General features: G+C 63.9%; 100 protein-coding genes (2 of these 100 running past the window's edge). 54 read left to right on the forward strand and 46 right to left on the reverse strand.

Annotated elements, in window-relative coordinates; genetic code table 11:
• Positions 1–172, forward strand: partial view of a TetR/AcrR family transcriptional regulator gene (locus tag BTN82_RS11310; RefSeq protein WP_075119205.1) — the end only. It extends 461 nt beyond the left edge of the window; the window shows 172 of its 633 coding nt (coding positions 462–633); its start codon lies off the left edge, out of view; it ends in the stop codon at positions 170–172.
• Positions 173–197: 25 nt separating this feature from the next.
• Here the strand turns inward: BTN82_RS11310 and BTN82_RS11315 are convergent, their stop codons facing one another.
• The 3 genes from BTN82_RS11315 to BTN82_RS11325 all read right to left on the reverse strand — a co-directional run bounded on the left by BTN82_RS11315 (position 198) and on the right by BTN82_RS11325 (position 5569).
• Positions 198–2078, reverse strand: coding sequence for a DUF3857 domain-containing transglutaminase family protein (locus BTN82_RS11315; protein WP_075119206.1), 1881 nt, complete (start codon positions 2076–2078; stop codon positions 198–200).
• 369 nt (positions 2079–2447) lie between these two features.
• Entirely contained in the window at positions 2448–3545 is a 1098-nt protein-coding gene (locus BTN82_RS11320; protein WP_075119207.1) for a DNA alkylation repair protein, read from the reverse strand.
• A gap of 200 nt (positions 3546–3745) precedes the next feature.
• The gene (locus BTN82_RS11325) at positions 3746–5569 is read right to left on the reverse strand and encodes a monovalent cation:proton antiporter-2 (CPA2) family protein (RefSeq protein ID WP_075119208.1); all 1824 of its coding nucleotides are present in this window, start codon (positions 5567–5569) and stop codon (positions 3746–3748) included.
• A 275-nt stretch (positions 5570–5844) separates the two neighbouring features.
• On the opposite strand from BTN82_RS11325, the gene BTN82_RS11330 reads away from it, so the two are divergent.
• Complete coding sequence (locus BTN82_RS11330; protein WP_075119209.1) at positions 5845–7488, forward strand: ABC1 kinase family protein; 1644 nt, start codon at positions 5845–5847, stop codon at positions 7486–7488.
• 27 nt (positions 7489–7515) lie between these two features.
• Here BTN82_RS11330 and BTN82_RS11335 read toward each other — a convergent pair whose 3' ends face one another.
• A complete protein-coding gene (locus BTN82_RS11335; protein WP_075119210.1) occupies positions 7516–7935 on the reverse strand; it encodes a hypothetical protein in 420 nt (139 codons plus the stop codon).
• The gene (locus BTN82_RS11340) at positions 7916–9052 is read right to left on the reverse strand and encodes a polymorphic toxin type 44 domain-containing protein (RefSeq protein ID WP_075119211.1); all 1137 of its coding nucleotides are present in this window, start codon (positions 9050–9052) and stop codon (positions 7916–7918) included. Before BTN82_RS11340 ends, BTN82_RS11335 begins: the two co-directional genes overlap by 20 nt.
• A gap of 180 nt (positions 9053–9232) precedes the next feature.
• Here BTN82_RS11340 and BTN82_RS11345 point away from each other — a divergent pair, with 180 nt between their 5' ends.
• A complete protein-coding gene (locus BTN82_RS11345; RefSeq protein WP_075119212.1) occupies positions 9233–9571 on the forward strand; it encodes an FKBP-type peptidyl-prolyl cis-trans isomerase in 339 nt (112 codons plus the stop codon).
• Positions 9572–9583: 12 nt separating this feature from the next.
• On the opposite strand, the gene BTN82_RS11350 is transcribed toward BTN82_RS11345, so the two are convergent.
• From BTN82_RS11350 to BTN82_RS11370, 4 genes are all read right to left on the reverse strand, one after another.
• A complete protein-coding gene (locus tag BTN82_RS11350) occupies positions 9584–10897 on the reverse strand; it encodes a diguanylate cyclase domain-containing protein (RefSeq protein WP_081375444.1) in 1314 nt (437 codons plus the stop codon).
• A 266-nt stretch (positions 10898–11163) separates the two neighbouring features.
• Positions 11164–12111 carry an alpha/beta fold hydrolase gene (locus BTN82_RS11360; RefSeq protein ID WP_075119213.1) on the reverse strand — a complete coding sequence of 316 codons (948 nt, stop codon included), beginning with the start codon at positions 12109–12111 and terminating at the stop codon, positions 11164–11166.
• Positions 12112–12205: 94 nt separating this feature from the next.
• The gene (locus tag BTN82_RS11365) at positions 12206–12553 is read right to left on the reverse strand and encodes an antibiotic biosynthesis monooxygenase family protein (protein WP_075119214.1); all 348 of its coding nucleotides are present in this window, start codon (positions 12551–12553) and stop codon (positions 12206–12208) included.
• Positions 12550–13698, reverse strand: coding sequence for a cytochrome P450 (locus tag BTN82_RS11370; protein WP_075119215.1), 1149 nt, complete (start codon positions 13696–13698; stop codon positions 12550–12552). Before BTN82_RS11370 ends, BTN82_RS11365 begins: the two co-directional genes overlap by 4 nt.
• 82 nt (positions 13699–13780) lie before the next feature.
• Here BTN82_RS11370 and BTN82_RS11375 point away from each other — a divergent pair, with 82 nt between their 5' ends.
• From BTN82_RS11375 to BTN82_RS11405, 7 genes are all read left to right on the forward strand, one after another.
• Positions 13781–14551: an ArsR/SmtB family transcription factor gene (locus BTN82_RS11375; RefSeq protein ID WP_075119216.1), complete on the forward strand. Its 771-nt coding sequence runs from the start codon at positions 13781–13783 to the stop codon at positions 14549–14551.
• Between the two features lie 42 nt (positions 14552–14593).
• On the forward strand, positions 14594–15091 hold the full coding sequence (locus BTN82_RS11380) for an AAA family ATPase (protein WP_075119217.1): 498 nt from the start codon (positions 14594–14596) through the stop codon (positions 15089–15091).
• An 850-nt stretch (positions 15092–15941) separates the two neighbouring features.
• The gene (locus tag BTN82_RS11385) at positions 15942–17351 is read left to right on the forward strand and encodes a circularly permuted type 2 ATP-grasp protein (protein ID WP_075119218.1); all 1410 of its coding nucleotides are present in this window, start codon (positions 15942–15944) and stop codon (positions 17349–17351) included.
• Positions 17352–17354: 3 nt separating this feature from the next.
• Positions 17355–18305, forward strand: coding sequence for an alpha-E domain-containing protein (locus tag BTN82_RS11390; RefSeq protein WP_075119219.1), 951 nt, complete (start codon positions 17355–17357; stop codon positions 18303–18305).
• Entirely contained in the window at positions 18302–19099 is a 798-nt protein-coding gene (locus BTN82_RS11395) for a transglutaminase domain-containing protein (RefSeq protein WP_075119220.1), read from the forward strand. The genes BTN82_RS11390 and BTN82_RS11395 overlap by 4 nt, the downstream gene beginning before the upstream one ends.
• A 143-nt stretch (positions 19100–19242) precedes the next feature.
• Positions 19243–19539, forward strand: coding sequence for a DUF6388 family protein (locus tag BTN82_RS11400; protein WP_075119221.1), 297 nt, complete (start codon positions 19243–19245; stop codon positions 19537–19539).
• Positions 19540–19722: 183 nt separating this feature from the next.
• The gene (locus BTN82_RS11405; RefSeq protein ID WP_075119222.1) at positions 19723–20604 is read left to right on the forward strand and encodes an N-acetylmuramoyl-L-alanine amidase; all 882 of its coding nucleotides are present in this window, start codon (positions 19723–19725) and stop codon (positions 20602–20604) included.
• A 93-nt stretch (positions 20605–20697) separates the two neighbouring features.
• Here the strand turns inward: BTN82_RS11405 and BTN82_RS11410 are convergent, their stop codons facing one another.
• From BTN82_RS11410 to BTN82_RS11430, 5 genes are all read right to left on the reverse strand, one after another.
• A complete protein-coding gene (locus BTN82_RS11410; protein ID WP_075119223.1) occupies positions 20698–21717 on the reverse strand; it encodes a branched-chain amino acid aminotransferase in 1020 nt (339 codons plus the stop codon).
• 301 nt (positions 21718–22018) lie between these two features.
• Positions 22019–23410, reverse strand: a complete 1392-nt coding sequence (gene lpdA / locus BTN82_RS11415; RefSeq protein ID WP_075119224.1) for a dihydrolipoyl dehydrogenase — start codon at positions 23408–23410, stop codon at positions 22019–22021.
• Positions 23411–23427: 17 nt separating this feature from the next.
• Entirely contained in the window at positions 23428–24717 is a 1290-nt protein-coding gene (locus BTN82_RS11420) for a dihydrolipoamide acetyltransferase family protein (RefSeq protein ID WP_075119225.1), read from the reverse strand.
• Positions 24718–25776: an alpha-ketoacid dehydrogenase subunit beta gene (locus tag BTN82_RS11425; RefSeq protein ID WP_075119226.1), complete on the reverse strand. Its 1059-nt coding sequence runs from the start codon at positions 25774–25776 to the stop codon at positions 24718–24720. It abuts the gene before it with no gap.
• A 1-nt stretch (position 25777) separates the two neighbouring features.
• Positions 25778–27013 (reverse strand): 3-methyl-2-oxobutanoate dehydrogenase (2-methylpropanoyl-transferring) subunit alpha, encoded by a 1236-nt coding sequence (locus BTN82_RS11430; protein WP_075119227.1) that lies wholly within the window; start codon positions 27011–27013, stop codon positions 25778–25780.
• Positions 27014–27210: 197 nt separating this feature from the next.
• Here BTN82_RS11430 and bkdR point away from each other — a divergent pair, with 197 nt between their 5' ends.
• On the forward strand, positions 27211–27699 hold the full coding sequence (bkdR, locus tag BTN82_RS11435; protein WP_075119228.1) for a Bkd operon transcriptional regulator BkdR: 489 nt from the start codon (positions 27211–27213) through the stop codon (positions 27697–27699).
• Between the two features lie 3 nt (positions 27700–27702).
• Here bkdR and BTN82_RS11440 read toward each other — a convergent pair whose 3' ends face one another.
• Together BTN82_RS11440 and BTN82_RS11445 are read right to left on the reverse strand one after the other, a co-directional pair.
• Positions 27703–28899 (reverse strand): HD-GYP domain-containing protein, encoded by a 1197-nt coding sequence (locus BTN82_RS11440; RefSeq protein WP_075119408.1) that lies wholly within the window; start codon positions 28897–28899, stop codon positions 27703–27705.
• Between the two features lie 123 nt (positions 28900–29022).
• On the reverse strand, positions 29023–30645 hold the full coding sequence (locus BTN82_RS11445) for a methyl-accepting chemotaxis protein (RefSeq protein ID WP_075119229.1): 1623 nt from the start codon (positions 30643–30645) through the stop codon (positions 29023–29025).
• A 272-nt stretch (positions 30646–30917) separates the two neighbouring features.
• Here BTN82_RS11445 and BTN82_RS11450 point away from each other — a divergent pair, with 272 nt between their 5' ends.
• Complete coding sequence (locus BTN82_RS11450; RefSeq protein ID WP_075119230.1) at positions 30918–32402, forward strand: DASS family sodium-coupled anion symporter; 1485 nt, start codon at positions 30918–30920, stop codon at positions 32400–32402.
• A 15-nt stretch (positions 32403–32417) separates the two neighbouring features.
• Here BTN82_RS11450 and dapF read toward each other — a convergent pair whose 3' ends face one another.
• Positions 32418–33212, reverse strand: a complete 795-nt coding sequence (gene dapF / locus BTN82_RS11455; RefSeq protein WP_075119231.1) for a diaminopimelate epimerase — start codon at positions 33210–33212, stop codon at positions 32418–32420.
• Between the two features lie 283 nt (positions 33213–33495).
• On the opposite strand from dapF, the gene BTN82_RS11460 reads away from it, so the two are divergent.
• The 5 genes from BTN82_RS11460 to BTN82_RS11480 all read left to right on the forward strand — a co-directional run bounded on the left by BTN82_RS11460 (position 33496) and on the right by BTN82_RS11480 (position 39777).
• Complete coding sequence (locus BTN82_RS11460) at positions 33496–34797, forward strand: MFS transporter (RefSeq protein ID WP_075119232.1); 1302 nt, start codon at positions 33496–33498, stop codon at positions 34795–34797.
• 10 nt (positions 34798–34807) lie between these two features.
• Positions 34808–35854 carry an NAD(P)-dependent alcohol dehydrogenase gene (locus BTN82_RS11465; protein ID WP_075119233.1) on the forward strand — a complete coding sequence of 349 codons (1047 nt, stop codon included), beginning with the start codon at positions 34808–34810 and terminating at the stop codon, positions 35852–35854.
• A 30-nt stretch (positions 35855–35884) separates the two neighbouring features.
• Positions 35885–36772 (forward strand): helix-turn-helix domain-containing protein, encoded by an 888-nt coding sequence (locus BTN82_RS11470; RefSeq protein ID WP_075119234.1) that lies wholly within the window; start codon positions 35885–35887, stop codon positions 36770–36772.
• Positions 36773–36952: 180 nt separating this feature from the next.
• Positions 36953–38632 (forward strand): MFS transporter, encoded by a 1680-nt coding sequence (locus BTN82_RS11475; RefSeq protein WP_075119235.1) that lies wholly within the window; start codon positions 36953–36955, stop codon positions 38630–38632.
• Positions 38629–39777, forward strand: a complete 1149-nt coding sequence (locus tag BTN82_RS11480; protein WP_075119236.1) for an HlyD family secretion protein — start codon at positions 38629–38631, stop codon at positions 39775–39777. Before BTN82_RS11475 ends, BTN82_RS11480 begins: the two co-directional genes overlap by 4 nt.
• A 132-nt stretch (positions 39778–39909) precedes the next feature.
• Here the strand turns inward: BTN82_RS11480 and copD are convergent, their stop codons facing one another.
• The 3 genes from copD to BTN82_RS11495 form a co-directional block, all read right to left on the reverse strand.
• Entirely contained in the window at positions 39910–40770 is an 861-nt protein-coding gene (copD, locus tag BTN82_RS11485; RefSeq protein WP_075119237.1) for a copper homeostasis membrane protein CopD, read from the reverse strand.
• Between the two features lie 3 nt (positions 40771–40773).
• Positions 40774–41139: a copper homeostasis periplasmic binding protein CopC gene (gene copC / locus BTN82_RS11490; protein ID WP_075119238.1), complete on the reverse strand. Its 366-nt coding sequence runs from the start codon at positions 41137–41139 to the stop codon at positions 40774–40776.
• A gap of 99 nt (positions 41140–41238) precedes the next feature.
• The gene (locus BTN82_RS11495) at positions 41239–41694 is read right to left on the reverse strand and encodes an acetyltransferase (RefSeq protein WP_075119239.1); all 456 of its coding nucleotides are present in this window, start codon (positions 41692–41694) and stop codon (positions 41239–41241) included.
• Between the two features lie 238 nt (positions 41695–41932).
• Here BTN82_RS11495 and BTN82_RS11500 point away from each other — a divergent pair, with 238 nt between their 5' ends.
• Entirely contained in the window at positions 41933–42553 is a 621-nt protein-coding gene (locus tag BTN82_RS11500; RefSeq protein ID WP_075119240.1) for a TetR/AcrR family transcriptional regulator, read from the forward strand.
• 680 nt (positions 42554–43233) lie between these two features.
• On the opposite strand, the gene preA is transcribed toward BTN82_RS11500, so the two are convergent.
• The 3 genes from preA to hydA form a co-directional block, all read right to left on the reverse strand.
• Positions 43234–44508 (reverse strand): NAD-dependent dihydropyrimidine dehydrogenase subunit PreA, encoded by a 1275-nt coding sequence (preA, locus tag BTN82_RS11510; protein WP_075119241.1) that lies wholly within the window; start codon positions 44506–44508, stop codon positions 43234–43236.
• Positions 44509–45876: an NAD(P)-dependent oxidoreductase gene (locus BTN82_RS11515; RefSeq protein ID WP_075119242.1), complete on the reverse strand. Its 1368-nt coding sequence runs from the start codon at positions 45874–45876 to the stop codon at positions 44509–44511.
• A 155-nt stretch (positions 45877–46031) separates the two neighbouring features.
• The gene (gene hydA, locus BTN82_RS11520; RefSeq protein WP_075119243.1) at positions 46032–47471 is read right to left on the reverse strand and encodes a dihydropyrimidinase; all 1440 of its coding nucleotides are present in this window, start codon (positions 47469–47471) and stop codon (positions 46032–46034) included.
• Positions 47472–48087: 616 nt separating this feature from the next.
• On the opposite strand from hydA, the gene BTN82_RS11525 reads away from it, so the two are divergent.
• From BTN82_RS11525 to msrA, 7 genes are all read left to right on the forward strand, one after another.
• Positions 48088–49575: an NCS1 family nucleobase:cation symporter-1 gene (locus BTN82_RS11525; RefSeq protein ID WP_075119244.1), complete on the forward strand. Its 1488-nt coding sequence runs from the start codon at positions 48088–48090 to the stop codon at positions 49573–49575.
• Between the two features lie 208 nt (positions 49576–49783).
• A complete protein-coding gene (locus BTN82_RS11530; protein ID WP_075119245.1) occupies positions 49784–51058 on the forward strand; it encodes a Zn-dependent hydrolase in 1275 nt (424 codons plus the stop codon).
• Positions 51059–51273: 215 nt separating this feature from the next.
• A complete protein-coding gene (locus BTN82_RS11535) occupies positions 51274–51825 on the forward strand; it encodes a hypothetical protein (RefSeq protein WP_075119246.1) in 552 nt (183 codons plus the stop codon).
• Positions 51826–52231: 406 nt separating this feature from the next.
• Positions 52232–53200, forward strand: a complete 969-nt coding sequence (locus tag BTN82_RS11540; RefSeq protein ID WP_075119247.1) for an aliphatic sulfonate ABC transporter substrate-binding protein — start codon at positions 52232–52234, stop codon at positions 53198–53200.
• 80 nt (positions 53201–53280) lie between these two features.
• On the forward strand, positions 53281–55353 hold the full coding sequence (locus BTN82_RS11545; RefSeq protein ID WP_075119248.1) for an ATP-binding cassette domain-containing protein: 2073 nt from the start codon (positions 53281–53283) through the stop codon (positions 55351–55353).
• Positions 55354–55361: 8 nt separating this feature from the next.
• On the forward strand, positions 55362–56405 hold the full coding sequence (locus BTN82_RS11550; RefSeq protein WP_410002800.1) for a glycine betaine ABC transporter substrate-binding protein: 1044 nt from the start codon (positions 55362–55364) through the stop codon (positions 56403–56405).
• Positions 56406–56416: 11 nt separating this feature from the next.
• Positions 56417–56866 carry a peptide-methionine (S)-S-oxide reductase MsrA gene (msrA, locus tag BTN82_RS11555; protein WP_148169503.1) on the forward strand — a complete coding sequence of 150 codons (450 nt, stop codon included), beginning with the start codon at positions 56417–56419 and terminating at the stop codon, positions 56864–56866.
• 910 nt (positions 56867–57776) lie between these two features.
• Here msrA and BTN82_RS11570 read toward each other — a convergent pair.
• The 3 genes from BTN82_RS11570 to BTN82_RS11580 are packed head-to-tail and all read right to left on the reverse strand — an operon-like array spanning position 57777 to position 63556.
• The gene (locus BTN82_RS11570; protein ID WP_075119251.1) at positions 57777–59195 is read right to left on the reverse strand and encodes an efflux transporter outer membrane subunit; all 1419 of its coding nucleotides are present in this window, start codon (positions 59193–59195) and stop codon (positions 57777–57779) included.
• Entirely contained in the window at positions 59179–60345 is a 1167-nt protein-coding gene (locus tag BTN82_RS11575) for an efflux RND transporter periplasmic adaptor subunit (protein WP_075119252.1), read from the reverse strand. The genes BTN82_RS11570 and BTN82_RS11575 overlap by 17 nt, the downstream gene beginning before the upstream one ends.
• Positions 60335–63556 carry an efflux RND transporter permease subunit gene (locus BTN82_RS11580; RefSeq protein WP_075119253.1) on the reverse strand — a complete coding sequence of 1074 codons (3222 nt, stop codon included), beginning with the start codon at positions 63554–63556 and terminating at the stop codon, positions 60335–60337. Before BTN82_RS11580 ends, BTN82_RS11575 begins: the two co-directional genes overlap by 11 nt.
• Positions 63557–63781: 225 nt before the next feature.
• Here BTN82_RS11580 and BTN82_RS11585 point away from each other — a divergent pair, with 225 nt between their 5' ends.
• The 4 genes from BTN82_RS11585 to BTN82_RS11600 all read left to right on the forward strand — a co-directional run bounded on the left by BTN82_RS11585 (position 63782) and on the right by BTN82_RS11600 (position 67154).
• Entirely contained in the window at positions 63782–64195 is a 414-nt protein-coding gene (locus tag BTN82_RS11585) for a hypothetical protein (RefSeq protein WP_075119254.1), read from the forward strand.
• Positions 64196–64644: 449 nt separating this feature from the next.
• Complete coding sequence (locus BTN82_RS11590) at positions 64645–65085, forward strand: carboxymuconolactone decarboxylase family protein (RefSeq protein WP_075119255.1); 441 nt, start codon at positions 64645–64647, stop codon at positions 65083–65085.
• A gap of 3 nt (positions 65086–65088) precedes the next feature.
• Positions 65089–65976, forward strand: a complete 888-nt coding sequence (gene sigJ, locus BTN82_RS11595; RefSeq protein ID WP_075119256.1) for an RNA polymerase sigma factor SigJ — start codon at positions 65089–65091, stop codon at positions 65974–65976.
• A 290-nt stretch (positions 65977–66266) separates the two neighbouring features.
• Positions 66267–67154: a helix-turn-helix transcriptional regulator gene (locus BTN82_RS11600; RefSeq protein ID WP_186828382.1), complete on the forward strand. Its 888-nt coding sequence runs from the start codon at positions 66267–66269 to the stop codon at positions 67152–67154.
• A gap of 83 nt (positions 67155–67237) precedes the next feature.
• On the opposite strand, the gene BTN82_RS11605 is transcribed toward BTN82_RS11600, so the two are convergent.
• Positions 67238–69112, reverse strand: a complete 1875-nt coding sequence (locus BTN82_RS11605) for a DUF2075 domain-containing protein (protein ID WP_075119258.1) — start codon at positions 69110–69112, stop codon at positions 67238–67240.
• 24 nt (positions 69113–69136) lie between these two features.
• On the reverse strand, positions 69137–69520 hold the full coding sequence (locus BTN82_RS11610) for a nucleotide pyrophosphohydrolase (protein WP_075119259.1): 384 nt from the start codon (positions 69518–69520) through the stop codon (positions 69137–69139).
• A 473-nt stretch (positions 69521–69993) separates the two neighbouring features.
• On the opposite strand from BTN82_RS11610, the gene BTN82_RS11615 reads away from it, so the two are divergent.
• Positions 69994–70836: a restriction endonuclease gene (locus BTN82_RS11615; protein WP_075119260.1), complete on the forward strand. Its 843-nt coding sequence runs from the start codon at positions 69994–69996 to the stop codon at positions 70834–70836.
• A 193-nt stretch (positions 70837–71029) separates the two neighbouring features.
• On the opposite strand, the gene BTN82_RS31015 is transcribed toward BTN82_RS11615, so the two are convergent.
• The 8 genes from BTN82_RS31015 to BTN82_RS11650 form a co-directional block, all read right to left on the reverse strand.
• Positions 71030–72634, reverse strand: coding sequence for a hypothetical protein (locus BTN82_RS31015; protein WP_148169507.1), 1605 nt, complete (start codon positions 72632–72634; stop codon positions 71030–71032).
• 165 nt (positions 72635–72799) lie between these two features.
• Positions 72800–73180: an ASCH domain-containing protein gene (locus BTN82_RS11620; RefSeq protein WP_075119261.1), complete on the reverse strand. Its 381-nt coding sequence runs from the start codon at positions 73178–73180 to the stop codon at positions 72800–72802.
• Entirely contained in the window at positions 73158–74207 is a 1050-nt protein-coding gene (locus BTN82_RS11625; RefSeq protein ID WP_075119262.1) for an N-acetyltransferase, read from the reverse strand. Before BTN82_RS11625 ends, BTN82_RS11620 begins: the two co-directional genes overlap by 23 nt.
• 16 nt (positions 74208–74223) lie before the next feature.
• Entirely contained in the window at positions 74224–74751 is a 528-nt protein-coding gene (locus BTN82_RS11630; protein WP_075119263.1) for an ATP-binding protein, read from the reverse strand.
• Between the two features lie 415 nt (positions 74752–75166).
• Positions 75167–75448 carry a fructose-bisphosphate aldolase gene (locus tag BTN82_RS11635; RefSeq protein ID WP_075119264.1) on the reverse strand — a complete coding sequence of 94 codons (282 nt, stop codon included), beginning with the start codon at positions 75446–75448 and terminating at the stop codon, positions 75167–75169.
• A 432-nt stretch (positions 75449–75880) separates the two neighbouring features.
• On the reverse strand, positions 75881–76342 hold the full coding sequence (locus BTN82_RS11640) for a GNAT family N-acetyltransferase (protein ID WP_075119265.1): 462 nt from the start codon (positions 76340–76342) through the stop codon (positions 75881–75883).
• A 17-nt stretch (positions 76343–76359) separates the two neighbouring features.
• A complete protein-coding gene (locus BTN82_RS11645) occupies positions 76360–76992 on the reverse strand; it encodes a response regulator (protein ID WP_075119266.1) in 633 nt (210 codons plus the stop codon).
• A gap of 29 nt (positions 76993–77021) precedes the next feature.
• Positions 77022–78389, reverse strand: a complete 1368-nt coding sequence (locus BTN82_RS11650) for a cache domain-containing protein (protein ID WP_075119267.1) — start codon at positions 78387–78389, stop codon at positions 77022–77024.
• 270 nt (positions 78390–78659) lie between these two features.
• Between BTN82_RS11650 and BTN82_RS11655 the strand changes: the two genes are divergently transcribed.
• Positions 78660–80717 carry a carbon starvation CstA family protein gene (locus BTN82_RS11655; RefSeq protein WP_075119268.1) on the forward strand — a complete coding sequence of 686 codons (2058 nt, stop codon included), beginning with the start codon at positions 78660–78662 and terminating at the stop codon, positions 80715–80717.
• 14 nt (positions 80718–80731) lie between these two features.
• Entirely contained in the window at positions 80732–80929 is a 198-nt protein-coding gene (locus tag BTN82_RS11660) for a YbdD/YjiX family protein (RefSeq protein ID WP_075119269.1), read from the forward strand.
• A gap of 62 nt (positions 80930–80991) precedes the next feature.
• On the opposite strand, the gene BTN82_RS11665 is transcribed toward BTN82_RS11660, so the two are convergent.
• The 5 genes from BTN82_RS11665 to BTN82_RS11685 all read right to left on the reverse strand — a co-directional run bounded on the left by BTN82_RS11665 (position 80992) and on the right by BTN82_RS11685 (position 86439).
• Complete coding sequence (locus BTN82_RS11665) at positions 80992–81648, reverse strand: DUF2931 family protein (RefSeq protein WP_075119270.1); 657 nt, start codon at positions 81646–81648, stop codon at positions 80992–80994.
• Entirely contained in the window at positions 81648–83222 is a 1575-nt protein-coding gene (locus tag BTN82_RS11670) for a T6SS phospholipase effector Tle1-like catalytic domain-containing protein (RefSeq protein WP_075119271.1), read from the reverse strand. Before BTN82_RS11670 ends, BTN82_RS11665 begins: the two co-directional genes overlap by 1 nt.
• Before the next feature lie 204 nt (positions 83223–83426).
• Positions 83427–84251: a sulfite exporter TauE/SafE family protein gene (locus BTN82_RS11675; protein WP_075119272.1), complete on the reverse strand. Its 825-nt coding sequence runs from the start codon at positions 84249–84251 to the stop codon at positions 83427–83429.
• Positions 84248–85525, reverse strand: a complete 1278-nt coding sequence (locus BTN82_RS11680; RefSeq protein ID WP_075119273.1) for an FAD/NAD(P)-binding oxidoreductase — start codon at positions 85523–85525, stop codon at positions 84248–84250. The genes BTN82_RS11675 and BTN82_RS11680 overlap by 4 nt, the downstream gene beginning before the upstream one ends.
• Before the next feature lie 29 nt (positions 85526–85554).
• Entirely contained in the window at positions 85555–86439 is an 885-nt protein-coding gene (locus BTN82_RS11685) for an MBL fold metallo-hydrolase (RefSeq protein WP_075119274.1), read from the reverse strand.
• Positions 86440–86679: 240 nt separating this feature from the next.
• On the opposite strand from BTN82_RS11685, the gene BTN82_RS11690 reads away from it, so the two are divergent.
• From BTN82_RS11690 to BTN82_RS11705, 4 genes are all read left to right on the forward strand, one after another.
• Positions 86680–87999, forward strand: coding sequence for a sigma-54 interaction domain-containing protein (locus BTN82_RS11690; RefSeq protein ID WP_075119275.1), 1320 nt, complete (start codon positions 86680–86682; stop codon positions 87997–87999).
• Between the two features lie 200 nt (positions 88000–88199).
• A complete protein-coding gene (locus BTN82_RS11695; protein WP_075119276.1) occupies positions 88200–89699 on the forward strand; it encodes a PAS domain S-box protein in 1500 nt (499 codons plus the stop codon).
• A gap of 134 nt (positions 89700–89833) precedes the next feature.
• Positions 89834–90085: a CsbD family protein gene (locus tag BTN82_RS11700; RefSeq protein WP_075119277.1), complete on the forward strand. Its 252-nt coding sequence runs from the start codon at positions 89834–89836 to the stop codon at positions 90083–90085.
• A 10-nt stretch (positions 90086–90095) separates the two neighbouring features.
• On the forward strand, positions 90096–90344 hold the full coding sequence (locus tag BTN82_RS11705; protein WP_075119278.1) for a DUF1652 domain-containing protein: 249 nt from the start codon (positions 90096–90098) through the stop codon (positions 90342–90344).
• Between the two features lie 296 nt (positions 90345–90640).
• Here the strand turns inward: BTN82_RS11705 and BTN82_RS11710 are convergent, their stop codons facing one another.
• Together BTN82_RS11710 and BTN82_RS11715 are read right to left on the reverse strand one after the other, a co-directional pair.
• A complete protein-coding gene (locus BTN82_RS11710) occupies positions 90641–92035 on the reverse strand; it encodes a sensor histidine kinase (protein WP_075119279.1) in 1395 nt (464 codons plus the stop codon).
• Positions 92013–92696 carry a response regulator transcription factor gene (locus BTN82_RS11715; RefSeq protein ID WP_075119280.1) on the reverse strand — a complete coding sequence of 228 codons (684 nt, stop codon included), beginning with the start codon at positions 92694–92696 and terminating at the stop codon, positions 92013–92015. Before BTN82_RS11715 ends, BTN82_RS11710 begins: the two co-directional genes overlap by 23 nt.
• A 182-nt stretch (positions 92697–92878) precedes the next feature.
• Between BTN82_RS11715 and BTN82_RS11720 the strand changes: the two genes are divergently transcribed.
• The 4 genes from BTN82_RS11720 (at position 92879) to hcnC (ending at position 96500) form a co-directional block, all read left to right on the forward strand.
• Positions 92879–93217 carry a hypothetical protein gene (locus BTN82_RS11720; RefSeq protein ID WP_075119281.1) on the forward strand — a complete coding sequence of 113 codons (339 nt, stop codon included), beginning with the start codon at positions 92879–92881 and terminating at the stop codon, positions 93215–93217.
• A 361-nt stretch (positions 93218–93578) separates the two neighbouring features.
• Complete coding sequence (locus tag BTN82_RS11725; protein WP_410002806.1) at positions 93579–93845, forward strand: (2Fe-2S)-binding protein; 267 nt, start codon at positions 93579–93581, stop codon at positions 93843–93845.
• Positions 93842–95251: a cyanide-forming glycine dehydrogenase subunit HcnB gene (gene hcnB, locus BTN82_RS11730; protein ID WP_075119282.1), complete on the forward strand. Its 1410-nt coding sequence runs from the start codon at positions 93842–93844 to the stop codon at positions 95249–95251. The genes BTN82_RS11725 and hcnB overlap by 4 nt, the downstream gene beginning before the upstream one ends.
• The gene (gene hcnC / locus BTN82_RS11735) at positions 95244–96500 is read left to right on the forward strand and encodes a cyanide-forming glycine dehydrogenase subunit HcnC (RefSeq protein ID WP_075119283.1); all 1257 of its coding nucleotides are present in this window, start codon (positions 95244–95246) and stop codon (positions 96498–96500) included. The genes hcnB and hcnC overlap by 8 nt, the downstream gene beginning before the upstream one ends.
• Before the next feature lie 253 nt (positions 96501–96753).
• Here hcnC and BTN82_RS11740 read toward each other — a convergent pair whose 3' ends face one another.
• From BTN82_RS11740 to BTN82_RS31020, 3 genes are all read right to left on the reverse strand, one after another.
• Positions 96754–97359, reverse strand: coding sequence for a glutathione S-transferase (locus BTN82_RS11740; RefSeq protein WP_075119284.1), 606 nt, complete (start codon positions 97357–97359; stop codon positions 96754–96756).
• A 42-nt stretch (positions 97360–97401) separates the two neighbouring features.
• The gene (locus BTN82_RS11745; RefSeq protein ID WP_075119285.1) at positions 97402–98322 is read right to left on the reverse strand and encodes a MurR/RpiR family transcriptional regulator; all 921 of its coding nucleotides are present in this window, start codon (positions 98320–98322) and stop codon (positions 97402–97404) included.
• Between the two features lie 92 nt (positions 98323–98414).
• A complete protein-coding gene (locus BTN82_RS31020) occupies positions 98415–98651 on the reverse strand; it encodes a hypothetical protein (RefSeq protein ID WP_148169509.1) in 237 nt (78 codons plus the stop codon).
• On the opposite strand from BTN82_RS31020, the gene iolC reads away from it, so the two are divergent.
• From iolC to BTN82_RS11810, 14 genes are all read left to right on the forward strand, one after another.
• On the forward strand, positions 98650–100587 hold the full coding sequence (gene iolC, locus BTN82_RS11750) for a bifunctional 5-dehydro-2-deoxygluconokinase/5-dehydro-2-deoxyphosphogluconate aldolase (RefSeq protein WP_075119286.1): 1938 nt from the start codon (positions 98650–98652) through the stop codon (positions 100585–100587). The two genes, BTN82_RS31020 and iolC, sit on opposite strands and share 2 nt — an antisense overlap.
• Positions 100588–100858: 271 nt before the next feature.
• Positions 100859–101752: a myo-inosose-2 dehydratase gene (gene iolE, locus BTN82_RS11755; RefSeq protein WP_075119287.1), complete on the forward strand. Its 894-nt coding sequence runs from the start codon at positions 100859–100861 to the stop codon at positions 101750–101752.
• Positions 101749–102573, forward strand: a complete 825-nt coding sequence (gene iolB, locus BTN82_RS11760) for a 5-deoxy-glucuronate isomerase (RefSeq protein WP_075119288.1) — start codon at positions 101749–101751, stop codon at positions 102571–102573. The genes iolE and iolB overlap by 4 nt, the downstream gene beginning before the upstream one ends.
• Positions 102574–102612: 39 nt before the next feature.
• Positions 102613–104112, forward strand: a complete 1500-nt coding sequence (locus tag BTN82_RS11765; RefSeq protein ID WP_075119289.1) for a CoA-acylating methylmalonate-semialdehyde dehydrogenase — start codon at positions 102613–102615, stop codon at positions 104110–104112.
• A 34-nt stretch (positions 104113–104146) separates the two neighbouring features.
• Positions 104147–104968 carry a TIM barrel protein gene (locus BTN82_RS11770; RefSeq protein ID WP_075119290.1) on the forward strand — a complete coding sequence of 274 codons (822 nt, stop codon included), beginning with the start codon at positions 104147–104149 and terminating at the stop codon, positions 104966–104968.
• 143 nt (positions 104969–105111) lie between these two features.
• Positions 105112–107046 (forward strand): 3D-(3,5/4)-trihydroxycyclohexane-1,2-dione acylhydrolase (decyclizing), encoded by a 1935-nt coding sequence (gene iolD, locus BTN82_RS11775; RefSeq protein ID WP_075119291.1) that lies wholly within the window; start codon positions 105112–105114, stop codon positions 107044–107046.
• A gap of 45 nt (positions 107047–107091) precedes the next feature.
• Complete coding sequence (locus tag BTN82_RS11780; protein ID WP_075119292.1) at positions 107092–108102, forward strand: Gfo/Idh/MocA family protein; 1011 nt, start codon at positions 107092–107094, stop codon at positions 108100–108102.
• A 301-nt stretch (positions 108103–108403) separates the two neighbouring features.
• The gene (locus tag BTN82_RS11785) at positions 108404–109450 is read left to right on the forward strand and encodes a Gfo/Idh/MocA family oxidoreductase (protein WP_075119293.1); all 1047 of its coding nucleotides are present in this window, start codon (positions 108404–108406) and stop codon (positions 109448–109450) included.
• A 155-nt stretch (positions 109451–109605) separates the two neighbouring features.
• On the forward strand, positions 109606–109770 hold the full coding sequence (locus BTN82_RS31325) for a hypothetical protein (protein WP_186828383.1): 165 nt from the start codon (positions 109606–109608) through the stop codon (positions 109768–109770).
• 54 nt (positions 109771–109824) lie between these two features.
• Entirely contained in the window at positions 109825–110751 is a 927-nt protein-coding gene (locus BTN82_RS11790) for a sugar ABC transporter substrate-binding protein (protein ID WP_075119294.1), read from the forward strand.
• 69 nt (positions 110752–110820) lie between these two features.
• On the forward strand, positions 110821–112401 hold the full coding sequence (locus BTN82_RS11795; protein WP_075119410.1) for a sugar ABC transporter ATP-binding protein: 1581 nt from the start codon (positions 110821–110823) through the stop codon (positions 112399–112401).
• 70 nt (positions 112402–112471) lie between these two features.
• Positions 112472–113494: an ABC transporter permease gene (locus BTN82_RS11800; RefSeq protein ID WP_075119295.1), complete on the forward strand. Its 1023-nt coding sequence runs from the start codon at positions 112472–112474 to the stop codon at positions 113492–113494.
• A 445-nt stretch (positions 113495–113939) separates the two neighbouring features.
• Positions 113940–114344: a TraR/DksA family transcriptional regulator gene (locus tag BTN82_RS11805; protein WP_075119296.1), complete on the forward strand. Its 405-nt coding sequence runs from the start codon at positions 113940–113942 to the stop codon at positions 114342–114344.
• Positions 114345–115061: 717 nt separating this feature from the next.
• Positions 115062–115343, forward strand: the 5' portion of a protein-coding gene (locus tag BTN82_RS11810; protein ID WP_410002807.1) for a methyl-accepting chemotaxis protein. It continues 825 nt past the right edge of the window; 282 of the gene's 1107 nt are visible here — the first part of the coding sequence; it begins with the start codon at positions 115062–115064; its stop codon lies off the right edge, out of view.

The raw sequence follows: 115343 nt of genomic DNA on the forward strand, positions 1-115343 counted from the left end.
CCAGGCCGGCTGCTGGACGCTGGAGTATCCGCAGGTGGCCGCGTCGCTGATCTATGCCGGCGTACACGGCGCCACCGACGATTTGATCGCCGCCCGCCCTAAGGACAGCCGCGAACAGGTGCGCGCCATCGTCGAGGCCTGCCTGCGCATGCTGGGTCGGCCAACGCCCTGAGGCCCTGGCCCGACCTTCGGGCGGATCAGGTGTTCTTCCCGGCTGCCTTGAGCTGGACCAACTGCCGCGTCTGTTCGGCGCATGCCTTGGCCTGGCCGACCATGGCGTCGAACGGCGCACTGATGATTTCGTCGTGGCTCAGCCAGCGTTTTTTCTGGCTCAGGCGGTAGTGGTAGCGGTACTCGCCCTTGACCCGTTCGCTGCGCAGGTCCATGTCGAACCAGGGCGAGCGCACGTTGCAGGCCTGGATGTCCTTGTCCAGCCGGGCGCCGGAGAGGGTGAAGCTGTAGCGCAGGGTGTAGGTGTCGCCGATGTACAGGTCCGCCAGTTGGCCGTTGCGGCGGTAGTTGACCAGGAAGTCCCAGTCGCCCTCCAGGGCCGGGGCCTTGTAGAAGTAGTTGCCGGAGATGTTTTCCAGTGGCTTGAGGTCGGTCAGGGAGGCCTTGACCTTATAGGTCTTGGGGGTGACGAAGGCGGTCGGTTCGCGCTGGATCTGGCAGTCGCGCAGTTCCCGGGTGAAGCGTTCGCACAGGCTCTGGTCGTTGCTGGCGATACCGTTCTGGCTGTCGGCGACCATCAGCTGCATCAATTCCATGTTGCTGAATTCGATACGTGCGTTGACCCGGGCCTGGCCGTTGCTGTCGAAATGCTCCTGCTTGTCCAGCACCAGGCTGGTGTCCGGCGCTTCCAGGGGGATGTAGTCCTCGCGCACCTGGCCGTTGGCGTCGCTGACAAAGGCCCAGCGCTCCTGGATATCGGGCATGCTGCGGCCCGGGTTGAACACCGGGTTGGTCGGGTCCAGCCACCACACCTTGCCGTCGACCTCGGCCCGCACGATGGCGTGGTTCGGCGCATGGGTGCCGGGGATCAGCATCGGCGCCGCGACATTCTCGCGGCTGACCCAGGCCGTCTCGGCCTTGATCCCGCTGGCCTTAAGCATCGCGGCCAGGAGTATCGCCAGGTCTTTGCAGTCGCCGTAGCCGCGCTGTTCGATCTGCGCCAGCTCGAAGGGCACGTAGCCGCGCTCGGTGGCGCGCCAGTCGCCCAGGTAGCGGTAGTTGTCGGCGATGTACTGCATCAGCCCGGCCACTCGTTCGGCCGGCGGCAGGTCGCGCAGGCCGGCGACCGCCTTGGCCCCGGCGGGCGGCAGGCTGGCGCCGAGGATCTGCTGGTAGCGCTGGGCCAGGGGGCCGAAATACTCCCGCACGTCGGTGCTGCTGCCCAGCTCGACCCGCGGCACGCGCTGGATGAAGCCGATCGAGGGTTCGTTGATGTAGTTGAGGTAGACCGGCGCCTTCTGCTCGATGGTGAGTTTTTTCCGGTCGGCGGAGGCGCTGAAGCGATAGTCGTCCATCTGCTCGCTGCGCCAGATGATCGGGCGCGTGGCGCGGTAGGTGATCTTGAAACTGTCCTGGCGCACGGGCTTGGGGCCGAATTGCAGGATCGCGTGGAACTCTCCCAGCAGCGGTTTGGCCGCGTAGTGTTGGCGCACGGTGTAGCTGATCCGGGTGCCGACGCGCAGGTTGGGGAAGGCCAGCGACGTCTGTTTCTCGCGCAGGAAACCCTGTTCCGGGTTGGGCGCGGTGCGGGTATCGATCTGCCCCGATGCCAGCGCGAGGGGCTTGCCGCCCGGCTGGGTGGACTCGGCCTTGAGCAGTTCGAAGCCATCGGTCTCGGCGGAGCTGAAGTCGATACGCGACAGCATCTCCCGGCCCGCCGACGTCAGGATGGTGTAGTGCTGGGTGGTGGTGCAGTCGCTGCTGTGGTCGGCATTGAACTGGCATTCCATCTCGGACGCGGCGGCCAGGGCGGCTTCCGATTGCGGTTGGTAGGCCGCGCAGGCCTGCCAGGAGAGCAGCCCCAGACCGGCGCAGATCAGGGGGCGGTAAAACACAGAACGGGACATGGGCGCCTCGGGTGAATCAGTGAAATCAGCCACGTCGCGTAGCGCGAATCGCGCGCCAGGGGCGGGTGGCAAACGGGGGAGGCGCCAAATGATAATTTATCGCAATACCGATTGACAGCATTGTCTGACAATGTGTCCCGCTGAAAGGCCCGGAATAGAGCGGTTCTGTTCGTTCGGTCGGAGCGTTTTCGCGCGAATCGAGACGCTGCGGTGGACGCCAGCGGTCCTGCCCGCGATCCGGCGCTAGCCCCCGGCGGATAAGGCACAAAGCCCTATCCGCGGGCGCCAGCGTGGCGGGCGGTTTGCGTTATTTTGTCGCGGGCGTTTTTTTAGCGGTTTTTGCGAAATATTTTGTTACGAAGTTCGGGTTCATGCCTGGATCTCGAACGCGGTGCTGCCCAGGCGTTCGCCGTTGACCAGGATGTGCAGCGCATGCCGGCCGGGATAGTGGCGGCGGGTGGTCAGCTCGCGGATGTGCTGGGCGCGGCCCAGTGGCTCCCGGGCCTTGGCGGGCAGGGTGAAGGTCTTGAGCTTGAAGACCTTGGCGCTGGTGCCGCCTGAAGCCTTGACGTAGTCGATGGCGTAATCGACCACCAGGCGCTGGCTGGCGTCGGCGGTGGACTCGAGGGCGAAGGACAGGTTGATCCGTTCCCCGAGGCGAATCGTCGCCGGCTCCACCCGCAGGCCGTGCAGCGTTACCTGCGGCGCTTGCCCGGCGCCGACGATGGCCAGCGCCCGGCGGTTGCCCTGCTTGATCAGGCTGCGCAGGGCGTGGCGGACGATCCAGGCGGTGTGCGGATGGTCCAGGGACCAGCCTTCGAGCCGCTCCAGCACCCAGTCGGGGTGGTCCTTGGTGATGTCGTTGAGGTGGTTGGCCACCGACTTGCGCACGTACAGGCTGGGGTCGGCCTTGAGGCATTCGAGGATCGGCGCGGCGAGTTCAGGGTCGGCCTGGATCGCCTCCAGGCGGAACGACCAGGGCAGGCGCGGGCGACAGCCTTCGCTGGCCAGGCGCCGCACATGTTCGTTGGCGTCCAGCGCCCACTCGCGCAGCACCGCCAGGGTGCGCGGCAGGTCGCTGGCGAGGAACGGGCGGATGGCGAATTCCGAGGAGCCGAAGGCGGTGAAGTATTTCAGCGCGGCCATCGAGCGCTCGAAATCATCGCCGCCGTGGCTGGCCACGTAGTGCGGCAGGAACATGCAGACGAAACGGCTGTTCAGGCGCGGGGCCAGGGCATGCAGCCGGGCGAGATTGGCCTTGTGGTCCGCCGGCAGCACGGCGTGCAGGCTGTCGCTGACCCGCGCCAGGCGTTGCATCACCGAGAGCTCGGCCAGGTCCTGTTGCGCGTGTTCGAGAAAGCCCGGGCGATCGAAGTCCGGGTACACCGCGAGCATCTGCTCGGCGATGTGTTCCAGGCGTTCGACGTTGAAGATTTCCTTGAGGGCGGGGTTGCTGGCGGCGGTCATCGGCGGGTCCATTGGCAGGCGGGGCGCCAGCACTGTAGCGCAGCGGGCTGACAGAGTGTGTCAGGAGCGCCGCGTGTCCTGTAGGAGCGAGGCTTGCCCGCGATGGCGTCGTATTTGACCCACCGCGGCGCCTGCATCGCCAGCAAGCTTGGCTCCTACAGGTTTGGCGCCAGGCACGGAAACAGGTCGCGGCCCGATGTTCAGCGCGGCGGCGGCAGCACCCCGTCGGCCTGTTCGTCCTCGGCGTCGGCCTCGAACAACCGCGCCAATTCGGCCCGGGCTTCCTGGGCCGATTGCAGGATTTTCGCGTGGTCGTCGTAGATCGCGTGCTGGGTTTCCAGCACCTGTTCGTCGTGGGCGGTGAAGCGCTTGATCCGCGAGTCCGCCTGGGCGTGGGTCAGGCCCAGGCCGATCAGCGCCTTGCGGCTCATTTCCAGGCTGGAGTAGTAGGTTTCCCGCACCGCCTCGGCGCCCAGGTCCACCAGTTTGTGCACGTGCTGGCGGTTGCGCGCGCGGGCGATGATCTTGATGTGCGGGTAGAGCTTGCGCACCACCGCGGCGGTGTTGATGTTGGTCTGTGGGTCGTCGGTGGCGATGACGAAGTATTCCGCTTCGCCGACCTTGGCCGCCTTGAGGATCTCCGCGCGCATCGGGTCGCCGTAGAACACCGGCATGCCGCCGAAGCTGCGGGTCAGCTCGATGGTGTCGACCGAGGTGTCGAGGGCGACGAAGGGGATTTTCTGCGCCCGCAGGATCCGCGCGACGATCTGCCCCATGCGGCCCATGCCGGCGATCACCACCCGCGGCGCATCGGTGGCGATCTCACGGTATTCGGCAGGCATCTCCACGGGCTTGGCCTTGGGTTGCAGGAAGCGCGCGCAACCCAGGAGCAGCAGCGGGGTCACGGCCATGGACAGGGTGATGGTCAACACCAGCAGGTCGTACAGGCGCGGCTCGAACAGACCTTGGTCGCGGCCGATCTTGAACACCACGAAGGCGAATTCGCCGCCGGCCGCTAGCACCACGCCCAGGCGCACCGCGCTCAAGCGCCCGAGGCCGCCGGCCAGGCGCCCGACCACGTACAGCAGCGGCAGCTTGAGGCCGATCAGCAGCAGGGTCAGGCCCAGCACCGCCAGCGGCGCGCTGAACAGCAGGCCGATATTGGCGCCCATGCCGACGCTGATGAAAAACAGCCCCAGCAGCAGGCCCTTGAAGGGTTCGATCTGCGCTTCCAGTTCGTGGCGGTACTCCGAGTCGGCCAGCAGCAGGCCGGCGAGGAAGGCGCCGAGGGCCATGGACACGCCGACCATGTCCATCAGCCACGCGGTGCCGATCACCACCAGCAGCGCGGTGGCGGTGGAGACTTCCGGCAGGCCGGTGCGCGCCACGATGCGGAACACCGGACGCAACAGGTAGCGCCCGCCGATCACCACCACGGCGATGCTGCCCAGGATTTGCAGGCCGTGGCGCAGGTCCTCGGCGCTGCTGGTGTTGTGGTCGACCCCGGCGAGCACCGGGACCATGGCGATCAGCGGGATCGCCGCGATGTCCTGGAACAGCAGGATGGCGAACGCCAGGCGGCCGTGGGGGCTGGTCAGTTCCTTGCGCTCGGCCAGGCTCTGCAGGCCGAAGGCGGTGGACGACAGGGCCAGGCCGAGGCCGAGCACGATCGCGCTGTTCAGCGGCTGGCCGAACAGGAACAGCGCCACGCAGCCGATCACCACCCCGGTCAGCAGCACCTGGGCCAGGCCGACGCCGAACACCGCTTTGCGCATCACCCACAGGCGGCGCGGCGACAGCTCCAGGCCGATGATGAACAGCAGCAACACCACCCCCAGCTCCGAGACATGGCTGATGCTCTGCGGATTGCCCACCAGCCCCAGCACCGCCGGGCCGATGATCACCCCAGCCAGCAGATAGCCGAGCACGGCGCCCAGTTGCAGGCGCTTGGCCAGGGGGACGGTCAGCACCGCCGCGAACAGAAACACGACAGCGGCTTGCAGCAGGTTGCCTTCATGGGGCATGGGCTTACTCCTGGAAAAACGGGTATTGGGTGGTGCGAAAAAACCGCGGCTGCGCCTCAGGCAACCGTTTGGCCCGCAGGTTCCGTTGGGGCCTGGCCGCGTAGCATAAAGTCTGCGTCGTGCCTTCGTCAGCTGTCTGCTGCCGGCGGCATGGGGTAGCGCGCTACAGAGTGACCGGAACTGAAGTCTTTCTGGTGAATGATTGGCCGGCGCCGCGGTCGGACTCTGGTAACCCGCCATTTCCCCGACCCACCCGTTGAAGGATCACCCCGGCCATGCTCGAACCCACCTGGACCGCCCTCAAGCACCATAAGCGGGTGCATCAGATTATCGCCGTGCTGGCGGCGTTCGGCGCCCAGGACGTGCTGCTGCGCCTGGGGCTGGGGCGTCTCTTGGGCGAGTCGCCGGCCGCCGGCGAGGCCCGGCCGCAGGATTCGACGCCGCAGCGGGTGCGCCTGGCCCTGGAAAAACTCGGGCCGACCTTTATCAAGCTCGGGCAGATCCTCGCCAGCCGCAGCGATATCCTGCCGCCGCACTGGATCAGCGAACTGGAGGCGTTGCACAGCAGCGCCGCGACCGTGCCCTGGAGCACATTGCAGGGCCAGGTGCGCGAGGACCTGGGCTGCGAGCTGGACCAGGTGTTCGCCGAGTTCGACACCGAGCCCCTGGCGGCGGCCTCCATCGCCCAGGTCTATCGCGGCCGTTTGCTTAGCGGCGAGGAGGTGGTGGTCAAGGTCCAGCGCCCGGGCCTGCGGCGCAAGATGAGCGCCGACCTGCAGCTGTTGGAAGGCATGGCCATGCTGGTGGAGGAGAGCGCCGCGCTGGCCCATTACCAGCCGCGGCAGCTGGTCCGGCAACTGGCCCGGGCCATGCTCGAAGAACTCGACTTCACCCAGGAAGGCCAGCACTGCGATACGGTGGCGGCGAATTTCGCCGACCAGCCGCAGATTGCCATCCCGCGTATCCACTGGCGCTACAGCAGCCAGCGCCTGCTGGTCCAGGAGTTTTTGCCCAGCCATACGCCGCTGGAGCGCCAGGCCCTGATCGAGCAAGGCCTGGACCCGAGCCTGCTGGCCCAGCGCGGGGCCCAGGCGTTTATCAAGATGCTGCTCGAAGACGGCCTATTCCATGGCGACCCGCACCCCGGCAACCTGCGGGCGATGGATGACAACCGCGTCGGTTTTATCGATTTCGGCATGGTCGGCCGCCTCGACGAGCGTCGCCGCCTGGAGGTCATGGGCTTTATGCGCGCCATGACCGAGGGCAGCACCGAAGCGCTGGTGGCGGTGCTGATCGACTGGAGCGGCGAGCAGGTGCACGAGCTGTCCGCCATCGAACAGGCGGCGCGCGAATTCATGGGCCGGCACGGCGGCAAGGCGCTGAAGATGAGCGCGATGATCGAAGACTTTCTTGGCCTGATGCGCGAATACCAACTGCTGTTGCCGGCCGACCTGCTGGTGCTGTTCAAGGCGCTGGTCACCGCCGACGGCGTGCTCACCCGGCTCGACCCGCAACTGGACCTGATCGCCGCCGCGCGCCCGGCGATCAGCAAGATGCTCAAGGATCAGTTCAGTTGGAAACTCGCCCGCCGCCTGGGTCTGGACGGCCTGGAACTGGGGCGTGGGGTCGCCGTCGAACTGCCGCAACTGACCCGCCTGCTGATCAACCGCCTGAAACACGGCGTGCTCGACCTGCGCCTCGACATGCCCGGCGTCGAACGCCTGGAAAAATCCCTGCGCCTGGCCTCGACCCGGCTGTCCCTGGCCCTGTTGACCAGCGCGTTATTGATCGCCTTCGGCCCGCAGATCGCCGCGGCCGCGCCGAGTTGGCAGGGGCTGTCGCTGGTGGGTTGGCTGGCGGGCGTGGCGACCGTGGGTGGGTTGTTGGCGTTTGTCTGGAGTTTGTTCAGGGGGAAGTGAGGGGAGGGGCGAGGAGAGGAAATGCCTTCAGGGTTTAAACGTTCCTCCCTGGCATGGCAGGATCCGGTCCTTGTCTGTACCGCTGTTTTCGCTGTAATCAATGTCGCCGTTCGCATCGAGGTAGATCTGGGTATTGGGCCACTTGGGCTCGATACTGACGCAGTGGTGGCGAGTGTTCTTGCCCCACCAATCGACCTCCATGAAAAACCCTTTGCCAGGGGCCAAATGACCGTAGTCCGTAATGGAACCGCCTGGCGGCAGAGCGCCTTTGTCTATCCGATGCTGCACATTCCAGATGTACCTGAGCACTTCTTTGCCGTCTTTGGGGTAATGCACGGTTGCGGAGGGTAAGACGGCGATCCGTCCGAGAAAGATTGCCAGGGGCACCAACGGAATCAGTAGCAGCCACAGACATCCCGAACGTGATTTAGCGGCACTTGTGGACATCGATTCCTTTCCCCCAATCCGTAGGTGGCACTGCCAGTACTTCGTCCATGATCATCTTTGCCGTGATGCCTCCGTGGGGGTGCCGCCTGTAGAGTTTTATACCGATACCGATCGCCACTCTATCAGCAACGTCGTCCCATGATCGCAGGGCTGTCCATGGGCTGGCTGTCGGATGGGGGCCCAGGTGTGTCCATTCGTCCTTGGGTTTTGTTACCCACTCGTCGGCCTTTCTCAGGGTATCCGAGGCGATTTGTTCGGCCCCTGCGCCATCCAGCAAGACGCTTTCGGAAAGCCCTCCCGCAGTGCCTACATAGCCATAGTGGATGTTCGACCAGATATCGTAAAAATAGATGTGCTCACCGTGCTTGTGCCACACCACGCCGTTGTACATCGCCCGCAGTTTTGGTTTGTGGTCCCAGGGGCGATTCTGTCCTACTCGTTCCGTCCAAATGGCGAGAGCCTTGGCTCTCTTGCCCAGCGCCAAACTATAGAAATCAGGTCTTTGACCGAGGCGGAGATAGAAAGGGAGTGCCCTGTATTTCCGTGTTTCCTCGGTCGGGCTAAAGCTATTCAGAGCCTTCATCTGTCGAACGGACGGACCATTGACGTGGACGTTCATTTCACCTGCGATATAGCTCGCCAGCGCTTCCAGCTGGTCCGGGTGATGACAAGGAAAAGGTTGCTTGGGGGCGCCCCTGGAATCTACGAGTGCATTCGCTGCCGCGGCCTTTTCCGTCAGTCGCGGATCGGCCAGCAGAGCCGTCATACGTTCATCATCCACCGATCCATCGGCACGGATGGCCCCGAGGAGGGCGAAATTGATGATGGTTGCTCCTGGCGGAGCGCCCATGACGAACCCACCGAACGTATCGCCCGACCCGCTGACAATCACGCCGCCATGGCTGGTCGGGCTGCCCAGGTGCGCCAGTGGCCGTCCGTTGATCAGGATCGAAGGAAAACCCGTGGTGATGACCGCGCCGCAACCGCACCTGTCGCCCACGCGAGCGGCGCCCATGGCGTTGATAATCACATCGGCGGCGGCGCTGGCAATCGGCGTTGTGCCGTGCCCCGGCAGCGGGCAGGCATGCTTGTCGCCCAGTCGAGCGGTGGCAATCATCGGGCGTCCTTGCGTGGCTTCTGGAGGAAGGCCGCAAGACTGGCTCGACGGATTGCATGGCGTCTGTGGGACGATTCTTAAAATGCCTCGGCCCGCCGCGGCAGCAAGGCCGGGTGAAATTTGCTATTTTGCGCACCCTCGGCGGCCATTGCCGGCCGCTATCAAGCAGAGAGTGAGTGGATGAGCGAGTCGTTGCAGGTCATCGATATTGAAGTGGGCGAGGGCAAGGCGGCGGTCAAGGGAGCCTTGATCACCACCCAGTACCGCGGTTTCCTCGAAGACGGCACGCCCTTCGACTCTTCCTGGGAGCGCGGCAAGCCGTTCCAGTGCGTGATCGGCACCGGGCGGGTGATCAAGGGCTGGGACCAGGGCCTGATGGGCATGAAGGTCGGCGGCAAGCGCAAGCTGCTGGTGCCGGCGCACCTGGGTTATGGCGAACGCGCCATGGGCAAGATCCCGGCCAATGCCAACCTGGTGTTCGAGATCGAGTTGCTGGAAGTCCTGACCCGCGACGACTGACGGCGCTGCTTGTCAGCGGCCCAGGCGATACTGGTTGTTGCCGCTGCGCTTGGCTTCGTACATGGCCAGGTCGGCGATGTGGATCAGCTTGTCCATGCTCGGCGCATGGTCGGGGAAGACCGCGACCCCCAGGCTGCTGCCGATGGAGTGCTGGTCGCCGCCGATGGTCACTGGCGGCGCCAGTTCGAGGAAAATCTTCTTGCAGATGGCATGGGCTTCGTCCTGCAGGCTCTTGCCGCCCGGCAAGCCTTCCAGGATCACCACGAACTCGTCGCCGCCGATCCGCGCCACGGTGTCCGACACCCGTAGCATGTTCTGCAAGCGCTTGGCCGTGGTGGCCAGCACCCGGTCCCCGGCGGCGTGGCCGTACCGATCGTTGATGGCCTTGAAACCGTTGAGATCGACGAAGACCAGCGCCACCCGGGTGTCGTTCAGCCGTGCCTGTTCCAGGGCCCGGGACAGCCGGTCTTCCAGGACCAGGCGATTGGGCAGGCCGGTCAGGGTGTCGAAGTGCGCCAGGTGGTGCAACTGGTGGACCGAGTTGCGTTCTTCGGTGATGTCGCGCACCACGCCCATCATCTTCACCGTCGTGTCGTGCACGTTCTTCACCACGTTGCCGGTCTCGCGCAGCCAGTGCACGCTGCCGTCGGGCCAGATCACGCGGTATTCCTCGTCATGGTTCTGCCCGGTTTCCAGGCAGCGGACCTCGCCGGCCCGTACCTTGGCCCGGTCATCCGGGTGCACGCAGGAGCAGAACAGCTCATAGGACGGGACCACCTCGCCGACCTTGAAGCCGAACATGCCGTAGATGGCCTCCGACCAGAACAGTTTTTCGGTGCCCACATCCCAGTCCCAGGTGCCGATGCGGGCGAAGTACTGGCTGCGTTTATAACGTTCGGCGTCGTCGAGCTGGCCTGTGGGGGCGGGGGCCGGGTGGATCAGCAGCAGCCGCTCGCCGCCCTGGGGGGCGGGCAGGCAGGTGAGGTCCAGCGAGAGGAGTTCGCCGCCGTTGCGCACGACCCGCACGCGCGGATGCCGGCCTGCGGCGCAGGCCGGGTCGAGGTCGGGCAGCCAGTGTGCCAGGGACGTGCCGGCGAGCAGGTTATCGGTCCTGGCCTGGCTGGCGGGGGCCAGGAGTTTGCGGGCGGCCGTGTTGTGCTGACGCACGGTGCCTGCCGCGTCGACGACCAGCACGCTGTCGGGCAAGCCCTCGAGCAATGTGCGATAACGCTTGAGTTGCCGGCGCGCGACATGCTCGCGGTGCAGCAGCGCCCCCACCAGCAACAGCGCCAGTGCCGCGCCGAGGCCAAGTTGATACGGAGTCATTGAGCAGGGTGCTGCATGTCAGGGGGTGTCCGGCGATTAAGTAGCACTTAGCAATCTTAATCCACATGGCGTTTTTCGCAGCAGCTTTTCCAGAGGTTGCCGGCACGCTCAAGGGGCACGGTTATGTAGCGAATGGGCAGGCAGTGATCGGCGGTTCAGCGTGCGCAGACTTCGGCAGATCGCGTGACGCAGGCCATCCAATGTCCGCTGTCCTTGCCCGGTTCCGAGTAGTCATCATCAGACTGCCTCGTACATTGAACAGGGCGTCAGGCATGGTTTCTCCCAAGAAACGCCAGCAACCGCCGATTGACCTCTTCGGCCCGTTCGCTCTGGATCCAGTGCCCGCAATCCTTCAGCCGATGCTGTTCCAGGTGCGGCACCTTGCCGGGCATACGCTCCAGGGTCCGGGCTTCCAGTTGGCCCACCGGGTCGCGGTCGCCGATCATGAACAGCGTGGGTTGGGTCACCTGGCATTCGCCCAGGTGCGCGGTGCGTTGCCAGTTGCGCTCGAAGTTGCGGTACCAGTTCAGGGCGCCGCGAAAGCCGCGCCCGGCAAAGGTGCGGCGGTACTCTGCGAAGTCCTCGGCGCTGCACCAGGCGGGCGGCGCCTGATGCGCCGGCATGCCGTCGAACAGCCGGGCCTGGGGGCTTTTGGCGTCCAGCAGGCGTTCGCAGTCGTGCATGAAGTGCAGCAGGGTTCGATCGATGTCGGCGTCCAGTTCCTGTTCGGCGACGCCGGGTTCCTGGAAGTACAGGATGTAGTTGAAACGCTCGGCGAACAGCTCGCGCATGGTCTCCACGGCCGGGCGTCTGGGGCGGCCGGCGAACGGCACCGAGAGGGTCGCCAGGGCCGTCACCCGCTGCGGTTCCAGCAGCGCCAGGTGCCAGGCCACCACGGCGCCCCAGTCGTGGCCGACGATGCAGGCCCGCTGCTGGCCCAGGGCATCCATCGCCTGTTGGATGTCCGCGCACAGCGTCAGCACGTCGTAGGCCGCCACGTCCTCGGGGGCGCTGCTGTCGCCGTAGCCGCGCATCTGCGGGATCAGCACCCGGTAGCCGGCGCCAGCCAGCGGCGCGATCTGTTTGCGCCACGAATACCAGCACTCGGGAAAACCGTGCAGCAGCCACACCGGCGGTCCGTCCAGCGGGCCGGCGGCGTGCACGTGCAGTTCGATGCCGTTGAGCGTCAGGGCGTGGCGGGTGGTCGGGTTCATGGTCGGGGTCCTTGTCTACGGGGCCGGATGACCCTAGCAGAAGCCCGGCGACCTTCTGAGCACCATTCATTGGCCGAATGAGCGTCCCGCCGTATTACCCGGCATGGGCCTGGCGGCTGTCCGCCGGCGCTTGCTGGCGTTGGTCCAACCCGTAGTCGCGGGCCACCGCGGCGACCCGCAGCCGGTAATCGGCGAACAGCTGCGTGCGCCCCAGGGCCTGGGCCCCGCGATGCCGTTCCAGGGCGCGCCAGGCGGCGACGGCCTGCTCGTCGCGCCAGAACGACAGGGACAGCAGCTTGTCCGGATCGGCGAGGCTCTGGAAGCGTTCGATGGCAATGAAGCCGTCGATCTCCAGCAGCAGCGGTTGCAGGGTGGCGGCAATGTCCAGGTAACGCTGGCGGTGGTGCGGGTGCGGCAGGACTTCGAAAATCACGGCGATCATCGGCGGGTCTCCGGCAGAGTGTGGAACAGGGGAATGCGCCCGTTGAGCGACGGTTTGTAGGTCCAGCCGACGTTGGGGCCGATCAGGTCCGTGTGTGGCAGCAGCGCGCCGACCACGGCACTGGCGATGCCCAGGGCCAGGGCCTGGCCGGGGCACTGGTGGCGGCCGCTGCCGAAGCTGAAACTGCGGCGTTCCGGGCGCTCCAGCAGCAGGCGGTCCGGCTGCGGGTTCAACTGTGGGTCGCGATTGGCCGAGGCCAGCAGCACCAGCACCACATCCCCGGGGGCGAGCGTCGCCCCGGCGAGGGTGCAGGGCGCGACGACGAAACGCCGGGTGTTCTGCACCGGCGGATCGATGCGCTGCACTTCGGCCAGCAGCAGGTCGACCCGCTCGGGCGCCGCGCGCAGTTGCGCACGTAACCGGCTATCGCCCAGCAGGGCGCAAAGGCTGTTGCCGATCAGCCCGGCGCTGGCCTCGAAGGCCTGGGACAACAGGCCGATCAGGTTGGCGATCAGACGGTCGCGCGGCTGGCCGGCAAAGCCGCTGACGATCCGCTGCAACAACGGGCTGACGGGCGCCTGATCGAGCAGGGCGGCGAACCGCACCGCCAGTTGCTCGGCCGCTCCGTGGGCGGCCGCGAGCTGCGCCGGACTGCTGGTGGGCGACAGGCAGGCGACGAAGTCCGCCGTAAGGCCGGCAAGCGCCGGCAGCGGCTGGTCGGGAAAACCCAGCAGCCCGGCGACCACCGCCACCGGCAACAGGAACTGGGCGTCGTGCAGCCTGGCGCTGGCAGCGCTCGGCAGGCCCGGCAGCAGGGCGCTTACCCGCTGGCGGAGGTCCTCGGCGTGCACCTGGCCCAGGGCCGGCTCGACGGCGGCCCGCGGGCAACGCTGGCGCTCGCCGTCGTTCATCCGCATCAGTCGGGCGAAGACCTGGCCGGCGGCGCCTTCGGCGATGGCCCGGGGCACCGGTTCATGAGCGGGGCGCACCCGGCATTGCGGGTGGGCCAGCACCGCGGCCACGGTTTCGGCGCTGCTGGCCAGCCACAGCCCCGATGCGGGGTCGAAAGCCAGTCCGGCCCGGGTCCGCAGGCTGGCGTAGTAAGGGTAGGGGTCGGCGTGGGTGACGGCGGTGAGCGGGTCCATGGCGTGCGGCCTTATTCGCGAGGGAGAAAGTGTTGCTACTATCGGCAACCTGCGAGGGGCACGATTCGTCCGGGAGCGAACTATGCATGCACAACAGCACGACAGCGCGGTATCCCAGGTCGCCGCGGCGATTGCCGAACCGGCGCGGACGAAAATGCTCTGCGCGTTGATGGATGGCCATGCGCGCACCAGCACCGAGCTGGCGGCGATCGCCGAGGTCAGCGCCTCCACGGCCAGCGCGCACCTGGGCAGGCTCAAGGAGCTGGCCCTGGTGCGCCTGCATATCCAGGGTCGCCACCGTTACTACAGCCTTGCCGACCCGCGCGTGGCCCAGGCCCTGGAGGCGCTGATGGTGATCGGCCACAACCTCGCGCCGGGCTTCAGCCCGCGTACCCCGGACCGCCTGCAGTTCGCCCGGACCTGCTACGACCATATGGCCGGCACCCTGGCGGTGCAGTTGCATGATCGCCTGCTGCAAGCCGGCTGGTTGCTGGAGCCGCAGGAGGACGCCGGGGAGTACCACGTGAGCGCGGCAGGCGTGGAGTTCTTTGCCGGGTTGGGGATCGATGCGCAGGCCCTGGCCGGCTTGCGTCGGCGCTTTGCCTGCCCGTGCCTGGACTGGAGCATGCGCCGTCCGCACCTGGGCGGTGCGCTGGGGGCCGCGTTGTTGCAGCAGGCCATCCGGCGCCAATGGCTGACCCAGGACCTGGACAGCCGGGCGCTGGGGTTGACCACGCTGGGGCGCAAGGAACTGGCCCGCCGGTTCGCCCTTCAGCTGGCCGAGCCGGCCAGCCCGGCCGCCCGCGCCGTCAGTGCTTCCAGACCGGCAAGCCCATCGGCGCGGACCTCCTGACATTCCTCTGACCTGCCTCTGCATCCGCCTGGAGCCTTCACCATGCTTATCGTCTTCAGTGGCCTGCCCGGCACCGGCAAGACCACCATCGCCCGGACCCTGGCCCGCCAGTTGGGGGCGACTTATGTGCGGGTCGACACGATCGAGCAAGCGCTGCGCAACGGCGGGTTGGCGGATGTCGGCAAGGCCGGGTACGAGGTCGCCAATGCCCTGGCCCGCAGCAACCTGGCCCTGGGGCACGCGGTGGTGGCCGACTGCGTCAATCCGGTCGACGAGAGCCGTGAGGCCTGGCGGAGCGTTGCCGAGGCCGGGCAGGTTCACCTGCTCGATGTCGAGGTGGTCTGCACGGATGCCGCCGAGCACCGACGCCGAGTGGAGAACCGCGAGCTGGACGTGCCCGGCCTGCGTCCGCCGAGCTGGCAGTCGGTGCTCGATCATGAGTACCAGCCCTGGAGCGGCGAGCGCTTGCAACTGGATACGGCGGTGCTGACGCCGGAAGATGCGGTGCGGATGATCGTTGGGCATCTGCACGTGCTTTAGCGCCAAATCGATAAACAACGCAATGTCCGCTTCAGCGGATAAATTCGGCGAACGTTAATCCTTCAGGCGCGAACCGGGCGCGGTCGAAAAGATTCGACTCGATTGTGTCCGACAGTTTTACAAACTAGCGCTGGCGCAAATCGAAAATTGCGCCAATAGTTGGCCCTGTTGGGTGTTTCGTTCATCGTTGGTGCGTTTTCCAGACCGCTAATGGTGCGCCGTTCTTTTTCTCGGCAGGCCGCATCAACTCTTGCTTTGCGCAAAGCGTTATCCGCTGCTTTGCGAAAAATCCCCTTGTCAGGGCAAAAAATCCTTCCTCGACAGTTTCTGCCCTCTTTTCGTTCGCGCCAGTGTTGTGCAACGCGGTTTTCGCGGCCCCAGGGATAAAACGTTTCAGCCTCAAGCTGGAAAGGCGTCCGTCATGGGCCGGGTCAATCTGTCGTCGCAGGGCCGTGGTTTTATCCGCGAGGATTTTATCGAGAGGGAACAGGGTTTGGGCACAGCGATTGCTAAAGCAGATAGACAGCCTTTGAATTCAAACGAAGTGTGCTGTTGAAGTTTCGGAAAACTTTCAGTTTGAAAGTTCATATTAAAACCAAAAAAGGAGGTGGCGAATTTCCATACCCAATGGACGTCAGCGCGGGCGATCCATTGCCAAAAATCCATGCGAGAAGTTTCGCCAAACGACTGGCGTCAATTAAGGGGGAGTCCCGACTGCATCGATCGGGATATTCAACACGCACAATGAGGTGCTTAACGGAACAGTATCTATCGCCCAGCGTAAGGCCCGATTTATTGAAGCAGAGCGTTTAAATAAAAAGCCGTTTAAACCACGGCGAGGAGTTGGGGTATGTCCCGTGCTTTTTTTAACGAAATGTATGATGCCAGTGGTGGCTGCCGCCCCCATTACCAGGAGTTCGCCCGGTGGCTGGCGGACACGCCCCTGGAGCTGCTGGACCAGCGTCGTCGCGAAGCCGACCTGCTGTTCCACCGCGCTGGCATCACCTTCACGTTGTACGGTGACGAGCAAGGCACTGAACGGCTGATTCCCTTCGATATCATTCCGCGCAGCATCAAGGCCAGCGAATGGCGCAACGTCGAGCGCGGCTGCATCCAGCGGGTCCAGGCCTTGAACCTGTTCTTGGCCGACATCTACCACGGGCAACGCATTCTCAAGGAAGGCATCATCCCGGCCGAACAGGTGCTGGCCAACGAGGGTTACCAGGTGGCGATGCAGGGCCTGGACCTGCACCGCAATATCTATTCGCATATCTCCGGCGTCGACCTGGTGCGCGACGGCGACGGCAGCTACTACGTGCTGGAAGACAACCTGCGTACCCCCAGCGGCGTGAGCTACATGCTCGAAGACCGCAAGATGATGATGCGCCTGTTCCCCGAGCTGTTCGCCGCGCAGCGCGTGGCGCCCATCGACCACTACCCGAACCTGTTGCTCGACACCCTGAAAAGCTCCAGCCCGCTGGACAACCCGACGGTGGTGGTGCTGACCCCCGGGCGTTTCAACAGCGCCTATTTCGAGCACGCCTTCCTTGCCCGCGAGATGGGCGTGGAGCTGGTGGAAGGCGCCGACCTGTTCGTGCGCGACGACCGGGTATTCATGCGCACCACTTCCGGCGCCCAGGCGGTGGACGTGATCTACCGCCGGCTCGACGACGCCTTCCTCGACCCCTTGTCGTTCAACCCCGACTCGATGCTCGGCGTGCCTGGGCTGATCGCCGCCTACCGTTGCGGCAACGTGGTGCTGGCCAACGCAGTGGGCACCGGGGTGGCGGACGACAAGTCGATCTACCCCTATGTCGACGACATGATCCGCTTCTACCTGAGCGAGGAACCGATCCTGAAGAACGTGCCGACCTGGCAATGCCGCAAGCCGGCGGAGCTGTCCCACGTGCTGGCCCACCTGCCGGAGCTGGTGGTCAAGGAAACCCAGGGCTCCGGCGGCTACGGCATGCTGGTGGGGCCGGCCTCCACGGCGGCGGAAATCGAAGACTTCCGCGCCCGGCTCAAGGCCCGCCCGGAGGCCTATATCGCCCAGCCGACGCTGTCGCTGTCGACGTGCCCGACCTTTGTCGAGAACGGCATCGCCCCACGACATATCGACCTGCGCCCGTTCGTCTTGTCGGGCAGCGAAACCCGCCTGGTGCCCGGCGGCCTGACGCGCGTGGCCTTGCGCGAAGGCTCGCTGGTGGTGAACTCGTCGCAGGGCGGCGGCACCAAGGACACCTGGGTAGTGGAGGATTAAGCCATGCTTTCAAGAACCGCTGCGGACCTCTACTGGATGTCCCGTTACCTGGAGCGTGCCGAGAACCTGGCGCGCATGCTCGAAGTCAGTTACTCGCTGTCGCTGATGCCCCAAGCGGGGCGCACCGACGGTCATGCCGAGCTGGCGATGTCGCTGCTGGCCGCCGGCACCCTGGACGATTACAACCAGCGCTACGGCGAGCTGAACACCGAGCGCATGCTGCATTTCTTCGCCCTCGACGAGACCAACCCCGGCAGCATCTATTGCTGCCTGCGGGCGGCGCGGACCAACGCCCACGCGGTGCGCGGGCGGATCACCGCGGACATGTGGGAAAACATCAACGCCACCTGGCTGGAAATGCGCAACATCGCCAAGAACGGCCTGGGGCGCTACGGCATCAGCCACTTCTGCGAGTGGGTCAAGGAGCGCTCGCACCTGTTCCGCGGCGCGACCTCGGGCACCATCATGCGCAACGACGCCTATTGCTTCATTCGCCTGGGCACCTTTATCGAGCGCGCCGACAACACCCTGCGCCTCTTGGACGTGCGCTTTGAGATGTTCGGCGAGGAGTCGGAGGAGGTCAGCGACAACTCGGCCCGCGGCTACTACCAGTGGAGCGCCTTGCTCCGCGCCTTGTCGTCGTTCGAGGCGTTCAACGAGATCTACCGCAACGCGCCGGGCGCCGAGCAGGTGTCCGAGATGCTGCTGTTGCGCGCCGACGTACCGCGTTCGCTGCATGCCTGCGTCGAGGAGCTGGACCAGATCCTCGCCAGCCTGCCGGGCAGCAACGGCCGCCCGGCCCAGCGCCTGGCCGCCGAGCTGAACGCGCGGCTGCGCTACACCGGGATCGACGAGATCCTCGGTTCGGGGCTGCACCTGTGGCTGACCGACTTCATTGCCCAGATCCGCCATCTGGGGCAGACCGTCCACGAATCCTACCTGGAGGTCGTATGAAACTTTCCATACGCCACGACACCACCTACAGCTACGCCGATGAAGTCTGCACCAGCATTCAGTTCCTGCGCCTGACCCCGCGGGACAGCGAGCGCCAGCGCATCCTCGAATGGCACCTGGAACTGCCGCGCCGGGTGCGCAGCCAGCTCGATCCCTACGGCAACATCCTGCATGTGCTGACCCTGGACGAGCCCCACGGCGCGATTGCCCTGACGGCCTATGGCCAGGTGGAAATCGACGAGACCCGGGAGATGGAGCACGACAGCCAGTCGCCGCTGCCATTCCTGCGCAGCAGCCCGCTGACTAAGGCCGACGCCGCCCTCGGCGCCTTTGCCGTGCAGCACTGCGGGGCGCGCCGCGACCGCGCGGCACTGATCGAGCTGATGCATGCCCTGGCCGGGCACATGGCCTACAGCCCGGGCGCGACCACGGTGGACACCACCGCGGCCGAGGCCTTCGCCGGGCGGGTCGGGGTCTGCCAGGACCACACCCATGCTTTCCTGGCCTGCGCCCGCAGCCTGGGGATCGCCGCGCGTTACGTCTCCGGCTACCTGTGCACCGAGGACGAAAGCCACCTGGCCAGCCACGCCTGGGCGGAGGCCTGGATCGACGACGGCTGGTACAGCTTCGACGTGACGAATCAACTGGCCCGGCCCGAGCGGCACCTGAAACTGGCGATCGGCCTCGATTACCTCGACGCCTGCCCGGTGCGCGGCATGCGCCGCGGCGGCGGGGCCGAGCGCATGCTGGCGCGGGTCCAGGTGAACTCGATGTTCCAGGTCCAGCACCAGTAAGCGCGACCCTTCACCCGCACCGGGCGTGCCGTAGCGCGGCATGCCCTCATCCCCGGATGCGCCGCCATGGCGCGGCCGTGCCCCGTTTCTGGCTGGGCGGCCGCGTGCGGCCCGTCCAGTGCTGACGATTGTCGATACGGCTTATGTCGCTCAACGAAGACCGCAATGCCTTGGCCCTGGAAATCTTCATCGACCAACGCTGCGACGTGCGCCGGTGGCTGGCAGGGCTGCCGGCCGCCCAACGCAGTGCCGCGGCCCAGCAGGCTTTCGACGAAGCGGCCGCGGCCCAGGGCCTGGCACCCTGGGAGTTGAGCCTGCAGCTGCTGGCCCGTTCGCCGGAGGAGCTTCGGGCCTGGCGCCTCGAGGCACACCGGGAAATCGCCGACTTCGCCACTATGGCCTGGAGCGAGTATTGCGCCCTGAACCGGCTCGACGAGTAGGCCGCCTGGCTGGCGGCCGATTCAAGGCTTTTAGGACTTATCTTAAAGACAGCGCTTTCTTCATGCCCCTAGCATTCAAGCCCCCCGCATAAAACCACAAGAACAATGACGGACCGTGGTTAATACATGTCGTCTTCCGAACAGGGGCGGGGGGAACAGGAAGGCAACGTTCAAGGGCGGGTTATGAAGAAGTACACGGTAGGCCTGGGCCTCTTATTGGCACTGGCCGGTTGTAGCAGCACCAAAGACACCCACAACGCGACACTGACGGAGAAAAACGGTTACGTCCTCTCGAAGGGCGAGAGGTCGGTCGCCAAGAACAACCGGATTCGTTTCCTGGTCCTGCACTACACGGCGCTCGATCAGCAGCAGTCCCTGGAAGTCCTCACGCAATCGGACCTGGTCAGCGCGAACTACCTGATCGCCGACCAGCCGCAGTCGCACAAGGGCCTGCCGATTGCCCTGCAACTGGTCGACGACCACGACCGCGCCTGGCACGCCGGCGTAAGCCAGTGGAAAAACCGCAGCAACCTGAACGACACCTCGCTCGGCATCGAGATCGTCAACGCCGGCTGGGACAAGGACACCGGGAAATTGCTGGGCGAACCCTACAACGAGCGCCAGATCGAGCTGCTGATCAGCCTGAGCCGCGACCTTATCGAGAAGTACGACATACAGCCGACCGACGTTGTCGGGCACTCGGACATCGCCCCCGGGCGCAAGATCGATCCGGGGCCGTTCTTCCCCTGGCAGCGCCTCGCCGAAGCGGGGATCGGCGCCTGGCCCGACGAGCAACTGACCAACGACTACCTGGCGCGCTTCGAGCTGGCGCCGCCGACCATGCTGCAAGTGGCCAAGGCCCTCGAGGTCTACGGCTATGGCTATCTGGACGAGCAGATGGACGACGTGGTCAGGGCCTTCCAGATGCGCTTCCACCCGCAAAGCGTGACCGGGGTGGTCGATATCAAGACCGCGGCGATCCTGTTTTCCCTGGTCGACAAGTACTACGGAAAGCAGAAGGCGGTCGATATTCTCCTGCCGCCGAACGTGGCCGCCGTCGGCTAGGGGCAGCGGTTGGCGCCCTGGGGCGCGCCCATGAAAAAGCCCACCCTTCGCAGCAGCGAAGGGCGGGCTTTTTGGTACGGGCAGGGTGTCAGGTCAGACCTTGACGATCCAGCCGGCTGGCGCTTCGACGTCGCCGGTCTGCACGCCGGTCAGCTCCTTGTAGAGCTTCTGGGTGATCGGGCCGACTTCTTTTTCGCTGTAGAACACGTGCAGCTTGTCCTGGTACTCGATGCCGCCGATCGGCGTGATCACCGCGGCGGTGCCACAGGCGCCGGCTTCCTTGAAGTCCGACAGCTTGTCGATCAGCACGTCGCCTTCGACCACTTCCAGGCCCAGGCGGGTCTGGGCCAGTTCGATCAGCGACAGGCGGGTGATGCCCGGCAGCACCGAAGGCGACTTCGGCGTGACGAATTTGTCGTCGTGGGTGATGCCGAAGAAGTTGGCCGAACCGACTTCCTCGATCTTCGAGTGGGTCAAAGGGTCGAGGTAGATGCAGTCGGCGAAGTGCTTCTTCTTGGCTTCCGAGCCCGGCATCAGGCTGGCGGCGTAGTTGCCGCCGACCTTGGCCGCGCCAGTGCCTTGTGGCGCCGCGCGGTCGAAGGTGGAGATCAGGAAGTTGTGCGGGGTCAGGCCGCCCTTGAAGTAGGCGCCGACCGGAATGGCGAAGATCGAGAAGATGAACTCGGGGGCGGTGCGCACGCCGATGTTGTCGCCCACGCCGATCACGAACGGGCGCAGGTACAGCGCGCCGCCGGTGCCGTAAGGCGGGATGAAGCGCTCGTTGGCCTTGACCACGGCTTTACAGGCTTCGACGAACTGCTCGGTGGAGACCTGCGGCATCAGCAGGCGGGCGCAGCTGCGCTGCATGCGGGCGGCGTTCTGGTCCGGGCGGAACAGGTTGATCGAGCCGTCCTTGCAGCGGTAGGCCTTGAGGCCCTCGAAGCACTGCTGGCCATAGTGCAGGGCGGTGGAGCCCTCGCTGATGTGCAGCACGTTATCGTCGGTCAGGGTGCCTGCGTCCCACTCGCCGTTACGCCAGTGCGACAGATAGCGCTTGTCTGTCTTGATGTAGTCAAAACCCAGCTTGTCCCAATTGATGCTTTCGTTACCCATGACACCCTCTATCGCTTAACAACCGTCGCAACGGCTCAAGGCTTCTGACGTTTTTTGGATGGGCACAACAATACTGCATTCCGGGGGGGCACCGCATCCCGGGCGATGGGAGGAGGAGCAAAAAAACGTAGCCTGCTCATGAATCCTCCCATCGACGCCTGACAATCTCCTGTAGCCGCTGCCGAAGGCTGCGTTCGACCGCAGAGCGGGCGCCGCTCTTGAGGCCCCAGGAAGGTCCTGCGGACCTTATCGCAGCCTGCGGCAGCGGCTACAGAGACGGGTTTTCCCTCCGGTGTTGCGCTTATAGATGCAACGCGTGTCCCAATGCGCGCAGCGCCGCTTCCTGCACCGCCTCGCCCAGGGTCGGGTGGGCGTGGATGGTGCCGGCGATGTCTTCCAGGCGCGCGCCCATTTCCAGGGACTGGCCGAAGGCCGTGGACAGCTCGGACACGCCGACGCCTACCGCCTGCCAGCCGACGATCAGGTGATTGTCGCGGCGCGCCACCACCCGCACGAACCCGCTTTTCGATTCCAGGGTCATGGCACGACCGTTGGCGGCGAACGGGAAGCTCGACACGATGCAGTCCAGGCCGGCAGCCTTGGCCTCGTCCGGGGTCTTGCCGACCACCACCAGTTCCGGGTCGGTGAAGCACACCGCGGCAATGGCCGTCGGGTTGAATTCCCGGTGCTGGCCGGCGATCAGTTCGGCGACCATCTCGCCCTGGGCCATGGCCCGGTGCGCGAGCATCGGTTCGCCGGCGACGTCGCCGATGGCCCAGACGTTGCGCATGCTGGTCTGGCAGCGCTTGTCGATACGGATGGCCGAACCGTTCATCTCCAGGTTCAGGGCCTCCAGGTTCCAGCCCTGGGTGTTCGGCTTGCGCCCGACCGCCACCAGTACCCGGTCGGTGTCCAGGTCCAGGCGTTCGCCGTTCGGGTCGCACACTTGCAGGGTGTTGCCGGCGGCATCGAAGCCTTCGACGCTGTGCTTGAGGTACAGCTTGATCCCCAGCTGCTTCACCGACTCCAGCACCGGTTGGGTCAGCTCGGCGTCATAGGCCGGCAGGATACGGTCCTGGGCTTCGACCACGCTGACCTCGGCGCCGAGCTTGCGGTAGGCGATGCCCAGTTCCAGGCCGATATAACCGCCGCCGACCACGATCAGGCGCTTGGGCAGGGTCTTGGGCGCCAGGGCTTCGGTGGACGAGACGATCGGCCCGCCCAGCGGCAGCATCGGCAGGTTGACGCTTTTCGAGCCGGTGGCCAGCAGCAGGTGCTCGCATTGGATGCGGGTGTCGGCGCCTTCGATGTCCACGGTCTTGCCGTCGACGACCTTGGCCCAGCCATGGATCACCTGGACCTTGTGCTTCTTCAGCAGCGCAGCGACGCCGGTGGTCAGGCGGTCGACGATGCCGTCTTTCCATTCCACGCTCTTGCCGATGTCCAGGGTCGGCGCCGAGACGTTGATGCCCAGGGCCGAGCCCTGGCTGTGATGGCGGGTCTGGTGGAACTGTTCGGCGACATGGATCAGCGCCTTGGACGGAATGCAGCCGATGTTCAGGCAGGTGCCGCCCAGGGCCGCGCCTTCCACCAGGATGGTCGAGATGCCCAGTTGGCCGGCGCGGATCGCCGCCACATAGCCGCCAGGGCCGCCGCCGATGATCAGCAATTGGGTATTGAGAGTCTGTTGCATGGATGCTCCAGTGATCATCAGTCCATAAACAGCATGGCGGGTTGTTCGAGCAGGCCGCGGATGGCCTGGATGAAGAGCGCCGCGTCCATGCCGTCGACCACCCGGTGATCGAAGGAACTGGAGAGGTTCATCATCTTGCGAATCACCACCTGGCCTTTGATCACCATCGGCCGTTCGACGATCTTGTTCACCCCGACGATCGCCACTTCCGGCAGGTTCAGCACCGGGGTGCTGACGATGCCGCCCAACGCGCCGAGGCTGGTCAGGGTGATGGTCGAGCCGGAGAGTTCGTCGCGAGAGGCCTTGCCGTTGCGCGCGGCGTTCGCCAGACGGGCGATTTCCGCGGCGCTGTCCCACAGGCTGCGGGCTTCGGCATGCTTGACCACCGGCACCATCAGGCCGACGTCGCTTTGCGTGGCCACGCCTACATGCACCGCGCCGTGGCGGGTGATGACCTGGCCTTCGTCGTCGTAGCGCGCATTGATTTGCGGGAACTCGCGCAACGCCACGACCATGGCCCGCACCAGGAACGGCAGCAGGGTCAGCTTGCCGCGGCTGGCGCCGTGTTTTTCATTGAGCTGCGCGCGCAGTTCTTCCACCGCGGTAACGTCGATTTCCTCGACATAACTGAAGTGCGCGGCGCGCTGGGTGGCTTCCTGCATGCGCTGGGCGATCTTGCGGCGCATGCCGATCACCGGGATCTGCTCCTCGTCGTGGCGCTCGGCGTAGCCGCTCGGCGCCGAACCGCCCTGGGCGCGCTGCGTGCCCTGGGCCAGGTAGGCGTCCAGGTCGTCGTGGAGAATGCGTCCGGCGGGGCCGCTGCCCTGCACCAGGCGCAGCTGGATGCCCAGGTCCAGCGCGTGCTTGCGCACGGCCGGGGAGGCCAGCGGGCGCTCGTCGGCGTCGCGGGCGACCGGCGCTTGTGGCGCGGGGCGGCACGCGGCGGCGGGTTGGCTTTGCACCGCTGGCGCGGCTTCGACCTTGGGCGCCGCGACCGCCGGTGCTGCTTCTTTAATAGCAGCAGGTTCCTTGAGCACCTGATCGGACGCCTTGAGGTTGCCGGCGCCTTCGACCTCGATGCTGATCAACACACTGCCCACCGCCATGACTTCGCCGGGCTGGCCGCCCAGGGCGATGACCTTGCCGTGCACCGGGGAGGGGATATCGACCATGGCCTTGTCGGTCATGACGTCGGCCAGCACCTGGTCCTCGACCACCAGGTCGCCGACCTTGACGTGCCACTGGGCCAGTTCAACTTCCGCGATGCCTTCGCCGATGTCCGGCATCTTGATAACGTGCGTGCCCATTCAGACCTCCATGACCCGTTGCAAAGCCGCGCCCACACGGGACGGGCCAGGGAAATACGCCCACTCTTGCGCGTGCGGGTAGGGGGTGTCCCAACCGGTCACACGTTCGATCGGCGCTTCCAGGTGATGGAAGCAATGCTCTTGCACCAGCGACACCAGCTCGGCGCCGAAACCGCAGGTGCGGGTGGCTTCGTGGACCACCACGCAACGGCCGGTCTTCTTCACCGACTTGACGATGGTCTCCAGGTCCAGCGGCCACAGGCTGCGCAGGTCGATGACCTCGGCGTCGATCCCGGTTTCCTCGGCGGCTACTTGCGAGACATACACCGTGGTGCCGTAGGTCAGCACGGTGACGTCCTTGCCCGGGCGGGCGATGGCGGCGACATCCAGCGGCACTTTGTAGTAGCCGTCCGGCACCTGGGCCGACGGGTGTTTCGACCAAGGGGTTACCGGGCGGTCGTGGTGGCCGTCGAACGGGCCGTTGTACAGGCGCTTGGGCTCGAGGAAAATCACCGGGTCGTCGTTTTCGATGGAGGCGATCAGCAGGCCCTTGGCGTCGTAGGGGTTGGACGGCATCACCGTGCGCAGGCCGCAGACCTGGGTGAACATCGCCTCGATGCTCTGGCTGTGGGTCTGGCCGCCGTAGATGCCGCCGCCGCAGGGCATGCGCAGGGTCATGGGCGCGGTGAACTGGCCGGCCGAGCGATAACGCAGGCGCGCGGCTTCGGAGATGATCTGGTCCGAGGCCGGGTAGACGTAGTCGGCGAACTGGATTTCCGCCACCGGGCGCAGGCCGTAGGCGCCCATGCCGACGGCGACGCCGACGATGCCGCTTTCGGAGATCGGTGCGTCGAACACCCGCGAGGTGCCGTACTTGTTCTGCAGGCCTTCGGTGCAGCGGAACACGCCGCCGAAATAACCGACGTCCTGGCCGAACACCACCACGTTGTCGTCACGTTCAAGCATCACATCCATGGCCGAGCGCAGGGCCTGGATCATGGTCATGGTGGTTGTGGTCATGGCGGTTTCCAACTGGATATTGTTGTTGTGATCGTTCATGTCAGATCCCCAGTTGCTGGCGTTGGCGCTTCAGGTGCTCGGGCATTTCCTTGTACACATCCTCGAACATGGTGGCGGCGCTGGGGATCTGCCCGCCGGCGAGGGTGCCGTACTGCTCGGCCTGTTTCTGTGCGGCGATGACCTCGGCTTCGAGCTCGGCGCTGACCGCGGCGTGTTCCTCTTCGGACCACTGGCCGCTCTTGATCAGGTGCTGCTTGAGGCGGGCGATCGGGTCGCCCAGGGGGAAGTGGCTCCAGTCGTCGGCCGGGCGGTACTTGGACGGGTCGTCCGAGGTCGAGTGCGGGCCGGCGCGGTAGGTGACCCACTCGATCAGGGTCGGGCCGAGGTTGCGCCGGGCGCGTTCGGCGGCCCAGCGCGAGGCGGCGTAGACCGCGATGAAGTCGTTGCCGTCGACCCGCAGGGAGGCGATGCCGCAGCCGACGCCGCGCCCGGCGAAGGTGGTGGCTTCACCGCCGGCGATGGCCTGGAAGGTGGAGATCGCCCACTGGTTGTTGACCACGTTGAGGATCACCGGCGCGCGGTACACGTGGGCGAAGGTCAGGGCGGTGTGGAAGTCCGACTCGGCGGTGGCGCCGTCGCCGATCCAGGCCGAGGCGATCTTGGTGTCGCCCTTGATCGCCGACGCCATGCCCCAGCCCACGCCTTGCACGAACTGGGTGGCCAGGTTGCCGGAGATGGTGAAGAAACCGGCTTCCTTGACCGAGTACATGATCGGCAGCTGGCGGCCTTTGAGCGGATCGCGCTCGTTGGACAACAGCTGGCAGATCATGTCCACCAGCGGCACGTCGCGGGCCATCAGGATGCTTTGCTGGCGGTAGGTGGGGAAACACATGTCGTCGATATTCAACGCCAGGGCCTGGGCGCTGCCGATGGCTTCCTCGCCGAGGCTCTGCATATAGAAGGACATCTTCTTCTGGCGCTGGGCGACCACCATGCGGTTGTCGAAGATGCGCGTCTTGAGCATGGCGCGCATGCCCTGGCGCAGGATCTCGGCGGGCACCTCGGCGGCCCATTCGCCCAGGGCGTTGCCCTGGTCGTCGAGCACGCGAATCAGGCCGCGGGCCAGGTCCGCGGTGTCGGCCGGTTCTACATCTATTGGGGGTTTACGCACCGTGCCGGCGTCGGTCAGACGCAGGTAGGAGAAGTCGGTCTTGCAACCGGGACGGCCTGAGGGTTCGGGCACGTGCAGGCGCAGCGGTTCGTACGCTTGGGTCATGGCTTGTCTACGCTCGATCTTGTGAATTTCTTGTAGTGGGCGCGCTGAGCTGACAGTCGTTCCCTGGGTAAGGGAAATCTTGTCCTACAAACATCATAGGCCGGGCCAAGGAGAATATTTATCTCTGTTTCGTTGCGCTTAAGACGATTTGCAGATAAAAAATCTGCATAAACATAAAAAACAGGTTGATTTGTCTTATGCGCAAACTGGACCGTACCGACATCGGCATTCTCAACAGCCTCCAGGAGAATGCCCGTATCACCAACGCCGACCTGGCGCGTTCGGTGAACCTTTCGCCCACCCCGTGCTTCAACCGCGTGCGGGCCATGGAGGAGCTGGGGCTGATCCGCGAGCAGGTGACCCTGCTGGATGCCGAGCTCTTGGGGCTACACGTCAATGTGTTCATCCACGTCAGCCTGGAGAAGCAGGTGGAAGAGGCGTTGCAGCACTTCGAGGAAGCGATCGCCGACCGCCCGGAAGTCATGGAGTGCTACCTGATGGCGGGCGATCCGGACTACCTGATCCGCGTGCTGGTGCCGACCATCCAGGCCCTGGAGCGCTTCATGATGGACTTTCTGACCAAGGTGCCGGGGGTGGCCAACATCCGTTCCAGCTTTGCCCTCAAGCAGGTGCGCTACAAGACCGCGCTGCCGCTGCCGGCCAATGGCTTGACCCTGGGCAGTTGAGGTTCAGGCGGACAGGTCGCTCCACAGTTGTTGGAGTTGTTTGAAGTCCCAGTCTTCCAGGGCTTCGCGGCCGACGATGCGTTCTTCGTCGCGGCCCCGGGAGAGGTCGAGGACCCGTTGCGGCAAGGGCATTTTCGAGCGGCTGGAGAAGAACACCTTGACCTTGGGCATCAACAGCGAGTCGGGGTTTTGCTCCAGCACCACCGCCAGCTGCCCGCTGTGCAGGCGCACCAGGGAACCCACCGGGTAGATGCCGACGCTTTTCACCAGGGCCTGGAGTACGCGCGGGGAGAAATGCCCGGTCCAGCCGGACATGCGCTGCAGCGTTTCGGCGGGGTCCCAGCCACGGTTGTAGGGGCGGGTCGAGGTCACGGCGTCGTACACATCGCAGACCGCGCCCATTTGCGCGAACAGGCTGATCTGCTCGCCCACCAGGTTGTGCGGATAGCCGCTGCCGTCGATCTTTTCGTGATGGTGCAGGCACACGTCCAGCACCTGCGCGTCCACCTGCGGGTTCTGCCGCAGGATCGCGCTGCCGGCGACCGGGTGCTGCTTGATCCGTTCGAACTCGGCGGCGGAGAGTTTTTCCGGTTTGTTGAGGATGCTGTCGGGGATGGTCAGTTTGCCGATGTCGTGCAGCAGCCCGGCGACCCCGGCTTGCTGCACCTGGGCTTCCGGCAGCTCCAACTGCCGGGCCACCGCCACCATCAGCGCGCACACCGCCACCGAGTGCATGTAGGTGTAGTCGTTGACAGTCTTCAGCCGGGCCAGGCTGATCAGCATGTCGGGGTGGCGCAGCAGCGAGTTGGAAAGCTCGTACACCAGATCGTCGACCTGGGCCAGCTCGATGGCCTTGCCCATGCGCACTTCCTGGAACATCGCCATGACCGCGTGTTTCGAGCGGGTGCAGAGCTTCATCGCGCGCTGGATTTCCTCGGCACGCGCCACCCGCGGCTGCGCCTCGCGGGCGCGCGGCGGCTCCTGGGCGGGGGCGGGGGCCTGGCTGTCTGGCGGCAGGTCCAGGCCTTTGGCCGAGTCGATCCACAGCTCGCTGACCCTGGACTGGCGCAGGCGCTGGTAATCGGCTTGGCTCTTGAGCACGAAACCGGCTTTCCAGAACGAGTGGTCAAGCCACGAGCCACAGAACTGGTGGATGTACATCCCGATGCGCAACTGATCGATGGAAATACGTTTGAGCACGCTGAAATCCTCCAGCCGATCCGCTGCCGGCGGGTCGAGGGACCCGCTGGCGCCGGACAATAAGGCTCCTTGCCGTGACTGTCCTGAACTGCACGACCGGGCGCGAGGCGGCCGCGCCGGCAGTCAAAGGGAGAAGCGTGCCACCAGTTTGTTCAGACTCACCGCCAGGGTCGACAGTTCACTGCTGGCGATAGACGTCTGGCTGGCGGCCGAAGAGCTTTGCAGCGACAGGTCGCGGATGCTCATCAGGTTCTGGTCCACCGAGCGCGCTACCTGGGCCTGTTCCTCCGAGGCGGTGGCGATCATCAGGTTGCGTTCGTTGATGTCGCTGATGGCCTGGGTGATGTGACCGATGGCGTTGCCGGCCTCATGGGCGATGCTCAGGGTCTGGCTGGCGTCCTCGCTGCTTTGCTGCATGGACAGCATAGCCTTGCTTGAACCGGACTGGATGCCCTGGATCATCTGCTCGATTTCCTGGGTCGAGAGCTGGGTACGGTGGGCGAGGGCGCGTACCTCGTCGGCGACCACGGCGAAGCCGCGACCCTGTTCGCCAGCCCGAGCCGCCTCGATGGCGGCGTTGAGGGCCAGCAGGTTGGTTTGTTCGGCAATCGCCCGGATCACGTCCAGGACCTTGGTGATGTCCTGGGCCTGCTGGGCCAGGCCGGCCATTTCCACCCGGGTGTTTTCCACGGTGCTGGTGAGTTTCTCGATGGAGTGGATGGTCTGCTCGACCCGTTCCTTGCCCATGCTCGCCGAGCGCTCCGAGGCCTGGGTCGACTGCGAGGCGGACACTGCGTTGCGCGCCACTTCCTCGACCGCGGCGGTCATTTCGTTGACCGCGGTGGCAGCCTGGTCGGTCTCCATGCTCTGTTGCTGGATGCCCGCGTTGGACTCACGGGTGATGGCGCTCATTTCCTCGGCGGCGGAGGCCAGCTGGGTCGAAGAGTCGGCGATGTGACGGAGGGTGGATTTCAGGCTGTCGAGCATGGCCTGGGTGGATTTCTGCAGGTCGGTGAGTTCGTCCCGGCCGCTGATTTCCACCTGCGTGCGCAGGTCGCCCTCGGCGATTTTCTGCGTGGTGGCCAGCAGTGACAGCACCGGACGGATGATGCTGCGGGTGAACAGGGTGGCAATCAGGGTGGTCAGGATAATGGCCAGGACGATGATCGCCGAGGTCAGGGTCAGGCCGCTATTGAACTGGGCGTCGGCCGCCACGGCCGACTGCTCGGCACCGGCCTCATTGATGCGGATCAGCGCCTCGATGGCGCTTTGCAGGGTGTTGGCCAGCGGCACCGTGACCTGGTTGATATAGGTGTTGGTCTGTTCGGCGGTGTTGGTCTTGCTGGTGTCGATCATCACCATCAGCTTGTCCAGGTAGTCCTGGGCGCCGCGTCGGACCTGTTCGTAGGTGGCTTTTTCCTCATCGCTGGAAATCAGCGGCTCGTAGTCCTTGATGGCTTGGGCCAGGGTGTTTTTCAAGCCGGCCAGCTTGTCCAGGGAGGCGCCTTTCAGGCTCTCGTCCTCAGTGGCGTAATGCAGGGCCTCCAGGCGCACGCGCAAGGTGGCGGATTCGATTTTCGCGGCCTGCCTGACGCTCGGCATCCAGTTGCTTTGCAGGTCCACGGCTGCCTCGTGAATCTGCTCCATTTTCCATAGTGCCAAGCCTCCCAGAGCGATCAACAATACACAGATGGCGCCAAAACTCAGGAGCGCCCTGAAGGTCAGTTTTATATTTCTTGTCGTCATATAGGCACCTTGCAGGTTGGAGTGATACAGCCAGTCACATTTCGACTCCCTGTCGCCTTGTTATCACTCTGGCCTCAAAGGGATGAAAAATCTGTAGCGATGTAAAAAATATTTCGACGAGGTTTTTTCGTTCCAATAAAGGGTGCCGGATCGGCAGCCATCGCAGTTGCAGGCCGTGAGGGCGGTCAAACCCGCGGGCTTGACCCTTATCAACGTGCCTCGAAGGCTTCTGGGGCATGCTGCGACCCCCTCCAGTAAAAGGAACAAGGCCCATGACCCAGCCTGTGACAACGGCGCCCGCGGCCAAGGCCGCCTTACCGATCAGCTTGCTGGTCGCCGTGCTGGCGATGGTGGGTGTGCTGCTGTTGCCGCTGCCCGCCGACCTGCCGGTGGCGGGGCATCGGATGCTGGCGATCCTGGCGTTCGCGGTGGTGGTGTGGATCAGCGAGGCGGTGTCCTACGAGGCCAGCGCCATCATGATCACCGCGTTGATGGCCTTCCTGATCGGCACCGCACCGACCTTGCAGGACCCGACGCAGCTCTACGGCAGCTCGGCGGCCATCAGCCTGGCCCTGACCGGATTCTCCAACTCGGCCCTGGCCCTGGTGGCCGGCGCCTTGTTCATCGCCGCCGCCATGACCCACACCGGTCTCGACCGGCGCATCGCCCTGGTGACCCTGACCCGGGTCGGCACCAGCACCCGGCGGATCCTGGTCGGCGCCATCGCCGTGACCATCCTCCTCAGCCTGCTGGTGCCCAGCGCCACCGCCCGCAGCGCCTGCGTGGTGCCGATCATGATGGGGGTGATTGCCGCCTTCGGCGTCGACAAGCGCTCGAACATCGCCGCCGGGCTGATGATTGTCGTGGCCCAGGGCACCAGTATCTGGAACGTCGGCATCCAGACCGCCGCGGCGCAGAACCTGCTGACCGTGGGCTTCATGGACAAGATGCTCGGCCAGCGCGTGGCCTGGCTCGACTGGCTGATCGCCGGGGCGCCCTGGGCGGTGATCATGTCCCTGGTGCTGCTGTGGCTGGTGCTGAAACTGCTGCCGCCTGAAACCGACAGCATTCCCGGCGGCAAGGAGGCGGTGGCCCAGTCCCTGGCAGACATCGGGCCCATGACCGGGCCGCAGAAACGCTTGCTGGCGGTGTCGGTGCTGCTGCTCCTGGCCTGGTCCACCGAAGGCAAGCTGCACCCGTTCGACACCACGACCACCACCTACGCCGGGCTGGTGATCCTGCTGCTGCCGCGGATCGGCATCATGACCTGGAAGGACGTGCAGGCCCGGATTCCCTGGGGCACGGTGATTGTCTTCGGGGTCGGCATCAGCCTCGGTTCGGCGCTGCTCAGCACCCAGGCCGGGCAATGGCTGGGGAGCCAGGTGGTGGCCCACACCGGGCTGGACCAGGTGGGGCCGTTGGCAGTGTTCGCGATCCTCGCGGCCTTCCTGATCCTCATCCACCTGGGGTTCGCCAGCGCCACGGCCCTGACCTCGGCCTTGCTGCCGATCCTGATCGCCGTGTTGCAGACCCTGCCGGGCGAGTTCAGCCGCCTGGGCATGACCATGCTGCTGGGGTTCGTCGTCAGCTACGGGTTTATCCTGCCGATCAATGCGCCGCAGAACATGGTCTGCCTGGGCACCGAGACCTTCACCGCCCGTCAGTTCGCCAAGGTCGGGCTGCTGGTGACGCTGCTGGGCTACCTGTTGATGCTGGTGTTCGCCATGACCTGGTGGAAATGGCTGGGCTGGCTCTAGCCCGCTCTCCTGGGGTCACAGCCAGCCGCTGAAGACCTTGGTCACGCTGCCGGCCAGCCGCACCTGGCCCTGGCCGTCCCAGCTGACCGTGACCGGACCGCCGTCGCACAGCACCCGCACCGGGCTGTCCAGCAGCCCGCGGCGGATACCGTTGACCGCCGCGCCGCAGGCGCACGAGCCGGAGCCCAGGGGAATCGCGCCGTTGCGCTCCCAGATGCGCAGGCGAATGGTCTGCCGGTCGATGACCTGGACGACATGCACATTGGTCTTGCGCGGGAACAGCGGGTCGGTCTCGATCCGCGGGCCGAATGCCGCTACATCGATGGGCTCCAGGTCGTCGACGAAAAACGTGCAGTGCGGATTGCCCATGCTGCACGCCGCCGGCTCGCCCGCCAGCGGCAGGGCCAGGGTATCCAGGGGCCGGGCCAGCGGGATGTCCTGCCAGGCGAACTGCGGCGCGCCCATCTCCACCGACACCGAGCGATCGTCCAGGCGCGTGCACTGCAGGATGCCGCGAGCGGTCCTGACCCGTACCGCGTCTGTGCCGCTTTCGTTCAGCAGCAGGTCGGCCGCGCCGCGGGTCGCGCTGCCGCAGGTGTCCAGGCTGGAACCGTCGGCATTCCAGAAGGTCAGTTGCGCCGCCGTTTCAGGGCAATCGCCCAGCACCACCAATTGATTGAAACCCACGCCGCGATGACGGTCGCCCAGGCGCCGGGCGAGTTCGCCGGTGATCGGTTCGGCGCGCCCGCGGGCATCGACGAGCATGAAGTCGTCGCCGTTGGCGTGCAGCTTTACAAAGTTCAGGGGCATGGAGGTTCCGCAAGGTCAATACAGGGTTGTGGTTCGTCACCGAATACGGGGTTTCGAAAAAGCACCGCCAGTGCCGTCTTGATGCAGTACCCAAGCCGGTTCCGACAAGAAGACATTGCCTCAGCGACCCGGGAGCCGTCACCCGTTTGCGCTGAAAAAAACTACAGGTTTGCTGCAAGCCACGCGCTAGTCGTTCCCCGGACCGGGTGGGATGCTGGGGCTCAGCTGGCCGGACCCGATCCGGCCGTTGCTTTGCCTACAACTACAAAAAAAGGAAAGCACCATGGTCCATCGCCAAGCCTCGAAAGGGTTGCTGTTCGGTCTTCCCGTATCCCTGGTCTGGGGGTTCGTGGCCATTGCCGTGTTCATGACCGGTGATGGCATTGAACTGGCCTTTCTCTCCCGCTATGTGGTCGACCTGGGTTTTTCCCCCACCCAGGCTTCATTGCTGTTTACCGTCTACGGCCTGCTGGCGGCGTTATCCAGTTGGAGCTCCGGCGTGTTGGCCGAAACCTTCGGCCCGCGCAGGATCATGCTGATCGGCGTCGCCGCCTGGATCGTTTTTCACGCCTTGTTCCTGGCTTTCGGCCTGCAAGGGCAGAACTATGTGCTGATGGTGCTGTTCTACGGTATTCGCGGCCTGGCCTATCCGTTGTTCATTTATGCCTTCATGGTCTGGATCGCCCAGGTCACGCCGGGAGCGCGCATGGCCTCGGCCATGGGTTGGTTCTGGTCGATGTATTGCCTGGGGATCGGGTTTTTCGGTACCTGGTTGCCCAGCTTGAGCCTGTCGCGCATCGGTTTTATCGGCACGCTCTGGATGGCGATCTTCTGGGTCGCCCTGGCCGGGGCGATGATCATGCTGCTGGTCAAGGAGCATGGCGCCGGTCGGCCCGGCGACGCGGTAACTCTGGGCGAGCGCCTGAAAAACCTGAGCCAGGGCGTGACGGTCATCGTCGAGCGACGGGGCATGCTGCTGATCGTGCTGGTGCGGATTATCTGCAACCTGAGCCTGTTCGGCTTGCCGGTGATCATGCCGTTGTACCTGACTTCGGCCGAGGTCGGCTTCAGCATGGAGCAGTGGCTGCACCTGTGGGGCGTGATGTTCGCGGTCAGCATCTTCACCAACGTGATCTGGGGACAGATCGGCGACCGTCTGGGCTGGCTGGTGCAGATGCGCTGGTTTGGCTGCATTGGCTGTGCCTTGTCATCGCTGGCGTTCTATTACCTGCCGCAGGTCTACGGCGCCCACTTCGGGATGGCGCTGATCGCCGCCGTGACATTTGCCTTGAGTGTCACCGCATTCGTGCCCATGGGGGCGGTGTTCCTGGCCCTGGCGCCGGAGCAGAAGGGGGCCGCTATCTCGGCTCATAACCTGGCCGCCGGCTTGTCGAACTTCATGGGGCCGGCGATCGCGACGCTGTTTATCGCCACGCTGGGCATCAAGGGCGTGTTGTGGATCTATGCCGCGCTCTATGCGATCGGCGCGGTCCTGACCTTCTTCATCCCTGTCCAACAACCCCGGCTTGGCCAGGCGGCGTCGGTTTACACCCACAGCGCCGAGCCCGTTCAAACCCTTCAGTAGAGGACGCACCATGCAAGCTTTGGTCCTGGAAAAACAGCGCACCCTGACCATCCGCGAGGTCGATCTTGCCCTCGAGCCCGGTCCGGACGATGTGCGGATTCGCATGCATACCGTCGGCATCTGCGGCAGCGACGTGCATTACTACACCCATGGCCGGATCGGCCCGTTCGTGGTCGACCAGCCGATGGTGCTGGGCCACGAGGCCGCCGGTATCGTGGTGGAGGCCGGCGCCAATGTGCGGCACCTGACGGTGGGGGACCGGGTATGCATGGAACCGGGCATTCCCGACCCCGCGTCCAGGGCCTCGCGCCTGGGGCTGTACAACATCGATCCGGCCGTGCGGTTCTGGGCGACGCCACCGGTGCACGGTTGCCTGACGCCGGAGGTGATTCATCCTGCGGCCTTCGTCTACAAACTGCCGGACCACGTCAGCTTCGCGGAAGGGGCCTTGGTGGAGCCCTTCGCCATCGGGATGCAGGCGGCGGTCAAGGCCCGGATCAAACCCGGGGATATCGCCGTGGTGATCGGCGCCGGCACCATCGGGCTGATGACCGCGCTGGCTGCCTTGGCCGCCGGGGCCAGCCAGGTGCTGGTGTCGGACCTCGTGGAGGAAAAACTGGCCATCGCCCAAGGCTACGATGGCATCGTCGCCATCAATGCGCGGGTCGAATCGCTGGCGGCTCGGGTCGCGCAGCTCACCGGCCATTGGGGCGCCGATGTGGTCTTCGAGGCCAGCGGCAGCCCGCGAGCCTATCCCGATGCCCTGGCTTGTGTGTGCCCCGCCGGGGCATTGGTGCTGGTGGGTATGCCAGTGGAACCGGTCGCCTTCGATGTCGTCGCGGCCCAGGCCAAGGAGATTCGTATCGAAACCGTGTTCCGTTATGCCAATGTCTACCCCCGGGCAATCAACCTGATCGCCAGCGGCAAGGTCGATCTCAAACCCCTGGTCTCTGCTACCTTTCCCTTCGCTCAGGGCGTGGCGGCGTTTGAACGGGCGGCCAGTGCCTTGCCGGGCGATGTGAAAGTGCAGATCAGTTTCGACCCGCACCTGGGTTGAGCCAAACCACCTTCCTGGAACAGCGCGGTGATGGATAACAAGAACAAGGCCCAAAGGCCGTCCGAACTTGAAGTGATCTTCACCGAGCCGCAACACAGCTTCCGCTGGTACGAGCATGACTATCCCTTCGAGCTGGCTCGCTGGAACCATCATCCGCAGTTCGAGATTCACCTGATCCGCCAGGGCTGCGGGCGATTTTTCGCCGGGGACTATATCGGTCACTTCGAGGCCGGCCATCTGGCGCTGATCGGTCCCGGGCTACCCCATGACTGGAGCATCGACCTGGCGCCTGGCGAATGCATTCCCGGGCGCGATGCGGTGTTGCAGTTCGACGGCGACAGTTTGCTCAAGCTGCGCGAAACCCTGCCTGAACTGGGCGATCTGCAAGGCCTGTTCACCCGGGCCCGGCAGGGCATCGAGTTTGCCGGCGCCACTCAGCGCCAGGCCCGCGAACTGCTGGAGGCCATCGGTCAAAGCAGCGGCCTGAAGCGGCTCTGGTTGTTCCTTTCGCTGTTGGACGTCCTCGACAACGCACCCGCCGCAGACTGCCGCCTGCTGGCCAGCCAGCAATACGCGCCGCTGCTCGATGGCCTGACCACCGCGCGCATGAGCCAGGTGTTCGACTACATCCACCAGGATTTGAGCGAGGAGTTGCGCATGTCGGTGATCGCCCGCCGTCTGGACATGAGCGAGCCGGCGTTCTCGCGTTTTTTCAAACGCACCACCGGCCACACCTTCGTCGACCTGACCCGCAAACTGCGAATCCAGCGTGCTTGCCGTCTGTTGTTGCAAACTCGTCGGTCCATCGCCGACATCTGCTTTGAAGTGGGTTATGCCAATCTTTCCAATTTCAATCGGCATTTTCGCCATGAAATGCTGGAAACGCCTTCCGAATTCCGTAAGCGCATGGAGCACTAGGTTGCACCACGGAAAATAACCTCATCGCCGTTGTCGAACATTTCCGTCTTACCCATAAAAACTGAAGAATCCTTCATGACGCTTGCCTGCCAGCCGTGCTTTTCCGGCAAACTCACCTGCATTTTGTAAAACCGCCCCCGACGATCAAGGACTTTGGGGCGCTCAGCACAAGGTCACTGAATGGATAGCTACGCCCCGCGCCACTGGCAACCCCACGAAAAGCCCAGCTTGCCCGGTTCGCCCTCGACGCCGCTGCATCCCACCCACAAGCGCCTGGCCTATGCCCTGGTCGGCCTGCTGGTGGCGCTCACCGGCGGCCTCGGCAACTCCCTGGTGATCGCCAACCTGCCGTACCTGCAAGGCGCCCTGGGCGCGACCACCGCGGAAATGGCCTGGTTGCCGGCGGCCTACGTGATGACCAACGTGTCGATGAACCTGCTGCTGGTGAAGTTTCGCCAGCAGTTCGGCCTGCGCGCCTTCACCGAAGTGTTCCTGGTGCTCTATGCCCTGGTGACCTTCGGCCACCTGTTCGTCAACGACCTGAGTTCGGCCATCGCCGTGCGCGCGGCCCACGGCATGGTCGGCGCGGCCCTGAGTTCCCTGGGCCTGTACTACATGGTCCAGGCGTTCCCGGCCAAGTGGCGGATGAAGGCCCTGGTGCTGGGCCTGGGCACCTCGCAGCTGGCCTTGCCCCTGGCCCGGCTGTTTTCCGAAGACCTGCTGCTGATCGCCGAATGGCGTGGCCTGTACCTGTTCGAGCTGGGGATGGCGCTGGCCTCCCTGGGCTGCGTGCTGATGCTCAAGCTGCCGCCCGGCGATCGCTTTCGTACCTTCGAGAAACTCGACTTCCTGACCTTCGCCATCCTCGCCAGCGGCGTCGCGCTGCTCTGCGCGGTGCTGTCCCTGGGGCGCATCGACTGGTGGCTGGAGGCGCCGTGGATCGGCTACGCCAGCGCTGGCGCCATCGTGCTGATCTTCACGGGCCTGGCCATCGAGCATAACCGCCGCAACCCGATGCTGATGACCCGCTGGCTGGGTAGCGGGGCGATGATCCGCCTGGCCCTGGCGGTGATCCTGATCCGCATGGTGCTGTCCGAGCAGTCCACCGGCGCGGTGGGCTTTCTCCAGGCGCTGAACATGAGCAGCCAGCAGATGCGCCTGCTGTACGGGGTCATGCTGCTGGGCAGCATCGCCGGCCTGGCCACCAGCGCGCTGACCATCAACCCATCGCACCTGTTGATGCCGCTGATCATCTCCCTGGCGCTGATGGCCGTCGGGTCGGTGATGGACAGTTTCTCCAGCAACCTCACGCGCCCGGCCAACATGTACCTCAGCCAGTTCCTGCTGGCCTTCGGCGGGACCTTTTTCCTCGGCCCGACCATGGTCCTGGGCACGCGCAACGTCATGACCAACCCGCGCAACCTGGTGAGCTTCTCGGTGCTGTTCGGCATCTGCCAGAGCCTCGGCGGGCTGATCGGCTCGGCGCTGCTGGGGACCTTCCAGATCGTTCGCGAGAAATACCATTCCAGCCATATCGTCGAGCAACTGGTGATGATGGACCCGCGCGTGCTGGGCCGGGTGCAGAGCGCCGGCGCGGCCGTCGGCCGGGTCGTCGCCGACCCGCAGGCCCGCGAGCTGCAAGGCATGCGCAGCCTGGCCAGCGCCGCCACCCGCGAAGCCAACGTGCTGGCCTATAACGATGTGTTCATGCTGATCGCGGTGATCGCCGTGCTGACCATGCTCTGGATCTTCACCCGCAGCCTGTGGCTGATGAGCACGACCAAGGCGGTCGCGCCCGCCGTTGCCAGCCCAGCCCCGACCCCGACTTCCGTCCAACCCAGCGGTGCCCTTTCTTCATGACCCAACCGACCGTGACCACCACCAACGCCATTGCCTCGACCCCCGAGGGCAGCGCGCCGCCGTCTTCCACGCCGATCACCGAACCGCGCTCGCTGCGGGTACGGATCGTCTCGTCCCTGGGGTTTGCCGCGATCGCCCTCAGCGGCGTGCTGATCGTGCTTTATGCCTGGCAGTTGCCGCCGTTTTCCAGCGCCGTCGAAAGCACCGAGAACGCCCTGGTGCGCGGCCAGGTGACGATCATCGGGCCGCAGCTCAGCGGTTATGTGTTCGAGGTGCCGGTGCAGGACTTCCAGTTCGTCAAGGAGGGCGATCTGCTGGTGCGCCTCGACGACCGCATCTACAAGCAGCGCCTGGAGCAGTCCCTGGCCCAGCTGGCGGTGCAGAAGGCTTCCCTGGCCAATGTGGTGCAGCAGCGCAACAGCGCCGAAGCCACCATCAAGTTGCGCCAGGCGGCGCTGGCCGACAGCCAGGCCCAGGCGCACAAGAGCACCGCCGACCTGCGGCGCAACCAGGCGCTGATCAATGACGGCTCGGTGTCCCAGCGCGACCTGGACGTGACCCGCGCCGCCAACGCCCAGACCGTCGCCGCGGTGGCCCAGGCCCAGGCCCAGCTGGACATCGCCCGCCAGGACTTGCAGACGGTGATCGTCAATCGCGGTTCGCTGGAGGCGGCCGTGGCCAATGCCGAGGCGGCGGTGCAACTGGCGCGGATCGATTTGTCCAACACCCGGATCACCGCGCCGCGCGACGGCCAACTGGGGCAGATCGGCGTGCGCTTGGGGGCCTACGTCAACTCAGGGGCGCAGCTGATGGCGCTGGTGCCGAACCAGCTCTGGGTGATCGCCAACATGAAGGAAACCCAGATGGACAACGTGCAGGTCGGCCAACCCGCCAGCTTTACCGTCGATGCGCTCGCCCATCGCAAGTTCCACGGCCGGGTGCAGCGCATCTCGCCGGCCACCGGTTCGGAGTTCGCCTTGTTGCAGGCCGACAACGCCACCGGCAACTTCGTCAAGATCGCCCAGCGCGTGCCGGTGCGCATCACCGTCGACCCCGACCAGGCACAGAGCGAGCGCCTGCGGCCGGGCATGTCGGTGGTGGTCAGCATCGACACCGCCGCCGAGGGCGATGCGCAGGCCGAGTGATGCGCCCATCCTGTAGGCGCGAGCTTGCTCGCGAAAAACATCAGCGATGACGCGTTCCCGCTGATGAGTCGCCGCTTCGCGGCTCTCGCGAGCAATCGAGCGTCGACCGGCTGCTCCTACAAGGGTGTGGCGTCAGGCGGTGAGGGGCGGCAGGGTGCCGAGCAGCGACACGGCGGCCACTGCGGCGAGGCCCAGCAACCATTCCAGGGCGACACTGGCGCGCAGGGTCGCCAAGCGTGCGTGGCAATGCCTGATCCGCAGGCGGTTGAACAAGGCCAGCCCGAGCATCGCGACCACCAGCAGCACCTTGATCAGCAAGATCAGGGCAAAGCCCGACAGCAGCGGCGTGGGCCACAACTGCCCGGTCAGTACCCGCACATTGATCAGGCCGGTGACCAGCAAACCCGCCACCAGCCCGTAGCCCACGCCGCTGAACCGCAGCAGGACCCGTTCCAACGGCAGCGCGCCGGGTTGCCGCAGAATCATCAGCAGCACCAGCAAGCCGCCGAGCCACAGGCTGACGCAGCCCAGGTGCACGATCTGGTTGAGGATCAGCAACTGGCCGCTGAGGCCGTCGAGCATCGCCCCGTGGCCCACCGGCGCCAGGGTGGCCAGCAACAGCGCGGCGAGGCTCAGTGTCAACGGCCGGGGCCAGGACGGACGAGCGATCAGCAGCAGCGCGAGCAGCGCATTGAGCAGCAGGTGCCCGCTCCACACCCGGCCAAAAAAAGTCTTGCCCAGCACCAACTGCACCGTCGCCGGGTCCAGCGCCGAGGTCCAGGAACCGGCCATGCTGGCGGTGATCAGCAGCAACCAGCCGACCCCGCTGGCCAGGGCGATCCAGGCCAGCCAGCGGCTGAGCCGCGCGAGGGGGCAATCCACCGCGGCAACGGCTTCACGGCCGAGCAACAGAGGCCTGAATACCCAGGCCCCGAACAGCAGCAGGACCACGCTGAAATGCACAAAGCGGCACAGCACCAGCAGGGTCGACATGAATTACTGGCCGACCTTGAAGCGGTAAGTGCCTTCGCTGGTGTGGGTGTCGACCGAGACCGCGTGCCATTGCACCTGGTATTCGCCGGCGGTCAGCGGCGCGCCCGGGGTCACGATCAGGGTCTTCTTGTCGTCGCCTTCGGTACGCAGCGCTTGCAGCTCGACCGGGGCGCCGTCCTTGTTCAGTTCGACTTTGGTGAACGCCGCCTCCACGCCTTCGGAGAACACCAGGCGCAGCTCCTTGGGCGCGACCACGGTGCTGTCGGCGGCGGGGACCTGGCTTTTCAGGTGGGCGTGGGCGAAGACGGAGGAAGCGGCGAGCAGGGAAGCCAGCAGGGCGCTGGCGGTCAGCAGTTTTTTCAGACGCATGGGGCAGGACCTTTTTAGGTTGGCGGCGGGCAGTGGGCGCGCCGGTCGATTATAGGGAGCGGGGCAGGGCCGTTGGATGAAACATCGGCCCTGGTCATTTCAAGACGCTGGGGCGTCGGGATATTTCAGGCGCATGTGAATGATCGGGAACGGCCGACCCTGGCCATCGGTTTCCGAGCGGCCGATCTCTGCGAAACCGTAGTGCCGGTAAAAACCGTGGGCCTGGGGGTTCTGTTCGTTGACGTCGACGCTCAGGTGCGGACGCAGGGCGCGGACATGGTCCAGCAGTTGCCGGCCGACGCCCTGGCCACGGTGGGCCGGTTCGATAAAGAGCATTTCCACCTTGTCGCCGGCCGTGCCGATAAAACCGGCCGGCGTACCGTCGGCCAGTTCCAGCAGCCAGGTCTCGAGGGCCGGCAGGTAGGCGTCGCGCACCAGGGGCAGGAGCAACTGGATGTCGTCTTCGGCGAGAAAGTCGTGGGTCGCCCGTACCGAGCGTTCCCACAGGGCGGCGAGGGGCGTGTCGTCGGCGGGCCGGCGTTTGCGAATGGGCATGAGGATGATCCATGGAGGCGTGCAAGGTAGCCGTGGCGCAAGGCGCACGACGTCGGAGACGGCCTGCATGTCCGTGTCGCGAATCAACGCCTGGACGGAACACTTCAGGCTCCCGGGAAATCGGGAGGACCGCGATCCTAACCAATAGGCGCTGTCGGGAACAGCGCGGCGCAGGAAGTTTCGTTTTTGTACGAGGGCGGATGGTAGTCTGGCGGCAGACTGTTTTCAGGGAGGCCCCATGGGCAATCACAAGATCGGGATCCGCCGCAGCAACGTCGAAAAAATCCTCCTGGCGGCGGAACAGGTGTTCGCCGAAAAGGGCTTTGGCGGTACGGCCATGGCGGATATCGCCGCGCAAGCGCAATTGCCGCGTTCCAACCTGCATTACTACTTCAGCACCAAGAGCGAGCTGTACAGCGCGGTGCTGCTGGACCTGCTGGAATTGTGGAAGCAGGACGCGCTGTGCTTCGAGCGCTTCGACGACCCGCGGGTGGTGCTCAGCAGTTATATCCGCGCCAAGATGAACCATTCACGCAGCCGGCCCCACGGCTCGAAGGTCTGGGCCAACGAGATCATCCACGGTGCGCCGACCCTGGGCGAGGCGCTGGATGCCAGCTTGTACGACTGGGCGAAGATGAAGGAGGCGAAGATTCGCCAGTGGGTCGAGGACCGGCGCATTTTGCCGGTGGAGCCGTCGAGCCTGCTGTATATGATTTGGGCGTCGACCCAGCATTACGCTGATTTCGACCATCAGATCAGTATTCTCAATGAGCATCAGCCGTTGTCGGATATGCAGTTCGAAAAAGCCGTGCAGACCGTGACCAGTGTGATTCTGCGGGGGATTGGGCTGGAGCCCTGAGCCTTGCACTGTCTACTGTAGGAGCGAGGCTTGCCCGCGATGGCGTCGGTTCTGGCGCTGCATTTTTTGGGTTGTGTACATATCCGTTGCTGCGGTCATGGCGGCTTAGGGTTTCGCCCTTACGGCGAGTCACTTTTACCAAACGCCGTAAAAGTAACCAAAAGGTCTTGCCCCTCCATTCGGTGCCTCGCCTAGGCTCGGCATGCCCTCACTCCGGTCTTGCTCCGGGGGCCGCCGCGAGGGGCCATCCCTGGCCCCGCGCGGCTACCTCGGCATCCCTGCCGAGGTGCCCCCTGCGCAAGACCTGCGCTCGGCCTCTGGGAACGGGGCGGGGTGGATCAAGATCAAGAGCCAAACGCGACCTGCCGGTCGGCGCGGAACCTGTAGCCGCTGCCGAGCCTGCGAGGCTGCGTACGGCCGCGTAGCGGACGCAAAACCAGGCACCGCGTTCTTCTTGGTAAATCGTGTGGGCAGGTTTGGCGAGGACTGCGTCCTCGTACGCAGCCTCGCTGGGGCTCGGCAGCGGCTACAGTAGCGGTGCTGGAGGGTGTCAGGTTGTGCGGTGTCATCGTTGGCGTCCATCGCGAGCAAGCTCGCTCCTACAGGATGCTGCGTACCTTGTAGGAGCGAGCTTGCTCGCGATGACGTCGGTCCAGCCCATGAAATTTCCCCGGCGCACCTCAAACCGCCTCGCGATACGGGTTGCGCGGGTCATGCTGCCAGTCGAGGAACGGTTTGCCGGTGTCCTGGGGCACCATGTCGATGCAGTCCTGCACGGGGCAGGTGATCTGGCACAGGTTGCAGCCCACGCATTCGGCGTCGATCACTTGGTATTTATGGCTGCCGTCGGCCTGTTTGAGGCTGGCGATGGCCTGGTGCGAGGTGTCTTCGCAGGCGATGTGGCAGCGGCCGCAGCCGATGCAGGCGTCCTGGTCGATCTGGGCGATCACCTGGTAGTTGATGTCCAGGTACTTCCAGTCGGTGGTGTTGCCCACGGCGCGGCCGCTGAAGTCTTGCAGGCTGTGGTAGCCCTGGCTGTCCATCCATCGCGACAGGCCGTCCTTCATTTCTTCGACGATGCGGAAACCATGCAGCATCGCCGCCGTGCACACCTGCACCGCTCCGCAGCCCAGGGCGACGAATTCCCCCGCGTCGCGCCAGTTGCCGATGCCGCCGATGCCGCAGATCGGCAGGCCGCGGGTCTGCGGATCGCGGGCGATCTCCGCCACCATGTTCAGCGCGATCGGCTTGACCGCCGAGCCGCAGTAGCCGCCGTGGGTGCTCTGGCTGCCGACCATCGGGTGGGCGACCATGCGTTCGAGGTCGACGCTGGTGATCGAGTTGATGGTGTTGATCAGCGACACCGCGTCGGCGCCACCGCGATGGGCGGCGCGGGCCGCGGTGCGGATGTCGGTGATGTTCGGCGTCAGCTTGACGATCACCGGCAGCGCGCAATAGGTCTTGCACCAGCGGGTGACCTGCTCGACGTACTCCGGCACCTGGCCCACCGCCGCGCCCATGCCGCGTTCCGGCATGCCGTGGGGGCAGCCGAAGTTCAGTTCGATGCCGTCGGCGCCGGTGGCTTCCACCAACGGCAGGATGTGTTTCCACGACTCCTCGACGCAGGGCACCATCAGCGAGACGATCAGCGCGCGGTCCGGCCAGTCTTTTTTCACCTGGGTGATTTCCCGCAGGTTGATCTCCAGGGAACGGTCGGTGATCAGCTCGATATTGTTGATGCCCATGACTTCGCGATTGGGCCCGAAGTGCGCCGAGTAGCGCGACGACACGTTGACCGCCGCCGGGTCTTCCCCGAGGGTTTTCCAGACCACGCCGCCCCAGCCGGCCTCGAAAGCGCGGACCACGTTGTAGGCCTTGTCGGTGGGCGGCGCGGAGGCCAGCCAGAAGGGGTTGGGGGCTTTGATGCCGGCAAAGACAATCGACAGATCGGCCATTTACGCAGCCTCCACGTTGAGCATGAGTTGGGCGTGCATGGCCTCGGCGGCCCGCTTGCCGTGTTGCACCGCCTGCACGGTGAGGTCCTGGCCGAGGCTGACGCAGTCGCCGCCGGCGTAGACCCCGGGGATGCTGGTGCGCAGTTGCTCGTCGACCTCGATGCGCTCGCCGGCGCGCTTGAGCTCCCGAGCCAGCGGGTCGCTCAGCGCGGCGCCGTCGAAGGCCTGGCCGATGGCCTTGAAGATGGCGTCGGCGGCCAGTTCGAAGGTTTCCCCGGTGGTTTGCAGGCGGCCCTCCACCAGCCGGGTACGGGCGAAGCGCATGCCGCGCACCTGGCCCTGGGCGTCGAGCAGTACTTGCTCGGGCGCGGCCCAGGTCAGCAGGCGCACCTGATTGGCCTTGGCGATCTCTTGTTCGTGGTGGGTGGCGCCCATGTCTTCGAGGCCGCGGCGGTACACCAGGTTGACGTCGCGGGCGCCGAGGCGGGCCATCTGCACGGCCATGTCGATGGCGGTGTTACCGGCGCCAAGGACGATGCAGCGGTCGGCCAGGGGCAGTTGCGCGAGGTCGTCGGCCTGGCGCAGTTCGCGGATGTAGTCGGTGGCGGCCAGCAGTCCGGGGGCGTCTTCATGGGCCAGCCCCAGCTGTTTGCTGGCGGCCAGGCCGAGGCCGAGGAACACCGCATCGAACTGTTGGTGCAGCTCGCTGAGACTCAGATTGGCGCCGAGTTTTTGCCCGTGACGGATCTCGATGCCGCCGATCTGCAACAGGAAATCCAGCTCCTTCTGGGCGAAGTCGTCCACCAGCTTGTACTTGGCGATTCCGTATTCGTTGAGGCCGCCGGCCTTTTCCCGGGCCTCGAAAACCACCACCTCATGCCCGTGCAGGGCGCAGCGGTGCGCGCACGCCAGCCCCGCCGGCCCGGCGCCGACCACCGCGATGCGCTTGCCGGTGGCGGCGGCGCGCTGGAAGGGGTGTTCGGCGAAGTGCGCGTTGTCCACCGCGTAGCGCTGCAACAGGCCGATCAGCACCGGCGCGCATTCGTGGGCGTTGTTGCGCACGCAAGCCTGCTGGCAGAGGATCTCCGTGGGGCAGACCCGGGCGCAGCTGCCGCCGAGGATATTCGCCGAGAGAATCTTCTGCGCCGCGCCCTGGACGTTGTCGGTGTGGATATGGCGGATGAACGAGGGAATGTCGATCTCGCTGGGGCAGGCGTTGACGCACGGCGCGTCGTAGCAGTACAGGCAGCGCGAAGCTTCCAGGTGCGCCTGGCGGGCGTTGAGCGGCGGTGCCAGGTCGCTGAAATGGCCGGCGAGGGTGGCGCCGTCCTCGGTGGGGTGGGGCAAGTGGTTCAGGGTCTCGATCACGGTTCGGGCCTCACGGTTTTTTATCGATTGCCTCTGACGGGCATTGTGTTCAACCGGGCGCGGGCGCCCGGATCGCGAGCCAGCTTGCTCCTACAGGGATATGCGTTTTCATGTAGGAGCGAGCTCGCTCGCGATAGGGGGCAAAGCCCCCGATCTCAGCGTTTGACGGCCGTCGGCTTATGCAACTCGGCGCGCTTGCTCAGCAGGTCGAACACCGCCGGGTAGGCCGGGCGTTCGATGTAGCGCCCGGCGCCGCGTTCGGCGCGCAGGTCGCCGTCGGCCCAGACCAGCTTGCCCTGGCTGATGGTGTGGCTCGGCACGCCGCGCACGGTCTTGCCTTCGAAGATGTTGAAGTCCACCTGCTGGTGGTGGGTCTTGGCCGAGATGGTGCGCGTGCCGTGCGGGTCCCAGAGCACCAGGTCGGCATCGGCGCCGACGCGGATCGCGCCCTTGCGCGGGTAGAGGTTGAAGATCTTCGCGGTGTGGGTGGAGGTCAGGGCGACGAAGTCCTGCATCGACAGGCGCCCGCTGTTCACCCCTTCGTCCCAGAGTACGGCCATGCGGTCCTCGATGCCGGCGGTACCGTTGGGGATCTTGCTGAAGTCGTCGCGGCCGGCGGCTTTCTGCTCGGCGCAGAAGCAGCAGTGGTCGGTGGCGGTGGTGTGCAGGTTGCCCGATTGCAGGCCGCGCCACAGCGCCTCTTGATGCCCGCGAGGGCGGAAGGGCGGGCTCATCACGTAGCCGGCGGCGGTCTGCCAGTCCGGGTCGCGGTACACGCTGTCGTCCAACAGCAGGTGCCCGGCCAGCACTTCGCCGTACACCGGCTGGCCCTTGCTGCGGGCGTAGGTGATTTCGTCCAGGGCCTCCTGGGTCGAGACATGCACCAGGTACAGCGGCGTGCCCAGGGTCTCGGCAATGCGGATGGCGCGGCTGGCGGCCTCGCCTTCGACTTGCGAGGGCCGCGACAGCGGGTGGGCTTCCGGCCCGGTGATGCCCTGGGCCAGCAGCTTGCGTTGCAGGTGGTAGACCAGCTCGCCGTTTTCCGCGTGCACCGTGGGCACCGCGCCCAGTTCCAGGCAGCGCTCGAAGCTCGCCACCAGGGTGTCGTCGGCGGCCATGATCGCGTTCTTGTAGGCCATGAAATGCTTGAAGCTGTTGACCCCGTGCCGGCTCACCAGCTCGGCCATTTCCTCGCGCACCTGCTCGCTCCACCAGGTGATGGCGACGTGAAAACCGTAGTCGCTGGCGGACTTCTCGGCCCAGCCGCGCCACTGGTGAAAGGCTTCCAGCAGCGATTGCTGCGGGTTGGGAATCACGAAATCGATGATCGAGGTGGTGCCCCCCGCCAGGCCCGCCGCCGTGCCGCTGAAAAAGTCTTCGCTGGCCACGGTGCCCATGAAGGGCAGTTGCATATGGGTGTGGGGGTCGATGCCGCCGGGCATCAAGTATTGGCCGCTGCCGTCGAGCACTTCGCAGCCTGCGGGAATGTCCAGGGTAGTGCCGATGGCTCTAATCAGGCCGTCGGCACAAAGAACATCGGCTTTATAACTTTCATCATGGGTAATAACGGTGGCGCCACGGATCAACAGAGACATTCCGAGTTCCTCGCAGGCATGACCGGCTGGTGCCGGTTCTAACTTTTTATTGAACGCGCTGACAACTTAATCAATCCTGTCAGTGGTGTCAGGATTAAAAACTAGCCGGAGTTTTAAGAAACAGCAAGAATATTTTTTATAAGCTTATATTGTTTATAACTTACTGAAATATAACGATTAAAAATAAAAATCCGCAAAATGGTGCGGTACTTAACCATTTTGACGCACTTGACAGGATCGAAAAATAGTCGAGATTTCCTATGTCAAATCAGCCGCTTGAGGAGGCGCTGGGAAGACCGCTGGAAGCGTAAAGAAATAAACGTGCACCGCTTTGGGTCCTGACCGAACGGACAACTTGCCAAACACCCGGCCTGAGTGAATTGGCAACTAACCGAGGACCTGCAAGTTGTTCGAATAAAACTGAATTGCATCAGTTGTTTACATGGATTCCGCATCGACGCGACAACGACTTCGGCCGTAGTTGGCACCTTTATTGAGTGCCGCCGCAGGTCGCTGGCGCGGAGGGTGGAAGTCGTAAGTTCTCCGGCCATCGCCTGGCGCCGATCCCATCGTCCGCCGGCCTGATGAGCACAATAATCAAAACAGTGGAGCGGCCATGCAACAGAACAGATCCCAAGTGACCGAGCGTGCCGGCCTGTACGAGCTGGACGCCGGCAGCGACGTGCTCGACAGCCCCCGTTACAACCACGACATCGCACCGACCAAGGTCCAGGAACGCACCTGGAACAAATGGCACATCACCGCCCTGTGGATCGGCATGTCGATCTGCGTCCCCACCTACACCCTCGGCGGGGTGCTCACCGCCTACTTCGGCTTGAGCGTCGGCGAGGCGCTGCTGGCGATCCTGCTGGCCAATATCGTGGTGCTGATCCCCCTGACCCTCAACGCCTTCGCCGGCACCAAGTACGGCATTCCGTTCCCGGTGCTGCTGCGCTCGTCGTTCGGCATCCTCGGTTCCAACGTGCCGTGCCTGATTCGCGCCCTGGTGGCCTGCGGCTGGTTCGGCATCCAGACGCTGTTCGGCGGCCTGGCGATCCATCTGTTCCTGGGCTCGATCTTCGACGGCTGGAAGGCCCTGGGCGGCACCGGCGAGGTGATCGGCTTCATGCTGTTCTGGACCCTCAACCTGTGGGTGGTGCTGCGCGGCGCCGAGTCGATCAAATGGCTGGAAACCCTGTCGGCGCCGCTGTTGGTATCGGTCGGTATCGGGCTGCTGGTGTGGGCCTTGCCCAACGTGTCCCTGAGCGAGCTGCTGGCGATCCCGCCCAAGCGTCCCGAGGGCGCCAGCGTCACCGGCTACTTCATGGCCGGGCTGACGGCGATGGTGGGGTTCTGGGCCACCCTGTCGCTGAATATTCCCGACTTCAGCCGCTACGCGAAAAGCCAGCGGGACCAGATTCTCGGGCAGATCTTCGGCCTGCCGCTGACCATGTTCCTGTTCGCCGCGCTGGGGGTGGTGATGACCGCCGCCTCGGCGAAGCTGGTGGGGGTTACCGTCTCCGACCCGGTGAGCCTGATCGGCCATATCCAGAGCCCGGGCTGGGTGGCCGTGGCCATGGCGCTGATCATTATCGCCACGCTCTCGACCAACACCGCGGCGAATATCGTTTCGCCGACCAACGATTTCCAGAACATCGCGCCCAAGCTGATCGGCCGCACCACGGCGGTGATCCTCACCGGGTTGGTGGGCCTGGCGCTGATGGCCCATGAACTGCTGAAGAAGCTCGGCCTGCTGGTTTCCGACGTCAGCCTGGAAACCGTGTATTCCAACTGGCTGCTGGGCTACTCCAGCCTGCTGGGGCCGATCGCCGGGATCATGGTGGTGGACTATTTCATCATCAAGAAACAGCGCCTGGACCTCGCCGGGCTGTATCGCGACGACGTCTACCCGGCGTGGAACTGGCATGGCTTCATCGCCTTCGGCGTGCCGGTGGTGCTGACCCTGCTGTCCCTGGGCAGCGACGCCTTCAGTTGGTTCTACAGCTACGGCTGGTTCACCGGCTCGGCGTTGGGCGGGCTGATCTATTACGGCCTGTGCACGATGCGCAGCCCGCAAGCGGCGGGCGCCAAGACGCCGGTATGACCGTGGGACGGCTGGCCGTTCCCTGTAGGAGCGAGCTTGCTCGCGATTGGCCGTCAGCCATAACGCAGTCCCCTAGAGAGACCGCGCCGCTTGTACGTTCATCGCGAGCAAGCTCGCTCCTACAGGGGGGCGATCCATCGGACACCGCAAGACTCCAGACGAGCGCAACCCTCGTCAACGACAACCAGAAACGCCTGAGGAGATCACCATGAACGCTGCCGTCGACGTTCTGCAATCCAGCCATCGGCATATCAACCGCGACCGCTTGTGGCAGTCGCTCATGGAACTGGCCAAGCTCGGGGCCACGGTCAAGGGCGGGGTCTGTCGCCTGGCCCTGACCGACCTCGACCGCCAGGCTCGCGACCTGTTCGTGCAGTGGTGCGAGGAAGCGGGCTGCACGGTCAGCATCGACGGCATTGGCAATATCTTCGCCCGCCGCCCGGGGCGCAACCCGCACCTGCCGCCGGTGATGACCGGTAGCCATATCGACACCCAGCCCACCGGCGGCAAGTTCGACGGCTGCTTCGGCGTGCTGGCCGGCGTGGAAGTGCTGCGCACCCTCAACGACCTCGGGGTGGAAACCGAGGCGCCGCTGGAAGTGGTGGTGTGGACCAACGAAGAAGGTTCGCGCTTCCCGCCGTGCATGATGGGCTCCGGGGTATTCGCCGAGAAATTCACCCTGGAAGACACCCTGGCCAAGACCGATGCCGAGGGCGTGAGCGTCGGCGCTGCGTTGAACGCCATCGGTTATGCCGGCAGCCGCCAGGTCAGCGGGCACAAGGTCGGCGCCTACTTCGAAGCGCATATCGAGCAGGGGCCGATCCTCGAGGACGAAAAGAAAACCATAGGCATCGTGCTCGGCGCCCTGGGCCAGAAATGGTTCGACCTCAAGCTGCGCGGCGTCGAGGCCCACGCTGGCCCGACCCCGATGCACCTGCGCAAGGATGCCCTGGTGGGCGCCGCTGCTGTGGTAGCCGCGGTCAATCGCGCGGCCCTCGGCCATCAACCCCACGCTTGCGGCACCGTGGGTTGCCTGCAAGCCTACCCAGGCTCGCGCAACGTGATTCCCGGCGAAGTGCGCATGACCCTGGACTTGCGCCACCTGGAGCCGGCGCGCCTGGACTCGATGATCGCCGAGGTGCGCCAGGTGATCGACAGCACCTGCGAAGAGCACGGCCTGAGCTTCGAGCTGACGCCCACCGCGGACTTCCCGCCGCTGTATTTCGACAAGGTCTGCGTGGATGCCGTGCGCGACGCGGCGCAAGGCTTGGGCCTGTCCCATATGGACATCGTCAGCGGCGCCGGCCACGACGCGATTTTCGTCGCCGAACTGGGCCCGGCCGGGATGATCTTCGTGCCCTGCGAAGGCGGCATCAGCCACAACGAAATCGAAAACGCCGACCCCGACGACCTCGCCGCCGGTTGCGCCGTGCTGCTGCGGGCAATGCTCGCTGCGTCCCACGCCGTGGCCAAAGGCGCTTGACGCTTACCTGTAGGAGCGAGCTTGCTCGCGATGAACGTGCGCGCAACGCGGTCCAGCCGGCGGCCCGCGTTAAGGCCTCTGGCCAATCGCGAGCAATCGAACGTCGACCGGCTGCTCCTACAGGATGATGGGGATCGCCATATAGCCTTGCGTTGCTTGGCAGCGGCGACAAGGTGCGTACACTGGGCGGATTTCTTCCCATGGACGCGTGAAGCATGCACCGGATGGCGCTCTGTCTGGCCCTGGCCCTCAGCCTGGGCGGTTGTATCGATTACAAATGGGGTCATGACTGGAAGGCCGATAATCCGCGGGGCTGGCAAGACGCAAGCGTTGTCGGTTTCGACAAAGGCACGGCGTTCCAGCTGGCCTGCGGGGGCAGCCCGCTGTATGTGAGCGTGGAGACCCACGCCTCCCATCAACTGTTGTCGCTGTTCTTTATCCCGTTGTTTTCCGCCTCGGACGATGACGGCCATGTGCGGATCAGGGCCAGTCACCCGAGCCTGACGGCATGTACTTCGCCTGGGCAAAACCCTCTGCTGCTGAAGCTGGACAACCAGCCCATTCAGGCTGTCGGCTTCCCGCTGCGCAGCGGCGAAGGCCTGTGCATCATCAACCTGGACCCGCGCGAGTTGCAGGGCGAGCAGTTGTCGATCGAGGTCAACCCGGCCGCGCTGCCCTGCGCGGTGGCGCCGATGACCCTGAAAAAGGACCGCTTCTTTTGCCTGCGAGCTACAACGTTCGGCGGCTCGACGCCGTGCGGCCGGTAGCCGAAAAGCAAGGCCCTGCGGGCCTTTTCGCAGCCTCGCAGGCTCGGCAGCGGCTACAGGCTCCGTGGCGAGCCGCGGTTTTTGTAGCCGCTGCCTCAGGCTGCGCACGCCCGGCACGGGCGCGGCGGTAGCGGGGTGGATAGAGGTCTGATGGCTGATCGCAAAGCAAGGCCCTGCGGGCCTTTTCGCAGCCTCGCGGGCTCGGCAGCGGCTACAGGCTCCGTGGCGAGCCGCGGTTTTTGTAGCCGCTGCCGCAGGCTGCGCACGCCCGGCACGGGCGCAGGGGAGGCAGGGTCGAGGTAGAGCTTTCGGCCGAACCTAAGCTAATTCCTAAAAAGTATTTATTTTTAAATTCTTAGATCGATTAGCTTTTAGCGACTTTCCCGTCCGCCAGAAGGTCCGCCCCATGCGCCTGCCCTTTGCTTTGCGTCGTAGCTTGTCGATCACCGCCCTGGCCGGTCTGGCGCTGGGCATGGCCCTGAATGCCCAGGCCGATACCGACCTGCGCATCGGCTACCAGAAATCCTCGACCCTGCTGGCGGTGCTCAAGGCCCAGGGCACCTTGGAAAAACAACTGGCGGGGCAGGGCGTGAAGATCTCCTGGCACGAGTTCACCAGCGGTTTGCCGCTGGCGGAATCGCTGAACGTGGGCAATGTCGATATCAGCGCCGACGTCGCCGACACCGTGCCGGTATTCGCCCAGGCCGCCGGCGCCAAGCTGACCTATTTCGCCACGGAAACCCCGTCGCCCGCCGCGCAATCCATCGTCATTCCCAAGGACTCACCCCTCAAGACCCTGGCCGACCTCAAGGGCAAGCGCATTGCCGTGACCAAGGCCGCCGGCAGCCATTACTTGCTGATCGCCGCGTTGCGCGACGCCGGCCTGGGGTTCGCCGATATCCAGCCGGTGTACCTGACCCCGGCCGATGGCCGCGCGGCCCTGGAAACCGCCAAGGTCGATGCCTGGGTCACCTGGGAACCCTTCGTCGCCAGCGCCCAGCGCCAGCAGGGCGCGCGGGTGTTGCACGACGGCCAGGGGCTGGCCAGTTACCGGCGCTATTACCTGGCGTCCAACGACTACGCCAAGGCCCATCCGGAGGTGTTGCAGCAGGTGTTCGCCGAGTTGCAGAAGACCGGTACCTGGGTCAAGGCGCACCCGGCCGAGGCGGCGAAACTGCTCGGCCCGCTGTGGGGCAACCTCGATGCGCCGACCGTGGAACTGGCCAACAGCCGGCGCACCTACAAGGTGGAAACGGTGCAGCCGGACGCGTTGGGCGAACAGCAGAAAATCGCCGACGCTTTCTACCAGGAAAAACTCCTGCCCAAGCCGGTGGACGCCCGCGCGGTGCAATTGTGGAGCCCTACGCGTTTGTGATCGTGCGCGCCGCGCACCCATAACCCTTTTTGTTTTTCACCGCCGGCCACGCGATCCCGCGCCCGGCGTCAGGAGTTTCTGTGTCTGCCGTTCACCCTCAAGCGGCGTTTGCCGTTGCTGCCTCGCCCGCCGCGCCACCGATCGACGCCGAAGTGGTGCTGGAACTGCGCAACCTGAGCAAGCACTACAGCCGCCGTGCCCAGGCCTCGAAAGCGGCGGTGGAGCAGGTCAGCCTGCAGGTTCGCCGCGGCGAAGTGCTGTGCCTGATGGGCACCTCCGGCAGCGGCAAGTCCACCTTGCTGCGGCACATCAACCGGCTGATCGAACCCAGCAGCGGCGAAGTGTTGATCGACGGCGCGGCCATCAGCCAACTCTCGGCCCAGGCGCTGCGCACTCTGCGTTCGCGGCGCATCGGCATGGTCTTCCAGCACTTCGGCCTGTTGCCCCACCGCACGGTGCGCGACAACGTCGCCTTGCCCCTGGAGCTGCGCGGCGAAGCCGAAGCCCTGCGCCACGCCGCGGCCGACGTGCAGCTCAAGGCCATGGGCCTGGACGGCTGGGGCGAGCACTACCCCCACGAGCTGTCGGGCGGCATGCAGCAGCGGGTCGGCCTGGCCCGGGCGCTGGTCAGCGAGCCGGACATCCTGCTGATGGACGAACCCTTCAGCGCCCTCGACCCGACCATCCGCCGCGACCTGCAACGCCACTTTCTTGAGGTGGTGCGCCAGCGCGGCATTACCACCTTGTTGGTCACCCACGACCCGGCGGAAGCCCTGCGCCTGGCCGACCGCATCGCGGTGTTGCGCCAGGGCCGGCTGATCCAGCTGGGCACGCCCACGCAACTGCTGGAGCAGCCGGCGGACGCCGAAGTCGCGGACTTCTTTCAGGAGCACGGCGCGCGCAGTGACACCGTTGCCGTGGCCCCTGTCGCTTCGGCTGAAACAGCGCTGGCCGCGGCCTCCGTGCGCCCGGGATTTTCCTTCTGGCAGGCGCTGTTGCTGGGGCCGGCAGCCTTGGCCGCCAGCGGGCATGGCGCCCTCTATTGGCTGGGCTTCGCCCTGGAGTTGGCGGCGGTGAGTGCCGTGGGGCAGTGGTTGGCGACCGCCAGCCTGACCTGGGGCGGGTTGGCGATGCTCGGCCTGCTGTTCAGCCGCCTGCTCAGCGTGACCCTGGCCCGCCAGCCGAGCCGCCAGGGCCGTTCCGACTGGCGCTTGCCATGGCTGGTGTTGCTGCTGTGCCAGGCCCTGGTGCTGTGGCGGGTGGTGGCCGTCGACGCCAGCGGCCCCTGGCTGCAATTTCCCGCCGACCGCCAGGCGCTGCTGGGCACCGCGGCGGCCATCGACCAGTTGATCGGCTGGTCCCAGGTCACCTTCGAAAGCACCTTCGTCGGCGTGATCGTCGCCGTGCGCACGGTGATCGAGAGCATCGAAAGCCTGCTCGGCTGGCTGCCCTGGCCGGTGCCGGCCCTGGCCCTGGTGCTGTTGGCCTGGCGCAGCGCCGGCTGGGCCCTGGCCCTGACCAGCGCGGTGGCCTTGCTCTATATCGGCCTGTTCGGTTTCTGGGAGCGGACCATCGCCACCCTGGCCCTGGTGGGTTCCTCGGTGCTGCTGTCGCTGCTGCTCGGCGTCCCCACCGGCATTCTCCTGGCCAAGCGTGCCCTGGCGCGGCGGCTGATCACCCCGTTGCTGGACGTGATGCAGACCCTGCCGACCTTTGTGTACCTGATCCCGGCGGTGGCGTTCTTCTCGGTGGGCAAGACCCCGGCGGTGATCGCCACGGTGATCTTCGCCCTGGCGCCGATGATCCGCCTGACCGCCCTAGGCATCCGGGAAGTGCCCAAGAGCGCGGTCGAAGCAGCCCTGGCCCATGGCGCCACGCCGTGGCAGATCCTGACCAAGGTCGAGCTGCCCCTGGCCGCCGGTTCCCTGTTGCTGGGGATCAACCAGACCCTGGTGATGAGCCTGTCGATGGTGGTGGTCGCCGCGCTGATCGGCGCCGGCGGCCTGGGCTACGACGTGATGACCGCGCTGCGCAATATCAAGGGCGGCGAGGGCATGTTGGCCGGGATGGCCATCGTGTTCTGCGCGCTGATTCCCGACCGCATCATTCAAGCGACCCTGCGCCAGCGGGATCGCGCCTTTTCGCACAAGTGAGGTGTTCCTTGAGTCATTCCATTTTCCGTACCCTCGGCGCCGCCGCGCTGTTGCTGGGGCTGGCCCTGCCGGCCTTGGCCAAGGACAAGATCGTCATCGGCGAACAGAACTGGACCGGCGCCATCGCCATCCAGAACATCCTCGGCGAGGTGATCAAGAGCCGCCTCGACGGCGACGTGTCGTACCTGGCCGGCGACATCCCGGTGCTGTTCGCCGCCGCGGCCAAGGGCGACGGCTCGGTGGACGTGCTCACCGATATCTGGCTGCCCAACCAGTCCGCCGCCTGGGCCAAGTACGTCACCGGCGGCACCCGCTCGCTGGTGCCGAACAAGCAGCCGTACCTCGGGGTGCAGGGCTTCTATATTCCCGGCTACCTGCAAGACAAATACGGCGTGAAGTCGGTCTACGACCTGCAAAAGCCGGAAGTGGCCAAGCTCTTCGAGCCCCTGGGCGGCGGCAAGGCGCAACTGCTGGTGGGCCCGGCGGGCTGGGAGTCGACCTATATCGGTGAGATCAAGGCCAAGGATTTCGGTTTCGCCGACAAGTTCGAGTCGGTGTCCACCGAAGCCGCGGTGACCTACGCCAAGCTCGCCGCGGCCTACAAAGCCCAGCGCGGCGTGGTGTTCTACGCCTACACCCCGGACTGGATTTTCTCCGCCTTCGACCTGCGCCGCCTGGACGAGCCGGCGTTCGACGGCTACGCCCAGGACAACAAGAAGGGCGACCCGCTGTACAAGGCCGACGGCTGCTGGAAATTCGTCAGCCCGACGGTGGATGCCGACTGGCTGAACCAGAGCAAGATCACCTGCGCCTACCCGGACGCCCGGGTCTATGTGCTGGCCTCCACCGCCCTGCAAAAACGCGCGCCGCGGATCGCCGCCTTCCTGGAAAACTTCAGTATCGACCCGCAGTCGCTCAATGACCTGATCCTCACGATCGAGAAGGAGCAACAGCCGGCGGCGCAAGCGGCCAAGGCCTGGGTGGCGGCCCATCCGCAGGTCGTCGACGGTTGGCTGGGCGCCAGCGGCGAGAAAGTGGGGGCGGCGCAATGACTGGGGAACCGGTGAAAAGCATCGAGCAGGCGACCTTCGGCGCCGGCTGCTTCTGGGGTGCCGAAGCGGCGTTCCTGGCGCTGCCCGGGGTGTTGGACAGCCGGGTGGGCTATGCCTCGGAGCTGGGGGACGAGTCGATCCGGATCGAGGTGGTGCAGGTGGATTTCGACCCGCGGGTGATGGGCTATTCAAGCCTGATCGAGCATTTCTGGGATTTGCATGATCCGACGTCGGTGGATCGGCAGGGGGAACATGGCGGGGCGAAATATCGTTCGGCGATTTTTCATACCGGGGTGGAGCAGGCCGAGCAGGCGCGGGCGGCCAAGGTGGCCCTGCAGGGTTCGGGGCGGCTTGATAAACCGGTGGTGACGGTGGTTGTGCCGTTGGGGCGGTTTGAGTTGGCGGATGAGGTGCATCAGCGGTATCTGGAGAGGAATGGGTTGAGTAGTTGCCATATCTGAGGTACTGGGGGCTGTTTCGCCCTTGTCCCGCCACGTTTTATTGGCTTTTCTGTAGGAGCGAAGCTTGCTCGCGATGGCGTCGGTTCTGGCGCTGCAATTTTTGGATGGGGGACATATCCATTTCTGCGGTCACGGCGGCTTATGGTTTCGCCCTTACGGCGAGTCCCTTTTTACAAACGCCTAAAAAGGAACCAAAAACGCTTGCCCCTCCATTCGGTGCCTCGCTAGTGCTCGGCATGCCCTCACTCCGGTCTTGCTCCGGGGGCCGCCGCGAGGGGCCATCCCTGGCCCCGCGCGGCTACCTCGGCATCCCTGCCGAGGTGCCCCCTGCGCAAGACCTGCGTTCGGCCTCTGGGAACGGGGCGGGGTGGATCAAGATCAAAAGCCGGCGCTGGCGCGACCTACCGGTCGGCGCGGAACCTGTAGCCGCTGCCGAGCTTGCGAGGCTGCGTACGAGTCCGAAGGACTCGCCAAACCTGCCCACGCGGTTTATCAGGGAAAACGCAGTGCCTGGTTTCGCGACTGCTTCGCAGCCGTACGCAGCCTCGCAGGCTCGGCAGCGGCTACCGGAACCGCATCCAGCTTCAGGCCGTCCGGAAGGCCGCCGTCTTGCTTTTGATTTTGATCTCAGCGCCCCGTTAACCACGATGGCCGAACGCAGGCATTGAGCCGTGGGCAACCCGGCAGGACGCCGGGTTAGCCGCACGGGGCCAGGGATGGCCCCTTGCGGCGGCCCACGGATCAATGCCGGAGAGAGGGCATGCCGAGCCTAGGCGAGGCACCGAGTGGAGGGGCAAGAGCGTTTTGGTTACTTTGGCGCTCTTCCAAAGTGACCCGCCGTAAGGGCGGAACCCTAAGTAGCCGTGACCGCAGCAACGGATATGTACTCCAGAAAACAGGCTTACAGGCGTCAGGCATCAGACTTCCACCCCCCACCTAACGCCACCACCAACCCCACACTCGCCTGCAACTCCCTCGTCTGCACCGCCTGCAACCCCCGTTGCGCCTGCAACGCCGCAGTCTGCGCCGTCACCACATCCAGATAACTCACCGCCCCCGCCTGATAACTGTTCATGGCCAACACCTGGGTATGCTCCGCCGCATTCACCGCCGCCTGCTGATCCAGCGCCTCCTGGCGCAAATCCCGCAGCTGCCCCAGGTTGTCCTCCACCTCCCGCACCGCCCGCAGCACCTGCCCACGATAGTGCGCCGCCGCTTCCTCGAACTCGGCATGGGCCTGCCGCTCATTGGCACTCAAGCGCCCACCATCGAAAATCGGCAAGTTCACCAACGGCCCCAAGGCCCAATAACGATTCCCCGCCGCCAGCAAATTGCCCACCCCCTGGGTCTGCCCACCGAGCACCCCGGTCAGGCTGAAATCCGGGTACCAGGCCGCGCGAGCCACGCCGATCCCGGCATTGGCGGCGAACACCCGGCGTTCGGCGGCGGCGATGTCCGGGCGGCGTTGCAGCAGGGTGCTGGGTAGTTGTTGGGGGATGTTGGGCTGGGTCAGCAGTTGCGTGGAAGGCGTCAGGCTGAACTGGCTGGCCGGCTCGCCCACCAGTTCGCCGATCGCATGCTCGGTCAGGTTGCGCTGGGCGCGCACTTCGTCGAGGTCGGCTTCGGCGCTGGCCAGTTGGCTCTGGGCGCGGGTCAGGTCCAGTTCCGAAGCGATCTGCCCCTGGTAGCGGTCGCGGGTCAGTTGCAGGGCCTGGGCGTAATCCTCCAGGGAGCTGCTGAGGATCCGGCTCTGGGCATCCAGGCCGTTGAGCTGCACATACAGGCTCGCCAGCTGCTTTTGCAGGCTCAGCCGCGCCGCCGCCAGATCGTCGCCGGAGGCCTGGGCCTGGGCATCGCCGGCCACCGCCTGATTGCGGATGCGCCCCCATAAGTCCAGGTCGAAACTCAGGGCGAAACCGGCGGTGTCGCTGTTGTACACCGAGGGCTGGGTGCTGCCGCGCAGCGGCCGGTTATCCGACTGGCGCTGGCGCAGCGGCTGGGCGCTGGCGCTGAGCTGCGGGAACAGCCCGGCATGCAACTGGCTGGCGTAGGCCTGGGCGCCGTCGTAGTGGGCCAGGGCCGCGGCGAGGTCGGGGTTGGCCTGGAGCAGGCGCTGTTGCAGGTCATTTAGACGCGGGTCCTGGTACAGCCGCCACCAATGTTCGTCCAGGGCTTGGGGCGGTTGGGCCGGGTGCCAGGGGCCGTCCGCCGTCTGCTCGCGAAACTGCGCCGGCAACGGCACCGGTGGCACCTGATAGCCGGGCGCCAGGGAGCAGCCTTGCAAGGCCAGCAGCATCAGCACAGCGAGGGGCTCAAGCCTTGGGCGCATGCTCACCTCCGGCGTCGGCCAGTTGCACCAGGTCGCCTTCGCGCAGGGCGTCCGGCGGGTTGTCGATGACCCGGTCGGCGGCGCTTAGCCCCTGGTCGATCACCAGCCGCGCGCCGAGGTCGAGGCCGATATGGATGTCCCGCAAATGCACATGATTGTGTTCGTCCAGCAGCGCCACCTGGGGGCCCTGGGCACGGAAGATCAGGGCGCTGGCCGGGATGCTGACGCCGCGGGTGTCGGCCGGCAGCGCCAGGGTGGCTTCGGCGTAGTCGCCGGGCAGCAGTGCGCCGTCGGGGTTGTCGGCGACGAACTGCGCCAGCAGGGTGCCCGAGCGCGGGTCGACGGCGGTGGAGTCGCCCACCAGTTGCGCGCTGAAGTGCTGGCCGGGGTGCTCCGGCACCGTCAGCCGGGCGATCAGCCCCGGGCGCACCACGCTGGCGTAGTTCTGCGGAATCGGCACGTACAGGCGCAGCTTGTGGGTGTCGGCCAGGTCGAACAGCTCCGGGTCGGCGTCGGTGTCGGCCTTGATCAACTGGCCGATATCGGTGTGGCGCGCGGTGATGGTGCCGGCGAACGGCGCGCGGATGGTCTTGTAGTCTTCCAGGGCCGAGAGCCGCGCGTAGTCGGCGCCGGCCGCCTCGGCACTGGCCTTGGCGGCCGCGGCGTTGGAGGTTTTTTCGTCGGCCTCCTGGCGCGACACCGAGTGGCTGGCCAGCAGGTGCTGCCAGCGTTCGGCGGTGGTCTGCGCCAGCCGCGCATTGGCCTGTTGCTGGAGCATCCGCGCATGGGCCTGGGCCACTTGCTGGTCGAGGTCGGGGCTGTCGATATGGGCCAGCACCTGCCCGGCGGCGACCCGGGTGCCGAGGTCGGCGCTCCAGTCCTTGAGGTAGCCGCTGACCCGCGCATGGATCGGCGCCTTGCTCCAGGCCTCCAGGTGCGCCGGCAGGCGCAGGATGTCGCCCTGGGCGTTGGCTTGCGGCTGCAACACCAGCACCTGGGGCACGGCGGCGGTTTCGGTCCAGGCGGTCACGGCCCGCTCGTGGCGGGTGCGCGCGGCCAGCCCGTTGGCCACCAGCAGGGCGGCCAGGGTCAGGCCGCCGAGGCCGATCCAGGCCAGGCGTTTGCGCGAAGGGGTGTGATCAGAGGACATGGGTGCTTTCTCCAGCGACAGCAGGCTTGGGGTGACGCCCGTGGACCAGGCTGAACACCACGGGAACGAACATCAGGGTGGCGGTGGTGGCGAGGATCAGGCCGCCGATCACGGCGCGGCCCAAGGGCGCGTTCTGTTCCTCCGACAGGGCCAGGGGCAGCATGCCGATGATCATCGCCAGGGCGGTCATGCACACCGGGCGAAAGCGCGTGTAGCCGGCTTCCAGCGCGGCCTTGAGGGCGTCGCCGTGTTCCGCCAGGCGCTCGCGGCAAAAACTCACCACCAGGATCGAGTTGGCGGTGGCCACCCCCATGCAGAGGATGGCCCCGGTCAGCGCCGGCACCGACAGCGAGGTGCCGCTTAAGAACAGCATCCACACAATGCCGGCCAGGGCCGCGGGTAGCGCGGTGATGATCACGAACGGATCGACCCAGGACTGGAAGTTGACCACGATCAGCAGGTAGATCAGCAGCACCGCGCCGAGCAGGCCGAAGCTCAGGCCGCCGAAGGCTTCATGCAGGGCGTCGATCTGCCCGTGCAGGCTGACCGTGGCGCCCTTGGGCCGCAGCGCCGCGGCGTCGTCCAGGACTTTTTGCATGTCGTGGGCGACGGCGCCGAGGTCGCGGCCCTGCACGTTGGCGTACAGGTCCAGGGTGGGCTGGATGTTGTAGTGGCTGACCACCGCTGGACTATCGACCCGGCTGATGTCTGCCAGGCCGCCGAGGATCTGCGACTGGCCGTTGCTGCCGGTCACCGGCAGCGCCTCCAGGGCCGGCAGGCTGTCCAGGCGGTACTGCGGGGTGGCGGCGACGATCGAGTAGGAGACGCCGTTCTGCGGGTTGAGCCAGAAGGTCGGCGCTACCTGGGAACTGCCGGCCAAGGACGCCACCATGCTGTTGGTCACGTCGCGCTCGGTGATCCCCAGGCCGTTGGCCCGCAGGCGGTCGACCTTGACCGCCAGCGACGGGTAACCGGTGGACTGCTGGATACGCAGGTCGGCGATGCCCGGCACATGTCGCAGGCGCCGTTGCAGCTCCAGGGCGAAGGCGCGGTTGGCCTCGCCGTTGGGCCCGGAGATTTTCACGTCCAGCGGCGCCGGTGCGCCGAAGTTGAGGATCTGGCTGCTGATGTCCGCCGGCAGAAAGGCGAACTGGCTGCCGGGGAAGCTTTCCGGCAGGGCTTCGCGCAGTTGCTTGATGTAGTCGGCGCTCGGCGCGTGGCCGGGCTTGAGGGTGACCTGGATATCGCCGTCCTGCGGGCCGATGGTGCCGCTGCTGGCGTAGGCCATGTCGATGCCGCTGAGCGGAATGCCGATATTGTCGATCACGCTGTCCAGCTCCTCCGGCGGAATCACCTCGCGGATCCGCGCTTCGATGCGGTCGAAGGCCGCCGCGCTTTCCTCGATCCGCGTGCCCAGGGGCAGGCGCACATGCAGGGCCAGGGCGCCGGCGTCGGTGGTTGGGAAGAAGTCCTGGCCCAGGCTCGGCAGCAGGGCAAAGGAGGCCAGCACACAAGCCAGGAATCCGAGGATGAAGCGCTTGCGCCGACCCAGGGCCAGTTGCAGCAGGCCGTGGTAACTGTCGCGCACATTGGAGAAACGCCGCTCGAAACCCTGCTGGAAGGCCAGCAGCCCGCGCACCAGGGCGTTGCGCGGCTGGGCATGCTGCTCACCCTCATGATGGTTGATGAATTCATCTTCCGGGTGATGCCCGGGCCCGGCTTCCGGCGCATGGGGCTTGAGCAGGTACATCGCCAGGGTGGGCACCAGGGTGCGCGAGAGGATAAACGAGCTGGCCATGGCGAAAATCACCGCCAGCGCCATGGGCCGGAACAGGTAACCGGCGATGCCCTGGAGCATGAACATCGGCACGAAGACGATGCAGATGCACAGCAGCGAGACGAAGGCCGGGCCGACGATCTGCCGGGCGCCGTCGAGGATCGCCGCCTGCACCGACTTGCCCTGCTCCAGGTGCCAGTTGATGTTCTCGATGGTCACCGTGGCGTCGTCCACCAGGATCCCCACCGCCAGCGCCAGCCCGCCCAGGGTCATCACATTCAAGGTCTGGCCCGTGACGGCGAGCAGGGCGATGGCCGAAAGCACCGCCAGGGGGATCGAGGCGGCGATGATCAGCGTCGAACGCCAGCTGCCGAGAAACAGCAGGATCATCGCGCTGGTCAGCAGGGCGGCGATGATGCCTTCGCGGGCCACGCTGCCCACCGACTGCTTGACGAACACCGAGGCGTCGCCCAGCAGCGAGGTCTTCAGCGCCGGTGGCAGGGTTTCGTCGATGCGCGGCAGCATCTGGCGGATGCCGTCGACGATCGACAGCGTGGAAATATTGCCGTTCTTCAAGGCCGGCATCAGCACCGCGCGGTGGCCGTCCACCCGCACGATATTGCTCTGCGGCGGCGAGCCGTCGCGCACGTGGGCCACCTGGCCGATGGTGATCAACGCGCCGTCCACGGTCTTGATCGGCAGGTCGTTGAGCTCGTCGATGGCGGTCGGGCTGTTATTCAGCAGCACCGTGTATTCGTCGCCGCCGAGCTTGGCGGTGCCCACCGGGATGATCTGGTTCTGCGCCGCCAGGGCATTGCCCACGTCCTGCGCCGACAGGCCCTTGGCTGCCAGCGCCTGCGGGTCCAGGTCGAGGGTGATCTGCCGCTGCTTGCCGCCCATGGGCGTCGGCATCGCCAGGCCCGGCACCGAGCTTAACGGCAGGCGGATGCTGTTCTGCACCAGGTCGCGGATCTTCGCTTCCGACAGGCTCGGGCTGGAAAAGGCCATCTGCAGAATCGGCACCGTCGAGGCGCTGTAATTGAGGATCAGCGGTGGGGTGATGCCCGGCGGCATCTGCTTGAGCACGGTCTGCGACACCGCCGTGACCTGGGCGTTGGCCGTGCGGATATCCACCCCCGGCTGGAAGAAGATCTTGACGATGCCCATGCCCGGCAGCGACTGCGATTCGATGTGCTCGATGTCGTTGACCGTGGTGCTCAGCGAGCGCTCGTAGGTGTAGATCACCCGCCCGGCCATGGCATCCGGCGACAGCCCGGTGTACTGCCAGACCACCGCCACTACTGGAATGCCGATGTCCGGAAACACATCGGTGGGGGTACGCAGGGCCGCCAGCGGCCCGATGATCAGGATGAAAATCGCCAGCACGATAAACGTGTAGGGCTTGAGCAATGCGGTCTTGACCAGCCCGAGCATGCCATGGACCTCCGAGGGTGGGTTGCAAACCTCGGCAGTCTCTGGCGACCCACCTAACACGCGGCTTTCAGCCAGGTGAAGGAAGTTTTAGGTTGCGCCTTAACTTCCTTTCATGGGGATTCATTTGTCCTGTGGTCAGGACCTCGACACGCTGAGTAGCAATCCGGCGCGACTGCTTTTTTCGATCCGCGCTGCGTACTGATTTCCACTGCCGAGGTGCCCTTTATGAATGCCAAACCCCTGCTACTGATTCCCGCCCTGAGCCTGGTGCTGCTGCTCTCCGCCTGCGCCGGCCCCATGCCCAAGGCCGACCCTAGCGAAGCCTGGATCAGCCTCGAAGAAGAGGGCCCCAGCGACCTGATGGCCGAACGCGTCGACGGCAAGAACGTCAATGATGGCCGTTACTTCGAAGTGCAACCCGGCGCCCACCGCCTCGACGTCACCCTGTTCGAGGAAGAAGTCGGCGGCGACGCCAATCAGGTGGATTGCCGCGGGCAGGTGAGCTACCCGAGCTTCAAGGCGGGGGAGCATTACAAGTTGGTGGAGTCGACGTTGGGGACGGAGGTGCGGGCAAGGTTGTATGACGGGGAGGGGAAGCAGGTGGCGAGGGTGCGGGAGTTTGAGTGTATGCCGGGGTGATGTTGATGCGCCGGGGATCGATCAAGAGGGGGGAGAAAGTGTCAGCACTGCTGACACTATTGTCCGGAACCCCTGAGCTTGAGCGCTCACTGATTCGGCCGACAAAAGTCTCAACACTGTTGAGACAAATTCACCTCGAGGTTCTGAAAGTGTCCACGAAGTGGGCGATGCCCGCTGTGGATGGGGCGGTTGCTGTAGCCGCTGCCGAAGAATGAGGCTGCGAACGATCTGGGCGGCACTCCGACGAAGCGGGCGCAAGATCTTCAGATCGCTGAAGGTCCTGCGGAGCTTATCGCAGCCTCGCAGGCTCGGCAGCGGCTACAGGACGCCGACCGGCAGCCGATTTATTGGACTGGAGGGAGGGGGCGAATTATTTTTCCGCCCCCCCGTCACAAACCGCCCACCTGGCCCGTCATGTCGGTGTACCCCTTAACTAACGGAGCCACCCCATGTCATCCAGCCACCCGACCCAAGCCGTCAACCTGCTGCAAACCATCCCCGATATCTTCGAAAGCCTGGGCCAGGTCCACGGCCTGATCGACGCCCACGGCCTGGACCGCAAGCTGCACCACCTGGTGGTGTTGCGCGCCTCGCAGATCAACCAGTGCGGCTTCTGCGTGAAGATGCACACCCGCGAAGCCCGTGACGACGGCGAAAGCAACGAGCGCCTCGACCGCCTCGTCGTCTGGCGCCACGTCAGCGACTTCAGCGCCGCCGAACGCGCCGCCCTGGCCTGGACCGAAGCCCTCACCGTATTGCGCGAAGACACCGACTTCGCCCCGCTGCGCGCGGCTTTGCGCGAACATTTCAGCGAAGCCCAGATCGCCGCCTTGACGGCCGATATCGGCATGATCAACCTGTGGAATCGCTTGCAGGTGTCGAGGCACTAACGGATGGATCGAATCGATGAAGCGACGGTGTTCGAACGCCGTCGCGGCTTCCTGCTGGGCCTGGCCTACCGCATCCTCGGCAGCCGCGCCGAGGCCGAGGATGTGCTGCAAGACCTGTTCATCAAATGGCTGGAAGCCGACAAGGCCACCATCGCCAACCCCGCCGCCTGGCTGACCACCGCCTGCACCCGCCACTGCATCGACCTGCTGCGCTCGGCCCAACGCGCGCGGGTCGACTACATCGGCACCTGGCTGCCGGAACCGATCCAGACCCTGCACCACGAATCCCCCGAACACAGCCATGAACTGGCCTCGTCCCTATCCACCGCCTTCCTGCTCTTGCTCGAACGCCTGACCCCCAAGGAACGCGCCGCCTACCTGCTCCATGAAATCTTCGACCTCGACTATCCCCAAGTCGCCGCCGCCCTTGATGTCCAGGAGGCCACCTGCCGCAAACTGGTCTCCCGCGCCAAAGCCAGCCTGGGCAACGCCCAGGTCCGCCACCAGCCCGAACCCTCCCGCCAGCAACAGCTGCTGAGCGCCTTCCACGCCGCCATCGACAGCGGCTCGACCCAGGGGCTGGCGGCGTTGTTGTCCGAGGATGTCGAGCTGTGCGCGGATGGTGGCGGCAAGGCCAGCGCCATTCGCGAGACCTTGTATGGGCTGGAGGCGGTGTTGGGGTTTGTGGGGGAGTCGTTGAGCACCTACTGGCGGGATTATCAGTGGCAGGAGGTGGAGATCAATGGTGGGCGTGGAGTGGTGTTGCGGGGGGGCGGGGAGGTGGTGGCGGTGGTGAGTTTTGGGTATGACGGGGAGGGAAGGGTGAATCGCGTCTTTATCATGCGTAATCCGGAGAAGTTGGGGTTGTTGGGGAGTGGAGTGTTGGTTTGAAGGGCTGGTGAGAGATTGCAGCTTACATCGGATGGGTTGCTAATCTGGTCTGCAGCCTGCTGACCAGATTGCTCTTGATTGAAGGGCGCTCGCATCAGACTTACTTGGATTCAGTCTACGCCTCCGATTGTCCAACGACTTGTTGGTCAATTTTTGCCTCGGTCGACCTGTTGCAAAAGCGTTTCAGCCTCGCGTCATGGCTTTATGAGCATATTGCTGTCGATGGATATGTTGATCATTACTCGTTTTTGGAGTAAAAAACACCTTTATAGTGTTTTATGGGGCGGACTATGAAGCGATTGAAAGAGTTGCGCAAGGCCTTAGGCCTAACTCAGGCCGCATTAGCGGACCATCTGAATGTCTCGCAGCAGACGGTTGCTCGTTGGGAGCGAGGGGATGCCGAGCCAAATTTTGCAATGTTGAGGGATATAGCGATGCTAATGGGGACGAGCGTAGATGACTTACTGGAGTATTCAGTCGGTCGAGCCAAGATACCTTCACAGCATTGGAGCCCTCAGGACGAAGACATTGACGGATTTTGGGGGCATATCGGACTTCTTCCGCCCGGAAGGACAAAAAGCTTGTGGTATCCGATTACTGAAAACGAATGTGAAAGGGTTAGTCGCATTATTTCGGAGCGAGACTCTTTTTCAGGTTGGTTATTGCTTACTACGCTTAACAATAAGGCTTTGATAGTCAACCCAGATCTGCTGCAGAGAATCAGGCTCCTCGATGATGCAGCTGATGAGCCTGATGATGGTGATTGGGATCTTTCTATCGATGGCTATCAAGGTTGGGGAGCTGAAGTTTATCGTGGGATAGGAGAGTTTTTCTGGGATGAGGACAAGTTTGAAGTCAAAAACTCCCCAAGCCTGAAAAAGAGTATTTGTGACTTGGTTGAAGAGCATGAGCTAGACGAAGAAGCAGCTTGTGAACTTCTTGAACATACAAAGATTTACTTAAGTAGTGGTTCTCAAATTAGCTTCAAGGCTGTTCGGGGTGGAGTCTATGAGCTTGCAACCGAAGCGGACTGTGCAACCCCATCCACGATTTTCTTGGAAAACGATTACAGTGGGGAGCTGAATTATTTCGCTCCCAAGCATGTTGCTTTAGTAGAGGTGCCGCTCACGGAGTACCTTGAAGCAGCGAAGGAAATGATGGCGGAATTGGACAGCTAAAGAGGGCGCACTGAAAGCCTATTCTGTGGCTCAGCCTCCATTTTCTGTGAGGCTGAGTCCCGAATATTGACCAAACTGTGGACTTATAAAATGTTGTTGTGTTTGACCATCCGGCTTGCAAAATACTGTGCGGTCTCTGAATCGGTACAGTACAGATAGCAACCTTTCATCCCACGGGTCATCAGGGTTCGATAGGTGTTTTTGATGATCAGGTCCGTCTCCAGCTGCGCCAGAACAGGCTGCTCCTTCATCAACTTTTTCCAGCCACGAATTGACTTGTCGTACTTGTCCCGCTCACGGGGCGAAGTCACTACCTGACCATTACGCACGATCAGATCCGGCCCGATGATCACACCGATGTAATCCACTTCCAGCCCTTGGCAGGTGTGAATGCAGCCAACCTGTTCCACAGAGTTGTCGGCGATGATCCACAAGCTGCCGTCCTGATCCAGGTTCCATTGGCGAGCGTAGTCGTCACCGATCTCAATATCTTTGGCCTTGGCATCTTTCTTACTGTTCCATGGCCAGCAGTATCCAGCGACCACTCGCGCTTTGTTTCCGTGATTCTTTTGTTCGATTGCTTCGTGCATAGCTTGTGGCGAATCGAATACCTTGAACTCGTATTCGCTGGCATCAAGCATCGGATTGGCGGTCTCGCGAATCCCCAGCACGTCATCCAGCCACGCCAAGTAACCATCGGAACCACTGCAACGGAATTGGGAGGACAGGGTGTATTCCTCCACCGTAGCCCCTCTGGCCTCGGCAAACGCACGGATCGCTTTTTTGCTGCCAATGTCCTTTAAGGTCACGCGCTGGTCTTCGTCGATAAAAAACACCGAGCATTTAGCGGACCCGATCAATTCCTTGATCTGGTTGTCACCCTCGTTGCCGTAAAAGCCACTTTTTTCATTGAGTCGATGGGCTTCATCAACGATCAGCGCGTCATAAAAGTCGGGCTTGATCTCCGTGTAGGCACCCGAACCAGAAAACAGGCTGGAAAACTTGGTGGGCTTAATGGTGCCGATCAGTTTCTTTTCGTACACGGCACGTGGCGCTGCGTTTTTCGAGACATACCTGCTCATCAGTCGTAAGGCGGTGAGCCTTACCAACAAATTGATGGCTACGACTGTTTTTCCGGTACCTGGGCCGCCTTCAATGATCACAACCTTTGGCGCATCGGCTGAGGCCTCTGTGACTGCAGCGAGTACCGATTCAAAGACGGCCTTCTGATCATCAATCAGTACGAATTCAGGCTTGCCCTCCATCAGCCCGCTCAGTGCCTCAGCCAACGCTTTGGACGGGCGAGTCTTGCCGGTGGAAAGCTCGTAAAGCACCTCTTTGTTGTCGCCGTAATAGATGTGCTGCTTGAGGAAGCTTCTCAGCTTTGTCAGCTCGTCAGGACCCTTGAGGAATAACGGTGCTTTGCTGGTGTAGGCGTCGTAATGAGCCGAGTCGATAACGCCATCGCTGACATAGTTATGCAGATAGGCGCAGGGCCGGACTTGGATGCCTTTGTCATAGACGGCTTCATTGAAGCCCTCCAGCAAAGTGGCGTACGACCACACCTGATAGGAAGGGTGGATGGTTTCCACATGGCTACCGCCCAGCGACGTTTTTACGATCGCATCCTTACTGGTGGCGCTGGCTTTGCTCCATTGCTTCAGTTCAACCAGAACTGCATTTTTGGTCTGCTGTTGATCGTGGCCTGTCAGCAAGAAATCGATGCGTTTCATGGACTGCGGAATGTGCAGCTCAATAGCCACGCCGGCATCATGCGGCAGATCCTTATCGCGCAGCACCTTGGCCATATAAGTCAGCGAACCCTGCCAGGACCTGATCTCCGAAGCCGCCACTTTCTTACCTGTGGCCTCTTTAAAGTGCTTGAGGATGACCTCTTCGATATCGTCGTTATCGCAAACGTCGAGGAATTGCTGTTTGGTCGCGGCGTAAACGATCACGAATAGTCCTTAAAGCCCAGAGGGTCAGAGTTGGTCGTACTTCTTGCTGGTGCTTTTGGCTTTGTCGACGGGGTACTTCTGGCCGTTCAAAGCGAGTTTGCGGGTCACTGCTTCGTTGAGATCGACGCCCAGCACAGTGCTTAGGCGCACCAGGTACATCAGTACGTCAGCCAATTCGTCTTTCACCGCTTGAGCAGTTTCTGGGTGTTTGGCTGCGTCCATGGCATCGGCCTCGCTCATCCACTGGAAAATCTCACAGAGCTCTCCGGTTTCACCGGTGAGGGCCAGGAGCAGATTCTTGGGAGAGTGGAACTGCTGCCAGTCGCGGTCGTCGGCGAAGCGTTGCAGTGCGTCTGCTAAGCGGGTGATGTCGAGTAATGGGGTGGGGGAGTCAACAGCGGTGCTCACAATCTCGCCTCTTGATTGACTACAGCTGGCGCGCTTGAGGGCTGTGTCAGAAATGGGAAGGTGGATTGTAGGAGATTTCTTTTTTTGAGGAAGGGTTTTTATAGGTGTTCGTTGAGAGTGGGGCGAGATTTTTGTAGGGGCAGATTGGATAGGTGGAAATCTGGGGAAGGAGAGTTATTTCAAAGCCTTATCACTTCATATTCATCGGTTGAGTGGAATTTATTTCTACGGTCATATCTTGACTGGCTGATTTTGGGCGTTAGATTTCCCTCGTAAATGAGCAGCAACGGCTAACAGCGGACGTTCGCCGAGGATACGTCTCTGGAGAAGAGGCAGCCCGACTAGTTTTCAATGCAAGATTTTCTATTAATATCTACCTAGAAAAATGGCGAACATGCATCTGGCTTCTACTGGCGGGGACTATGGTGTCATGAATCTCCAAGTCAGATCTAGAAAATAAAATTGGGGAAATTATGCAAAAAAGCAAACGATGGTATGAATTTCAAGAACTGATTGCTGAACACTTTAGGAGCTTGGGAGCATCCGCTAGTACCAATGTATCGCTTGAGGGAGTCAGGACTCAGCATAATATAGATGTTCTAGTTGTTACAAAGTTTTTAGGTGTTGATGTTAAGTGGATAGTCGAAGCTAAATTTTGGAAGACTAATGTACCTAAAGAGAAGGTTCTAGCGCTGCGTTCGATTGTTGAGGAGGTTGGAGCTGATAGGGGGTTTTTGATTTCAGAAAAAGGCTTCCAGAGCGGTGCCGTTGATGCTGCATTTAGGACAAATGTTGAACTGGTTACTTTTGGAGATTTAAAAGAGCGTACTAAAAATATTGTGCAGAGCGAGATGCTCAAAGCCTTCGAGGCTCGAGCGGATTTACTCTCAAAACGTTATTTTTCGCATTCTAAGTCTGTTCGCATTAAGTATGGATTAAGAGATGATCCTTATGATTTTAATTTAAAGTTTGTTGGGCAGCTCTTTATTGGGATGATTTTTGCGGCAATTGAGCGGGCTAAAGAGAATAAATACCCAATGTGCGTAAAGTCTTTGTTTGAAATCAGGGCTGGAGAGGATGTTGTAGAGAGCTATGCAGAGTTTAGTAATTGGTTGAATGTTAATCTGAATATGTTTGACGAGATGTTGTTGCGAGCTGAACATGCGATGATTATAGGTGGAGATTTCAATCCAGACGTGGAGGATGGAAACGACCCGGATGCAGTGGAGTACAATCGAAAATATCAGGAGCAAATGAGGCAGGTCTATATTGTGATGGGTAAGTCGATATTGTCGTTTTCGGATGATGAGGTTTAAAAGTTAAGGTTTTATAAGATCGAGCTTCTATGTTTTGAAATTGGTTTGTAATGTGGGGTGTTACAGTCGTTCCAAATGTGATCGTCGTCTTTGAATTACTCTCGGCTAAATGTAATTGTATAAAGCTTTTTGAGAAAGTGGAAAGCATTTAATGATCTCCAAGATCGAGCAACGACAGAATAGCGATTCAATTTTAAAGTGCAGCTAGTGCAGGCCCTGAGCGTGCAAAATCGAGCCGCCTAATTGCCTGGCGTGTAGCGGTGTATACAGCCGTAATATCAGGTTGGCGTAAAATCGAGACCAGATGTGGAAGATCATCGTGGTCACAGGCTCTTTCTGCAAGCAAACGAAGCCAGTAGCGCTTGCATGCAACGTCGATGTCGGTATTCACAAGTGCAGCGATGAGCGAGCCCGCAGGTTCGCCCCCATCTGCAATCTCTTCTAGTAGCGGGAAGAGGTCTGGCGGTAAGGCTTTTGCGGAACCGACTGCAACTATAGACTTTGCCCGTAAGTCAATGGGGTCAATTCGTAGGGTTGCCGCTGTTGCTATGTCGCCGAGTAAAGCATCTTCAATCTGTATAGAGCGATTATTTCGTATCAGATCAATACCACTTAAACATTCATTGAATGTTCGCCTAGCTCGCGCTGGCAATGGCCTTACATTCCCCGCACGCCGTAAGAGTGCGGCGAGCTGACCTAAGTCACCGCATGAGCGCACAAGAAACCAATATGGACCTGGAGTGCCCTGCACCATAAGGCTACTCATTATTGCGGGCCATGATTGATGGGCGCTCAGTTGTTCGCCGCCTCTAAGGATGCCTGATGGTCCAAGGCCAACGGCAAGAACATCTTGCACCGCGTCCGGAGGAGGAAGATCGAGAGCTCCTTGTTGAAGGCGTCCATTTGCGGTCGCTACGTCGGCATCCCACAAATCTGCAATTTCATTGAGTTCTCGACGAAGAAAGTGGGGTGCTATAGGGAGCGCGGCAGGGTCGTGGGGGGCTAAACGAACGGGTACTGCACCTTGTGCAGCATTTGCACGACGAAGAGCTGCCGGTAGCGCTTGGTCAGCAACATCCAAAAGAAATCGAATGTCCCGCTGCTTCGGCGTTACTACCACTCGGTCAAATGCATCTAACCACTCCGGTGCATTAGCCGGAAGGTCGGGCAAGACCACATACACTGACGCGAGTGCTGCTGGATCCATTGGTGCTGCACGTAAACGACCAACCAGGTCTTCGATCATCACCATTCGGTCACGGCTATACCAAGTGCATCGTGGGATATTAGCTACATATGGTTCGATGCGTCGGGAGTGTGCAAGTAGCGCTAACACTTCGCTCACTTGATTTGCTTGCTCTACCACAGCTTCGTGGAGCAGCCCCCTACCAGCATGTAAACCGCCAGCTCGAGTAGATATGAGGAGGCGGAAGGCCCGGGTGGCTCGCATTAAATGTGCGCGATGCATGGCAGCATCAGCCACCCCATCAGTTAGAAAGCCCGTTACTGCTGTTGCTTGGGCCAATAGTTCATGGAACTCATCAAGTACTGCTCCAGCCGTTTTGTACTGCCCCGAAGGCCAAATAATAGCAACTGGACCGTGCGCTTGAACGAGACAGGCTGCCATGATTTGTTCTGCCGCAGTGCCAATAAGCCCGGTCTCAATCGCATATTGCGCACCGCGTTGCCGAAACTCCTTCCGCTTGCTGGTTCCCAAGCTCGAAATGGCGATGTGTAGCGCCTCTTGGGCTGCCTCAAGCAGACGAATTGCGTCGTTACGCAGCAGTGCGGGCATCATGCTTCCTCTATTTTATTTGGGTGCACTATGATCGTAGCTCGCGACTCTCTGTATCGCGGATAAAAATATAGGTCGTTTGCCGAGGCTTCCATATAGAGGATTTTGACCATAAAAAACCCGCAAAAATGCGGGCTTTTTATGGCGCTCAATAAAATTCAGGGAGGGTTAAACATCCCTTATGTAGCAGAATGACTGGGGCGCAGCGCCACTTGGTATAAAAGACTTTAAGCTCAGCGGGGTATCATATCTACGAACAGTCCCAACTTTGATAGCATGAGCAAGCTTCCTTCCATCAAAGTACTCGTTGAAGAATTTTTTTGTGATGCCAGAGAATTTTGAAGTCAACGACCAAATTTCTTTAGGGTCATCTGAAAGAACTTCGTCAAAGTCAAATTCTCCGATTACCTTTCCGATAGGCATGGTCGCATAAATAACTATGGTCTTCACCTCGGGGTTCTTGAAGACAGACTTCCTGAACTCGAATCTTTTTTCGCCTTGCAAAATCTTTTCCGCGTACTCAGGCTTAATTGATAATAATACTTTCATTTAGTTGGCCCGCCTGTGCGATAGAATTAAACTGGTCTCGCGTCAATCGCATGAACCCCCAATAAGCGCCTGGATCCAATCCGAATTTCTCAATCATCTCGCCACGTGTCACTCGACGCTTGAGGGCGGCATTATACGTAAATCGGAAAACATGCGGGTATCTTTTACGAGCCCAAAATTGGTCAAGCTCTGCATCGCTAAAAACGCTGTAGGGCTTGCAATACCTCATGAAATCATCACGAGAGACGAAGGAGTGAATGGATCTGTATTCCTCGACAACCCCTATAGATGTTGCTACTGATCGATAGTGAGCAGGACCCGCCCCGTCAGTAGTTCTATAAATGAGAATAATATCACCTGGGCGAAGAACCTCCATACCGTTCATCGCCGCGAGATAGACTTTGTGAATGCTATTGGTGTGTGAAATATCTTCAATTATATCCGCATCCTCATTCTTTAGAATGGAGTCGGGGAGCAATCTTGTATGCCATTGTGGATTAATCGAAAGCAAGTAAAAGTTTTTATTTGCCAAGTCAGCTAGAGGGTATGATTTTACTAGGGAGTCCTGAAGCTTGCTTAGGTCTTTTACAAGAACGTGTTCCGTTCCGTTCTGGGTGTGTTTTTCTGCCGCTTTTGAGAAACCATATTTAGCGAACAATGATACCAGGGCTTCGTGGGTGGGAAATACGGTTACATAAATTTCACTTGCTTTATTGTGCAGTGCATGGTCAAAGATTTTCTTTATAAAACGTTCGCCCAGTTTTGTGCCGTGGGCATTGATTTTCATAGTTCCGACTTTGAGTCGATTTTTATTTGGTAGTACCGGAACCACATCCTCTATAGGACCAGATTCCGGCTTGAGATAGAGGAAGCCATTAACGTTACCTAGTTCGTCTTCAAAAACATAGGCGTTGTCTTCGGCTTTTTTTGTGAACCATTGAGAAAATTCCTTGTAGTCTTCTATAAGTGAGGCGAAAAAAGGATCGCTTAAATTTAAAGACTTGAATTTTTTTTGTATTAGCTCCACTGGTGTGCTTCCTGCTCTAATTGACTTTAAGGAGATGGTTTATGGTTGCTTGGAAAATTTGCTCGGATGGCTGGTTTAATACGAATAATGGTACATTTAAAATTTTGCTGATGTAAGTTGCTCTTGTTTTTTCAGTGTTTTGAAAGTTGGAGATGTCGCCGGCTAATGAGTTACTGTCTCTGGACAAAAGGCGGCTTCTCACTATTTCAGTAGGTGCCTCTATTAGCACAATTGCTGAGAGTGAAAGCTCTTTGAATATACTCTCATCTACTTCTATAAGAAGTCCGTTTTGGTCTTTGAGTACAAAATGACCATCTAGTAATAAGTTGGTGTTTTTTTCTGTTAAGCGGTTGACAGCCTTGGTGAGTGCGACTTGATTGGCGTCTATATCTGAGACAAGCTTGTTCGACTCCCAGCTTGCTGACTGCCGCTCCCTCTTGATTAGAGAGCTGGCGCTTGAATGCATTATTCCTGTTTGTGCTGAAAAGCGGTCGCAGAGATATGTCTTACCTACTCCATGCACTCCAGCGACGAAAACAACCATAACTGATCCCCTCTCCATGTGGTTTTCTTCAGTACGCCAGTCAACCGGCGTAATGTCAATTGGACACCTAGATGATTTAAGACGACTTGCGGGTCCTCCATGGACTCAAAACCAGCTTGAGCTGCCCCACATTCTCGAGGCCAATTTTACTGATCGTTTTCGGTCCGACAGCAGCCATCCAATGATCGTCGGCTTTCAAATCGGCGCTCTGAATCGAAGTTGACGCTATGTTCAGGAACGGGCAGGGGGCGGAAATCATTGAATGTGATGCTCGCGGTATTCAGCGCATACTCATCGCTACACAATCGGCTTTTTCTTGACAGACCTTAAGCAAAATCTTTGTTCATAAACGACTCCTTTGGTTGGGGTTTCAGCAACAGAAAGCCGGTCTATAACCGGCTTTCTGTTATTTAAGTCATACGCTAAAAGCACGCATCTCAATCACCACCAACACATCCCGTACATCCTGCAGCAACAACCGGGCGGTATTAGTCACCATGCCAATGTCCTTATCGCTTGAATCTCGCAGCGTAGTGCAGGCCATCAGATTCAGATAATCGAGCGTGGTGCTCAAACGCTCGCTAGCACACGCATGCAGATCCACCAATGGCGCATGGCTGTCAATAAACAGCACCGGCCCCTCGCTGGCAATTGGAGTCAGAGGGATAAAACGTTCGGATCGATCTTGAGTATTCATGGCGTCGTTTCTTCCAAAAAAAATGAAAAATCGCCACCTGTTGCTGCGAATCAACTGGTGGCAGCTGTACGCGGGTTCGCAGACCGAGGAAAGAAACAAACCCGGCAGACCCGGAGGTCTCCCACGCACAGCCGCCATAAACGGAACGCAGGCGGAGTTTGCCTGAGTTGTTGTTGACTGTGGTGTTTGATTCTTTCTTTTGGGCTGCGAAACCCTGCCGCTGACCGGAGTCAGCAGACAGAGGAACTATAGGCCTGGGAGTCATGGCAGCGCTGTAGGATCTATCTAGTTCGCCTGTAAGGGCCGTCTGTGTTTGCCTCCCCCCTCCAGCCAATAGAGCGCTACCAACCCTATAGGTACGCCTGAGCAATCGCAGCGCGCCGAATTGGGGTCGCTGCGCGGCCCATCGCAGCCTCGCGGGCTCGGCAGCGGCTACGGGGGCGGGGGGAGTTGGCGTTGCATGATCAGGGTGCGTTCTTCGCCGTGGTGTTGCTCGCGCAGGGTGTGGAAGCCCAGTTTGGCGTAGAAGCCTTCGGCGGTGAGGGAGGAGGGGACGGTGAGCTGGGTGGCGCCGGTGGTCAGGGCGTGGCGTTCGAGTTCGGCCAGCAGTTGGCGGCCGATGCCTTGGCCTTGGTGTTCGGGGGCGATGAAGACGGAGCGCACCATGTGGCCGTCGAGGCTGGCGGTGCCGATGATTTCGCCGGCGGCCTGGGCCACGAATACCTGGCGTTTGCTTAATAGCTGGCGCACGGCCTGTGGGCTGAAGTTTTGTTGGACCTGGGCGATGACGGCGGCGGGGTAGTCCTGGGCGTTGCTGGTGTGCAGGGTGGCGATGATCAGGCGGCTGATGGCGTCGGCGTCTGGTTCGTGGGCGGGGCGGATTTCACAGTCCATGTGGTGGGTTCCTTGCGCTACCGGGGAATAATCCCGTGATCGATGGCGTATTTGACCAGCGCCGCCGGTTTGTCGATGTTGAGTTTGCGGCGGATGCTCAGGCGGTGGGTTTCCACGGTGCGTACGCTGATGTCGAGGTCCCGGGCCATTTCCTTGTTGTTCATCCCTTGGGCCATTTTGTACAGCACCTGGCTTTCGCGGGGGGTGAGTTCGTTGTCGGTGGGTTTGTCGGCGATCAGGCGTTGGGCGATGTCGGCGCTGTAGAAGGTGCCGCCGCTGCCGATGGCTTCGATGGCGGCGATGATTTCCCGCGAGGGGGCGTTTTTCAGCACGTAGCCGCTGGCGCCCGCGCGCAGGGATTCGCTGACGTATTCGTGGTTGTCGTACATGCTCAGGATCAGCACCTTGAGCGCCGGGTAGCGGCTGCGCAGCAGGCGGGTCAGTTCGAGGCCGTTGATGTCGGGCAGGCCGATGTCGACCAGCAGCAGGTCCGGTTGGCAGCGGCCGACCAGTGCAATGGCCTCGGCGCCGCTCTCGGCTTCGCCCACCACTTCCAGGGGCGCCATGACGCCCAGCAGCGCCTTGATGCCGTCGCGGACCAGGGAGTGATCGTCGACCAGGGCGACGCGGATCGGGGAGGGCAGGTTCATCGGGGTGTTCACTCTTATTGTCTGGTGGGTCAGCGTTTGCCGGCGGGCCGTTGCATGGGCAGCAGGATATCCAGTTCGCTTCGGCCCGGCACGGAAACCAGCTCGAAGCGGCCGCCGAAATGTTCGACCCGTTCGCGGATATTACGCAAGCCGATGCCGGCGTGCCGCCGTTCGACCTGGGCGACGTTGAAGCCGACGCCGTCGTCCACCAGGGTCAGACGCAGGTGTTCCGCCGAGCCGTGCAGGGTGATGTGGACGTTGTGCGCCTGGGCATGGCGTTCGATATTGCTCAGGCCTTCCTGGACGATGCGGAACAGCGACACCGCGGCGCCGTCCGCCAGGTGGCAGTCGAATTCGTTGTCGTCGTAGGTCACCCGCAGCCCGCTGCGCTGCTCGAACTCCGCCGCCAGCTGGCCGATGGCGGCCGACAGGCCCAGGGTGTCGAGCAGGGACGAGCGCAGGTCGTGGGACAGGCTGCGCACCTCGCCAATCGCATCGCCCAGGCGCTCAGTGGCGTCTTTCAGGGTGTTTAAACCCTTGCTCTCGGCCTGTCCGTTTTCCAGCAGGTGGCTGGCCAGTTCGAACTGGAACTTGATCGAGACCAGCAGTTGGCTGATGCCGTCGTGCAGTTCGCGGGACACCCGTGAGCGCTCTTCCTCTTGCAGGCTGACGATGCGCTGGGTCAGGCGTTGCAGTTTCTTGTCCGCCAGGCGCTGTTCGCTGACGTTGAGGGTCATGCCGGTGGCGAACACGAACAGCACCGCCACCAGGGCGACTGCGGCAATCGCCAGCATGGTCTTGCGGATGTCCTGGGCTACTTCGGCGCGGGCCTGTTGCGTGGCGCGTTCGACGTCTTCCAGGTAGATGCCGGTGCCTAGCATCCAGCCCCAGCGGTCGAGCATCACCACGTAGGCCAGCTTGTCGGTGACCTGGCCGGAGGAGGGCTTGTTCCAGGCGTAGCGCTGGAAGCCTTCGCCCGACTGCGCGCTCTTGAGCAGCGCCTGGATCACCGGCAGGCCGTGGGGGTCTTTCATGTCCCACAGGTAGCGGCCCACCAGCTCCGACTGTCGCGCGTGCATCAGGCTGCGGCCCTCGCGGTCGTAGACGAAGAAGTAGCCGTTGATGCCGAAGCTGAGCTTGCGCAGTTCTTCCAGCACTTGCTGCTGGGCGCGGGCGTCGCCCTGGCCGTTGGCGTACAGCGGCTCGATCAGGCTGCGGGCCATTTCCACGTAGTTTTTCAGTTCCGCGCGCTTGCTCGCCAGGATGCTGTCTTCGATCAGCTGCGCCTGCTGGTCGCCCAGTTGCCGGTTGAGGGAAATCACCAGGGCGCAGATGACGGCGATGGCCAGCACCAGCGGCAGGATCCCAAGGGCGACGATCTTGTGTTTGAGCTGCATGTCTACTCCTGCCTGGGCGCGGCTGCGGGCCGTCCGCGGTACGGCCAAGGCCCGGCATCATAGGCCAAAAGATACGCTTGGCCAGTAGCACCGCGGTAGAGCGCGACCGGTGGGGCGAGTCGGTCTACGTAGAACTACGTAGACAGCGCGTACGTAGTAACGCGGATTTATTTGTCGACGGCAGGCGCGGATATTGGGCCCGCTCCGCACAGCGGACACCATTATAAAAAATTACCGCCGCAGTCATCGACTGTCGGCAGGAGACACGCAATGACCCGTCTGGCTAAACACCTCGCCTGGTTTGCCGTGGCTGTCCTGGGAGCGGTTGCGCTGAGTGTCGTGGCCTTGCGCCGCGGCGAAGCCATCAACGCCCTCTGGATCGTCGTCGCCGCCGTCGCTATCTACCTGGTTGCCTACCGCTACTACAGCCTGTTCATCGCCAATAACGTGATGCAACTCGATGCGCGCCGGGCCACCCCCGCCGTGCTCAACAACGACGGTCTGGACTACGTACCGACCAACAAACACATCCTCTTCGGCCACCACTTCGCGGCCATTGCCGGCGCGGGGCCTCTGGTGGGCCCGGTATTGGCGGCGCAGATGGGCTACCTGCCCGGCACCCTGTGGCTGATCGCCGGGGTGGTGCTGGCCGGCGCGGTGCAGGACTTCATGGTCCTGTTCCTCTCCACCCGGCGCAACGGCCGCTCCCTGGGCGACATGGTCCGCGAGGAAATGGGCCGCATCCCCGGCACCATCGCCCTGTTCGGCTGCTTCCTGATCATGATCATCATCCTCGCGGTGCTGGCGCTGATCGTGGTCAAGGCCCTGGCCGAGAGCCCGTGGGGCATCTTCACAGTGATGGCGACCATCCCGATCGCGATGTTCATGGGCGTGTACATGCGCTACATCCGCCCGGGCCGCATCGGCGAGATCTCGATCATCGGCGTGCTCCTGCTGCTGGGCTCGATCTGGCTGGGCGGGCAGATCGCCGCCGACCCGGTGTGGGCCAAGGCCTTCACCTTCACCGGCGTGCAGATCACCTGGATGCTGATCGGCTACGGTTTCGTCGCCGCGGTGCTGCCGGTGTGGCTGATCCTGGCGCCGCGGGACTACCTGTCGACCTTCCTCAAGATCGGCACCATCATCGCCCTGGCGATCGGCATCCTGATCACCATGCCCGAGCTGAAAATGCCGGCCCTGACCCAGTTCACCGACGGCACCGGACCGGTATGGAAGGGCGGCCTGTTCCCATTCCTGTTCATCACCATCGCCTGCGGCGCGGTGTCCGGCTTCCATGCGCTGATCTCCTCGGGGACCACGCCCAAGCTGCTGGATAACGAAACCAACGCCCGCTACATCGGTTACGGCGGCATGTTGATGGAATCCTTCGTGGCTATCATGGCGATGGTTGCCGCCTCGGTGATCGAGCCGGGCGTGTACTTCGCCATGAACAGCCCGGCGGCCATCGTCGGCGGCGACGTGGTGACGGTGGCACAGACCGTCAGCAGTTGGGGCTTTGCCATCACCCCTGATCAGTTGCAGGCGGTGGCCAAGGACATCGGCGAAACCACCATCCTCGCCCGTGCCGGCGGCGCGCCGACCCTGGCGGTGGGCATCGCGCAGATCCTGCACACGGTGCTGCCGGGCGAGAACACCATGGCCTTCTGGTACCACTTCGCGATCCTGTTCGAGGCGCTGTTCATCCTCACAGCGGTGGACGCCGGCACTCGCGCCGGGCGCTTCATGCTGCAGGACCTGCTGGGTTCCTTCGTGCCGGCGCTGAAACGCACCGAATCCTGGACCGCCAACCTGATCGCTACGGCCGGCTGCGTGGCCCTCTGGGGTTACCTGCTGTACCAGGGCGTGATCGACCCGCTGGGCGGCATCAACACCCTGTGGCCGCTGTTCGGCATCTCCAACCAGATGCTGGCCGGTATCGCCCTGATGCTCGGCACCGTGGTGCTGATCAAGATGAAGCGCCAGCGCTACATCTGGGTGACCCTGCTGCCGGCGGCCTGGCTGCTGATCTGCACCACCACCGCGGGCCTGATCAAACTGTTCGACCCAAGCCCGGCGGTGGGTTTCCTGGCCCTGGCGAAGAAGTACAGCGATGCCCTGGCCGCCGGCCAGGTGGTGGCCCCGGCCAAGAGCATCGAGCAGATGCAGCACGTGATCTTCAACGCCTACACCAACGCCACGCTGACGGTGCTGTTCCTGCTGGTGGTCTTCAGCATCCTGTTCTACGCGCTCAAGGTCGGAATCGCCGCCTGGGGCAACAAGGAACGCACGGATAAAGAAGCGCCGTTCCAGGCCCTGCCGGATGCGTAACGAGGACTGCAACCATGTTCAATGACCTGAGTCGCCTCGGTAAATACCTCGGTCAGGCCGCGCGCCTGATGGTCGGCATGCCCGACTACGACACTTACGTCGAGCATATGCAGGCCAAGCATCCGGACCAGCCGGTGATGAGCTACGAGGCGTTCTTTCGGGAGCGCCAGGAGGCGAAGTACGGCGGCAAGGCGGGACCGAAGTGTTGTTGAGTGAATGAAAAAACCGGCTGGGAGGCCGGTTTTTTTATGGGGGGAATTTGTGCTGTCGAGGGTTACCAACTGCCATAGGGAATGCCGTATTGCTCTATGTAGCGTTTGGATTTCTCGCTGACCTTGTAGGCGTAACGCCCATTGTTTTTTCCTTGGTCCGGTCCTAATGGCTCAACTTCGGCCTGGGTTCGGGCGACTTTGATTGGGTGATGGCATTCGTCCCTGACCCAGACTTGTACGATGCCGCCCGGGGCTAAGCCTATATGGACCGATGCCATATAGCGGGCGGTCTGGTGTGGGGTTGCCGGGCAGCGGCGGTGAGTTGAGGCAAACATGATTTTTCGAGCCTCTTCGGGGATATCCACCCACGCCCGATAAGTCTGTGGCTCTACGATGGATTGCCAGCGCACGTAAATACGCTTTGGGAGGTCTGCGCCAACTACTGACTTACCATTGCCTCCTACTCCACCCCCCCAGCCCCTGGCCCACTCTTTGTCGTAACCGAGATTGCCGCTTGCAGCGGAGCCACCACCCGTACGGGTGAACAGCTTGCCATTGATGTCTTCAACGGCACTGTCTTCAACCCAAACTTTCATGTAGTAGGGCTCGATAAAACCAAGCTCCCACCAAGGATCTTTCGGATCGTTTTTTCCGGAAAGCGGATCAGCGTGACAGCCACTTAACAGCAGGGCGCCCAGCAGGGCGATGAATACTCTCATTACCAAAGCGTCCAATCAGGTACGTGAGGATGTTGCACACGCACAGCATCCGCCGTGGGGGCATTGATATAGACGACTTTAAGACTGCCGCCATCCCGTTTACCCAGCGGGTGGTTCCAGTGGGCCGAGAGATGGATATAGCGCAGTTTGAGCATCGTCTCCTCGGCCGGCGTTGTACTGTAGTCACCGGCGACAAATCTGTCACAAAGGGTTTGAAGCTCCGATGGAATTGCATATTCGGTTGTTTCTGGGATTTCTTGGAGCTGCACACCGTTCTCCTTGGCCAGTTCATACATGACGCGCAGATATACCCTCGACAGTTTATTGCTCATGGGTCTCTTGAGCTGCAGGCCGGCATACACCCGTTTTCTTTGTGGTCCAAGGCGGTCCTGTGAATCCTGCGGCAGCAATAGCGGCTCCGGTGTGACAATTTCCAGCCATTGCGCGGGCCAACCTTTCGCCAGCCAGCGGGTTCTTGCCTGGACCGCGTCCCGGTAAATCGAGGTCTGGGTCACCTCGGTATTGATCGAAACTTCCAGCGCTTGCATCGGGCTGACCAGTACACATTCCTGCACCTCATCCAGATAACCGCCACCGATATCCGAATGCGCACCGGGCAGGGTGATCTCCACATGATCGGGCTTGACCTGGCTCAGGGCAAAGTTGGCCCGGTACTCGTCGCGGGCGACCAGTTGCACCACCGAGCGAAAATAGCGGCGATCGAGATGGAGCTTGATACCAGGAGCAATGGCGCTGCGCACATTGCCCAGATTGCTCAGCCCGGCAACCGACGGCACGGTGTCGAACAGGCCGATAAAACCCATATCGACATCGTGGCCGTATTGTCGGTTGAAGTTGGGACTGAAGGCATTGGAGTGGTCATGCAGAATCAGTTGAAGCGGCCCAAGCCAGCGCACGATTTCATTGGCGAAATGTCGGGCTGCCGCCGCGCCTCGGCTAAAGCCGAAGGCATCGAAGGTCAGAGCAGTGATTTCGCTTTCGGGAAAGTCTTCCTGGACTTCACTGATACGCTGCTTGATCGCACGAAATGCGTTCTGTACGCACCCTGAAACTCCTGTGTCACCACGCCCTGTACCCGAGGTGAGCAGGCTGTCTTTTTCACCTGCCTGTGTGCCGATGCCATCAATATAGATTGAGCGATAGGCGCGCTTTTGCAGTTCCTCACCCTCTATTTTTCGGTTGGAATAGTACAAATCACTCAACCGCTTAACATTGCTCACATCATTCCCATAACTACTCTCCGGATCGCTCATATACGGTTTGCAACTGGCATCGATGTCTTTGAGGACGATGGCATGCTGAGCCCCGCAAATCTCACCCATCGCCGAGTTGCCAGCATTGTTGCCAGTACCGTCGAAAAACACCCCGATACGCAGCGCCACCTGAACCTTCTCGGGCGGTGGGGCGGGCTCCTTGGCGTATTTCTCGTACTGCGCCCACAGCTGTTCGCCGTAGCTGGGCTGTTCGGTTTCAGCGGCGCGTTTGGCGGGGCGCTGGTTGGGGTTGACGGGCCGAAGCACGCGAGGTATCGGCCCGGGTCCGTTGTTGGCCATGGGTGGTCCCTGATGCGGTTGAGGGTGCTGGCAACCGTACCGGGAAGGGTGGGCGATGGAGTTAGGAGGAATCTGTAAGAGGCAGAGCCGGGGCTGATTTGGTTGTAGGAGCGGTTTATTGCCGGGGTGTTTTTGTTGTTTGGGCGGGCGCTATCGCGAGCAAGCTCGCTCCTACAGGGGGAGGAGGTGCTCGCGATTATGAGGTTAGCGCCAGGCGCCGAGCGCGCCGAGGCTGAGCATGACGGCAGCCAGCATGCCGACCAGCGCAAACAGTTGCTGCAAGCGCGGCCCGGCCAGGTAGCGGGCGACCTGCCTGCCGGCGATCAGCCCCAGTACGGCGCCCAGGGCGAAGGGCGCGCCCACCGCCCAGTGCATCACGCCGCTGAGGCTGGCGGTGACCACGCTGCCGGTGGACACCAGGGCGATCACCGCCAATGAGGTGGCGACGATGCTTTTGCTGTCGAGGTTGGTATAGCGGGTCAGCGCCGGGATGATGACGAAGCCGCCGCCGACGCCGAGCAGCCCGGACAGCAGCCCCGAGAGCATGCCGGTGACGGTCAGCGCGCGGGCGCAGGGCAGGGTCCAGCGCAGGCGGCCTTGCAGCGGGTTGAGCACGCAGGGCTGGAAGGCAGCGCGGGGCGCGGGCTGGCCGTGGCGCAGTTCGCGGGTGGCCTTGAGCAGGATGCGCCCGCAGGCGTACAGCAGCACCGCGGAAAACAGCAGGGCCAGCGGCGGGTTGGGCAGGCGGTGGGCCAGCCACAGGCCGAGCGGGGCGGTGAGGATGCCGATGGCGGCGACGAAGCCGGCAGCGCGGTAGCGCACGATGCCTTCGCGCAACCCCAGCACCGCGCCCACGGCGGCCGCCAGGCCCACCGCGAGCAGGCCGATGGGCGCCGCCTCGACCATGCTCAGGCCCAGGCCGAATACCAGCAGCGGCACCGCGAGAATCCCGCCGCCGGCGCCGGTCAGGGCCAGGATCAGGCCGATCAGGGCACCCAGTCCGGCGCCCAGCAGATTGTACTCAGTCATGGTTTCGGCAGGTCCGCCACCAGCTCCGGCTTGGCCAGCCATTCATGGCCCTTGAGCATGCCGCGCCAGTACAGCGGCGGCAGGATGCGCTCCTTCAGCCACCAGGCGCGACGGGTCGGTTGCCGGCCGTCGAGCAGCCACGCCGGGAAGCTCGGAGCGACCTTGCCGCCGTAGGTGAATTCGGCGAGGACGATCTTGCCCCGTTCCACGGTCAGCGGGCAGGAGCCGTAGCCGTCGTACTGCGCCCGCGTCGGCAGGCGCTTGAGGTTCACCAGCACGTTGGTGGCCACCACCGGCGCCTGCTTGCGCGCCGCCGCGGCGGTTTTCGCGTTGCTGGTATTGGTCCCGTCGCCGAGGCCGTGGATATTACTGAAACGCTTGTGTTGCAGGCTGTGGGGGTCGACGTCGATCCAGCCGGCAGCGTCGGCCAGGGGGCTGTTGCGAATGAAGTCCGGGGCGGTCTGCGGCGGCACCACGTGCAGCATGTCGAACGCCAGCTCGATGGGTTCCGGCTGGCCCTCAGCGTTGTTGCGCACGAAAGTCGCCCGTTTGCCGGGGCCGTCCACGGCCACCAGGTTATGGCCGAAATCCAGGGCAATCGCGTACTTCTTCACGTATTCCATCAGCGCTGGCACATAGTCCGGCACGCCGAACAGCACGCCGCCGGCATTCAGGAAACGGGTGTTGATCTGCCCCAGCCGACCGTTGCGCAACCAGTGGTCGCAGGACAGGTACATGGCCTTCTGCGGCGCCCCGGCGCATTTGATCGGCATCGGCGGCTGGCTGAACAGCGCCTGGCCCTGCTTGAGGTTCTGCGCCAGTTGCCAGGTGTAGGGCGCCAGATCGTAGCGGTAGTTGGAGGTCACGCCGTGTTTGCCCAGGGTCTCGCTCAGGCCGTCGATGGCGTTCCAGTCGAGCTTGAGGCCGGGGCAGACCACCAACTGGTCATAACCCAATACGCGGCCGTCGTTGAGCAGCAGGGCGTTGTGCTCCGGCTCGAAGCGGCTCACCGCCGCCTGAATCCACGTCACGCCCTTGGGGATCAGCGAAGCCATGCTGCGGGCGGTGTCTTCGGCGTTGAACACCCCGGCGCCGACCAGGGTCCAGCCGGGTTGGTAATAATGGGTGTCGGCCGGGTCGATGATCGCGACGTCCAGGTGCGGTTCGCGGCTGATCAGGCTGGAGGCGGTGGCGATGCCGGCGGCACCGCCGCCGACGATCAGCACCTGGTGGCTGCCGTCGACAGCTCGCAGGGTAGGGGAAATAGGACGCATGGCATCGTCTCCTGGTGGAGTGGAGTTTTTTAGAGGGCGTTCAGCGGGATCTTCAGGTAGCTCACGCCGTTGTCGTCGGGTTCGGGGAACTGGCCGCTGCGCATGTTGACTTGCACCGAAGGCAGGATCAGCACCGGCATGTCGAGGGTGGCATCGCGGGCTTCGCGCATCGCCACGAAGCTGTCTTCGTCGATGCCTTGGTGAATGTGGATGTTGTGTGCGCGCTGTTCGGCGACCGTGGTCATGTATTGCAGTTCGCGGCCGTTGGGCAGGTAGTCGTGGCACATGAACAGCCGGGTCTGCGCCGGCAGGGCGAGGATCTTGCCGATGGAGCGGTACAGGGTGCGCGCGTCGGCGCCGGGGAAGTCGCAGCGGGCGGTGCCGTAGTCGGGCATGAACAGGGTGTCGCCGACGAAGGCCACGCGTTCTTCGCCCACTTCCACCAGATAGGTCATGCACGCCGGGGTATGGCCGGGGGTGTGCAGGGCGCGGGCCTGCAGGTTGCCGATGGCGAAGCGGCTGTCGTCTTCGAGCAGCACGTCGAACTGGCTGCCGTCGCGGGCGAAGCGTGCGTCTTCGTTGAACAGTTGGCCGAAGGCCTGTTGCACCTGGGTGATCCGGTTGCCGATCGCCACCCGGGCGCCGAGCTGCGCCTTGAGGTAGGCCGCGGCGGACAGGTGGTCGGCGTGGACATGGGTTTCCAGGATCCAGTCGACCTGGGCGTCGAGCTCGCGGACCCGGGCGATCAGTTGGTCGGCGGACGTGGTGTCGGTCCGGCCGGACTTGGGGTCGTAGTCCAGCACGCTGTCGATCAGCGCGCAGCGCCGGGTTTCCAGGTCCATCACCAGGTAGCTGATGGTCCAGGTCTGGCGGTCGAAAAAGGCTTCTACGCACAGCGTTGCGCCGATGATCATGGGGTTCTCCGAACAATGGGGTGACGCCGGCCGAGGCCGGTTGTCGTCACTTGGACTGTCAATAAGCGTGCCAACCGGCATACGCCGTTTTTACCGCCAATTCATTGAATTCAAAGGTTTGGGGCGGGTGTTCTGGCTGTCACTGCCAATTTAGGTTGGCGGTCTATTGGCAGTCAGTGGCAGAAAATGGCAGAGGCCGGCCCGATGGTTTAAGCTGCCGCGCAACGCCCAGGAGTCGCTATGCCTCAGCCCCCGAATGTTCTCGCCAGCCCTGAAATGTTAGCCCTGGTTTCCTATCTGGAGCATGACGCCCAGCCGACGATTCTGTTAGACACCGACTACAACATCCTCGCCGCCAATACCGCCTACCAGCGCCAGTTCGGCGTCGAGGGCAAGCCCCATGTCGGCGCCAAGTGTTATCGGGTGTCCCATCAGTTCGCCGTGCCGTGCGACCAGGCCGGCGAGCATTGCCCGATGCGCAAGGCGTTCGAGACGCGCCTGCCGGAGCGGCTGCTGCATATCCACCACACCCCGCGCGGGCCGGAGCATGTAGATGTGGAGCTGCGGCCGATCCTCGGCGACGCGGGGCAGGTGGTGGCCTATGTCGAGCGCTTGAGTTCGGTGGCGGTGGCCTCGGTGCAGCCGCAGCAGAAGGGCCTGGTGGGCCGCTCGCCGGCGTTCAACCAGGCCCTGAGCGCCTTGCAGCGCGCAGCGCCGTCGCAGATCCCGGTGCTGTTGCAGGGCGAGTCCGGCACCGGCAAGGAGCTGTTTGCCCGTGCGCTGCACGACGGCAGCCCGCGGGCCAGCGGGCCGTTGGTGGTGGTCGATTGCACGGGGCTGACCGAGTCGCTGCTGGAGAGCGAGCTGTTCGGTTATGAGAAGGGTGCGTTCACCGGCGCCCTGCAACGCAAGATCGGCCTGGCCGAAGCGGCCCACGGCGGTACCCTGTTTCTCGACGAGATCGGCGAGGTGCCGCTGGCGATGCAGGTCAAGTTGCTGCGGTTGATCGAGTCCGGCAGCTTCCGCCCGGTGGGCAGTTTACGCACCGTGCATTCGGACTTTCGCCTGGTCTCGGCGACCCACAAGCCGCTCAAGGAAATGGTCGCCGCCGGCACCTTCCGCCAGGACCTGTACTACCGCATCAGCGCTTTCCCGATCCGCCTGCCGGCATTGCGCGAGCGCAGCGACGACCTGCCGTTGCTGATCGACAGCCTGTTGCAGCGCCTGGCGCCCGGCGCCGCGCCGCGGGTGGCGCCCGAGGCCCTGGAGCGCCTGTGCCTGTATGCCTACCCGGGCAATATCCGCGAGTTGCGCAATATCCTCGAGCGGGCGCGGCTGTTCAGCGACGACGGGGTGATCCGCGTCGAAGACCTGCCCGAGGAACTGCGCGCCGGCAGTACCGTCGCCGCGCCGCTGCCGACCCGCCGCCGCGCCGGCAAGGACCTGGAGCAACTGGCCCACGCCCTGGAAGTGTTCGACGGCTCGCGCAGCGAACTGGCCAAGGCCCTGGGCCTGAGCGAGCGCACCCTGTACCGCCGCCTGAAAGCCCTGGGCATCTGAAGCACCTACAGGACTCGCGAACCCCTCGATACCCCGGCCATCCCCGATCCCTGTAGCTGCTGCCGCAGGCTGCGCACGAGCGGCACGCTCGCAACGATCCCGATCATTTCCATGGCACGATGGCCGCACGGCGCGGTCGTAGTGTTCAGCCCCCTTTATCCGCCGCCCCGCCTGTCGCGCCGGGCCTCTCAGGAGCTGCCATGAGCCAGGACGTCCTTGCCACCGAAACCAATCGCCGCCAGTTGCAGCAGATCATTTCCGGCCTGTCCGACGGGGTCATCCTGATCGAGCCGGACCGGCGCATCATCTGGGCCAACGACGCGGCGCTGGCCATGCACGGGGTCGAGGAGGTCAGCGAGCTGGGCGCCGACGACCGTGAGTACGCCGAGCGTTTCGCCTTGCGCTATCGCAACAATCACCCCCTGGCGCTGGAGAGCTACCCGATCAACCGCGTGGCCGCCGGCGAAACCTTCAGCGATGTGGTGGTCGAGGTGCGCAGCGGCGAGGGCGAGGACGAGCGCGCCTGGGTCCATCGGCTGCGCAGCATGGTCCTCACCGACCGCAGCGGCGCGGTGGAGTCCCTGGTGCTGATCCTCAGCGACGCCACCGAATGGGCCAGCGCCGAGCAGCGTTTCGAGAAGACCTTCAACGCCAATCCGGCGCCGGCGGTGATCTGCCGCCTCAGCGACCTGCGCTATATCAAGGTCAACCAGGGGTTCCTGGAAATGACCGGTTATGCCCGCGACCAGGTGATCGGCCGCTCGGTGTACCAGCTGGATGTACTGGAGGGCGCCGAGCGCAGGGACCTGGCCATCGAGCGCTTGGGCCAGGGCGCGACCATCCCGCAGATGCAGGCCGAACTGCGCCTGCCTGACGGCGGCGGCAAACTGGTGATCGTCGCCGGCCAGCAGATGGATATCCATGACGAGGGCTGCATGCTGTTCACCTTCATGGACTTGGAACCGAAGCGCAAGGCGGAGACCGCCCTGCGCCAGAGCGAAGAGCGCTTTGCCAAGGCCTTTCGCCTGACCCCGGTGCCGACCCTGGTGTGCAGTGCCGACAGCCAGCAGATCGTCGACGTCAATGAGGCCTTTCTCGACAGCAGCGGTTATACCGCCGAGGAGCTTCTGGGCAAGACCGTGGAGGAGGTCGGCTTTATCGCCAGCCCCCAGGCCTGCGCCAGCCTGTTCGGCGCCCTGGAGAAAAGCGCCGAGGTGCGCGGCATCGATGTGCGGGTACTGAAGAAGGGCGGCGAGCTGCTCGATTGCGTGGTGTCGGCCGACACCGTGGACATCCAGGACAAGCCCAGCTACCTGCTGGTGCTGATGGACATCACCGAACGCAAGCGCTCCGAATTGGAGCTGGTGTCGGCGATCGAGGAGGTGATGCGCGATGCCTCGTGGTTCAGCCAGACCCTGATCGAAAAGCTGGCCAATGTGCGCAGCGCCAACCAGGCGCAATTGCCCAGCGCCGCCTACACCGACCTCACCGCCCGCGAGCGCGACGTGCTGGGGCTGATCTGCGAGGGCCTGGCCGACAAGGAGATCGCCGCGCGCCTGCAACTGGCGTCGAGCACGGTGCGCAATTATGTGGCTACGGTGTATTCCAAGCTGGCGGTGCACAGCCGCGCCGAGGCGATTGTCTGGGCCCGCGAGCGCGGGCTGTTCAGCGGCGAACGTCGCGGCAAGACGCAGCGCTGACCGGTGCAAATGCCCCAGTGCCATCAGTACAAATGGCGCTTCTGCGGCGTGGCGGGGTTTCTTAGGCTGGTGATGGATGGCGCCGTGGCTGACACGGGCCGTTTACCGAACATCATCAGCTGAAGGAATGCACGATGCGTAGCGAACAGATCAAAGGCGCGGTGGGCACCGCGGCCGGCAAGGCCCAGGGCGCGGTCGGCGAGTGGCTGGACGACGAGCGGATGCAGGTGCAGGGCGCGGCGCGCGAGGCCGCGGGTCGGTTGCAGGAAAGCTATGGCGATGCGCTGGACGGCGTGTCCACGTTCGTTCGCGAGAAACCCTTGGCCAGCGTTGCCATCCTTGCCGGGATCGGCCTGCTCGCCGGCCTGCTGTTGCGCCGTCGCTGAAGGCGCCTGGGTGATTTCCCAGGCGCAGCTGCGCCGCTACATCGAACAGGGGTTCGCGCCCTTGGCCTGTGCCTTCAGCACCGGCGCCGACGCCACGCTGACCCTGCGGGTCTTCGAGCCCGAAAGCGGGCGGGTCGACCTGGTGGTCACCGGCATCAACCCGCGCGTACTCGAGACCGAGGCCGATGTGCTGGCGATGATCGAGGAACTGCTCTACGAGTTGCGGAGCAACTCCCTCAACGTGGTGCACCTGTCCTGACAGCCAACCCCTTGTAGGAGCGAGCTTGCTCGCGAAAAAACGTCAGCGCGCCGCGGTGTTTCAGACCCTGCGCATGACTTTCCACCGCTATCGCGAGCAAGCTCGCTCCTACAGAAGACGGATTGCGGAACAACCCTATTGGCATGGTGTATCTGCCCCCCTGTAGGAGCGAGCTTGCTCGCGAAAAAAACGTCAATGCGCCGTGGCGTTTCAGCCCCTGCGCATGACCTTCAGCCACCATCGCGAGCAAGCTCGCTCCTACAGGCGATGGCGTTCAGTGGGGCAGGGCTCGGGTTTCAAGTCTTGGCGATCAGGCTCGGCCGGCAGTCGAGGCTCAGCCGCGCGCCGCCGCTGGGGCTGCTGCCGACGTCGAGCTTGAAGCCGTGCAGGCTGACGATGGCGGCGACGATGGACAGGCCGAGGCCGAAGCCGCCGTGGGAGTTGCTGTCGTCGACCCGGTAGAAACGCTGGAACACCGCCTTGCGTTCGGCCTCGGGAATGCCGGGGCCGGAGTCGAGGACTTCCAGGCGCGTGCTGCCGTCCTCCACCACGCCGCGCAGAATCACTTCGCCGCCCGGTGGGGTGAATTTGATCGAATTGCTCAACAGGTTGGCCAGGGCCTCGAACAGTAGGGCGCGATCGCCGGTCAGGCGCGGCAGCGTGGCGGGCGTTTCCAGGGTCAGGGTCAACTGGCCTTCCTCGGCCAGCGGCAGGTAGAAATCATGCAACTCTTGCAGCAGCGGCAGCGGGTCGAGTTCGACGAACCCCGAGCGGCGCTGGTGATCCTCGATTTCGGAAATCCGCAGCAGCCCGCGAAAACGCGCCATCAGCCGGTCGGCCTCGCCCAGCACCTGGTCCAGTTGCAGCGCTTCGGGGGTGCCGTCGACGGCTTGCTGCTGCATGCGGTACAGCTGCGCGCGCAGGCGGGTCAGCGGGGTGCGCAGGTCGTGGGCGATGTTGTCGCACACGCCCTTGACCTCGTTCATCAGCCGTTCGATGCGGTCGAGCATGGCGTTGACGATGGCCGCCAGCATGTCCAGCTCGTCGCGGCGGTTGGACAGCGGCAGGCGGTGGGTCAGGTCGCCGGCGACGATGGCCTCGGCGCTGGCCTGGAGATTGCGGATGCGCTGCAGCGGCCGGCGCCGCAGCAGGTGCCAGCCGGCGGCCCCGGGAATGATGGTCAGCGACACGCCCCACAGCAGCGCGTGGAGAATGATCCGCGTCACCGCGAACAGCGAGCCGTTGTCGCGCACCAGGATCAGCCAGCGGCCGTCGTGGGTGTAGGTGGCCACCGCGTCGCAGCTGTCGCGGGGCAGGTCGGGGTCGTCGGAGTCGATGCAGCTCCTGAGCTCGTGGATCTGCCCGTCCAGCGGCAGGTCGTCGGGGATCTCGCGGATCGGCCCGCTGAGGTGGTGCAGGCGCTCGTCGAACAGGCCGTAGGCGTCGATGGCGCGCATGTCGAAGGTCATGCTGGTGGTCAGGGCTTCCTCCAGCTGTTCGCCCTGGAAGCGCGCGAACAGGTGCTGGCGCTGCATCAACGAGTGCTTGGCCAGGCTCTCCAGGTAGCCCGACACCTCGTAGTACATGACGCCCATGAGGATGCAGCTCCAGGCCACGAACAGCGAACTGTAGAGCGCCAGCAGGCGGCTGCTGGAAGAGCGCCAGCCCTTAGAGGGGTTCAGCAATGACATAACCCGAGCCTCGCACGGTGCGGATCAGCGGGGTCATGCCGGGCGGGTCGATCTTCTTGCGCAGGCGGCCGATGTGCACGTCGATCAGGTTGGTCCCCGGGTCGAAGTGATAGCCCCAGACCTCCTCGAAAATCATCATCCGCGAGAGGATCTGGCCGGTGTTGCGCATCAGGAATTCCAGCAGCTTGTACTCGGTGGGCAACAGGCTCAGCAGCTGTTCGGCGCGGGTCGCCTCGCGGCTGATCAGGTTCAGTTCCAGGTCGGCGACCCGCAGGCTGGTCTCGAACTCCTGCACCGTGCTCTTGCGCCGCAGCAGCACCTCGACCCGGGCCGCCATCTCGTCGGAGGCGAAGGGTTTGGTCAGGTAGTCGTCGCCGCCGGCGCGCAGGCCGCGCACGCGCTCGTCGACGTCGGACAGGGCGCTGATCATCAGGATCGGCGTCGACACGCCGATGGTGCGCAGGGTGGTGACGATCGCCAGGCCGTCCAGCTCCGGCAGCATGCGGTCCAGGGTGATCAGGTCGTAGTCGCCGCTGACGGCGCGCACCAGACCTTCGCGACCGTTGTCGACCCAGTCCACGTCCAGCCCGTGGCTGCTCAGTTCAGCGACGATTTCGCGGGCGGTTACGGCATCGTCTTCGATGGTCAGAATGCGGGTCATAAGGGCTTACCTGAATGGGGATTGCATGACACAGGCGGGCATTTTGCCAAGAAATCGCCAGGGGCTTTCTAAAAAATCTTTCATCTTCGCGCCGCTGGACGGTGAGCGAAGGGTAGCAGGCGGGTCGCCGCGGGCAATCGTTGATATCATCCGGCCACTTTGACTGGCATGGACGCTGCGCAATGCACCTGACTCGAAACGTCGCCTGGATAACCCTGGGCATCTGCCTGTCGCTCCTGGCGGCGACCCCGGCGTTTGCCGCCAATCAACCCTGCTCCGGCAAGAAAGGCGGGATCGCCGGCTGCGACGGTGAGCTGTTCCTGTGCCGCGACGGCTCCATCAGCGGCTCGAAGAAAAGCTGTGCTGCCTACACTGGCCAATCAGGTCAGTCCGCCCGTCCACAGACCTTGATCCGCAGCGGCGAAAGTTGTTCGTGCGGCAGCGGCAGCTTTTGCACCGGCCCGCGAGGCGGCGTCTATTGCCTGACGCCGAGCGGCAACAAGAGCTACAAGCGCAAATAAAACAGCCGTCCGACGGCCTGGGTGGACAAGCCCGGGCGCCTCTACTAGCGTTGCCGGCACGCGGTGGTCGGGGGTAGGGCGGCGAGCTGTGTTTGCCCGCGGGACAGGGGCACGCCAGGCGCGTTCCAGAGCCCGGCGCTTTGCTTGGCCCAGATCAATGTTCCTGTTCGACAAACCTACTAGATTGGCCCGGTGTTCAGCCCCGAGGAGCTGGCGCCGCACCACCGCCGCAGCGACCTTCATCAGGTCCACGGCGATGCACAGCAGGACGCTGGCATTCCTCTTCACTGTGTTCAAGGACGAATTCCCTGTGCGCCATACCGAACGAACTTTCGATATCCAGCCGCTGCAACAGGCGGACATGACCATCAGCCTCAATGGCCAGCCGGTGACGGCGGCGATTGGCGAAACCGTACTCAGCGTGATCCAGTCCCTCGGGCTGCGCCAGGTGGCGCGCAACGATCACGGCCAGCTGGCCGGCGCCTATTGCGGCATGGGCGTGTGCCATTGCTGCCTGGTGCAGATCGACGGCCGGCACAAGCGCCGGGCCTGCCAGACCCAGGTGCGGCCGGGCATGCAGGTGCAGACCGAAGTCAACCGCATCGTCGCCGCGGAGGAAACGCCATGAGCCTGAATCCGGTGATCGTCGGCGGTGGCCCGGCGGGTATGGCGGCGGCCATCGAGCTGGCCGAGCACGGCGTGCGCAGCACCCTGATCGAAGAGTCTTCGCGCCTGGGCGGGGTGGTCTATCGCGGGCCGTTGCGCGACGGTGTGCAGCTGGACTACCTGGGGCCGCGGTATTGCGAGGCCCTGGCGAAACTGCACGGCGCGTTTTCCGATTGCGAGCAAATGATCGACGTACGCCTCAACAGCCGGGTGGTCGGCGCCGAGGGCAATAACAGCCTGGTCCTGCTGGACGCCGACGAGCGCCTGGAGGAAGTGGCGTATCCGCAGTTGCTGCTGGCCGCGGGCTGCCACGAACGCAGCGTGCCGTTTCCCGGCTGGACCCTGCCCGGGGTGATGCTGCTGGGCGGCCTGCAATTGCAGATCAAGAGCGGCGTGGTCAAGCCGCGGGGGCCGGTGGTGATCGCCGGCACCGGGCCGCTGCTGCCGCTGGTGGCCTGCCAGTTGCACGCCAGCGGCGCGACGGTGGCGGCGGTCTACGAGGCCTGCACCTTCGGCCGGATCGCCAAGGAAAGCCTGGCGCTGCTGAACAAGCCGCAATTGTTCCTCGACGGCCTGAGCATGCTCGCCTACCTCAAGCTGCACCGCATTCCCGTGCATTACGGCTGGGGCGTGGTCGAGGCCCAGGGCGGCGACGGCCTGGAGAGCGTCAGCGTGGCGCCGTACTCGGCACGCTGGGAACCGGACCTGTCGCGCCGCCAGCAGATCGCCGCGCAGACCCTGGCGGTGGGCTACGGTTTTATCCCGCGGACCCAGCTCAGCCAGCAGATGGGCCTCAACCACGGCTTCAGCCACGACGGCTACCTGCGCGCCACGGCCAACGTCTGGCAGCAGAGCAGCGAGCCGCACATTCACCTGGCGGGCGACATGGGCGGGATTCGCGGCGGCGAGGCGGCGATGCTCACCGGGCGCATCGCCGCGCTGTCGATCCTGATGCAGCGCGATGTGCTGAGCAACGAAGACGCCCTGGAGCGACGCCAGAAGTACCAGAACAAACTGGGTTCCATCGTGCGTTTTCGCGCGGCGGTGGACCGCTACACCGAGCGCGGCACCGGGCAGATCGAACTGCCGGCCGCCGATACCCTGATCTGCCGCTGCGAGCACGCGACCCGCGGCGATATCGACCGCGCGCTGGAGCAGGGCGTGCAAGACATGGCCAGCCTGAAGATGCGTACCCGGGTCAGCATGGGCGACTGCCAGGGGCGGATGTGCGTGGGCTATTGCAGCGACCGCCTGCGCCAGGCCACCGGGCGCCAGGACGTAGGTTGGCTGCGCCCGCGCTTCCCGCTGGACCCGATTCCCTTTTCCGCTTTCCCTCAACCGAGCAAGGATGCTTTGAATCATGAGTAAGTTCTACGACGTGGTGATTGCTGGCGGCGGTGTGATCGGCGCTTCCTGTGCCTATCAATTGTCCAAGCGCAAGAACCTGCGGGTGGCGCTGATCGACGCCAAGCGTCCGGGCAATGCCACCCGCGCTTCGGCGGGCGGCCTGTGGGCCATTGGCGAGTCGGTGGGGCTGGGGTGCGGGGTGATCTTCTTTCGCATGATGTCGGCCCGCAACAAGCGCGAGGCCAAGGGCTCGGCGGTGCTGGTGGACTCCAGCACGCCGCATATCCTGCCGCAGTCGTTCTTCGACTTCGCCCTGCAATCCAACGCCCTGTACCCGCAGTTGCACGAGGAGCTGCGCGAGCGCCACGGCATGGATTTCAAGTTCGAGCGCACCGGCTTGAAGTTCGTGATCTACGACGAGGAAGACCGGCTGTACGCCGAGCATATCGTGGCCTGCATTCCGCACCTGGCCCATCAGGTGCGCTGGCTCGACCAGGCGGCGCTGCGGGCGGCGGAGCCGAAGGTCAGCCACGACGCCCAGGGCGCGCTGGAGTTCCTCTGCGACCACCAGGTCAACCCGTTCCGCCTGGCCGACGCCTACACCGAAGGCGCGCGGCAGAACGGCGTGGACATGTACTTCAATACCAACGTCACCGGGGTGCTGCACCAGGGCCACCGGGTCAGCGGGGTGCAGACCGCGGAGGCGGGGATCTTCCACTGCGACACGCTGATCAACGCCGCCGGCGCCTGGGCCGCCGAATTGAGCCTGCAAGCCACCGGCGCAAGCATTCCGGTGAAGCCGGTCAAGGGCCAGATCCTGCTCACCGAGCGTATGCCCAAGCTGCTCAACGGTTGCCTGACCACCAGCGACTGCTACATGGCGCAGAAGGACAACGGCGAGATCCTGATCGGCAGCACCACCGAGGACAAAGGCTTCGACATCAGCACCACCTACCGGGAAATCCAGGGCCTGGTGCAGGGCGCGGTGCGCTGCGTGCCGGAGCTCGAACAGGTCAACCTCAAGCGCTGCTGGGCCGGCCTGCGCCCGGGCTCGCCGGACGAGTTGCCGATCCTCGGGCCGATGTGCGGGGTGGAGGGTTACCTCAATGCCTGCGGGCATTTCCGCACCGGCATCCTGACCTCGGCGATCACCGGGGTGCTGCTCGACCGACTGGTGAACGAGGAAGCGCTGCCGCTGGACATCACCCCGTTCCTCGCCGAGCGGTTCGGCTTGCAGGCCGTGGCACCGCTGCAGGTGGCGCTGGCTTGAGGCGGTACGCCAGGAACACCGTGCGCGCTTGACGTTTTTTCGCGAGCAAGCTTCGCTCCTACAGGAGTACGCATATCTTCTGTAGGAGCGAAGCTTGCTCGCGGTGGGGGTGAACGCTAACGCGGTACGCCAGGAGCACCGTGTGCTCCTGGCGTTTTTCGCGGGCAAGCCTCGCTCCTACAGGGGTACGCGTGTCTTCTGTAGGAGCGAGCTTGCTCGCGATGAAGGTGAACGATAACGCGGTGCCGCCGCCTCAAATCATCGGCGTGCTGACAAACAGCTCCAGCCGTTCGGCGTATTCGGCGAAGGCCTTGACCCGTGGAAACCGCGCGGCGTCCAGGTGTTCGGCGACCACCAGTTGGGTAAAGCTCCAGGCCACCGCCAGGCTGATACCGGCCTGGTCGATGCTGCCGTCGGTGGCCAGCGGGCGTTGTTCCAGTTCTTTTTCCAGCGCGCCATAGGCCGCCGCCAGTTGCCCGCGAATCCGCTCCAGCCACGGCTCGTGCTGTTTCTCCGTGGGGCGCAGTTGGTACTCGTAATAGATCTGCACCGACTTCTCGCAGGCCGCCAGGGCCAGGCCGATCAGCCGCAGGTCGTGGGCCCGCGCCTGGGCCGCCGCCGGCAACAGGCTGCGCCCGGCCAGGGCCTCCAGGTAGTCGATGATCAGGCACGAATCCATCAGCACCGTGCCGTCGTCGCAGACCAGGGTCGGCGCCTTGACCACCGGGTTGATCCGCTGGAATTGCTCGAAGGTGCGAAACACCGATAACGGCTCGTGCTCGAACGCCATGTCCAGGCGCTTGAGGGTGAGGGCCACGCGGCGTACGTAGGGCGAGTCGAGCATGCCGATCAGTTTCATGGAGCTACTCCTTGCACGGGGAAAAGGGCGAAAAAAAGCGGGTCAGTCCTCGAACCCCGCCTGTTCATGAATCTCGTCGACCTTCAGCTCCAGGCGGTAGGCCACGGCGATGAACAGCGCCTGGCACAGGCACAGGGTGGCGCTCAGGGAGCGGAAGGCGAAGGAGCTGCCTTCGTTGACCAGCAGCACGGTGTTGGCGCGCTTGGCCAAGGGCGACAGGTTGCTGTCGGTGACGATCAGCGTCTTGGCCTGGTGATGCTGGGCGATGCGCAGGCAGTGCTGGGTTTCCTTGGCGTAGGGGGTGAAGCTGATGGCGATCACCAGGTCGTTGGGGCGTACGCTGCGCATCTGCTCGCGGTAGCTGCCGCCCAGGCCCGAGACCAGGTGGATGCGTTTGTTGGTGTGCTGCAGGTTGTACACCAGGTAGTCGGCCACCGCGAAGGAGCGGCGCACCCCGACCACGTAGATGTTGTCGGCGTTGACCACCAGGTCCACGGCCTTGTCGAAGGCCGCGTCGTCCAGCTCCAGGCCCAGGCGCTCGATGCCCGACAGGGTGGCGTTGATGCACTCGCGCGCCAGGTCGCCGCCGCTGGCCTTCTGCGACTTGTTGGCGATCATGCTGCGGATGCGCTGCTGGTAGTTCTGCACCGGGGTGGTCTTGTGGGTGTAGGCCTCGCGGAACAGCGCCTGCATTTCGCTGAAGCCGCTGAAGCCGAAGCGCTGGGAGAAACGCACGATGGCCGAAGGGTGCACCTCGCACTCGCGGGCGATGTCGCTGATGCGGTCGACCATGATCCGGTCGCTCTGCTGGCTCATGTAGCTGGCGATGCGCTTGAGCTGGCGCGGCAGGCTTTCGTATTCCTCGGTGATCAGTTGCAGCAGGCGCTCGGCATTGATCGGGGGGCTGGCGAGGTCGCTGTCTGGCAGGCTCTCGGGCGTAGCCGGCTGATCGGTGCGGGACATAGGAAATCCTTCTGACGGGTGCTGACTGGCTTGTACGTGACGGGGACGGGCCGGTTCCCCGATTCGCCGACAAGAGCTGGGCTGTGCGCAGTCTACAGGGTCGGCGCGGGGAAAATCTTGAACCGCGGACCCGCAGGCTGCCTGCTGAAACGATGCACGCTGCCTGGACCGGCCTTGAAAAAGTTTATTGGAAAAAATATTCCACGTAAAAATTTTATAGAAAAAATATTGATTGGTGCTGGCGAACGTTTTAGTCTGCATCCACCAAGAGCGTTCGGCGCCTTCCTCGGCGCCACGCGCAGGCTGATAAAAATAACAGGAGCCAGCATGGGCCAGACTCGTTTTGCCAGTGGGCGTCAATTGGATCTGATTTGCCTCGGACGCCTGGGCGTCGACCTTTATGCGCAGCAGGTCGGGGCCCGGCTGGAGGATGTTTCGAGCTTCGCCAAGTACCTGGGCGGCTCGTCCGCCAACATCGCCTTCGGCACCGCGCGCCTGGGCCTGCGTTCGGCGATGCTGAGCCGGGTCGGCGACGACCACATGGGGCGTTTCCTGGTGGAGTCCCTGGCCCGCGAAGGCTGCGACGTCAGCGAGGTCAAGGTCGACCCGCAGCGCCTGACCGCCATGGTCTTGCTCGGCCTCAAGGACCGCGAAACCTTTCCCCTGGTGTTCTACCGCGAGAACTGCGCCGACATGGCCCTGCGCGCTGAAGACATCAACGAAGCCTTTATCGCCTCCAGCAAGGCGTTGCTGATCACCGGCACTCACTTTTCCACCGACGGCGTCTACCAGGCCAGCGTCCAGGCCCTGGCATACGCCGAGCGGCATAACGTCAAGCGCGTGCTCGACATCGACTACCGCCCGGTGCTCTGGGGCCTGGCGGGCAAGGCCGACGGCGAGACACGCTTCGTCGCCGACCGCAACGTCAGCCAGCATGTGCAGAAGATCCTGCCGCGTTTCGACCTGATCGTCGGCACCGAAGAAGAATTCCTTATCGCCGGCGGCGCCACCGACCTGCTCGAAGCCTTGCGCACCGTGCGTTCGCTGACCGCCGCGACCCTGGTGGTCAAGCTCGGCCCCCAGGGCTGCACGGTGATTCACGGGGCGATTCCGGCGCGCCTGGAAGACGGCGCGATCTACCCCGGGGTGCGGGTCGAAGTGCTTAACGTGCTGGGGGCGGGCGATGCCTTTATGTCCGGCTTCCTCAGCGGCTGGCTGGAGGACGCCGACGACGAGCGCTGCTGCCAGCTGGCCAATGCCTGCGGCGGTCTTGTCGTGTCGCGCCATGCCTGCGCGCCGGCGATGCCGACCCGCGCCGAGCTGGAGTACCTGTTCAGCAGCCCGGTGCCGATCACCCGGCCGGACCAGGATGCGACCCTGCAGCGCCTGCATCAGGTCAGCGTGCCGCGCAAGGCCTGGAAGCAACTGTTCGTCTTCGCCTTCGACCATCGCGGGCAGTTGGTGGAGCTGGCGCACAAGGGCGGGCGCGAGCTCAAGGCCATCGGCCAGCTCAAGCAGTTGTTCATCCAGGCGGTGGAGCGGGTCGAGGCCGATTTGCGCGAGCAGGGCATCGAGGCCGATGTCGGGCTGCTGGCCGACCAGCGTTTCGGCCAGGACGCGCTGAACGCCGCCACCGGCCGCGGTTGGTGGGTGGCGCGGCCGGTGGAAGTCCAGGGCTCGCGGCCGCTGGCCTTCGAGCACGGGCGTTCGGTGGGCAGCAACCTGATCGCCTGGCCCCAGGAGCAGATCATCAAGTGCTTGGTGCAGTACCACCCGGACGACGAGCCGCTGCTGCGCCTGGAGCAGGAAGCGCAGATCAAGGGCCTGTACCAGGCGTCCCAGGTCAGCGGCCATGAGCTGTTGCTGGAAATCATCCCGCCCAAGGATCACCCCTCGGCGCATCCGGACGTGCTCTATCGCGCCCTCAAGCGCCTGTACAACCTGGGCATCTACCCGGCCTGGTGGAAGATCGAGGCGCAAAGCGCCGAAGACTGGACCCGCCTCGACGCGCTGATCGAGGAGCGCGACCCCTATTGCCGCGGCGTGGTGCTGCTGGGCCTCAACGCCCCGGCGGCGGCCCTGGCCGAAGGGTTTCGCGAGGCCGCCGACAGCCGCACCTGCCGCGGCTTCGCCGTGGGCCGCACGATCTTCCACGAACCGAGCCGCGCCTGGCTGGCCAGCGAGATCGACGACGAAACCCTGATCCGCCGGGTGCAAGCGACCTTCGTCGAGCTGATCGACGCCTGGCGCGCGGCCCGCGGCTGAACCCAAAGCCCGACACGAAACCGAACGTAAACCTGACACGAAACCGAACGTAAAACCTGACACAAATCCCTGTAGCCGCTGCCGAGCGTTAGCGAGGCTGCGATAAGGTCCGCAGGACCTTCCGGCGATTTCAAGAGCGCGTCTGCTACGCAGCCGATCGCAGCCTCGCTAACGCTCGGCAGCGGCTACACAGGTGGCGTTTACAGGGGGTGCAGCGGTGTCGGGCCAAGGATTTTTCAGAACTGGTTTGGAAAACAATAAAGGTGCAGCCATGCCCGCAATCCGAATTGGCATCAACCCGATTTCCTGGAGCAACGACGACCTGCCGGCCCTCGGCGGCGAAACGCCCTTGAGCACGGCGCTGAGCGAGGGCCAGGAAATCGGCTATGAAGGTTTCGAGCTCAACGGCAAGTTCCCCAAGGATGCCAAGGGCGTCGGCGATGTGCTGCGGCCCTACGGCCTGGCGCTGGTCTCGGGCTGGTATTCCAGCCGCCTGGCCCGGCGTTCGGTGGCCGAGGAGATCGACGCCATCGCCAGCCACGTGCAACTGCTGGCGCAGAACGGCGCCACGGTGCTGGTCTACGGCGAGGTTGCCGACTCGATCCAGGGCCAGCGCATCCCGCTGGTGGAGCGCCCGCGTTTTCACAGCGAGCAGGCCTGGCAGGAGTACGCCGACAAGCTCACGGAGCTGGCGCGTTTCACCCTGTCCCAGGGCGTGCGCCTGGCGTACCACCACCATATGGGCGCCTACGTCGAGTCGCCGGCGGACATCGACCAGTTGATGAGCCGCACCGGCAGCGAAGTCGGCCTGCTGTTCGATTCCGGCCACTGCTACATGGGCGGCGGCGAACCCCTGGAGGTGCTGCGCAAGCACCTCGGGCGCATCTGCCACGTGCACTTCAAGGACGTGCGCAAGCCGGTGGTGCAACTGGCGCGCAACAACCTCTGGAGTTTCCCCGACTGCATCGTCAACGGCACCTTCACCGTGCCGGGGGACGGCGATATCGATTTCGCCGCGTTGCTCGATGAGCTGCTGGCCGCCGGTTACCAGGGCTGGCTGGTGGTGGAGGCCGAACAGGACCCGGCGGTGGCGCCCAGCTACGTCTACGCCAAGAAAGGCTACGAGACCCTGCGCGCGCTGCTCGATAAGAGGGTTGGAGCATGAGCCTGCTGGTAAAAAGCGCGGCCCAGGGCCAAAGCCTGGTGCAGTTGGCCAAGGGCCGGTTGCAGTACGTCGGTTTTGCCGCCTACCGCCTGAGCCTCGGCGAAAGCCTGCCCATCAATGCCGGCGAGCAGGAACTGTGCCTGGTGCTGCTGTGCGGCCGTATCGGCGTGCAGGGCGAGACGCCGGGGCAGGGCGCGTTCGGCTGGGACAACCTGGGCGAGCGGCAGTCGGTGTTCGAGGACAAGTCGCCCTTCGCCGTCTACCTGCCGCCCGGCAGCCAGGCCCGGGTCACCGCCTTGAGCGATGTGCAGATCGCTGTCTGCGCCGCGCCTGGCCCTACTACAAACAGCTCCGCCGCCAACGGCCTCGGCCCACGGCTGATCCGTCCTGAGAATATGAAGCGCAGCGTGCGCGGCAAGGGCGCCAATACCCGTTATGTGTGCGACATCCTGCCGGACAGCGAGCCGGCCCATTCGCTGTTGGTGGTGGAGGTGCGCACGCCGTCCGGGCACTCCTCCAGCTACCCGCCGCACAAGCACGACACCGACGATTTGCCGCACCAGAGCTTTCTCGAGGAAACCTATTACCACCAGGTCAACCCGCCCCAGGGCTTCGTGTTCCAGCGGGTCTACACCGACGACCGTCGCCTCGACGAGGCCATGGCCGTGGAGCACCACGACCTGGTGGTGGTGCCCGAGGGCTACCACCCGGTCAGCGTGCCTTACGGCTACGAGTCCTATTACCTGAATGTCATGGCCGGGCCCAAGCGGGTCTGGCAGTTCCATAACGATCCACGGCACAGCTGGCTGCTGGACCTGTGAACGCCACCTTTTTCCAGCCTTCAAGGGAGACCCCGATCCATGAGTGACGCCCCGGTAATCGGCCATTACATCGACGGCCAGCAGCATGACGACAGCGAGCGCTTCGCCAATGTGTTCAACCCGGCCACCGGCCGCGTGCAGGCCCAGGTCGCCCTGGCCAGCCAGAAGACGGTGGACGATGCCGTGGCTTCGGCGCTCAAGGCCTTCCCGGCCTGGTCCGAGCAGTCGGCGCTGCGCCGTGCGCGGGTGATGTTCAAGTTCAAGGAACTGCTCGACCAACACCACAATGAATTGGCCGAGATCATTACCCGCGAGCACGGCAAGGTGCTGTCCGACGCCCATGGCGAAGTGACCCGCGGCATCGAGATCGTCGAATACGCCTGCGGCGCGCCGAGCCTGCTCAAGACCGATTTCAGCGACAACATCGGCGGCGGCATCGACAACTGGAACCTGCGCCAGCCCCTGGGCGTGTGCGCCGGGGTCACCCCGTTCAACTTCCCGGTGATGGTGCCGCTGTGGATGATCCCGCTGGCCCTGGTGGCCGGTAACTGCTTCATCCTCAAGCCGTCCGAGCGCGACCCGTCCGCCAGCCTGCTGCTGGCCCGGCTGTTGACCGAGGCCGGGCTGCCCGACGGCGTGTTCAACGTGGTCCAGGGCGACAAGGCGGCGGTGGACGGGCTGTTGCAGCACCCGGACATCGAAGCGATTTCCTTTGTCGGCTCGACCCCGATCGCCGAGTACATCCACCAGCAGGCCACCTCGCGCGGCAAGCGGGTGCAGGCCCTGGGCGGGGCCAAGAACCATATGATCGTGATGCCCGACGCCGACCTCGACCAGGCGGCGGACGCGCTGATCGGCGCGGCCTACGGTTCGGCCGGCGAGCGCTGCATGGCGATTTCCATCGCGGTGGCGGTGGGCGAGGTGGGCGACCGGCTGATCGAGAAGCTGCGCCCGCGCATCGACCGCTTGAAGATCGGCAACGGCATGCAGGGCGACCGCGACATGGGGCCGCTGATTACCGCCGAACACCGGGCCAAGGTCGAAGGCTTCATCGACCAGGGCGTGGCCCAGGGCGCGCAACTGCTGGTGGACGGCCGCGGCTTCAAGGTGCCGGGGGCGGAGCAGGGCTTCTTCGTCGGCGCCACGCTGTTCGACGGCGTGACGCCCGAGATGAGCATCTATCAGGAAGAAATCTTCGGCCCGGTGCTGGGCATCGTCCGGGTGCCGGACTTCGCCAGCGCGGTGGCGCTGATCAACGCCCACGAGTTCGGCAACGGCGTGTCCTGCTTCACCCGCGACGGCGGCGTGGCCCGGGCCTTTGCCCGCACCATCAAGGTCGGCATGGTCGGCATTAACGTGCCGATCCCGGTGCCCATGGCCTGGCATTCCTTCGGCGGCTGGAAGCGTTCGCTGTTCGGCGACCACCATGCCTACGGCGAGGAAGGCCTGCGTTTCTACAGCCGCTACAAGAGCGTGATGCAGCGCTGGCCGGACAGCATCGCCAAGGGCCCCGAGTTCAACATGCCGACCGCCAAGTAACGCCTTCGACCCTTTGTTTCGGAGAATAAGAATAATGAACCAGCCCCTGCGTTTCGCCCTGAATCGTATGGTTGCCCCGCGTTTGACCCTGCCCGAGTTCATCGAACTGGCGGTGGCCCTGAAAGCCGATGCCATCGAGATCCGCAACGACCTCGAAGGCGTGGAAATCGAAGACGGCACGCCGCCCCAAGAGGTGCGCCGATTGTGCGCGGCCCGCGGCATCCAGGTGTTGTCGATCAATGCCCTGTACCCGTTCGATCTGTGGAACGACGAGCGTCGCGCCCAGGCCCTGCGCCTCGCCGCCTATGCCCGCGACTGCGGTGCCCGCGGCCTGGTGCTGTGCCCGCTCAACCAGCTCGACGACCCGCGCAGCGTCGCCGAACGCAATGCCGGCCTGCGCACGGCCTTGACCGAACTGGCGACGATATTGCGCGAGCACGGGCTTCTCGGTTTTATCGAGCCCCTGGGCTTCGAGGAATGCTCGCTGCGGCGCAAGCGCAAGGCGGTGGAGGCGGTCCGCGCCATTGGCGGGCTGGATGTGTTCCGCCTGGTGCACGACACCTTTCACCATCACCTGGCCGGCGAGCAGGAGTTCTTTCCCGAGCTGACCGGGCTGGTGCACATCTCCGGGGTCGAGGACCGCGCGGTGCCGCTGGCGAGCATCCGCGACGGCCATCGGGTGCTGGTGGGCAAGGGTGACATCCTCGGCAACCGGGCGCAGATCGAGACCCTGCTCGAGCGCGGCTACAGCGGTTACCTGTCGTTCGAGCCGTTCGCCGAGAGCGTGCACGCCCTGGCGGACATCCGCCAGGCCCTCGGCGCGAGCATCGACCACCTCAGGCATGCCCTGGCGTAACGCCGACCCTGTAGCCGCTGCCGCAGGCTGCGATCGGCTGCGAAGCAGACGCGCTCTTGAGGCCGCCTGAGGTCCTGCGGACCTTTCGCAGCCTTCGGCAGCGGCTACAGGAAGCTACCTTCACCGTCTTTAAAGGTGCAGACATGACTACGATACGACTGACCATGGCCCAGGCCCTGGTGAAATTCCTCGACAACCAGTACGTCGAGGTCGATGGGGTGCAGAGCAAATTCGTCGCCGGGGTCTTCACCATTTTCGGCCACGGCAATGTGCTGGGCCTGGGCCAGGCCCTGGAGCAGGACAGCGGCGACTTGCTGGTGCATCAGGGCCGCAACGAGCAGGGCATGGCCCACGCCGCCATCGGTTTCGCCAAGCAGCATTTGCGGCGCAAGATCTACGCCTGCACCGCGTCGGTGGGCCCGGGCGCGGCGAACATGCTGACCGCCGCGGCGACCGCCAGCGCCAACCGCATTCCTTTGTTGCTGCTGCCCGGCGACGTCTACGCCAGCCGCCAGCCGGACCCGGTGCTGCAACAGATCGAGCAGTTCCACGACCTGAGCATCAGCACCAACGACGCGTTCAAGGCCGTGAGCAAATACTGGGACCGGATCAACCGCCCCGAACAACTGATGACCGCGGCGATCCACGCCATGCGCGTGCTTACCGACCCGGCGCAAACCGGCGCGGTGACCCTGGCGCTGCCTCAGGACGTGCAGGCCGAAGCCTACGATTACCCGGACTATTTCCTGGCCAAGCGCGTGCACCGCATCGAACGCCGGCCGGCCACCGCGGCCATGCTCGAAGATGCCGTAGCGGCCTTCGCCGGCAAGCGCAAGCCGCTGATTATCTGCGGCGGCGGGGTCAAATATTCCGCGGCCAACGCGGCGCTGCAAGCCTTCGCCGAACGTTTCGCCATTCCTTTCGCCGAAACCCAGGCCGGCAAGAGCGCGGTGCTCTCCAGCCATCCGTTGAACGTCGGCGGCATCGGCGAGACCGGCTGCCTGGCGGCCAACCTGCTGGCCAAGGAGGCGGACCTGATCATCGGCATCGGCACCCGCTACAGCGATTTCACCACCGGCTCGAAATCGCTGTTCCCTGCCGAGGCGAAGTTTCTCAACCTGAATATCTGCCCCTGCGACGCCCTGAAGCTCGATGGCGTGCAACTGCTGGCGGATGCCCGCGCGGGCCTCGATGCGCTGGCCGAGGCCCTGGCACGCAGCGGCTACCAGGCGTCGTGGGGCGCGCAGGTCGGCCAGGCGCGGGCGCAGCTGGACGCAGAGCTGGACCGGCTCGGCCAGGTCGAATACCACGCCGACGGCTTCGTCCCGGAAATCGCCGACCACCTGGACCCGGCGGTGCTGCGCGAATTTATCGAGCTGACCGGTTCCTGCCTGACCCAGAGCCGGGTACTCGGGGTGCTCAACCAGACCCTGGCCGACGACGCGGTGATCGTCGCCGCGGCCGGCAGCCTGCCCGGCGACCTGCAACGCAGCTGGCGCAGCAAGGGGGTCAATACCTACCACGTCGAGTACGGCTATTCCTGCATGGGCTACGAGGTCAACGCGGCGCTGGGGGTCAAGCTCGCCGAGCCGGCGCGCGAGGTTTATGCCCTGGTGGGCGACGGCTCCTACCTGATGCTGCATTCGGAGCTGGCGACCTCGATCCAGGAGCGGCGCAAGATCAACGTGGTGCTGCTGGACAACATGGCCTTCGGGTGCATCAACAACCTGCAGATGGGCAACGGCATGGACAGCTTCGGCACCGAGTTCCGCTTTCGCAACCCAGAGACCAACAAGCTCGATGGCGGCCTGGTGCCAGTGGACTTCGCCATGAGCGCCGCGGCCTACGGCTGCAAGACCTACAAGGTGACGACCGTGGAAGAGCTGCGGGCGGCCCTGGCCGACGCGCGGACCCAGGCGGTCTCGACCCTGATCGATATCAAGGTCCTGCCCAAGACCATGATCCACAACTACCTGTCCTGGTGGCGGGTCGGGGTGGCGCAGGTGTCCACCAGCGCCCGCACCGACGCGGCGGCCCGGCAACTCAACGCACGCCTGGCCAAGGTCCGGCAGTACTGATCGCTCGAACAACCAACGGCTCGAACAAACAATAGGAGTGCATCCATGTCTTTGAAGCTAGGCGTCATCGGTACCGGGGCCATCGGCCAGGACCATATCCGGCGTTGCAGCCAGACCCTGCTGGGCAGCCGGGTGGTGGCGGTCACCGACATCAACCTGGAACAGGCGGCCAAGGTGGTGGCCGAGTTGCAGATCGCCGCGGAGGTGTATGCCGACGGCCACGCGCTGATCCAGGCGGTGGAGGTGGAAGCGGTGCTGGTCACCTCCTGGGGGCCGAGCCATGAGGAGTTCGTGCTGGCCGCCATTGCCGCCGGCAAGCCGGTGTTCTGCGAGAAGCCGCTGGCGGTGACCGCCGCCGGTTGCCGCAAGATCGTCGAAGCCGAGATGGCCCACGGCAAGCGCCTGGTGCAGGTGGGTTTCATGCGCCCCTACGACGCCGGTTACCGTGCGCTGAAGGAGGTGATCGACAGCGGCCGGATCGGCGAGCCGCTGATGCTGCACTGCGCCCACCGCAACCCGCGGGTCGGCGAGAACTACAAGACCGACATGGCCATCACCGACACCCTGATCCACGAACTGGATGTGCTGCGCTGGCTGCTGGCCGACGACTATGTGTCGGTGCAGGTGGTGTTCCCGCGCAAGTCGAGCAAGGCCCTGGCCCACCTGCGCGACCCGCAGGTGGTGCTGCTGGAAACCGCCAAGGGCACGCGGATCGACGTCGAGGTGTTCGTCAACTGCCAGTACGGCTACGACATCCAGTGCGAAGTGGTGGGGGAGACCGGCATCGCCAAGCTGCCGGAGCCGTCCCAGGTGCAGCTGCGCAGCGAGGCCAAGCTGTCCAACGCGATCCTGATGGATTGGAAGGACCGTTTTATCGCCGCCTACGACGTCGAGTTGCAGGCCTTTATCGACGGTGTGCGCGCCGGGCAGGTCGGCGGCCCTTCGGCCTGGGATGGCTATGCCGCGGCGGTGGCGGCCGACGCCTGCATCGAAGCGCAGAACAGCGGGCAGATCGTCAAGGTCGAACGAGCGCCGCGCCCGGCGTTCTATGACTGAATATTGGCCGCTTGTTTTTCTGTAGGAGCGCAGCTTGCTCGCGATGGACGTCAACGATGGCGCGTGTTTTCTGGATAAACGCGGCGCCCTCGGGTCCATCGCGAGCAAGCTGCGCTCCTACAAGATCAGAACACAGCAACCCTGTAGCCGCTGCCGAAGGCTGCGATCGGCCACGCAGTGGCCGCCATCACGGTGCATACGGTGTTTCAGGCCGGTCCGCGGCGACAGGTCTTGCGAGGACGCTGTCCTCGAACGCAGGCTACGCCAGCGGCTACAGGGTTCTATATAAGGAGGCTTTCTGATGCGAATCGGACTGGTGGGTTACGGCCATGGTGGCCGACATTTTCATGCGCCGCTGCTGGCCAGCCTGCCTGGCGCGCGGTTTGTCGGGGTGGTCACCCTGTCGGCCGAGCGTCGGCGGCTGCTGGCGGCGGAGCATCCCGGGGTGCAGGCGTTCGACAGTCTCGAAGCGCTGATCGCCGCCGGGGTCGATGCGCTGGTGATTTCCACCCCGCTGGAGGGCCGCGCGGCGCTGGTGCTCGCCGCCATCGAGCGCGGCGTCGCGGTGGTCAGCGACAAACCCTTCGCCCACGACGCGGCCCAGGCCCAGGCGCTGATCGACGCCGCCGCGCGCCGGCAGGTGCCGCTGAGCGTCTATATGAACCGGCGCTGGGACTCGGACTTCCTCACCCTGCGCAAGCTGATCGACGCCGGGGCCCTGGGCCGCGTCAGCCGTTTCGAGTCACGGGTCGAGCGCTACCTGCCGCAGGCCGTGGGTAATGCCAGCGGCGGCGGCTTCCTGCGCGACCTGGGCAGCCACCTGGTGGACCAGGCCCTGCAACTGTTCGGCCCGGTGGCCCGGGTCTACGCCGAGTTGCAGTACGCCGAACAGGCGCCGACCTGCGACTATGGGTTCTTTCTGGCCTTGAGCCATGCCAATGGCGTGGTTTCCCATCTGTCCGGCAGTTGCCTGCAAAACTGCCCGGGGCCGCGCTTGCGGGTCAGCGGCTCGGCCGGCTGTTACACGGTGGAGGGCCTGGACGGCCAGGAAGACGCGCTGGTCGCCGGGTTGTCGCCGTATTCCGAGGGTGAGCGCTGGGGCGTCGAGGAACACCGGCGTTGGGGTTGGTTCGAGCAGGGCGAGGTGCGCGAGCGGGTGGCCTCCGAGCGGGGCGACTGGCCGCAGTTCTATAAACAGTGGCAAGCGGCGCTGCACGGGCAGGGGCCGCTGCCGGTGAGCCCGGCGCAAGCGCTGGCCACCACGCGGATTCTGGACGCCGCGCGCCTGAGTGCGCAGCGCGGCCAGGTGCTGGAAATGGCCGGTTTTCCGGGCCCGGAATCAATTTAGAATAAAATTCTAAAATGAGTTGATATAGAAATTATTTTCCAATAAAGTCGTTTTCAGGTTGCCGATCAGCAGGATCTCGCCGACGTCACAGACGGGCCGCAAGCCCGTCTTGAACCGAGTGGAGACTGCCAACAAAAACAAAACAGGTACCGTCGATGAACACCTTCAGCTCTGTCCTGCCGCTGCTTCGCCTGCTGCCCCGTCCAACTTCCCGGCAGGCTTCCATCTTCCCGTCCCTGGTGCGCCTGCTTTGCGTCGAACGCAAGGGCGCGCTGGTGTGCTGCATGCCCGGCGCGCCGATCGTGCGTCTGCCTCACTGAGTGGTTTGTGCGCCTTATCCATAAAACCTACAAGAATGTGGAGAAAGACCTTTCATGAAGACCAAGACCCGTTTTGCCACGCTGGCCCTGTCCCTGCTGCTCGGTAGCGGCACGGCGCTCGCCGACTTGAAGATCGGCGTGAGCATGTCGCAGTTCGACGACACCTGGCTGACCTACCTGCGCGAATCCATGGACCAGAAAGCCAAGTCCCTGCCGGACGGCGTCAGCCTGCAGTTCGAGGACGCCCGGGCCGATGTGGTCAAGCAGCTGAGCCAGGTCGAAAGTTTCATCAGCCAGAAGGTCGATGCCATCGTGGTCAACCCGGTGGACACCGCCGCCACCCGCAAGATCACCGAGGCCGCGGTCAAGGCCGGGATCCCGCTGGTCTACGTCAACCGCCGCCCGGACGACCTGAACCTGCCCAAGGGCGTGGTCACCGTGGCCTCCAACGACCTGGAGGCCGGGCAGATGCAGATGCAGTACCTGGCCGACAAGATGGGCGGCAAGGGCGAGATCGTGATCCTCCTGGGCGACCTGGCGAACAACTCCACCACCAACCGCACCAAGGGCGTCAAGGAGGTGTTGGCCAAGTACCCGGGGATCAAGGTCGAGCAGGAACAGACCGGGATCTGGTTGCGCGACAAGGCCATGACCCTGGTCAACGACTGGCTGACCCAGGGCCGCCAGTTCAACGCGGTGGTGGCCAACAACGACGAGATGGCCATCGGCGCCGCCATGGCGCTGAAACAGGCCGGCGTGGACAAGGGCAGCGTGCTGATCGCCGGCGTCGACGGCACCCCCGACGGCCTGCGCGCGGTGCAGAAGGGCGACCTGGCGGTCTCGGTGTTCCAGGATGCCAAGGGCCAGGCCGACGGCTCGATCGAGACCGCGGTGAAGATGGCCAAGCAGCAGCCGGTGGAGCAGGCCGTGTGGGTGCCTTATCGCTTGATCACCCCGGAAAACGTCGCCCAGTTCAAGTAAGGCGCTTGCGCCGATAACCCCCTGAGCCGGCGGGGCGGCCCGACTGCCCCGCGGATGGAGTACCTGATCATGTTCGCTTCAGCGACCGCTTCGAGCGTCCCGACGGCGGCTGTGCCGCCCGACGCCCAGTCTGCCCAGCCTGGGCCTGAACAGCCGCCTTACCTGCTGGAAGTCATCAACGTCAGCAAGGGTTTCCCCGGGGTCGTCGCGCTGTCCGATGTGCAGCTGCGGGTACGCCCCGGCACGGTGCTGGCGCTGATGGGGGAAAACGGCGCGGGCAAGTCGACCCTGATGAAAATCATCGCCGGGATCTACCAGCCGGACGCCGGCGAGCTGCGGCTCAAGGGCCGCCGGGTGAATTTCGAGACGCCGCTGGCGGCGTTGCAGGCGGGGATCGCGATGATCCACCAGGAACTCAACCTGATGCCGCACATGAGCATCGCCGAGAACATCTGGATCGGCCGCGAGCAGCTCAACGGCCTGCACATGATCGACCACCGCGAGATGCACCGCTGCACCGCGCAGTTGCTTGCACGCCTGCGGATCAACCTCGACCCCGAGGAGCAGGTGGGCAACCTGAGCATCGCCGAGCGGCAGATGGTCGAGATCGCCAAGGCGGTGTCCTACGACTCCGACGTGCTGATCATGGACGAGCCGACCTCGGCCATTACCGAGAAAGAGGTGGCGCACCTGTTCTCGATCATTGCCGACCTCAAGGCCCAGGGTAAGGGCATCATCTATATCACCCACAAGATGAACGAAGTGTTCGCCATCGCCGACGAGGTGGCGGTGTTCCGCGACGGCGCCTACATCGGCCTGCAACGGGCCGACAGCATGGACGGCGACAGCCTGATCTCGATGATGGTCGGCCGCGAACTGAGCCAGTTGTTCCCGGTGCGCGAGAAGCCCATCGGCGAGCTGCTGATGTCGGTGCGCGACTTGCGCCTGGACGGGGTGTTCGCCGGGGTCTCGTTCGATCTGCACGCCGGGGAGATCCTCGGCATCGCCGGGCTGATGGGCTCGGGGCGGACCAACGTGGCCGAGACGATTTTCGGCATCACCCCCAGCGACGGCGGCGAGATCCGTCTCGACGGCCAGCCGGTGCGCATCAGCGATCCGCACATGGCCATCGACAAGGGTTTTGCCCTGTTGACCGAGGACCGCAAGCTCAGCGGCCTGTTTCCCTGCCTGTCGGTCCTGGAAAACATGGAAATGGCCGTGCTGCCGCATTACGCCGGCAACGGTTTCATCCAGCAGAAGGCCTTGCGCGCCTTGTGCGAGGACATGTGCAAGAAACTGCGGGTCAAGACCCCGTCCCTGGAGCAGTGCATCGACACCCTGTCCGGCGGCAACCAGCAGAAGGCGTTGCTCGCGCGCTGGCTGATGACCAACCCGCGGGTGCTGATCCTCGACGAGCCGACCCGCGGCATCGACGTCGGCGCCAAGGCCGAGATCTACCGGCTGATCGCGTACCTGGCGGGCGAGGGCATGGCGGTGATCATGATTTCTTCCGAGCTGCCGGAAGTACTGGGCATGAGCGACCGGGTGATGGTCATGCACGAGGGCGAGCTGATGGGCACCCTCGACCGCGGCGAGGCGACCCAGGAGCGGGTCATGCAACTGGCTTCGGGGATGGCCCAGGTCCACTAGTCGGCTCACGGATCACGACCGGCGACGGAGCCTGTCCGCCGTCGGCTACACAAGAAAAAGGTGAAGGGTTATGAACGCGATACTGGAAAACAAACCTGCGGCGGCGCCGGCCAGAACGCGCCGACGCCTGCCCACCGAGCTGAGCATCTTCCTGGTGCTGATCGGCATCGGCCTGGTGTTCGAGCTGTTCGGCTGGATCGTGCGCGACCAGAGCTTCTTGCTGAACTCCCAGCGCCTGGTGCTGATGATCCTGCAGGTGTCGATCATCGGCCTCTTGGCCATCGGCGTGACCCAGGTGATCATCACCACCGGCATCGACCTGTCGTCCGGCTCGGTGCTGGCGCTGTCGGCGATGATCGCCGCCAGCCTGGCGCAGACCTCGGACTTCACCCGCGCGGTGTTCCCCTCGCTGACCGACCTGCCGGTGTGGATTCCGGTGGTGGCCGGGCTCGGGGTCGGGTTGCTGGCGGGGGCGATCAACGGCAGCATCATCGCCATCACCGGCATCCCGCCCTTTATCGCCACCCTCGGCATGATGGTCTCGGCCCGCGGCCTGGCGCGCTACTACACCGAAGGCCAGCCGATCAGCATGCTCTCGGATTCCTACACCGCCATCGGCCACGGCGCGATGCCGGTGATCATCTTCCTGGTGGTGGCGGTGATCTTCCATGTCGCCCTGCGCTACACCAAGTACGGCAAGTACACCTACGCCATCGGCGGCAACATGCAGGCGGCGCGGACCTCGGGGATCAACGTCAAGCGCCACCTGGTGATCGTCTACAGCATCGCCGGGCTGCTGGCGGGCCTGGCCGGGGTGGTGGCCTCGGCGCGGGCGGCCACCGGGCAGGCGGGCATGGGCATGTCCTACGAGCTGGACGCCATCGCCGCGGCGGTCATCGGCGGCACCAGCCTGGCCGGCGGGGTGGGGCGCATCACCGGCACGGTGATCGGCGCGCTGATCCTCGGGGTGATGGCCAGCGGTTTCACCTTCGTCGGCGTCGATGCCTACATCCAGGACATCATCAAGGGCCTGATCATCGTGGTGGCGGTGGTCATCGACCAGTACCGCAACAAGCGCAAGCTCAAGCGTTGATTCCCCATCACCACCCCCTGTAGGAGCGAGCTTGCTCGCGATGGAGCTCAACGATCACGCTTAGCGTCTGATGCACCGTGGCGTATTGGCGATCATCGCGAGCAAGCTTCGCTCCTACAAGAAGACGCACGACGGCGGTGGCAGGTTTTTTATAGCCTGCCGCTGCCGTTTGTCTTCTAAAAGACCCCGCCAGATGGAATTTCTTGTTATAAACGCACTCCGATGACCGCCGCCGCAGCCAACCCTGGCAGGCTTTCAGGGCTTGTCGGACAAATCCGATGTCATTTCAGTTGCTGATGCCTCAAACGGGCCTTAGACTGCCGCCCCTCGTAAATTGAGTGCCGGGTGGCGCTTGGAATGTACGGCGCCTTTCCGATGCCCCGAAAGGGGGCACGGAAAACAGCTTTAATTCGCCTTAATGCACGTATTTTTTATAGAGAAATCAATGACAAAGGAAAAGTTGCTGGCCATGCCGGCGGATGACTACATGAATGCCGAGCAGCTGGCTTTTTTCACTGAGCTGCTGCAGGCCATGAAGGTCGAAACCCACGAGCGCATCGAGCAGAACCGCGTGGCCATCGAGAGCCTGGACACCCCGGCCGACCCTGCGGACGCCGCGTCCGTCGAGGAAGAGCGGACCTGGCTGGTCAACGCCATCGACCGCGACCAGCGCATGCTGCCGCAGCTGGAGCAGGCCTTGGGCCGGATCGGTGACGACAGCTTCGGCTGGTGCGACGACAGCGGCGAGCCGATCGGCCTCAAGCGCCTGCTGATCAGCCCGACCACCAAGTACTGCATCGAAGCTCAGGAACGTCACGAGCAGATCGACAAGCACCAGCGTCAGGCCTGATCGCCAAGACTTCTCCCCCTCGCGGGCAAGCCCCACCGCACAGAGTTGCCGACGCACCTGTGGTGGATGGCTTGCCCGCGAGTCGTTTATGGGCGCCGTGACGCCCCGCGTATTTCATTGATCTGCTGCAAACCTGCGACTAACGGACCATGGATAATGGCTTTTTAGTGGCGTTTAATCCCGATCAAATAATTAGAAATGCGTGAGGTAATGATGATGCAAGACGGATCCTTGCCGGCTGTCCTGGCGCAACCGCAGCCCGCCACTCGAACCACCTGGCACTGGCTGCTTCCCGCGTTGCAGAGCGGGGCCCTGATCCTGCTGCTGTACGCCTTGGCCCTGGGGCCGCTTTCCCTCTTTATCGCTGTGCCGCTGACGCTGTTGGTCGTCTGGCTGCCGCGGCTGGCTGCGCGCCAGGCGCCGGTGCCGGCGAGCGTGGCCGATCGCGGCGAGATCGCCGCGCTGACTCGCGATTTGTCTCATAGCACCAGCCATAACGCACTGGCCGCCGCCGGCGTGGCCTATTCGGTGCGGCAACTGGCGGCCCGGGTGCAATCGCAATTGGATTCGGCGGCGCGCATCGTCAGCAGCGCCGAGGCGATGATCCACACCGAGCAGCTCGCCGCGCAGCTCAGCCAGCAGGCCCTGGGCGCGGCCAGCGAAGCCCACCGCAGCAGCGCCGAAGGCAGCGCGGTGCTGGGCGAATCCATCAGCCGCATGCATCGCCTCAGCCAGAACGCGAGCAACAGCCGCGAGCTGATCGAAGCCCTGAGCCAGCGCAGCGAAGACATCCAGCGGGTGGCGCTGGTGATCCAGTCGATCGCCAGCCAGACCAACCTGCTGGCGCTGAATGCCGCCATCGAGGCGGCGCGCGCCGGCGAGCACGGGCGCGGTTTTGCCGTGGTGGCTGATGAGGTGCGCGGCCTGGCCGGGCGCACGGCCACCGCCACCGAGGAGGTCGGGGTGATGGTCGGCGACATCCAGCAGCGCACGGCCCAG

Source organism: Pseudomonas chlororaphis (assembly GCF_001921865.1).
Taxonomy (GTDB): Bacteria; Pseudomonadota; Gammaproteobacteria; order Pseudomonadales; family Pseudomonadaceae; genus Aquipseudomonas; species Aquipseudomonas chlororaphis_D.

Coding starts and splice junctions, on each gene's coding strand:
- BTN82_RS11615 (WP_075119260.1), top strand. CDS start 69,994: ATGCAAAAAAGCAAACGATGGTATGAATTTCAAGAACTGATTGCTGAA.
- BTN82_RS11430 (WP_075119227.1), bottom strand. CDS start 27,013: ATGACCCAAGCGTACGAACCGCTGCGCCTGCACGTGCCCGAACCCTCA.
- BTN82_RS11320 (WP_075119207.1), bottom strand. CDS start 3,545: ATGACCGCCGCCAGCAACCCCGCCCTCAAGGAAATCTTCAACGTCGAA.
- BTN82_RS11445 (WP_075119229.1), bottom strand. CDS start 30,645: ATGACGACAAGAAATATAAAACTGACCTTCAGGGCGCTCCTGAGTTTT.
- BTN82_RS11525 (WP_075119244.1), top strand. CDS start 48,088: ATGCAACAGAACAGATCCCAAGTGACCGAGCGTGCCGGCCTGTACGAG.
- BTN82_RS11710 (WP_075119279.1), bottom strand. CDS start 92,035: ATGTCATTGCTGAACCCCTCTAAGGGCTGGCGCTCTTCCAGCAGCCGC.
- BTN82_RS11800 (WP_075119295.1), top strand. CDS start 112,472: ATGAACGCGATACTGGAAAACAAACCTGCGGCGGCGCCGGCCAGAACG.
- BTN82_RS11570 (WP_075119251.1), bottom strand. CDS start 59,195: ATGCGCCCAAGGCTTGAGCCCCTCGCTGTGCTGATGCTGCTGGCCTTG.
- hcnC (WP_075119283.1), top strand. CDS start 95,244: ATGAGTAAGTTCTACGACGTGGTGATTGCTGGCGGCGGTGTGATCGGC.
- BTN82_RS11590 (WP_075119255.1), top strand. CDS start 64,645: ATGTCATCCAGCCACCCGACCCAAGCCGTCAACCTGCTGCAAACCATC.
- BTN82_RS11805 (WP_075119296.1), top strand. CDS start 113,940: ATGACAAAGGAAAAGTTGCTGGCCATGCCGGCGGATGACTACATGAAT.
- BTN82_RS11675 (WP_075119272.1), bottom strand. CDS start 84,251: ATGACTGAGTACAATCTGCTGGGCGCCGGACTGGGTGCCCTGATCGGC.
- hcnB (WP_075119282.1), top strand. CDS start 93,842: ATGAGCCTGAATCCGGTGATCGTCGGCGGTGGCCCGGCGGGTATGGCG.
- BTN82_RS11335 (WP_075119210.1), bottom strand. CDS start 7,935: ATGTCCACAAGTGCCGCTAAATCACGTTCGGGATGTCTGTGGCTGCTA.
- BTN82_RS11380 (WP_075119217.1), top strand. CDS start 14,594: ATGCTTATCGTCTTCAGTGGCCTGCCCGGCACCGGCAAGACCACCATC.
- copD (WP_075119237.1), bottom strand. CDS start 40,770: ATGTCGACCCTGCTGGTGCTGTGCCGCTTTGTGCATTTCAGCGTGGTC.
- BTN82_RS11370 (WP_075119215.1), bottom strand. CDS start 13,698: ATGGACCCGCTCACCGCCGTCACCCACGCCGACCCCTACCCTTACTAC.
- BTN82_RS11770 (WP_075119290.1), top strand. CDS start 104,147: ATGAACCAGCCCCTGCGTTTCGCCCTGAATCGTATGGTTGCCCCGCGT.
- BTN82_RS11345 (WP_075119212.1), top strand. CDS start 9,233: ATGAGCGAGTCGTTGCAGGTCATCGATATTGAAGTGGGCGAGGGCAAG.
- BTN82_RS11495 (WP_075119239.1), bottom strand. CDS start 41,694: ATGCCCATTCGCAAACGCCGGCCCGCCGACGACACGCCCCTCGCCGCC.
- BTN82_RS11740 (WP_075119284.1), bottom strand. CDS start 97,359: ATGAAACTGATCGGCATGCTCGACTCGCCCTACGTACGCCGCGTGGCC.
- BTN82_RS31020 (WP_148169509.1), bottom strand. CDS start 98,651: ATGCTGGCTCCTGTTATTTTTATCAGCCTGCGCGTGGCGCCGAGGAAG.
- BTN82_RS11500 (WP_075119240.1), top strand. CDS start 41,933: ATGGGCAATCACAAGATCGGGATCCGCCGCAGCAACGTCGAAAAAATC.
- BTN82_RS11420 (WP_075119225.1), bottom strand. CDS start 24,717: ATGGGCACGCACGTTATCAAGATGCCGGACATCGGCGAAGGCATCGCG.
- BTN82_RS11460 (WP_075119232.1), top strand. CDS start 33,496: ATGGTCCATCGCCAAGCCTCGAAAGGGTTGCTGTTCGGTCTTCCCGTA.
- BTN82_RS11330 (WP_075119209.1), top strand. CDS start 5,845: ATGCTCGAACCCACCTGGACCGCCCTCAAGCACCATAAGCGGGTGCAT.
- BTN82_RS11315 (WP_075119206.1), bottom strand. CDS start 2,078: ATGTCCCGTTCTGTGTTTTACCGCCCCCTGATCTGCGCCGGTCTGGGG.
- BTN82_RS11410 (WP_075119223.1), bottom strand. CDS start 21,717: ATGGGTAACGAAAGCATCAATTGGGACAAGCTGGGTTTTGACTACATC.
- BTN82_RS11575 (WP_075119252.1), bottom strand. CDS start 60,345: ATGTCCTCTGATCACACCCCTTCGCGCAAACGCCTGGCCTGGATCGGC.
- BTN82_RS11790 (WP_075119294.1), top strand. CDS start 109,825: ATGAAGACCAAGACCCGTTTTGCCACGCTGGCCCTGTCCCTGCTGCTC.
- BTN82_RS11530 (WP_075119245.1), top strand. CDS start 49,784: ATGAACGCTGCCGTCGACGTTCTGCAATCCAGCCATCGGCATATCAAC.
- iolB (WP_075119288.1), top strand. CDS start 101,749: ATGAGCCTGCTGGTAAAAAGCGCGGCCCAGGGCCAAAGCCTGGTGCAG.
- BTN82_RS11405 (WP_075119222.1), top strand. CDS start 19,723: ATGAAGAAGTACACGGTAGGCCTGGGCCTCTTATTGGCACTGGCCGGT.
- BTN82_RS11480 (WP_075119236.1), top strand. CDS start 38,629: ATGACCCAACCGACCGTGACCACCACCAACGCCATTGCCTCGACCCCC.
- copC (WP_075119238.1), bottom strand. CDS start 41,139: ATGCGTCTGAAAAAACTGCTGACCGCCAGCGCCCTGCTGGCTTCCCTG.
- BTN82_RS11635 (WP_075119264.1), bottom strand. CDS start 75,448: ATGAATACTCAAGATCGATCCGAACGTTTTATCCCTCTGACTCCAATT.
- BTN82_RS11400 (WP_075119221.1), top strand. CDS start 19,243: ATGTCGCTCAACGAAGACCGCAATGCCTTGGCCCTGGAAATCTTCATC.
- BTN82_RS11580 (WP_075119253.1), bottom strand. CDS start 63,556: ATGCTCGGGCTGGTCAAGACCGCATTGCTCAAGCCCTACACGTTTATC.
- BTN82_RS11470 (WP_075119234.1), top strand. CDS start 35,885: ATGGATAACAAGAACAAGGCCCAAAGGCCGTCCGAACTTGAAGTGATC.
- iolE (WP_075119287.1), top strand. CDS start 100,859: ATGCCCGCAATCCGAATTGGCATCAACCCGATTTCCTGGAGCAACGAC.
- BTN82_RS31325 (WP_186828383.1), top strand. CDS start 109,606: ATGAACACCTTCAGCTCTGTCCTGCCGCTGCTTCGCCTGCTGCCCCGT.
- BTN82_RS11665 (WP_075119270.1), bottom strand. CDS start 81,648: ATGAGAGTATTCATCGCCCTGCTGGGCGCCCTGCTGTTAAGTGGCTGT.
- BTN82_RS11585 (WP_075119254.1), top strand. CDS start 63,782: ATGAATGCCAAACCCCTGCTACTGATTCCCGCCCTGAGCCTGGTGCTG.
- BTN82_RS11765 (WP_075119289.1), top strand. CDS start 102,613: ATGAGTGACGCCCCGGTAATCGGCCATTACATCGACGGCCAGCAGCAT.
- BTN82_RS11475 (WP_075119235.1), top strand. CDS start 36,953: ATGGATAGCTACGCCCCGCGCCACTGGCAACCCCACGAAAAGCCCAGC.
- BTN82_RS11670 (WP_075119271.1), bottom strand. CDS start 83,222: ATGGCCAACAACGGACCCGGGCCGATACCTCGCGTGCTTCGGCCCGTC.
- BTN82_RS11535 (WP_075119246.1), top strand. CDS start 51,274: ATGCACCGGATGGCGCTCTGTCTGGCCCTGGCCCTCAGCCTGGGCGGT.
- BTN82_RS11540 (WP_075119247.1), top strand. CDS start 52,232: ATGCGCCTGCCCTTTGCTTTGCGTCGTAGCTTGTCGATCACCGCCCTG.
- hydA (WP_075119243.1), bottom strand. CDS start 47,471: ATGTCTCTGTTGATCCGTGGCGCCACCGTTATTACCCATGATGAAAGT.
- BTN82_RS11700 (WP_075119277.1), top strand. CDS start 89,834: ATGCGTAGCGAACAGATCAAAGGCGCGGTGGGCACCGCGGCCGGCAAG.
- BTN82_RS11695 (WP_075119276.1), top strand. CDS start 88,200: ATGAGCCAGGACGTCCTTGCCACCGAAACCAATCGCCGCCAGTTGCAG.
- BTN82_RS11650 (WP_075119267.1), bottom strand. CDS start 78,389: ATGCAGCTCAAACACAAGATCGTCGCCCTTGGGATCCTGCCGCTGGTG.
- BTN82_RS11425 (WP_075119226.1), bottom strand. CDS start 25,776: ATGAACGATCACAACAACAATATCCAGTTGGAAACCGCCATGACCACA.
- BTN82_RS11365 (WP_075119214.1), bottom strand. CDS start 12,553: ATGATCGCCGTGATTTTCGAAGTCCTGCCGCACCCGCACCACCGCCAG.
- BTN82_RS11795 (WP_075119410.1), top strand. CDS start 110,821: ATGTTCGCTTCAGCGACCGCTTCGAGCGTCCCGACGGCGGCTGTGCCG.
- bkdR (WP_075119228.1), top strand. CDS start 27,211: ATGCGCAAACTGGACCGTACCGACATCGGCATTCTCAACAGCCTCCAG.
- BTN82_RS11600 (WP_186828382.1), top strand. CDS start 66,267: ATGAAGCGATTGAAAGAGTTGCGCAAGGCCTTAGGCCTAACTCAGGCC.
- BTN82_RS11680 (WP_075119273.1), bottom strand. CDS start 85,525: ATGCGTCCTATTTCCCCTACCCTGCGAGCTGTCGACGGCAGCCACCAG.
- BTN82_RS11725 (WP_410002806.1), top strand. CDS start 93,579: ATGACCATCAGCCTCAATGGCCAGCCGGTGACGGCGGCGATTGGCGAA.
- BTN82_RS11690 (WP_075119275.1), top strand. CDS start 86,680: ATGCCTCAGCCCCCGAATGTTCTCGCCAGCCCTGAAATGTTAGCCCTG.
- BTN82_RS11640 (WP_075119265.1), bottom strand. CDS start 76,342: ATGGACTGTGAAATCCGCCCCGCCCACGAACCAGACGCCGACGCCATC.
- BTN82_RS11360 (WP_075119213.1), bottom strand. CDS start 12,111: ATGAACCCGACCACCCGCCACGCCCTGACGCTCAACGGCATCGAACTG.
- iolD (WP_075119291.1), top strand. CDS start 105,112: ATGACTACGATACGACTGACCATGGCCCAGGCCCTGGTGAAATTCCTC.
- BTN82_RS11375 (WP_075119216.1), top strand. CDS start 13,781: ATGCATGCACAACAGCACGACAGCGCGGTATCCCAGGTCGCCGCGGCG.
- BTN82_RS11450 (WP_075119230.1), top strand. CDS start 30,918: ATGACCCAGCCTGTGACAACGGCGCCCGCGGCCAAGGCCGCCTTACCG.
- sigJ (WP_075119256.1), top strand. CDS start 65,089: ATGGATCGAATCGATGAAGCGACGGTGTTCGAACGCCGTCGCGGCTTC.
- BTN82_RS11655 (WP_075119268.1), top strand. CDS start 78,660: ATGACCCGTCTGGCTAAACACCTCGCCTGGTTTGCCGTGGCTGTCCTG.
- BTN82_RS11350 (WP_081375444.1), bottom strand. CDS start 10,897: ATGACTCCGTATCAACTTGGCCTCGGCGCGGCACTGGCGCTGTTGCTG.
- BTN82_RS11620 (WP_075119261.1), bottom strand. CDS start 73,180: ATGAAAGTATTATTATCAATTAAGCCTGAGTACGCGGAAAAGATTTTG.
- BTN82_RS11395 (WP_075119220.1), top strand. CDS start 18,302: ATGAAACTTTCCATACGCCACGACACCACCTACAGCTACGCCGATGAA.
- BTN82_RS11325 (WP_075119208.1), bottom strand. CDS start 5,569: ATGCCCCATGAAGGCAACCTGCTGCAAGCCGCTGTCGTGTTTCTGTTC.
- BTN82_RS11645 (WP_075119266.1), bottom strand. CDS start 76,992: ATGAACCTGCCCTCCCCGATCCGCGTCGCCCTGGTCGACGATCACTCC.
- BTN82_RS11340 (WP_075119211.1), bottom strand. CDS start 9,052: ATGATTGCCACCGCTCGACTGGGCGACAAGCATGCCTGCCCGCTGCCG.
- BTN82_RS11630 (WP_075119263.1), bottom strand. CDS start 74,751: ATGGTTGTTTTCGTCGCTGGAGTGCATGGAGTAGGTAAGACATATCTC.
- preA (WP_075119241.1), bottom strand. CDS start 44,508: ATGGCCGATCTGTCGATTGTCTTTGCCGGCATCAAAGCCCCCAACCCC.
- BTN82_RS11745 (WP_075119285.1), bottom strand. CDS start 98,322: ATGTCCCGCACCGATCAGCCGGCTACGCCCGAGAGCCTGCCAGACAGC.
- BTN82_RS11390 (WP_075119219.1), top strand. CDS start 17,355: ATGCTTTCAAGAACCGCTGCGGACCTCTACTGGATGTCCCGTTACCTG.
- lpdA (WP_075119224.1), bottom strand. CDS start 23,410: ATGCAACAGACTCTCAATACCCAATTGCTGATCATCGGCGGCGGCCCT.
- BTN82_RS11685 (WP_075119274.1), bottom strand. CDS start 86,439: ATGATCATCGGCGCAACGCTGTGCGTAGAAGCCTTTTTCGACCGCCAG.
- BTN82_RS11720 (WP_075119281.1), top strand. CDS start 92,879: ATGCACCTGACTCGAAACGTCGCCTGGATAACCCTGGGCATCTGCCTG.
- BTN82_RS11660 (WP_075119269.1), top strand. CDS start 80,732: ATGTTCAATGACCTGAGTCGCCTCGGTAAATACCTCGGTCAGGCCGCG.
- dapF (WP_075119231.1), bottom strand. CDS start 33,212: ATGCCCCTGAACTTTGTAAAGCTGCACGCCAACGGCGACGACTTCATG.
- BTN82_RS11385 (WP_075119218.1), top strand. CDS start 15,942: ATGTCCCGTGCTTTTTTTAACGAAATGTATGATGCCAGTGGTGGCTGC.
- BTN82_RS11780 (WP_075119292.1), top strand. CDS start 107,092: ATGTCTTTGAAGCTAGGCGTCATCGGTACCGGGGCCATCGGCCAGGAC.
- iolC (WP_075119286.1), top strand. CDS start 98,650: ATGGGCCAGACTCGTTTTGCCAGTGGGCGTCAATTGGATCTGATTTGC.
- BTN82_RS31015 (WP_148169507.1), bottom strand. CDS start 72,634: ATGATGCCCGCACTGCTGCGTAACGACGCAATTCGTCTGCTTGAGGCA.
- BTN82_RS11715 (WP_075119280.1), bottom strand. CDS start 92,696: ATGACCCGCATTCTGACCATCGAAGACGATGCCGTAACCGCCCGCGAA.
- BTN82_RS11785 (WP_075119293.1), top strand. CDS start 108,404: ATGCGAATCGGACTGGTGGGTTACGGCCATGGTGGCCGACATTTTCAT.
- BTN82_RS11465 (WP_075119233.1), top strand. CDS start 34,808: ATGCAAGCTTTGGTCCTGGAAAAACAGCGCACCCTGACCATCCGCGAG.